101 protein-coding genes, 1 tRNA gene and 1 riboswitch (1 of these 103 cut by a window edge) are annotated in these 114,390 nt (G+C 72.1%); of the genes, 68 read left to right on the top strand and 34 right to left on the bottom strand.

Annotated elements, in window-relative coordinates; all coding sequences use genetic code 11:
- Positions 1-31: 31 nt before the first annotated feature.
- Positions 32-130, top strand: coding sequence for a 30S ribosomal protein bS22 (locus tag BJ979_RS01050; protein WP_003792170.1), 99 nt, complete (start codon positions 32-34; stop codon positions 128-130).
- 109 nt (positions 131-239) lie between these two features.
- Here the strand turns inward: BJ979_RS01050 and BJ979_RS01045 are convergent, their stop codons facing one another.
- Positions 240-1,094: an HAD family hydrolase gene (locus tag BJ979_RS01045; RefSeq protein ID WP_179564358.1), complete on the bottom strand. Its 855-nt coding sequence runs from the start codon at positions 1,092-1,094 to the stop codon at positions 240-242.
- A gap of 20 nt (positions 1,095-1,114) precedes the next feature.
- Here BJ979_RS01045 and BJ979_RS01040 point away from each other — a divergent pair, with 20 nt between their 5' ends.
- Together BJ979_RS01040 and BJ979_RS01035 are read left to right on the top strand one after the other, a co-directional pair.
- On the top strand, positions 1,115-1,363 hold the full coding sequence (locus tag BJ979_RS01040; RefSeq protein ID WP_179564356.1) for a glutaredoxin family protein: 249 nt from the start codon (positions 1,115-1,117) through the stop codon (positions 1,361-1,363).
- A 107-nt stretch (positions 1,364-1,470) separates the two neighbouring features.
- On the top strand, positions 1,471-1,725 hold the full coding sequence (locus tag BJ979_RS01035; protein WP_179564354.1) for a hypothetical protein: 255 nt from the start codon (positions 1,471-1,473) through the stop codon (positions 1,723-1,725).
- Positions 1,726-1,759: 34 nt separating this feature from the next.
- Here the strand turns inward: BJ979_RS01035 and BJ979_RS01030 are convergent, their stop codons facing one another.
- Entirely contained in the window at positions 1,760-2,476 is a 717-nt protein-coding gene (locus tag BJ979_RS01030) for a DUF1345 domain-containing protein (RefSeq protein WP_179564352.1), read from the bottom strand.
- A 112-nt stretch (positions 2,477-2,588) separates the two neighbouring features.
- Between BJ979_RS01030 and BJ979_RS01025 the strand changes: the two genes are divergently transcribed.
- On the top strand, positions 2,589-3,863 hold the full coding sequence (locus tag BJ979_RS01025) for an amidohydrolase (protein WP_179564350.1): 1,275 nt from the start codon (positions 2,589-2,591) through the stop codon (positions 3,861-3,863).
- Between the two features lie 87 nt (positions 3,864-3,950).
- On the opposite strand, the gene aspS is transcribed toward BJ979_RS01025, so the two are convergent.
- The gene (aspS, locus tag BJ979_RS01020) at positions 3,951-5,276 is read right to left on the bottom strand and encodes an aspartate--tRNA(Asn) ligase (RefSeq protein WP_179564348.1); all 1,326 of its coding nucleotides are present in this window, start codon (positions 5,274-5,276) and stop codon (positions 3,951-3,953) included.
- Positions 5,277-5,367: 91 nt separating this feature from the next.
- Positions 5,368-5,829 (bottom strand): MerR family transcriptional regulator, encoded by a 462-nt coding sequence (locus BJ979_RS01015; protein ID WP_179564346.1) that lies wholly within the window; start codon positions 5,827-5,829, stop codon positions 5,368-5,370.
- A 33-nt stretch (positions 5,830-5,862) separates the two neighbouring features.
- Here BJ979_RS01015 and BJ979_RS01010 point away from each other — a divergent pair, with 33 nt between their 5' ends.
- From BJ979_RS01010 to ccsB, 6 genes are all read left to right on the top strand, one after another.
- Entirely contained in the window at positions 5,863-7,455 is a 1,593-nt protein-coding gene (locus BJ979_RS01010; protein ID WP_179564344.1) for a SulP family inorganic anion transporter, read from the top strand.
- Between the two features lie 68 nt (positions 7,456-7,523).
- Positions 7,524-8,153: a histidine phosphatase family protein gene (locus tag BJ979_RS01005; RefSeq protein ID WP_179564342.1), complete on the top strand. Its 630-nt coding sequence runs from the start codon at positions 7,524-7,526 to the stop codon at positions 8,151-8,153.
- Positions 8,150-8,830, top strand: a complete 681-nt coding sequence (locus BJ979_RS01000) for a TlpA family protein disulfide reductase (protein WP_179564339.1) — start codon at positions 8,150-8,152, stop codon at positions 8,828-8,830. The genes BJ979_RS01005 and BJ979_RS01000 overlap by 4 nt, the downstream gene beginning before the upstream one ends.
- On the top strand, positions 8,830-9,567 hold the full coding sequence (locus BJ979_RS00995; protein ID WP_179564337.1) for a cytochrome c biogenesis CcdA family protein: 738 nt from the start codon (positions 8,830-8,832) through the stop codon (positions 9,565-9,567). Before BJ979_RS01000 ends, BJ979_RS00995 begins: the two co-directional genes overlap by 1 nt.
- The gene (resB, locus tag BJ979_RS00990; protein WP_179564335.1) at positions 9,551-11,326 is read left to right on the top strand and encodes a cytochrome c biogenesis protein ResB; all 1,776 of its coding nucleotides are present in this window, start codon (positions 9,551-9,553) and stop codon (positions 11,324-11,326) included. Before BJ979_RS00995 ends, resB begins: the two co-directional genes overlap by 17 nt.
- A 39-nt stretch (positions 11,327-11,365) precedes the next feature.
- Positions 11,366-12,442: a c-type cytochrome biogenesis protein CcsB gene (gene ccsB / locus BJ979_RS00985; protein ID WP_179564333.1), complete on the top strand. Its 1,077-nt coding sequence runs from the start codon at positions 11,366-11,368 to the stop codon at positions 12,440-12,442.
- A gap of 156 nt (positions 12,443-12,598) precedes the next feature.
- On the opposite strand, the gene BJ979_RS00980 is transcribed toward ccsB, so the two are convergent.
- Both BJ979_RS00980 and BJ979_RS00975 read right to left on the bottom strand, forming a co-directional pair.
- A complete protein-coding gene (locus tag BJ979_RS00980; RefSeq protein WP_179564331.1) occupies positions 12,599-12,823 on the bottom strand; it encodes a hypothetical protein in 225 nt (74 codons plus the stop codon).
- Complete coding sequence (locus tag BJ979_RS00975; RefSeq protein ID WP_179564329.1) at positions 12,820-13,998, bottom strand: o-succinylbenzoate synthase; 1,179 nt, start codon at positions 13,996-13,998, stop codon at positions 12,820-12,822. The genes BJ979_RS00980 and BJ979_RS00975 overlap by 4 nt, the downstream gene beginning before the upstream one ends.
- A 301-nt stretch (positions 13,999-14,299) precedes the next feature.
- Between BJ979_RS00975 and BJ979_RS00970 the strand changes: the two genes are divergently transcribed.
- From BJ979_RS00970 to BJ979_RS00955, 4 genes are all read left to right on the top strand, one after another.
- Positions 14,300-15,313, top strand: coding sequence for a DUF308 domain-containing protein (locus BJ979_RS00970; protein ID WP_179564327.1), 1,014 nt, complete (start codon positions 14,300-14,302; stop codon positions 15,311-15,313).
- Complete coding sequence (locus tag BJ979_RS00965) at positions 15,313-16,278, top strand: 1,4-dihydroxy-2-naphthoyl-CoA synthase (RefSeq protein ID WP_179564325.1); 966 nt, start codon at positions 15,313-15,315, stop codon at positions 16,276-16,278. The genes BJ979_RS00970 and BJ979_RS00965 overlap by 1 nt, the downstream gene beginning before the upstream one ends.
- Before the next feature lie 22 nt (positions 16,279-16,300).
- Positions 16,301-17,491: an AMP-binding protein gene (locus tag BJ979_RS00960; RefSeq protein ID WP_179564323.1), complete on the top strand. Its 1,191-nt coding sequence runs from the start codon at positions 16,301-16,303 to the stop codon at positions 17,489-17,491.
- A gap of 203 nt (positions 17,492-17,694) precedes the next feature.
- The gene (locus tag BJ979_RS00955; protein ID WP_343046539.1) at positions 17,695-18,894 is read left to right on the top strand and encodes a 1,4-dihydroxy-2-naphthoate polyprenyltransferase; all 1,200 of its coding nucleotides are present in this window, start codon (positions 17,695-17,697) and stop codon (positions 18,892-18,894) included.
- Here the strand turns inward: BJ979_RS00955 and BJ979_RS00950 are convergent.
- Positions 18,850-19,158, bottom strand: a complete 309-nt coding sequence (locus BJ979_RS00950) for a DUF4229 domain-containing protein (RefSeq protein WP_179564321.1) — start codon at positions 19,156-19,158, stop codon at positions 18,850-18,852. The genes BJ979_RS00955 and BJ979_RS00950 overlap by 45 nt on opposite strands.
- Before the next feature lie 119 nt (positions 19,159-19,277).
- Here BJ979_RS00950 and BJ979_RS00945 point away from each other — a divergent pair, with 119 nt between their 5' ends.
- The 4 genes from BJ979_RS00945 to BJ979_RS00930 all read left to right on the top strand — a co-directional run bounded on the left by BJ979_RS00945 (position 19,278) and on the right by BJ979_RS00930 (position 29,146).
- On the top strand, positions 19,278-19,664 hold the full coding sequence (locus BJ979_RS00945; RefSeq protein ID WP_179564319.1) for a PLD nuclease N-terminal domain-containing protein: 387 nt from the start codon (positions 19,278-19,280) through the stop codon (positions 19,662-19,664).
- A complete protein-coding gene (gene menD / locus BJ979_RS00940; protein ID WP_179564317.1) occupies positions 19,642-21,489 on the top strand; it encodes a 2-succinyl-5-enolpyruvyl-6-hydroxy-3-cyclohexene-1-carboxylic-acid synthase in 1,848 nt (615 codons plus the stop codon). Before BJ979_RS00945 ends, menD begins: the two co-directional genes overlap by 23 nt.
- A 422-nt stretch (positions 21,490-21,911) precedes the next feature.
- Entirely contained in the window at positions 21,912-28,409 is a 6,498-nt protein-coding gene (locus tag BJ979_RS17835; RefSeq protein ID WP_179564315.1) for a tandem-95 repeat protein, read from the top strand.
- A gap of 236 nt (positions 28,410-28,645) precedes the next feature.
- Positions 28,646-29,146 carry a GNAT family N-acetyltransferase gene (locus BJ979_RS00930; RefSeq protein ID WP_179564313.1) on the top strand — a complete coding sequence of 167 codons (501 nt, stop codon included), beginning with the start codon at positions 28,646-28,648 and terminating at the stop codon, positions 29,144-29,146.
- 530 nt (positions 29,147-29,676) lie between these two features.
- On the opposite strand, the gene BJ979_RS00925 is transcribed toward BJ979_RS00930, so the two are convergent.
- Complete coding sequence (locus tag BJ979_RS00925; protein WP_179564311.1) at positions 29,677-29,874, bottom strand: hypothetical protein; 198 nt, start codon at positions 29,872-29,874, stop codon at positions 29,677-29,679.
- 65 nt (positions 29,875-29,939) lie between these two features.
- Here BJ979_RS00925 and BJ979_RS00920 point away from each other — a divergent pair, with 65 nt between their 5' ends.
- Entirely contained in the window at positions 29,940-30,779 is an 840-nt protein-coding gene (locus tag BJ979_RS00920) for a polyphosphate kinase 2 family protein (protein ID WP_179564309.1), read from the top strand.
- A gap of 36 nt (positions 30,780-30,815) precedes the next feature.
- On the opposite strand, the gene BJ979_RS00915 is transcribed toward BJ979_RS00920, so the two are convergent.
- Positions 30,816-32,051, bottom strand: coding sequence for an isochorismate synthase (locus BJ979_RS00915; protein WP_343046538.1), 1,236 nt, complete (start codon positions 32,049-32,051; stop codon positions 30,816-30,818).
- A 138-nt stretch (positions 32,052-32,189) separates the two neighbouring features.
- On the opposite strand from BJ979_RS00915, the gene BJ979_RS00910 reads away from it, so the two are divergent.
- The 3 genes from BJ979_RS00910 to BJ979_RS00900 all read left to right on the top strand — a co-directional run bounded on the left by BJ979_RS00910 (position 32,190) and on the right by BJ979_RS00900 (position 35,491).
- Positions 32,190-32,951 carry a class I SAM-dependent methyltransferase gene (locus BJ979_RS00910; protein ID WP_343046537.1) on the top strand — a complete coding sequence of 254 codons (762 nt, stop codon included), beginning with the start codon at positions 32,190-32,192 and terminating at the stop codon, positions 32,949-32,951.
- A 67-nt stretch (positions 32,952-33,018) separates the two neighbouring features.
- Entirely contained in the window at positions 33,019-34,083 is a 1,065-nt protein-coding gene (locus tag BJ979_RS00905) for a polyprenyl synthetase family protein (RefSeq protein ID WP_179564307.1), read from the top strand.
- Between the two features lie 52 nt (positions 34,084-34,135).
- Complete coding sequence (locus BJ979_RS00900) at positions 34,136-35,491, top strand: FAD-dependent oxidoreductase (RefSeq protein WP_179564305.1); 1,356 nt, start codon at positions 34,136-34,138, stop codon at positions 35,489-35,491.
- Positions 35,492-35,809: 318 nt separating this feature from the next.
- On the opposite strand, the gene BJ979_RS00895 is transcribed toward BJ979_RS00900, so the two are convergent.
- The gene (locus BJ979_RS00895; protein ID WP_179564303.1) at positions 35,810-36,853 is read right to left on the bottom strand and encodes an endonuclease/exonuclease/phosphatase family protein; all 1,044 of its coding nucleotides are present in this window, start codon (positions 36,851-36,853) and stop codon (positions 35,810-35,812) included.
- Positions 36,854-37,215: 362 nt separating this feature from the next.
- Here BJ979_RS00895 and BJ979_RS00890 point away from each other — a divergent pair, with 362 nt between their 5' ends.
- Positions 37,216-37,455 (top strand): hypothetical protein, encoded by a 240-nt coding sequence (locus tag BJ979_RS00890; protein WP_218853404.1) that lies wholly within the window; start codon positions 37,216-37,218, stop codon positions 37,453-37,455.
- A 139-nt stretch (positions 37,456-37,594) separates the two neighbouring features.
- Positions 37,595-38,137, top strand: coding sequence for a hypothetical protein (locus BJ979_RS00885; RefSeq protein WP_179564299.1), 543 nt, complete (start codon positions 37,595-37,597; stop codon positions 38,135-38,137).
- A gap of 83 nt (positions 38,138-38,220) precedes the next feature.
- Here the strand turns inward: BJ979_RS00885 and BJ979_RS17830 are convergent, their stop codons facing one another.
- The 7 genes from BJ979_RS17830 to BJ979_RS00855 form a co-directional block, all read right to left on the bottom strand.
- Positions 38,221-38,346 carry a hypothetical protein gene (locus tag BJ979_RS17830; protein ID WP_281360901.1) on the bottom strand — a complete coding sequence of 42 codons (126 nt, stop codon included), beginning with the start codon at positions 38,344-38,346 and terminating at the stop codon, positions 38,221-38,223.
- 8 nt (positions 38,347-38,354) lie between these two features.
- Complete coding sequence (gene cls, locus BJ979_RS00880; protein WP_179564297.1) at positions 38,355-39,824, bottom strand: cardiolipin synthase; 1,470 nt, start codon at positions 39,822-39,824, stop codon at positions 38,355-38,357.
- Between the two features lie 92 nt (positions 39,825-39,916).
- Positions 39,917-41,473: a bifunctional hydroxymethylpyrimidine kinase/phosphomethylpyrimidine kinase gene (locus BJ979_RS00875; protein ID WP_179564295.1), complete on the bottom strand. Its 1,557-nt coding sequence runs from the start codon at positions 41,471-41,473 to the stop codon at positions 39,917-39,919.
- Positions 41,470-42,120 (bottom strand): thiamine phosphate synthase, encoded by a 651-nt coding sequence (gene thiE, locus BJ979_RS00870; RefSeq protein WP_179564293.1) that lies wholly within the window; start codon positions 42,118-42,120, stop codon positions 41,470-41,472. Before thiE ends, BJ979_RS00875 begins: the two co-directional genes overlap by 4 nt.
- Positions 42,117-42,959 (bottom strand): hydroxyethylthiazole kinase, encoded by an 843-nt coding sequence (thiM, locus tag BJ979_RS00865; RefSeq protein WP_179564291.1) that lies wholly within the window; start codon positions 42,957-42,959, stop codon positions 42,117-42,119. The genes thiE and thiM overlap by 4 nt, the downstream gene beginning before the upstream one ends.
- A riboswitch (TPP riboswitch) is annotated at positions 42,951-43,045 on the bottom strand. It overlaps the preceding gene by 9 nt.
- Before the next feature lie 382 nt (positions 43,046-43,427).
- On the bottom strand, positions 43,428-44,375 hold the full coding sequence (locus BJ979_RS00860) for an N-acetylglucosamine kinase (protein WP_179564289.1): 948 nt from the start codon (positions 44,373-44,375) through the stop codon (positions 43,428-43,430).
- Positions 44,376-44,519: 144 nt separating this feature from the next.
- Positions 44,520-45,011, bottom strand: coding sequence for a YajQ family cyclic di-GMP-binding protein (locus BJ979_RS00855; protein ID WP_179564287.1), 492 nt, complete (start codon positions 45,009-45,011; stop codon positions 44,520-44,522).
- Positions 45,012-45,179: 168 nt separating this feature from the next.
- Between BJ979_RS00855 and BJ979_RS00850 the strand changes: the two genes are divergently transcribed.
- The 3 genes from BJ979_RS00850 (at position 45,180) to BJ979_RS00840 (ending at position 46,778) form a co-directional block, all read left to right on the top strand.
- Positions 45,180-45,264, top strand: a tRNA-Tyr gene (locus BJ979_RS00850).
- An 83-nt stretch (positions 45,265-45,347) separates the two neighbouring features.
- Positions 45,348-45,833 carry a GNAT family N-acetyltransferase gene (locus BJ979_RS00845; RefSeq protein WP_343046536.1) on the top strand — a complete coding sequence of 162 codons (486 nt, stop codon included), beginning with the start codon at positions 45,348-45,350 and terminating at the stop codon, positions 45,831-45,833.
- Between the two features lie 90 nt (positions 45,834-45,923).
- Entirely contained in the window at positions 45,924-46,778 is an 855-nt protein-coding gene (locus tag BJ979_RS00840; protein ID WP_179564283.1) for a hypothetical protein, read from the top strand.
- Between the two features lie 9 nt (positions 46,779-46,787).
- Here BJ979_RS00840 and BJ979_RS00835 read toward each other — a convergent pair whose 3' ends face one another.
- Positions 46,788-47,282, bottom strand: coding sequence for a VOC family protein (locus tag BJ979_RS00835; RefSeq protein WP_179564281.1), 495 nt, complete (start codon positions 47,280-47,282; stop codon positions 46,788-46,790).
- A 224-nt stretch (positions 47,283-47,506) separates the two neighbouring features.
- Here BJ979_RS00835 and BJ979_RS00830 point away from each other — a divergent pair, with 224 nt between their 5' ends.
- Positions 47,507-48,625 carry an NAD(P)/FAD-dependent oxidoreductase gene (locus tag BJ979_RS00830; RefSeq protein WP_343046534.1) on the top strand — a complete coding sequence of 373 codons (1,119 nt, stop codon included), beginning with the start codon at positions 47,507-47,509 and terminating at the stop codon, positions 48,623-48,625.
- Positions 48,626-48,630: 5 nt separating this feature from the next.
- On the opposite strand, the gene BJ979_RS00825 is transcribed toward BJ979_RS00830, so the two are convergent.
- The gene (locus BJ979_RS00825) at positions 48,631-49,296 is read right to left on the bottom strand and encodes an XRE family transcriptional regulator (RefSeq protein ID WP_179564279.1); all 666 of its coding nucleotides are present in this window, start codon (positions 49,294-49,296) and stop codon (positions 48,631-48,633) included.
- 123 nt (positions 49,297-49,419) lie between these two features.
- Between BJ979_RS00825 and BJ979_RS00820 the strand changes: the two genes are divergently transcribed.
- The 4 genes from BJ979_RS00820 (at position 49,420) to BJ979_RS00805 (ending at position 53,485) form a co-directional block, all read left to right on the top strand.
- Positions 49,420-50,130, top strand: a complete 711-nt coding sequence (locus BJ979_RS00820; RefSeq protein ID WP_218853403.1) for a GrpB family protein — start codon at positions 49,420-49,422, stop codon at positions 50,128-50,130.
- Between the two features lie 73 nt (positions 50,131-50,203).
- A complete protein-coding gene (locus tag BJ979_RS00815) occupies positions 50,204-51,091 on the top strand; it encodes an inositol monophosphatase family protein (protein WP_179564277.1) in 888 nt (295 codons plus the stop codon).
- 275 nt (positions 51,092-51,366) lie between these two features.
- Positions 51,367-52,323, top strand: coding sequence for a M23 family metallopeptidase (locus BJ979_RS00810; protein ID WP_179564275.1), 957 nt, complete (start codon positions 51,367-51,369; stop codon positions 52,321-52,323).
- Between the two features lie 85 nt (positions 52,324-52,408).
- Positions 52,409-53,485, top strand: coding sequence for an FUSC family protein (locus tag BJ979_RS00805; RefSeq protein WP_179564273.1), 1,077 nt, complete (start codon positions 52,409-52,411; stop codon positions 53,483-53,485).
- 148 nt (positions 53,486-53,633) lie between these two features.
- Here the strand turns inward: BJ979_RS00805 and BJ979_RS00800 are convergent, their stop codons facing one another.
- Both BJ979_RS00800 and BJ979_RS00795 read right to left on the bottom strand, forming a co-directional pair.
- Positions 53,634-59,639 (bottom strand): GH92 family glycosyl hydrolase, encoded by a 6,006-nt coding sequence (locus BJ979_RS00800; protein ID WP_179564271.1) that lies wholly within the window; start codon positions 59,637-59,639, stop codon positions 53,634-53,636.
- A gap of 161 nt (positions 59,640-59,800) precedes the next feature.
- Positions 59,801-61,393: an L-serine ammonia-lyase gene (locus tag BJ979_RS00795; protein WP_179564269.1), complete on the bottom strand. Its 1,593-nt coding sequence runs from the start codon at positions 61,391-61,393 to the stop codon at positions 59,801-59,803.
- A gap of 356 nt (positions 61,394-61,749) precedes the next feature.
- Here BJ979_RS00795 and BJ979_RS00790 point away from each other — a divergent pair, with 356 nt between their 5' ends.
- Positions 61,750-62,793: a LacI family DNA-binding transcriptional regulator gene (locus BJ979_RS00790; RefSeq protein WP_179564267.1), complete on the top strand. Its 1,044-nt coding sequence runs from the start codon at positions 61,750-61,752 to the stop codon at positions 62,791-62,793.
- Positions 62,794-63,047: 254 nt separating this feature from the next.
- On the opposite strand, the gene BJ979_RS00785 is transcribed toward BJ979_RS00790, so the two are convergent.
- The 3 genes from BJ979_RS00785 to BJ979_RS00775 are packed head-to-tail and all read right to left on the bottom strand — an operon-like array spanning position 63,048 to position 65,888.
- Entirely contained in the window at positions 63,048-63,995 is a 948-nt protein-coding gene (locus BJ979_RS00785) for a MetQ/NlpA family ABC transporter substrate-binding protein (protein ID WP_179564265.1), read from the bottom strand.
- A 58-nt stretch (positions 63,996-64,053) separates the two neighbouring features.
- Entirely contained in the window at positions 64,054-64,830 is a 777-nt protein-coding gene (locus BJ979_RS00780) for a methionine ABC transporter permease (protein WP_179564263.1), read from the bottom strand.
- The gene (locus BJ979_RS00775) at positions 64,827-65,888 is read right to left on the bottom strand and encodes a methionine ABC transporter ATP-binding protein (RefSeq protein WP_179564261.1); all 1,062 of its coding nucleotides are present in this window, start codon (positions 65,886-65,888) and stop codon (positions 64,827-64,829) included. Before BJ979_RS00775 ends, BJ979_RS00780 begins: the two co-directional genes overlap by 4 nt.
- A gap of 169 nt (positions 65,889-66,057) precedes the next feature.
- Between BJ979_RS00775 and BJ979_RS00770 the strand changes: the two genes are divergently transcribed.
- Positions 66,058-66,924, top strand: coding sequence for an NmrA family NAD(P)-binding protein (locus BJ979_RS00770; RefSeq protein WP_179564252.1), 867 nt, complete (start codon positions 66,058-66,060; stop codon positions 66,922-66,924).
- On the opposite strand, the gene BJ979_RS00765 is transcribed toward BJ979_RS00770, so the two are convergent.
- Positions 66,921-67,937, bottom strand: coding sequence for a LacI family DNA-binding transcriptional regulator (locus BJ979_RS00765; RefSeq protein WP_179564250.1), 1,017 nt, complete (start codon positions 67,935-67,937; stop codon positions 66,921-66,923). The genes BJ979_RS00770 and BJ979_RS00765 overlap by 4 nt on opposite strands.
- A 293-nt stretch (positions 67,938-68,230) precedes the next feature.
- On the opposite strand from BJ979_RS00765, the gene BJ979_RS00760 reads away from it, so the two are divergent.
- The 11 genes from BJ979_RS00760 to adhP all read left to right on the top strand — a co-directional run bounded on the left by BJ979_RS00760 (position 68,231) and on the right by adhP (position 81,661).
- Complete coding sequence (locus BJ979_RS00760; protein WP_218853536.1) at positions 68,231-69,706, top strand: sugar ABC transporter ATP-binding protein; 1,476 nt, start codon at positions 68,231-68,233, stop codon at positions 69,704-69,706.
- The gene (locus BJ979_RS00755) at positions 69,703-70,743 is read left to right on the top strand and encodes an ABC transporter permease (RefSeq protein ID WP_179564249.1); all 1,041 of its coding nucleotides are present in this window, start codon (positions 69,703-69,705) and stop codon (positions 70,741-70,743) included. The genes BJ979_RS00760 and BJ979_RS00755 overlap by 4 nt, the downstream gene beginning before the upstream one ends.
- Complete coding sequence (locus BJ979_RS00750) at positions 70,740-71,777, top strand: ABC transporter permease (protein ID WP_179564248.1); 1,038 nt, start codon at positions 70,740-70,742, stop codon at positions 71,775-71,777. Before BJ979_RS00755 ends, BJ979_RS00750 begins: the two co-directional genes overlap by 4 nt.
- Positions 71,778-71,839: 62 nt before the next feature.
- The gene (rhaS, locus tag BJ979_RS00745; protein ID WP_179564247.1) at positions 71,840-72,877 is read left to right on the top strand and encodes a rhamnose ABC transporter substrate-binding protein; all 1,038 of its coding nucleotides are present in this window, start codon (positions 71,840-71,842) and stop codon (positions 72,875-72,877) included.
- A gap of 105 nt (positions 72,878-72,982) precedes the next feature.
- Positions 72,983-73,327, top strand: coding sequence for an L-rhamnose mutarotase (locus BJ979_RS00740; protein WP_179564246.1), 345 nt, complete (start codon positions 72,983-72,985; stop codon positions 73,325-73,327).
- Positions 73,324-74,490 carry an L-rhamnose isomerase gene (gene rhaI, locus BJ979_RS00735; RefSeq protein WP_179564244.1) on the top strand — a complete coding sequence of 389 codons (1,167 nt, stop codon included), beginning with the start codon at positions 73,324-73,326 and terminating at the stop codon, positions 74,488-74,490. Before BJ979_RS00740 ends, rhaI begins: the two co-directional genes overlap by 4 nt.
- Positions 74,478-76,571: a bifunctional aldolase/short-chain dehydrogenase gene (locus BJ979_RS00730; protein WP_179564242.1), complete on the top strand. Its 2,094-nt coding sequence runs from the start codon at positions 74,478-74,480 to the stop codon at positions 76,569-76,571. The genes rhaI and BJ979_RS00730 overlap by 13 nt, the downstream gene beginning before the upstream one ends.
- Complete coding sequence (locus BJ979_RS00725; RefSeq protein WP_179564240.1) at positions 76,568-78,070, top strand: rhamnulokinase; 1,503 nt, start codon at positions 76,568-76,570, stop codon at positions 78,068-78,070. The genes BJ979_RS00730 and BJ979_RS00725 overlap by 4 nt, the downstream gene beginning before the upstream one ends.
- A 13-nt stretch (positions 78,071-78,083) precedes the next feature.
- Positions 78,084-79,322, top strand: coding sequence for an alpha-hydroxy acid oxidase (locus tag BJ979_RS00720; RefSeq protein ID WP_179564238.1), 1,239 nt, complete (start codon positions 78,084-78,086; stop codon positions 79,320-79,322).
- Between the two features lie 55 nt (positions 79,323-79,377).
- Positions 79,378-80,445 carry a carbohydrate-binding family 9-like protein gene (locus BJ979_RS00715; protein WP_179564236.1) on the top strand — a complete coding sequence of 356 codons (1,068 nt, stop codon included), beginning with the start codon at positions 79,378-79,380 and terminating at the stop codon, positions 80,443-80,445.
- Positions 80,446-80,632: 187 nt separating this feature from the next.
- On the top strand, positions 80,633-81,661 hold the full coding sequence (adhP, locus tag BJ979_RS00710; RefSeq protein WP_179569869.1) for an alcohol dehydrogenase AdhP: 1,029 nt from the start codon (positions 80,633-80,635) through the stop codon (positions 81,659-81,661).
- Positions 81,662-81,877: 216 nt separating this feature from the next.
- Here adhP and BJ979_RS00705 read toward each other — a convergent pair whose 3' ends face one another.
- Positions 81,878-82,354, bottom strand: a complete 477-nt coding sequence (locus BJ979_RS00705) for an Lrp/AsnC family transcriptional regulator (RefSeq protein ID WP_179564234.1) — start codon at positions 82,352-82,354, stop codon at positions 81,878-81,880.
- 99 nt (positions 82,355-82,453) lie between these two features.
- Here BJ979_RS00705 and BJ979_RS00700 point away from each other — a divergent pair, with 99 nt between their 5' ends.
- From BJ979_RS00700 to BJ979_RS00680, 5 genes are all read left to right on the top strand, one after another.
- Entirely contained in the window at positions 82,454-83,209 is a 756-nt protein-coding gene (locus BJ979_RS00700; protein ID WP_343046533.1) for a YitT family protein, read from the top strand.
- Between the two features lie 311 nt (positions 83,210-83,520).
- On the top strand, positions 83,521-84,264 hold the full coding sequence (locus BJ979_RS00695) for a GntR family transcriptional regulator (protein ID WP_179564232.1): 744 nt from the start codon (positions 83,521-83,523) through the stop codon (positions 84,262-84,264).
- A complete protein-coding gene (locus BJ979_RS00690; protein WP_179564230.1) occupies positions 84,261-85,817 on the top strand; it encodes an MmgE/PrpD family protein in 1,557 nt (518 codons plus the stop codon). Before BJ979_RS00695 ends, BJ979_RS00690 begins: the two co-directional genes overlap by 4 nt.
- Positions 85,817-86,740: a methylisocitrate lyase gene (gene prpB, locus BJ979_RS00685; RefSeq protein ID WP_179564228.1), complete on the top strand. Its 924-nt coding sequence runs from the start codon at positions 85,817-85,819 to the stop codon at positions 86,738-86,740. Before BJ979_RS00690 ends, prpB begins: the two co-directional genes overlap by 1 nt.
- Before the next feature lie 146 nt (positions 86,741-86,886).
- On the top strand, positions 86,887-88,041 hold the full coding sequence (locus BJ979_RS00680; RefSeq protein ID WP_179564226.1) for a bifunctional 2-methylcitrate synthase/citrate synthase: 1,155 nt from the start codon (positions 86,887-86,889) through the stop codon (positions 88,039-88,041).
- 91 nt (positions 88,042-88,132) lie between these two features.
- Here BJ979_RS00680 and BJ979_RS00675 read toward each other — a convergent pair whose 3' ends face one another.
- Together BJ979_RS00675 and tkt are read right to left on the bottom strand one after the other, a co-directional pair.
- The gene (locus BJ979_RS00675; protein ID WP_179564224.1) at positions 88,133-88,411 is read right to left on the bottom strand and encodes an HPr family phosphocarrier protein; all 279 of its coding nucleotides are present in this window, start codon (positions 88,409-88,411) and stop codon (positions 88,133-88,135) included.
- The gene (gene tkt, locus BJ979_RS00670; RefSeq protein WP_179564222.1) at positions 88,408-90,471 is read right to left on the bottom strand and encodes a transketolase; all 2,064 of its coding nucleotides are present in this window, start codon (positions 90,469-90,471) and stop codon (positions 88,408-88,410) included. Before tkt ends, BJ979_RS00675 begins: the two co-directional genes overlap by 4 nt.
- Before the next feature lie 163 nt (positions 90,472-90,634).
- Here tkt and BJ979_RS00665 point away from each other — a divergent pair, with 163 nt between their 5' ends.
- The 6 genes from BJ979_RS00665 (at position 90,635) to BJ979_RS00640 (ending at position 95,505) form a co-directional block, all read left to right on the top strand.
- Positions 90,635-91,363 carry a GntR family transcriptional regulator gene (locus tag BJ979_RS00665; RefSeq protein WP_179564220.1) on the top strand — a complete coding sequence of 243 codons (729 nt, stop codon included), beginning with the start codon at positions 90,635-90,637 and terminating at the stop codon, positions 91,361-91,363.
- Positions 91,363-91,869, top strand: a complete 507-nt coding sequence (locus tag BJ979_RS00660) for a PTS sugar transporter subunit IIA (protein WP_218853402.1) — start codon at positions 91,363-91,365, stop codon at positions 91,867-91,869. Before BJ979_RS00665 ends, BJ979_RS00660 begins: the two co-directional genes overlap by 1 nt.
- Positions 91,866-92,162, top strand: coding sequence for a PTS sugar transporter subunit IIB (locus BJ979_RS00655; protein WP_179564218.1), 297 nt, complete (start codon positions 91,866-91,868; stop codon positions 92,160-92,162). The genes BJ979_RS00660 and BJ979_RS00655 overlap by 4 nt, the downstream gene beginning before the upstream one ends.
- On the top strand, positions 92,159-93,586 hold the full coding sequence (gene ulaA, locus BJ979_RS00650; protein WP_179564216.1) for a PTS ascorbate transporter subunit IIC: 1,428 nt from the start codon (positions 92,159-92,161) through the stop codon (positions 93,584-93,586). The genes BJ979_RS00655 and ulaA overlap by 4 nt, the downstream gene beginning before the upstream one ends.
- Positions 93,587-93,738: 152 nt before the next feature.
- A complete protein-coding gene (locus BJ979_RS00645; RefSeq protein WP_179564214.1) occupies positions 93,739-94,392 on the top strand; it encodes an HAD-IA family hydrolase in 654 nt (217 codons plus the stop codon).
- A gap of 603 nt (positions 94,393-94,995) precedes the next feature.
- Positions 94,996-95,505 (top strand): FBP domain-containing protein, encoded by a 510-nt coding sequence (locus tag BJ979_RS00640; protein WP_179564212.1) that lies wholly within the window; start codon positions 94,996-94,998, stop codon positions 95,503-95,505.
- Positions 95,506-95,685: 180 nt separating this feature from the next.
- On the opposite strand, the gene BJ979_RS00635 is transcribed toward BJ979_RS00640, so the two are convergent.
- Positions 95,686-96,876 carry an MFS transporter gene (locus BJ979_RS00635; RefSeq protein WP_179564210.1) on the bottom strand — a complete coding sequence of 397 codons (1,191 nt, stop codon included), beginning with the start codon at positions 96,874-96,876 and terminating at the stop codon, positions 95,686-95,688.
- Positions 96,877-97,182: 306 nt separating this feature from the next.
- Here BJ979_RS00635 and BJ979_RS00630 point away from each other — a divergent pair, with 306 nt between their 5' ends.
- Together BJ979_RS00630 and BJ979_RS00625 are read left to right on the top strand one after the other, a co-directional pair.
- Positions 97,183-97,524: an ArsR/SmtB family transcription factor gene (locus BJ979_RS00630; RefSeq protein WP_179564208.1), complete on the top strand. Its 342-nt coding sequence runs from the start codon at positions 97,183-97,185 to the stop codon at positions 97,522-97,524.
- A 1-nt stretch (position 97,525) separates the two neighbouring features.
- Entirely contained in the window at positions 97,526-98,065 is a 540-nt protein-coding gene (locus BJ979_RS00625; protein ID WP_179564206.1) for an SRPBCC family protein, read from the top strand.
- Here the strand turns inward: BJ979_RS00625 and BJ979_RS00620 are convergent.
- The 3 genes from BJ979_RS00620 to BJ979_RS00610 form a co-directional block, all read right to left on the bottom strand.
- Complete coding sequence (locus BJ979_RS00620) at positions 98,062-98,514, bottom strand: DUF3817 domain-containing protein (protein ID WP_343046532.1); 453 nt, start codon at positions 98,512-98,514, stop codon at positions 98,062-98,064. The genes BJ979_RS00625 and BJ979_RS00620 overlap by 4 nt on opposite strands.
- A 314-nt stretch (positions 98,515-98,828) precedes the next feature.
- Positions 98,829-99,911 (bottom strand): trans-sulfuration enzyme family protein, encoded by a 1,083-nt coding sequence (locus BJ979_RS00615; RefSeq protein WP_179564202.1) that lies wholly within the window; start codon positions 99,909-99,911, stop codon positions 98,829-98,831.
- Between the two features lie 126 nt (positions 99,912-100,037).
- Complete coding sequence (locus tag BJ979_RS00610) at positions 100,038-100,673, bottom strand: hypothetical protein (RefSeq protein WP_179564200.1); 636 nt, start codon at positions 100,671-100,673, stop codon at positions 100,038-100,040.
- A 316-nt stretch (positions 100,674-100,989) separates the two neighbouring features.
- Between BJ979_RS00610 and BJ979_RS00605 the strand changes: the two genes are divergently transcribed.
- The 9 genes from BJ979_RS00605 to BJ979_RS00565 all read left to right on the top strand — a co-directional run bounded on the left by BJ979_RS00605 (position 100,990) and on the right by BJ979_RS00565 (position 112,471).
- Positions 100,990-102,297 carry an MFS transporter gene (locus BJ979_RS00605; protein WP_179564198.1) on the top strand — a complete coding sequence of 436 codons (1,308 nt, stop codon included), beginning with the start codon at positions 100,990-100,992 and terminating at the stop codon, positions 102,295-102,297.
- A 254-nt stretch (positions 102,298-102,551) separates the two neighbouring features.
- Complete coding sequence (locus BJ979_RS00600) at positions 102,552-103,613, top strand: sugar ABC transporter substrate-binding protein (protein WP_179564196.1); 1,062 nt, start codon at positions 102,552-102,554, stop codon at positions 103,611-103,613.
- A 29-nt stretch (positions 103,614-103,642) separates the two neighbouring features.
- Positions 103,643-105,151 (top strand): sugar ABC transporter ATP-binding protein, encoded by a 1,509-nt coding sequence (locus BJ979_RS00595; protein WP_179564194.1) that lies wholly within the window; start codon positions 103,643-103,645, stop codon positions 105,149-105,151.
- A gap of 5 nt (positions 105,152-105,156) precedes the next feature.
- A complete protein-coding gene (locus BJ979_RS00590) occupies positions 105,157-106,176 on the top strand; it encodes an ABC transporter permease subunit (protein WP_218853401.1) in 1,020 nt (339 codons plus the stop codon).
- A 118-nt stretch (positions 106,177-106,294) separates the two neighbouring features.
- Entirely contained in the window at positions 106,295-106,861 is a 567-nt protein-coding gene (locus BJ979_RS00585) for an SIS domain-containing protein (RefSeq protein WP_141164758.1), read from the top strand.
- Positions 106,862-107,028: 167 nt separating this feature from the next.
- On the top strand, positions 107,029-107,868 hold the full coding sequence (locus BJ979_RS00580; RefSeq protein ID WP_179564192.1) for a class II fructose-bisphosphate aldolase: 840 nt from the start codon (positions 107,029-107,031) through the stop codon (positions 107,866-107,868).
- Between the two features lie 44 nt (positions 107,869-107,912).
- Complete coding sequence (locus BJ979_RS18015) at positions 107,913-109,358, top strand: FGGY-family carbohydrate kinase (RefSeq protein WP_179564190.1); 1,446 nt, start codon at positions 107,913-107,915, stop codon at positions 109,356-109,358.
- A 103-nt stretch (positions 109,359-109,461) separates the two neighbouring features.
- Positions 109,462-110,958: an FGGY family carbohydrate kinase gene (locus BJ979_RS00570; protein ID WP_179564188.1), complete on the top strand. Its 1,497-nt coding sequence runs from the start codon at positions 109,462-109,464 to the stop codon at positions 110,956-110,958.
- A gap of 163 nt (positions 110,959-111,121) precedes the next feature.
- Positions 111,122-112,471, top strand: a complete 1,350-nt coding sequence (locus BJ979_RS00565) for an FGGY family carbohydrate kinase (RefSeq protein ID WP_179564186.1) — start codon at positions 111,122-111,124, stop codon at positions 112,469-112,471.
- 55 nt (positions 112,472-112,526) lie between these two features.
- Here the strand turns inward: BJ979_RS00565 and BJ979_RS00560 are convergent, their stop codons facing one another.
- A complete protein-coding gene (locus BJ979_RS00560) occupies positions 112,527-113,273 on the bottom strand; it encodes a UTRA domain-containing protein (protein WP_179564184.1) in 747 nt (248 codons plus the stop codon).
- A 94-nt stretch (positions 113,274-113,367) separates the two neighbouring features.
- Between BJ979_RS00560 and BJ979_RS00555 the strand changes: the two genes are divergently transcribed.
- Positions 113,368-113,901, top strand: coding sequence for a DUF6328 family protein (locus BJ979_RS00555; RefSeq protein ID WP_179564182.1), 534 nt, complete (start codon positions 113,368-113,370; stop codon positions 113,899-113,901).
- Here BJ979_RS00555 and BJ979_RS00550 read toward each other — a convergent pair.
- On the bottom strand, positions 113,822-114,390 hold the 3' portion of the coding sequence (locus BJ979_RS00550) for a Pr6Pr family membrane protein (protein ID WP_179564180.1). It continues 199 nt past the right edge of the window; 569 of the gene's 768 nt are visible here — the last part of the coding sequence; its start codon lies beyond the right edge, outside the window — the gene reads right to left on this strand; it ends in the stop codon at positions 113,822-113,824. The genes BJ979_RS00555 and BJ979_RS00550 overlap by 80 nt on opposite strands.

Below are 114,390 nucleotides of genomic sequence, written 5' to 3'. Positions count from 1 at the left end.
ATGTCCGCGACCGAACGATTCGAGGTGAACTATGGGTTCCGTCATCAAGAAGCGCCGCAAGCGCATGGCGAAGAAGAAGCACCGCAAGCTGCTTCGCAAGACGCGTCACCAGCGTCGCAACAAGAAGTGACGACTGACTGAAGTCGTGAGGGCGTCGGACCGCAGGGTCCGGCGCCCTTCTTCGTACCTGGCGGTGTGGGACGGATCGCGCAACGACCGACGAGGTCGAGACGGCCGGGTCAGTCGGCGGGGTCGGGCGCCGGCGCCTCGCCGGTCGAGCGGTTCTGCAGCGGTGCGGTCGCGCTCGCACGACGGGCGCTCTTGCGCACCGCGCGGGCCTCGCGCTTCACCCGCTTCTGCGCCTCGCGCAGGCTCGAGCGCTGGAGCTGCATGACCGGCCACGCGTTCTCGTCGGCGTGACGGTGCAGCGCCGCATCCGGGTTCACGACGATGCGGTTGCCGACGAGCTCGAGCAGCGGCAGATCGTTGCGGCTGTCGGAGTAGGCCCAGCAGTCGGCGAGGTCGGCGCCGATCGCTCCGGCCAGCTCGCGTGCGGCGACGGCCTTGCGCTCGCCGTGCATGACGTGGCCGACGAGGCGGCCCGTGTACTGCCCGTCGACGACCTCGACGCGGGTGCCCAGGGCTCCGGTGAGTCCGAGTCGGCGGGCGATCACGTCGCCCACCTCCCACGGCGTCGCGGAGATGAGCCAGACCTCGTGGCCCTTGGCGATGTGGGCCTGCGCGAGGGCGACGGTCTCCGGCCAGAGGCGGGGATTGATCCGGTCCTCCCAGATCGACTCGGCGAGGTGCGCGATCTCGTCCGGCGTCTTGCCGGCGACGAGCTCGAGCGCCCGCTCGCGGGCCGAGGCGAGGTGCGCGTCGTTCTCGCCGACGCGGGTGAAGCGCACCTGGTGCCAGACGAAGGGGGCGATGTCGCGCCAGGTGATCACCTTGCGGCGGAACGCCTCGACACCCACGTGGAAGAGACTCGTGCCCCGCATCAGCGTGTTGTCGACATCGAAGAAGGCGACGATCGGGCGGTCGCTCGAGGGCTCTGCGCCAGCCGTCGAGGTCGCTCCGGTCTCGTCGCTCATCGTCGGCCTAGTCTAGGCGGGTGACGCGTCTGACCCTCATCCGCAAGCCCGGATGTCACCTCTGCGACGACGCCCGTTCGGTCATCGACCAGGTGCTGCCCGAGTTCCCCGGGGTCGAGATCGGCGAGCTGTCGATCCTCGACGACCCGGAGCTGATGGAGAAGCACGTCGAGGAGATCCCGGTCGTGCTGATCGACGATCGCGTGCACACGATCTGGCGAGTCGACGCCGAGCGTCTGCGCACGGCTCTGGCGGCGGCGACCCGCTGATCCTGTCGGCACGTCTGCTGACCGCAGCACCCGTGAACGGGGGAGTGGACCGGGGTAGACCGATCGGGTGACCATGATGCGGTCATCCGATCGGAGGGGGAATCCGGATGCTTCGCTCACGTCTGCTCGCCGGGGTCGGTCTCGGCCTCGGCATCCTGCTCGCGATCGCCGGGCTCGCCGTCACGCTGTCGCTCGTCGGCATCGGCATCTGGCTCGAGACGCCCGCGGCGCCGAAGCCGGATGTCACGACCGCGACGATCGGCCTCGTGCTCGTCGGCCTGTCGGGCTACGCCGTCTTCCGCGGCGGGTGGCTCATGCTCAAGGCCGCACGCACGGCCCTGCGCACGCCGCTGGCCGACTAGGGTCGCGAGGCCACGCCGCGCGGCGGGGCCGCTCTCAGCCGAGCCCGCTGACCAGCAGGCTCACGCCCAGCGCCACGATCACCGTGTTGAAGGTGAACGACAGGATGCTGTGCAGCGTCACGATCTTGCGCATCGCGGTCGTGCGCACCTGCACGTCGCTGCCGGCGAAGGTCGTCGAGATCTGCGCCGCGAAGTAGATGAAGTCGGCGAAGCGCGGCTCGCGGTCGCCGGGGAAGTGCAGTCCGCCGCCCTCCGCGTAGGCCCGGGCGTAGCGCACCGCGTACGAGACGATATTCACGGCGAAGCTCGTCGCCACCGTGAGCACTCCGCCGATCAGCAGCAGCCCGGGTGAGTCGACGATGCCGCCGAGGAGAGCGATCGTGAGCAGCCCGGCGAGGGTCGTGACCGTGCCTCCGCCGGCCCAGTAGATCGCGCCGCCGCCGTTCACTCCCCACCACAGCCGCCACAGGCGCCCGGGCCGCGGGTTGGTGGAGCGCAGCATCGACACGAGCGAGCCCGACGACGCGCGCGAGAACGCGGTGAACGCGAGCGCGATCATCACGATCGCCATGACGGCCCAGAACGCCAGGATGATCATGAGCGAGAACGCGACAGGGTCGCTGCGGGTGAGGCCTGTCCTGCTGAGCAGCAGGCTGATCGGGATCGAGAGCGCGAACATGGCGCCGAGCGAGATGTAGTGCCGCACGACGTCGGAGGCGAGAACGGGATGGTCGCGCTTCCGTCGGGCCATCCGACGAGTGTAGGGAAGAGGGATGCCGACGTCGGCGGCGCACAGGGCGACGCCAGGTTCGCGTCGGGCGCGGCCGGGCGCGCCGCCGGACGTGCGGCCTAGCGTGGGGGGCATGACCGAATCGCAGACTCCGCTGCCGTACCGTCCCGCATCCACCTCCTCCCGCCCGCCGCTAGCGATCGTCGGCGCGCGCGTCGTGCCGGTCACCGCGGATCCGATCGAGAACGGCACGGTCGTCGTCGAGGGCGGGCGCATCACCGCGATCGGCGCGGCCGCCGAGGTCGTCGTGCCCGAGGGCGCGACGGTGGTGGATGCGGCCGGGCGCTGGCTCGTGCCCGGTTTCATCGAGGCGCACGGCCACGTGGGCATCCACGAGGAGGGCGTCGGCGTCGAGGGCAACGACACCAACGAGATGACCAACCCGAACACGGCCGGCGTGCGGGCGATCGACGCGATCGACATCGACGACGAGGGATTCCGCGACGCGCTGCGCGGCGGCATCACGAGCATCGTCGTGAAGCCCGGCAGCGGCAACGTCATCGGCGGGCGCACGGTCGCGATCAAGAGCTGGGGCGGCCGCACGATCGACGAGCAGCTGCTGCGGCCCGAAGTGAGCGTGAAGTCGGCGCTCGGCGAGAACCCGAAGCGCGTCTACGCCGGCAAGTCGCAGACGCCGTCGACCCGCCTCGGCGTCGCCTACGTGCTGCGTCAGGCCTTCGAGGATGCGCGGCACTACGCCGCGACCCGAGCCGAGGCGGCGACGGAGGGCAAGGCCTTCAAGCGCGACCTCGCCCTCGAGACCCTCGCCGCCGTGCTCGACGGCGAGCTCGTCTGGGATCAGCACGTGCACCGTCACGACGACATCGCCACGGCCATCCGCCTCGCCGAGGAGTTCGGCTACAAGCTCGTCGTCAACCACGGCACCGAGGGCGACAAGGTCGCCGACGTGCTGGCCGAGAAGGGCATCCCGGTCATCTTCGGCCCGATGTTCACCAGCCGCTCGAAGGTCGAGCTGAAGGATCGCGCGATCAAGAACCTCGCCGCGCTCGCCCGCGCCGGCGTGCAGGTCGCGATCACGACCGACCACCCGGTCGTGCCGATCGACTTCCTCGTGCACCAGGCCTCGCTCGCCGTGAAGGAGGGCCTGCCGGCGCAGACCGCGCTCGAGGCGCTCACGATCAACCCGGCGCGCATCCTCGGACTCGACGACCGCGTCGGCGCGCTCTCGGTGGGGCTGGACGGCGATCTCGTGCTCTGGTCGGGCGACCCGCTCGACGTGAACTCGCGCGCCGAGCACGTCTTCGTCGAGGGCGTCGAGGTCTACGCCTGGGATGCCGAGCTCGGCTCCGGGCGCACGGTCGAGCGCGCGGAGCGCTTCGCCGGCTGAGCCTGCTGCCGCATCCGTCGTCGCGGAACGACGAAGCCCCTCGCCGATCAGATCGGCGAGGGGCTTCGTTCGTGCAGGTCGTGTGCCTTACGGCTCCAGGCGGTTCGGACCGCGGAAGAGGTAGATGACCTCGCGGATCGACGGCAGGCCGAGCAGCAGCATGATGACGCGGGCCAGGCCCATGCCGAAGCCGCCGTGCGGGGGCACGCCGTGGCGGAAGAAGTCGAGGTAGAACTCGAGCTCCTCCGGGTCGAGGCCCTTCTCCTTCGCCTGCTCGATCAGCACATCCACGCGGTGCTCGCGCTGCGCGCCCGTCGAGATCTCGGCGCCGTTGTAGATGAGGTCGTAGCTCTTCGTGATCGAGCCGTCGCCCTCGTGACGCTGGTGGTAGAAGGGGCGGATGCTCGAGTCGTAGTCGGTGACGAAGACGAAGTCGGAGCCGTGGTTGGCCTTCACCCACTCGCTGATGCGACGCTCGGCCTCGGGGTCGAGGTCGCCATCGGCGCGCGGGATCTCGTAGCCGCCCTCGGCGACGATGCGGCGCACCTCGGCGAGCGGGATGCGCGGGAACGGCGCCGTCGGCACCTCGAACTCCACGCCGAAGGCCGCCGTGATGGCCTCGCCGTACTTCTCCTTGACCGCGGTCAGGCCGGCGATGAGCAGCTGCTCGTGCACCTGCATGACGTCTTCGTGCGAGTCGATCCAGCTGAACTCGCTGTCGACGCTGATGAACTCGGTCGCGTGGCGGCTCGTGAACGATGGGTCGGCCCGGAACGCCGGCGCGATCTCGAACACCTTGCCGAAGCCGGCCGGCTGCGCCATCTGCTTGAAGAACTGCGGGCTCTGCGCGAGGTAGGCCTTGGTCTCGAAGTAGCCGACCTCGAACAGCTCGGCGCGGCTCTCGGACGCGCTGGCCATGAGCTTCGGGGTGTGGATCTCGATGAAGTCGTTGTCGATCCACCAGGTGCGCAGCGCGTGCTCGAAGGTCGTCTGCACGCGGGCGATCAGGTTCTGCTCGGGGCGGCGCAGGTCGAGGAAGCGCCAGTCGAGGCGCTTGTCGATCGACGAGTCGGCCGTGACGGGCGGCTCGGGGAAGGCGGCGCCGGCGACATCCACCGACCCGATCTTGACCTCGAGCCCGCCGAGCTTGACGCGCTCGTCGGCCTTGAGCTCGCCCTCGACCGACAGGAAGGTGCCGTGGGTGAGGGCGGAGATCTGCGCGGCGATCGGGTCGTCGACGGGGTTCTCGCCCACGTCGGTGCGCGGGTGCACGAGCTGCACGGCGCCGGTCTCATCGCGCAGCACGATGAACTGCACCTTCTTCTGATCGCGCACCGTCTCGACCCATCCGGCCACACGGACCGGTCCGTCGGGGGTGTCGGCGAGCTTCTGGACGAGAGTGCGTTCGGTCACGGGGGCCGAGTCTACTGAGCGCGCGCGCCTCGCGCGTCGGCGGGCGCTGTGCGGCGCGCGTCAGGCGGAGGCGTCGGCGTCAGCGTCCGCGTCAGGCGGAGGCGTCGGCGGCGACGTGCGCGAGACGCTCGACGAACTCGTCGGCCATGCCGGCCTTGCGGCGCAGCTCGGCCTGGCGCTCGCGGGCGTCGTCGAGCCAGGCGGCGAGCGCGGCGGGGCGACCCGGCGCATCCGTCTCGTCGACGACGGCGAGCAGCTCGCCCATCTGCTCGAGGCTGTAGCCGAGCGGCTTCATGCGCCGGATGAGCAGCAGTCGCTCGAGGTCAGCGTCGGTGTACTCGCGGAACCCGCCGACGGTGCGGCCGCTCGGCACGAGCAGCCCGATCTCGTCCCAGTGCCGCAGGGAGCGCAGCGAGAGTCCGTTCGCCTCGGCGACCTCGCCGATGCGGTAGGCGCGCGGGGCGGGGGATGCGGCGGGCGCGGCGGGCGCGGCGGCTGCGCTCGCCGCGCCGGGCACGACGGAGTCCGCATCCGGCTCGGTGTGCTCGCTCATGTTCAAACCTGACGTTACGTGAGGGTAGGGTGGATGCGCGGCGCAACGGAGCGCGGCCCATCCGCCGTCACCGTACCGAACGGAATCCTCGTGCCCGTCGCCCCCGCCGGAGTCCTCGCCGCCCTGCGCTCGCCGCGCCTGCTCACCCGCGAGGCACTCGCCGGCCTCGTGACCGCGTTCGCGCTGATCCCCGAGGCGATCTCCTTCGCGATCGTCGCCGGCGTCGACCCGCGCGTCGGCCTGTTCGCGAGCTTCACCACGGCCGTCGCGATCTCGATCGTCGGCGGGCGCCCCGCGATGATCTCGGCCGCCGCCGGGTCGGTCGCCCTCGTCATGGCGCCGCTCGTCGCCTCGCACGGGCTCGACTACCTGATCGCGGCCGTGCTGCTCGGCGGCGTCATCCAGGTCGCGGTCGGGCTCGCCGGCTTCGCCAAGATCATGCGCTTCGTGCCGCGCAGCGTCATGGTCGGCTTCGTCAACGCGCTCGCGATCCTGATCTTCCTGGCGCAGCTGCGGCACCTCATCGACGTGCCGTGGGCGGTCTATCCGCTCGTCGCGGTCGGCGTCGCGCTCATCGTGCTGCTGCCGAAGCTCACGCGGGCCGTGCCGTCGCCGCTCATCGCGATCGTGGCGATCACCGCGACCGTGATGATCGCGGGCATCCACGTGCCGACCGTCGGCGACGAGGGCGCGCTGCCCGAGGGGCTGCCGCTGCCCGGACTGCCGCAGGTGCCGCTCACCCTCGAGACCCTCGGCGTGATCGCGCCCTACGCGCTCGGCATGGCCGCCGTCGGCCTGCTCGAGTCGCTGCTGACCGCGCGCCTCGTCGACGAGATCACCGAGACGCGCTCGTCGTCGACCCGCGAGGCCTGGGGCCAGGGCGTCGCGAACCTCATCACGGGCGTCTTCGGCGGCATGGGCACCTGCGCGATGATCGGCCAGACGATGATCAACGTGAAGACCGCGGGCGCGCGCACCCGCCTCTCGACCTTCTTCGCCGGCGTCTTCCTGCTCGTGCTGGTCGTCGCGCTCGGCGGCATCGTCGGGCAGATCCCGATGGCGGCGCTCGTCGCCGTCATGATCATGGTCTCGGCGACCACCTTCGACTGGCACAGCATCCGCCCGAAGGTGCTGAAGCGGATGCCGCTCGGCGAGACCCTGGTGATGGTCACGACCGTGGTCGTGGTCGTCGCGACGAACAACCTCGCGATCGGCGTGGGCGTCGGCGTGCTCGCCGCGGCGCTGATCTTCGCCCGCCGGGTGGCGCGCTTCGCGACCGTGCACCGCGACGCCCCGGAGCCCTCGGGCGACGGCGTGCTCGTGCGCTACCGCGTCGAGGGCGAGCTGTTCTTCGCGTCGAGCAGCGACCTCGTCACCCGCTTCGACTACGCCGCCGACCAGGTGGCGGTCGGGGCGAGCGAGCGTGCGGCCGACGGGGCGGTGATCGACGGGGCCGTCGAGATCGACCTCTCCGGCTCGCACATCTGGGATGCCTCGACCGTGGTAGCGCTCGACGCGGTCGCCCAGCGCTACCGCTCGCACGGCATCGAGCCGCGCGTCGTCGGGCTCAACGCCCCGAGCGCCGCGTTGCGCGAGCGCCTCGGCGGCGTGCTCGCGGGGCACTGAGGTCGCGTCGGATGAGCCATAGCGGATGCACGGTCGGGCGTCCAGTGCGGAACGCGTAGGATTCCGGCGTGCCCGCCGACCGCATCCACCTCGTTCGCCATGGTGAGGTGCACAATCCCGAGCGCGTGCTCTACGGCCGGCTGCCCGGCTACCGGCTGAGCGAGCTGGGGGAGCGGATGGCCGATGCCGCCGCCGCGTCACACGCCGACCACCCGCCGGTGAGGCTCTTCGCGAGCCCGCTGCAGCGCACGCAGGAGAGCGCCGCGCCGTGGGCCGAGCGCTACGGCCTCGAGATCGTCGACAACGCCGACCTCATCGAGCCGGCCAACCGCTTCGAGGGCACGAACGTGCGCACCGCGATCCGCGACCCGCGCAGCTGGCCCTGGCTGGTCAACCCCTGGCGTCCGAGCTGGGGCGAGGCCTTCACGTCGATCGCCGCGCGCATGATGCGCGCCGTCGACACCGCCTGGAACTCGGTCGACTCCGGCGAGGTCGTGCTCGTCAGCCACCAGCTGCCGATCTGGATGGTCGCCCGCACCGTCGCCGGCCAGCGCCTCGCCCACGACCCGCGCGCCCGACGCTGCACCCTCTCGAGCATCACCAGCCTCGAGAAGCGCGACGGCCGCTTCGTGGAAGTCGACTATCAGGAACCCGCGCGAGACTTGCTGGCGCAGTCGACCGATCTGGGAGCCGTGTGAACGCCCGAACCAGCCCCGCCGCCGCGACCCGCTCCGCAGCGGATCGCTCCGTTGCGACCGGCCGCCCCGCGACCGGCCGCCGCCGCATCCTCGTCGCCGTTCCGGCGCTCGCCGCGGCCGCTGCGCTCGTGCTCGCCGGCTGCACCGCGCAGGGCGACAGCCTGTCGAAGCAGTACCGCGAGAACGCGGGCAAGAACTACGTCTCCTCCGACGGTTCGACGCAGACCTTCAGCCCCGACAAGCGCAAGGACGCGGTCGTCTACCAGGGCACGACCCCCGACGGCGACACCATCACCTCGAAGAGCCTCGAGGGCAAGGTCGCAGTGCTGAACTTCTGGTACGCCTCCTGCGGACCGTGCCGCATCGAGGCGCCCGACCTGAAGAAGCTGTCGGATGACTACGGCGACACGGTCTCGTTCCTCGGCGTGAACGTGCGCGACGACGGTGCGACCGCCCAGACTTTCGAGAAGAAGTACGAGCTCGCCTACCCGACCCTGCTCGACGCGGGCGACAACGAGGTGCAGCTCGCCTTCGCCGGCTCGGTTTCGGCGAACGCCGTGCCGACGACCCTCGTGATCGACCAGCAGGGGCGCGTGGCCGCCCGCTTCAGCGGACGCATCCAGAGCCCCGACGTGCTCAAGCAGATCATCGACGACACCGTCGCCGAGGCGAAGTAGTGGGCTCTCCCGGCGAGATCGTCTACAGCGGCGGTCTCTGGCTCGCCCTGCCGATCGCACTCGCCGCGGGCCTCATCTCCTTCCTCTCGCCGTGCGTGCTGCCGCTGGTGCCGGGCTACCTCGGCTTCGTCAGCGGCGTGACGAGCGGCAAGCCGCAGACGCGCAAGCGGATGGTGGCGGGCGCCGGGCTGTTCGTGCTCGGCTTCTCGGTCGTCTTCCTGCTCGCGTTCCTCGTGCTCGGCTCCTTCGGCACGTTCCTGCTGCGCTGGCAGGACGTCATCCTGCGCGTCGCCGGCGTCGTGGTGATCCTGCTCGGCATCGTCTTCATCGGGCAGATCAGCTTCCTGCAGCGCTCCATCAAGTCGACCTGGCAGCCGCGCACCGGCCTCATCGGCGCCCCGCTGCTCGGCGTCGTCTTCGCCGTCGGCTGGACCCCGTGCATCGGGCCGACCCTCGTCGCCGCCCAGTCGCTGGCGCTGAACACCGGGGATGTCGGGCGTTCGCTGCTCATCGGCGTCGCCTACTGCATCGGGCTGGGCCTGCCGTTCCTGCTCGTCGCGCTCGGCTTCGGCTGGGTCGGATCGAGCGTGCGCTGGGTGCGCCGCCACATCCGCCTGGTCAACATCATCGGAGGGCTGCTGCTCATCGCGATCGGACTGCTCATGGTGACCGGACTGTGGCTGCAGTTCACGACGAGCCTGGGGGCGGTGATCGACGACTATGTCCCCACGCTCTGAGGATGATCGGCCTGAGGATGACGTCACGCGCGACGCGAAGAAGACGCGCAAGTCCGCCGGCCGGTCGAGCGCCGACCCGCTGCGCCCGTCCGACTACATCGGCAGCGACGACGAGGCGCTCACGCGCCCCGAGCGCACCCCGCGTGCCGGCAAGGGCGGCGCGGATGCGGGCAGCGACGCCCCGACCGCCGCCAAGCTCAACCCGCTCGAGTGGATCCGCTTCTTCTGGCGTCAGCTCACGAGCATGCGCACGGCCCTCGTGCTGCTGCTCCTGCTCGCGCTCGCCGCGGTGCCCGGCTCGCTCGTGCCGCAGAACAGCGCCGACCCGAACGGCGTCATCCAGTACAAGACCCAGAACCCCGAGGCGTTCAAGATCCTCGACGCGCTGCAGGTCTTCGACACCTACACGTCGTTCTGGTTCTCGGCCATCTACCTGCTGCTGTTCGTCTCGCTGATCGGCTGCATCATCCCGCGCACGACGCACCACCTGAAGGCGCTGCGCACCAAGCCCCCGACCACGCCGGCGCGGCTCTCGCGTCTCGCCGCGCATCTGCAGACGACGGCGGATGCGACGCCCGAGACCGCGATCGACGAGGCCGCGAAGCTGCTCAAGCGCCAGGGCTACCGGGTCGAGCGCTACGACCGCCGCGGGCGCGTCAGCGTCTCGGCCGAGCGCGGCTACCTGCGCGAGACCGGCAACCTGATCTTCCACACCGGCCTGCTGCTGATCCTGCTGCTGGTCGCCGTCGGCGGCGGCTTCATCTACACGGGCGAGAAGCTGCTCGTGCAGGGGCAGAGCTTCACCAACACGCTCTCGAGCTACGACACCTGGAGCCCCGGCCGCTTCTTCGACGAGTCGCAGCTGAACCCCTACTCGCTGCGTCTCGACGGCTTCGACGACAAGTACTCGGTCGACAAGCTCACCGGGGTGTCGCATCCCGAGGACTACACGGCGAAGGTCAGCACCCGCTCGCTCGACGGCACCTGGACCAAGCAGGAGATCAAGGTCAACGAGCCGCTCGCGGTCGGCGGCACCCAGGTCTACCTGCTCGGCAACGGCTACGCGCCGGTGCTCAAGGTGACGGATGCCGACGGGAACGTCGTGTTCGACGACGCCGTGCCGTTCCGCAGCCAGGACACGAACCTCACCGGCCTCGGCGTGCTCAAGGTGCCCGACGGGCTGAAGAAGCAGGCCGGCTTCATCGGCTTCTTCTACCCGACGCCGCTCGAGACGAAGACCGGCGGCTTCCAGTCGGTCTACCCCGGCACGAGCTCGGCGAGTCTCGTGAGCCTGCAGATGTACGTCGGCGACCTCGGGCTCGACACCGGCGCCCCCGTGAACGCCTACGACCTCGACCTCGACAAGCTCACCCAGGTGGCCGGCCGCGACTCCGACACCGACACCCTCCAGATGCGCCTGGGCGAGAAGGCGACCCTGCCCGAGGGCCTCGGCACGATCGAGTTCACCGGCATCAAGCGCTACATCGGCGTCTCGATCCACCACGACCCCGTGCAGGGCTTCGTGCTCGCGCTCGCCGTGATCTCGATCCTCGGCCTGCTGATCAGCCTCTTCATCCCGCGCCGCCGGGTGTGGGTGGCGGCGACGGCCGACGAGGGCGGCGGTGCGGTGCTCGAGTACGCGGCGCTCGCCCGCGGCGACGACCCGCGCCTCGACGACGCCGTGCTCGAGATCGAGAAGCAGCTCGCGAAGCGGCTGCGCGCCCGGGCCCGTGAAGCCGCTTCCGAGTCGTCCTCGTGACGGTCGGCGCGCACAGGGCGCGGGCGTAGGATCACGCCCGTGGATTCCGACTCCCTCGCGACGCTCTCGCTCGTCGCCGTGTACTCCGCGATCGCGGTGTACGTGCTCGCGTTCATCGCCTTCGTGCTCGACCTCTCGGCCCGCAGCGCCCAGGCGCAGCGCCTCGAGTCCGAGCGGGCGGTCCGCGCCGCCGACGCGGTCGGAGCGGATGCACGCAGCGGCCAGCTGGCGAAGGCCGGCGCCGCCGTGCGCGGGGCCGCCGCGAGCGCGACCGCCACGACCGCCGCCGTGCTCGACCGGGCATCCGCCGCCGGCCGCGGACGCGTCTCGGACGCCGACGACGACGAGGTCAACATCGGCAGCCGCTGGCAGCGCACCGGCCTCGCCCTGACGGTGATCGCCTGGCTCATCCACATCGCCGCGATCGTGATGCGCGGTCTCGCCGCCGGTCGCGTGCCGTGGGCGAACATGTTCGAATTCGCGATGACCGGCACCGGCGTCGTCGTCACCGTCTTCCTCGCCGTGCAGCTCTGGCGCGACCTGCGCTTCCTCGGCGCCTACGTCACCGGCATCGTCGCCCTGCTGCTCGGCCTCGCGACCGTCAACTTCTACGTCGCCGTCACCCCGCTGCCGCCGCCCCTGCAGTCGGCCTGGCTCGTCATCCACGTCTTCGTCGCCACCCTCGGCACCGGCTTCTTCGCCGTCGGGGCGGGGCTGTCGCTGCTGCAGCTCATGCAGGTGAAGCGCGAGGAGGGAGGCGCGAAGCGCATCGGCTTCCTGCGCACGCTGCCCTCGTCGGAGGCGCTCGAGAGCATGGCCTACCGCGTGATCGTGGTCGGCTTCGCGTTCTGGACCTTCACCCTCATCGCCGGCGCGATCTGGGCCGAGCGCGCCTGGGGCCGCTACTGGGGCTGGGACACGAAGGAGGTCTGGACCTTCGTGATCTGGGTCGTCTTCGCCGGCTACATCCACGCCCGCGCGACGAAGGGATGGCGCGGGTCCCGCGCCGCGTACCTCGCGATCATCGGCTTCGCGGCGGTGCTGTTCAACTTCACGATCGTGAACCTGTTCTTCAAGGGCCTGCACTCGTACTCGGGGCTCGACACCGGCATGTGAGCGTGGTCCGGGCGGTGCGAGCCGCTCGGGGCCGCGGGGTCGTCTTCGGGCTCCTTCGCACGCGACCTCGTGTGCGGTCGCGTGCACGCCACCTCGGGCGCGGGGACGGGACGTCGTCGCGTCAGCTGGCGCGGTGCCGTGCCGTTCGCCGGACTGTCAGTGCGACGGCTTGTCGCTGAGGTCGTCGTGCGGGGCGAGCAGCCGGATCTGGTGCTCGCGCAGGCTGCGCACGAGCGCCCGCACGCACAGCACGAGCGCCGCGATGCCGGCCGCGGCGAGCACGATCCCGTAACCGCCGCCGGTCGCCGTCAGGGCGACGCCGCCGACGACCGCGAGAGCGCTCGCCAGCAGCACCAGCAACGGGAGCAGGTCGCCCCTCACGCGCGGCCTTCGCCCTGACGCGGATACTGCTCAGCCGACGCTGCGCGCTGCGGGTGACCGCGGTGATCCGCCTCGGCAGTATCCGCGGCGATCTCGCCAGTATCCGCGGAGGACGCGGCGACGGCGCGGCGCTCGAGCTCGGCGTGGCAGCGGGCGAGGCGGGCGCGCCACCAGGCGTCGCGCTCGGGGGCGGCGGCGTGCGCATCCACCAGGCCGGCATCGACGTCGACCCGGCGCACCGGGATCGAACCGCCCTCGGCGCGCAGCGGATCGCGCGTCACGTCGGCGGCGAGCAGGGATGCGGTGCCGAGTCCGCAGTCGAAGTCGAGCTCGGGCAGGGCGGCGGCCAGGTGGGCGCCCATCGCGAGCCCGACGCTCGTGTCGAGGGCGCTCGAGACGACGGCCGGAACGCCGGCCTCGGCCACGATCCGCAGCGCCGCCCGCACGCCGCCGAGCGGCTGCGCCTTCACCACGACGAGGTCGGCGGCGCCCTCGCGCACGACCGCGATCGGATCCTCGGCCTTGCGCACGCTCTCGTCGGCGGCGATCGGCAGATCCCAGTCGTGCAGGCGCGAACGCAGCTCGGCCAGCTCGGGCACGGTCGCGCAGGGCTGCTCGAGGTACTCCAGGTCGAAGGGGGCCAGCTCGTGCGCCGCGTGCTCCGCCTCGTCGATGTTCCAGCCGCCGTTGGCATCCAGGCGGATGCGACCCTCCGGCCCGATCGCGGCGCGCACGGCGCGCACTCGGGCGACGTCGTCGGCGAGCGTCTGGCCGCGCTCGGCGACCTTGACCTTGACCGTGCGGCAGCCGTCGTAGCGGGCGAGCACCTCGGCGACGCGGTCGGCGTCGACGGCGGGCATCGTCGCGTTGACGGGGATGCGGTCGCGGCGCAGCACGAGCAGGTCGGGGTCGCCGGCGCCGACGTCGGACCAGCCGAAGTCGAGGGCGGCGGCCAGCCAGGTCGCGGCCTCGGCGTCGTCGTACTCGGCGAAGGGCGAGAACTCGGTCCAGCCGACGGGTCCGCGCAGCAGCAGCGCCTCGCGCACGTCGATGCCACGGAAGCGGGTCGCGAGCGGCAGCGCCACGACCCGCGCCACGCTGAGCAGCTCGTCGAGCGGCGGGAGCGCGGACGGCGCGGGGAGCGCGGCGGGCCCGGACTGCACGGCATCGGACATGCGAGTCAGTGTGCCACGCGCCCCGCTTCGCCGGGCCCGCATCCGCCCTCTCGCGTGAGCGCGCGAGGGTGGCCAGGAAGTGCACGCCTCGGCGGCGTGTCGCGTGCAGTTCGTGGCCACCCTCGGGAAGCGGGTTCGCGGGGTGGCCAGAGAATGCACGCCTGGGCGGCGTGTCGCGTGCACTTCGTGGCCACCCTCGGGAGGGAGTCCGTCGGGCGGCCAGGGGGGGCATGCGGGACGGAGGGGTGAACGGATGTGCGCGCCAGAGAGGGCTCCGGGCGACGGAAGTAGGGTGGATGCGATGAGCGATCAGCAGTCGAACGCGCCGGCGCCGCAGCCCGGCCACGAGCGCTACGCCGCTCCGCAGTTCACCGGGCCGCAGCCGCCGGTGGGCCCCGATGGGACGCCCCTGGTGCCGCCGAGCACCGAGCAGGGCGCCCCGGTTCAGCAGGCCCCGCAGTCAACCTGGGGCCAGCAGCCGGCGCAGGCCCAGCAGGCCGCGTGGGGCCAGCCTGTTCCGCCGTCGGCTCCGCAGCAGCCGACTGTGCAGTCCGCGCCGGCTCCGCAGCCCGGCGCTCAGCCCCCGTTCCCGGCAACGCACGCGCAGTCGATGTCGCCCGTTCAGCCGGGGCAGTCCGCGCCGCCTGCTCAGCCGGGGCAGTCCGCGTCGTCGGTTCAGCCGGCACAGCCGGAGCACCCGGCCTTCCCGCCCGCGCCGCAGTTCGCCGCGTCCCCGGCGGCGAGTCAGTTCCCGCAACAGCCGGCCCCTCAGCATCCCGTCGCGCAGCATCCGTACTCCCCGCAGCCGACCCCGCAGTCGGCGCCGCAGCCGACCGGAGCCCCCGCGACGCCCGCCCGCGGCGTCACCGCGGTCGCGCCGCAGGGATTCGGAGCGCAGTCGACCACCCCGGCGCCGCACGCCGCTCCGGCGGCATCGCCGGCGCCGCTGCTGCAGGCGACGCCGCAGTTCACCGGGCCGCAGCCGTCGGTCGCCGCGGGGTCGGCCGACGCCCCGAGCGCCGCCGACGCCGCGAAGTCCTCCGCTAAGCCGAAGCGCGCGACCGGCGTGATCGCGATCCTGTTCGTCGTCGCGATGGGGATCGCCACGGTGATCGGCATCGGCGTCGCCGCCGAGTCGGCCACGGGAGCGATCATCTGCTCGATCATCGCGATCGGATGCGGCGTCGCCGCCCTCGCGGTCGGACTGACCGCCACGATCCTCGGCCGGGGGCGCGCCCTCGGCGTCCTCGCGATGATCCTCGGCGTGGTGCTGAACCCGCCGATCGTCGCGTTCGTCACGAACCTGGGGAGCTGATGAACGACACCACCGAGCCGGACGCCGGCCGATCGAACGCCGACGCCCGAGCGACGCGCGTCGTCTCCGACCTCTTCGACGCGGAGCTGTGGCGCGAGGTCGACGGCTTCGGCGACCTGACCGACATCACCTACCACCACGACACGACCGGACGCATCGCCCGCGTCGCCTTCGACCGGCCCGAGGTGCGCAACGCCTTCAGGCCGCACACGGTCGACGAACTCGCCGCCGCGCTCGACGACGCGCGCCAGAACCCGCGCATCGGCGTCGTGCTGATCACCGGCAACGGGCCGAGCCCGAAAGACGGCGGCTGGGCGTTCTGCTCCGGGGGCGACCAGCGCATCCGCGGCCGCGACGGCTACAAGTACTCCGATCAAGAGGCCGCCGTCACGCCCGAGGGGCGCGCCCGCGCCGGACGCCTGCACATCCTCGAGGTGCAGCGCCTCATCCGGTTCATGCCGAAGGTCGTCATCGCGGTCGTGCCCGGCTGGGCTGCCGGCGGCGGCCACTCGCTGCACGTGGTCTGCGATCTCACGATCGCGAGCCGGGAACACGGCCTCTTCAAGCAGACGGACGCGGATGTCGGCAGCTTCGACGCGGGCTACGGCAGCGCGTATTTCGCGAAGCAGGTCGGGCAGAAGTTCGCCCGCGAGGTGTTCTTCCTGGCGGAGACCTACGACGCGCAGCGCGCGCTCGAGATGGGCGCTGTGAACAAGGTCGTGCCGCATGCCGAGCTCGAGTCGACCGCCGTCGAGTGGGCGCGCACGATCCTCGGCAAGAGCCCGACCGCGATCCGCATGCTCAAGTTCGCGATGAACGCGACCGACGACGGCATGGTCGGGCAGCAGATCTTCGCCGGCGAGACCACCCGCCTCGCCTACGGCACCGACGAGGCCGTCGAGGGCCGCGACTCCTTCCTCGAGAAGCGGGAGCCCGACTGGGCGCCCTTCCCGTGGCACTACTGAGTTCGCTCCGCGGGGTGCGCCCGTGACCCGCCCGCTGCAGGTTCTCGAACACGGCGCCGACGTCTTCGCGGCGCTGCGGGCGGCGCTCTCGGGCGGCCCCGCGATTCTGCCCCTGGCCGCCGGCGAGCGCGCCGACGGGCCCGCGCTCGCCGACCTGCCGGCCGAGGTCGAGCAGAAGGTCGCACTCGTCGTGCAGACGAGCGGATCGACCGGGCGCCCGAAGCGCGTCGCGCTCTCGGCGGATGCGATCCTCGCGAACGCGGGCGCCAGCCAGGCCGCGCTCGGCGGGCCGGGCCAGTGGATCCTCGCCCTGCCGACGCACTACATCGCCGGGCTCAACGTGCTGAGCCGTTCCCTCGCAGCCGGCACCGAGCCGGTGACCGTGCCGGGTGAGCACTTCACCGCGGCCGGCTTCGTCGCGGCGGCCCGCGAGCTGAGCATCCCCGAGCGCTTCGTCGCGCTCGTGCCCGCGCAGCTGCAGACGCTGCTCGACGACCGGGAGGCGCTCGCCGAGCTGCGCCGCTTCCAGCGCGTGCTCGTCGGCGGCCAGGCGACCCCGCGCGCCCTGCTGGAGCGGGCCGAGGATGCCGGCGTCGCCGTCTCGCGCAGCTACGGCTCGAGCGAGACGAGCGGCGGCTGCGTCTACGACGGCGTGCCGATCGGCACGACGACCGTGCGGATCAGGGACGGCGAGGTGCAGCTCGGCGGGCCGAGTCTGGCCGAGGGCTACCTCGGCGACCCCGAGCTGACGGCCGACCGCTTCGTCACCGACGAGGGGCAGCGCTGGTACCGCACGGACGACGGCGGCCGGTTCGACCCGGACGAGAGCATCGACGCCGGCCCCGACGCGGTCGCGACCCGGCTCGTCGTGATCGGGCGGCTCGACGACGTGTTCATCTCCGGGGGCATCAAGGTGTCGCTGGGCGCGATCGAGCGCGTGCTGCGCGAGCTGCCGGGTCTGACGGATGCGGTGGTCGTCGCCGGCCCCGACGAGCGCTGGGGCGAGGTGCCGGTGGTGTTCACGGCCACGGCATTCGACGGGTCCACCGGCTTCACCGCGGACGACTCGCATCGGGCGATCGCCGAGGTCGGTACGCGTCTCGGCGCGGCGGCGCGACCGCGGGGAATCCTCTCGCTGGATGCCCTGCCGCTGCTCGCGAGCGGCAAGCCCGATCGGGTGGCCCTGCGCCGGAGGCTCGCCCGTCCGAGCTGAACGGTGCCGTCATCGCCCTGGCGGGCGCGGCGCCGCCTACGGAGCGGCTGCCCAGGTCGCGCGCTGCGGGCGGCAGAGCGCCGCACGATCTCGGCAGGGCCGCGGAATATCGTGCGGCGAGTGCAGGATCGCCGCAGGATCCTGCACCGAGCCCGGGCCGGAGCTCGACGGGGCTCATCGACGCACGCCCTAGGATTCCCCTCGTGGCACGACCGAAGCAGCAGCGCATCGACCCCCGCAAGCTCGACGACGCGATGAGCGACTCGTCGTCGGACACGGCGAAGACCGCGAAGACCCCGGTCCCGAAGGGCAGCGCGTCGACCGCGAAGAAGGGCGGCGCGACGCCGAAGGCGAACGGCGGCGTCACGAAGACCCGCCGCACCGCCGCCGGCCCGGCCTCGGCCGCCGCGCGCGCCGGTCGCGCCGAGAACAAGGAGGCGCGCGGCGGCGTCACGGCCGCCGCCCCGCGCCCGGGCCGCAGCGGACGCCCCGGCGGTCCGCTGCCCGGCGCCCCCTCGGCGCGCAAGGCCACGGTCGGCGACTGGATCAGCGGCGCCCGCCCGCAGACCCTCGCCCTCGCGATCGCCCCCGTCGCGCTCGGCACCGCGATCGCCGGGCTCACGGCCGGCGGATGGTCGCAGCACTGGGTGCGCGCCCTCGCCTGCCTCGTCGTCGCGCTCGCGCTGCAGATCGGCGTGAACTACGCCAACGACTACTCCGACGGCGTGCGCGGCACCGACGCGGTGCGCCAGGGCCCCGCCCGCCTGGTCGGCTCGGGCCGGGCGAAGCCGCGCACGGTGCGCAACGTCGCCTTCGTGTTCTTCGGCATCGCGGGTCTCGCGGGGCTGTTCCTGACCTGGCGCAGCGGCCAGTGGTGGCTGCTCGCGGTCGGCGCGGTCTGCATCCTCGCCGCCTGGTTCTACACGGGTGGCAAACGCCCCTACGGCTACAACGCGCTGGGCGAGCTGTTCGTGTTCGTGTTCTTCGGCCTGGTCGCGACGGTCGGCACGATGTTCGTGCAGGTCGGCACGGTCGTGCCCGAGGCCTGGATCGCCGGCGTCGCGGCGGGCCTGTTCGCCTGCGCCGTGCTCATGGTCAACAACCTGCGCGACCGCGAGCAGGATGCGAAGGCCGGCAAGCGCACACTGTCGGTGCTGATCGGCGACCTGCCCTCGCGCATCGCCTTCGCAGTGCTGCTGCTGGCGCCGTTCGGCATCAACGTGTTCTTCCTGCTGCTCTTCGACAACGCGCTCTACGTGTTCTTCGTGCTGATCGCGGCCGTGCCGGCCGTGCTCATCACGCTGACGGCGAAGACGTCGAAGGAGCTGGTGCTGGCGCTGCGGCTCAGCGTGCTGAGCTCACTCGCCTTCGGTCTGGCGCTGGCCGCGGCCATCGCCTTCTGACGCGGGGGCGGACGGCGCCACCGTGTCGCCCGCATCCTCGGCGTCTTCGACCGACTCGTCGGTCGTGCGCCGCGGCTTGCGGTTGGCGAGCTGCGTCGCCACCTCGTCGCGCTGCCCGCGGAAGAAGATGAAGCCGACGCAGAAGCCGACGACGGCGGCGATGAGCCCGGCCCAGACGTAGTGGAAGCCGAGCAGCAGCAGCACGGCGAAGACGAGGGCGAAGACGCCGACGCGGATGAGGGCGTAGCGCAACCAGGCGGGCATCCCCCCAGTGTAGGAACCCGCGGCAGGGAGTCCGCCCGACGCCCACGCGCCGGCCGGCCTGCCTGCACGCCGGGCCTGCCCGGACTCGGCTCCCATGCCCGGCGCGTAGGATGCGCTTCATGGCTAGGTTCGCGGTGATCTACACGGTCGTCACCATCGCCGCGGTGATCGTGTCGATCGTCGACATCGCCCGCATCGAAGATCACCGTGTCAAGCACCTGCCGAAGCTCGGATGGATCATCATCGTGGTCGTGCTGCAGCTGATCGGCGCCGTGCTGTGGTTCGCGCTCGGCCGTGAGCGCTCGTCGGAGAGCGCCGCCCGGCAGGCCCGCGAGGCCGGTCACCCGGTCGGAACCGGGTCGCTGCGTCTCGGCCGCCCGGTCGCCCCCGACGACGATCCCGACTTCCTGCTGCAGCTGCGCAAGGAGCGTGAGCAGGAGGAACGCATCCGCAAGCTCGAGGAGAAGCTCGCCGAGCTCGACGATGACAGCAAGCCCCAGGACTGACGCCCCGGCGAGCGCGTTCGCGGCACGATTCCTGCGGGGCCTGATCGGCCTCGGCGTGCGCGATCTGGTGCTCTGCCCGGGTTCGCGCTCGCAGGCGCTGGCGCTCGCCGCCGCCGAGTTCGAGCGCGCCGGTGCGCTCACCCTGCACGTGCGCATCGACGAGCGCGGCGCCGGCTTCCTCGCGCTGGGGCTCGCCGTCGAGACCGGGCGCCCGGTGCCCGTCGTCATGACGAGCGGCACCGCCGTCGCCGAACTTCATCCCGCCGTGCTCGAGGCCTCGCACTCCGGTGTCGCGCTGCTCGTGCTCAGCGCCGATCGCCCCGCCGAGCTGCGCGGCCGCGGCTCGAACCAGACCACCGTGCAGCCGGGCATGTTCGGCGGCGCCGTGCGCGCCGAGTGGGACGTGCCGGCCCCCGACGCGTCGACCGACATCGCCGGCGAGGTGGATGCGCTGGTCGCCGAGATCGCGGAGGTGCTCGCTGCGCCGCTCGGCGGGGCGACGGTCGAGGGCACGACGTTCGCCGGCGCCGCGGCCGCCGGTCCGGGCCCGCTGCACGTGAACCTGCAGTTCCGCGAGCCGCTCTCCGGCGCGCTGCCGGCCGAGGAGCTGCGGCTGCTGCGTGAACTGGCGGCCGCATCGGATACGGCGGAGTCCGCGGCTCGCGCCGACGCCGCGGCGCCGACCGCATCGACCGACCGGGCGCCCCTCGTACTGCGCCCCGAGCCCGGCACCGTCGTGATCGCCGGAGCGCGCGCGGGGGAGCGGGCCGAGCGCCTCGCCCGCGAGCTCGGCGCCCCGCTGCTGGCCGAGGTGTCGAGCGGCGCCCGCTTCGGCCCCAACGCCGTGCCCGCCTACCGCGCGCTGCTCGACGAGCCGGGCTTCGGCGACGAGATCCGCCGGGCGATCGTGCTCGGCCAGCCGACGCTGAGCCGCCAGGTGCCCGCGTTGCTCGGGCGTGCCGACGTCGAGACGATCGTCGTGCGCGCCGCCGGGCGCGACGCCTACGACCCGCACGGCACCGCCCGCATCCTCGACGGCTCCGCCGACATCGTCGTCGAGGGCGAGCTGCCCGCCGACACCCGCGCCTGGATCGGGCGCTGGGTTTTCGCGTCGCGTGCGCTGCTCGAGCAGCGAGCCGAGGAGGCCGGAGCCGTCGACCCGCCGGCCGCGATCGACAGCACCGACTACCGCGAGCGCGCGGCGTTCGCCCGCTCGCAGCTCGAGCGGATGCGCCGCCCCGTCACCCGCGACGAGCTCGTCGGCGCGGTGTGGGCGGCGACCTGGCCGCACGATCGCCTGGTGCTCGCGGCGTCGCGCCTCATCCGCGTCGCCGACGACACCGTTCCGGGACGCCGCATCCGGGTGCACGCGAACCGCGGACTCGCCGGCATCGACGGCACGATCGCGACCGCGCTCGGCATCGCCACGGCATCGCAGCGCCGACCGCGCGGCGCCGGCGCCGACGATCCGACAGCGCCCGGAGCTCGCGCGGCCGCCGGCACGACCCGGCTGATCATCGGCGACCTCGCTCTGCTGCACGACGCCGGATCGCTGGCGCTGCCGGCGGGCGAGCCGCACCCGCGCATCCAGGTCATCGTCGGCGACGACGGCGGTGGCACGATCTTCGACGGACTCGAGGTCGCGCAGAGCGCCGATGCGCAGCTCTTCGACCGGGTGCAGCTGACCCCGCAGCCGGTCGATCTCGAGGCGCTCGCCCGCGCCTACGGCTGGGAGTTCCGCCGCGTCGCGAATCGGGGCGAGCTGGATGAGGCGTTCACCGCGTCGTCCGGCCCGGCGCTGATCGCGGTCCCGCTGACGCGCTGACGCTGTCGGTCCGGCCGGGCGCTGATACGACATACCGTTCGGTCTACTGCAAGCGCAGAACCCGTACCCCGACGCTCGGCCCTGCACTAGACGTTTCACGCCCCGAATTCGACCCCAACCCGATTCGCCATCGGCTCCGAATGTCCTCGTTCTGCTGATTTCCCAGTGCGGAACGCCTGTTCTCCGACGCCTGACGCGCAACTCCAGGTGCTGTCGGCATTCCGTACCCCATTCGTACCCCGATTGTGTCGAAAGTCCCCCTGCATGGGGACTACGTCGCGTACCCCGGTCGCTCGCACACTGGATAAAACGTTTGCGGAGCGCTACCCGATTCGAGCCGCAAGCGACCGGACGCTCGGGCGGTGACCCGAAACCATCCCCGAGCGTCCGGATCGATCAGGACCCGACACCGAAAGCACGCCATGCACGCCCTCCGCCGCATCCCGCTCTCCCGTCGCGCCCGCACGCTGACCGCCGCGATCGTCGCCGGCGTCGTCGCGCTCGCCGCCGTGATCGTCGCCGTCAGCCCCGCGCACGCCGCCGGCACCCCGCTGCTCACCGACACGTTCACCACGAACACCGTCGCGAACCCCTACTACGTCGAGGGCGGCAGCTACACCCCCTGCCTCACCGTCGCGGGTGCGCCGAGCGCGCAGACCCCGGCCAGCTGCGCCGTCGGCCCCAACGACGCCAGCGGCACCGGCGCGCTGCGTCTGACCACGAACACGGGCAACCTGTCGAGCTACTTCCTCTACAACAGCCCGCTGCCCTCGCGCGCCGGCCTCGACATCCAGTTCACGCAGTACCAGTACGGCGGCAACGGCGCCGACGGCATCTCGTTCTTCCTCACCGACGGCCAGTACCAGCTGACCAGCGTCGGCCCGGTCGGCGGCTCGCTCGGCTACAACACCCGCAGCGGCGTTCCCGGACTCGCGCACGCGCTGCTCGGCATCGGCCTGGATGCGTGGGGCAACTACCCGGTCGAGACGAACGACACCCGCGCCGCCAGCACCTGCAACCAGAGCTACATCCCCGCGAAGAACGCCTCCGGCGGCAATGACGTCGTCAAGAACATCCTCGCCGTGCGCGGACCCGCGGGCGACGTGACCGCGGCCGGCGGCTCGACCACCGGCTACTGCCTGCTCGCCCCGCGCGTGCAGCTCTCGTCGATCGCCGGCGCCCCGCTCGCGACGACCGCCGCGCAGACCCCGAAGCCCACCACCCGCGGCACCGGCGTGCCCGTGCGCATCACGGTCGACCCGCCGAACGTCACCGACCCGAAGGTGCGCGTCTACTGGAACTACAGCGCCGCCTCGACCACCCCGACCATCGAGGTGCCCGAGCCGGCGGAGCTGCTCGCCGCCTCCACCTTCAAGTTCGGCTGGGCCTCGTCGACCGGCGGCTCGAACGACGTGCACGAGGTCAACGCCCTCAGCATCTCGACGATCAACCCGATCCAGCCCGGCGTCACCCCGACGGTGTCGGCGCCGACCACCGCGGTCGCCGCGAACGGCACCACCACGAGCGCGGCGAGCGCGGCCCTGAAGTTCGCCTCGACCGACGGCCCCGCCACGAGCCCCGTCTCGGTGACCGTGTCGCTCGACTCCGGCGCCTTCGCCGGCGCGCCCACCGGAACCCGCTGGAGCTGCCCGACGCCCGCCGCCGGCGCGACCTCGATCGTCTGCAACTTCACGCCCGACACCGCGCTCGACGTGCCCGGCACGACCAGCCCGGCGCTGAGCATCCCCGTCACCTCGACCAAGAGCGGCGCCGTCAAGGTCTCCGCCGTCGTCGCGGCGACGAACAACACGGTGACGGATGCGAACCAGCGCACCGCCAGCGCGAACGTGCCCTTCGCCCCGGTCGCGAAGAACGTCTCGGGCACCGGCGTCGCCGCCGCGACGAACCCCGCCGCCGTGTCGCTGACCGCGTCGACAACGTCGAGCGCGACCACCGGCACCACCTCCTACGCCGTCGCCACCGGCCCGGCCCACGGCACGGTCGTCGTGACCGGCAGCACCCTGAAGTACACGCCCGCCGACGGCTACAGCGGCGCCGACAGCTTCACCTACACGGCCACCGCCGACGGCCAGACCAGCGCGCCGGCGACCGCGAGCGTCACGATCACGCCGACGAACGCCGCGACCAGCGCCAGCACCTCGGCGGGCACGGCCGTCAGCGTCGACCTCGCCGCGCTCAGCGCCGGCTCGTCGCTCAGCTACGCCACGCGCAACCCCTCGGCCGGCGTCGGCCAGCTGCAGGTCACTGCCGGCGGCCTCGCCACCGTCACCCCGGCCGCCGGATTCTCGGGTGACGCGACCTTCCAGTACCAGGTCACCGACGCACCGGCGGGCGGCGTCAGCGGCTGGAAGACCGTCACCGTGCACGTCGCGCCGATCACCGCCGACGTCGCCCAGACCGGCACCCTGAACGCCGCCGGGGATGCGACCCTCGTCACCGCCGCGCCCGTCACCACCGCGGCCGGCACGAAGACCTTCGCCCTCGTCGCGGGCAGTGCCTCCACCGGCGCCCACGGCACGTTCTCGATCGACTCGGCGACCGGCAAGGTCACCTACGTCGCCGCGAACGGCGAGAGCGGCGTCGTCTCGGTGCGCTACACCGTGGCCGCCGACGGCGGCGCGAGCAGCGAGCACACCGCGACCTTCACCGTGCGTCCCTACGCGGCCGGCGTCAGCGCATCCACCCCGGCGGATGCGGCGATCGACCTGCCGAAGCCCGCCCAGAAGGGCAGCGACCTGCACTGGGCCATCACGACCGACCCGACCCACGGCACCGCCACGGTCGACTCGACGACCGGCGTCGTGCACTACGTGCCGGCCGCCGGGTACTCCGGCCCCGACAGCCTCGTGCTCACCCCGACCAGCGGCAGCGGCGCGAGCGCCGTCGCCGGCGACCCGGTCACCGCGAGCATCACGGTCACCCCGATCGCCCGCCCGGTGAGCAGCAGCACCGTCGCCTCGGCCACGCCGAGCGCCGTCGACATCGCGATCGACGCCACCGGCGGCACCTCGGCCTCGCCGCTCACCGTCAGCGCGACCACCTCGGATGCGCGCATCGCCTCGGTCTCGGTCGTGAACGGCGCCGTGCGCATCACCCCGGCCTCCGGCGCGAGCGGCAAGCTCGTCGCGAACTACACGGTCAGCGACGGCACCAGCACCGCCACCTCCACGGCGACGCTGAACGTGACCCCGGTCGCGACCGCCGCCGAGCTCAGCCTCGACAACGGAACCGGCGCGAGCTTCGGCCTGCCCGCCCCGACCGGCACCGGCCCCGTCACCTACACGCTCGTCTCGGGCAGCGTGGGCACGATCAGCGGCTCGAGCCTCGTCGTGCCGACGCAGCCCGCCGGCACCAGCGGAACCCGCACCGCGACCTACACGGTCACGACCGACGGCCTCACCAGCGCCCCGGCCACGATCACCGTGCACGTGCTGCCCACCGCGCAGTCGACCACCGTGTCGACCGACGCCGGCCAGGCCGTCACGACCGACCTGAGCGCGCTCAGCGCCGGCACCGATCTGCACTGGACCGTCACCCAGCCCCCCACCGGCACCGGCTCGGTCACCGTCACCTCGGCCGGCGTCGCCACCTTCACCCCAGCGACCGGCTACACCGGCACGACCAGCTACACCTTCACGCCGGTGGATGCGCAGGGGAATGCCGCCGCGCAGCCCGCGACCGTCACGGTCAAGGTCGTGCCCGTGCTCGCGGACCTCGCCGCGTCGACCACGCTCGATCAGGACGGCACCGCCACGGTCAGCGCGCAGCCGGCGACCCAGCCCGGCTCGCCCGTCTACGAGCTCGTCGGCGGCGCCACCTTCGGCGACGCCTCCATCGACGCGGCCACCGGCAAGATCACGCTGAACGTGACCGACGGCCACTCGGGCGTCTCGACGGTCGACTACCGCGTCACCTCGGGCGGCCAGACCAGCGCCACCCACCACGCCGTCTTCACGGTGCGCCCGAGCGCGCAGAACGTGAGCGGAACGACCACCGCCGGCACCCCGAACGGCGTCGCTGTCGACCTGCCCGCCCCGGCGAAGCAGGGTACAGATGTGCGCTTCGCGATCACCGCGGGCCCCGCCCACGGCACCGCCACGGTGAACGCGACCACCGGCGTCGTGCACTACGTGCCCGCCGACGGCTGGTCGGGCGCCGACAGCGTCACGCTCAGCGTCACCAGCGGCACCGGATCCTCCGCCGTCGCCGGAGCGCCGATCACCGCCGCGGTCACGACGAAGCCCGTCGCCCGCGACGTGCAGCAGGACGCCACGGCCACCGTCGCCGCTCAGACCGTCGCGGTCGCCGCCGACGCGACCGGAACCGGCCTGACCGTCGTGCCCGCCGCATCCACCGACCCCCGCGTCACCGGCGTGACCGTCGCCGACGGCGCCCTGCGGATCGCCCTCGCCCCCGGCGCCGCCGGCACCATCGCGGTCGACTACACCGTCGCCGACGGCACCAGCTCGAGCGCGACGGCCACCGCCACGCTGCACGTCGCCCCGGCCGCCTCTGCCGACGAGCTCGCCGTCGACTCGGGCGCCAGCGCCACGCGTCAGCTGCCCGCCGCCACCGGCACCGCGCCGAGCTACCGCCTCGACGAGGGCTTCGGCGACGGCATCCTCGCCACCGTCAGCGGCGCCGGCGCGCTCACCGTGCACACCACCTCCGGCCAGAGCGGCACCTTCACGGGCTCGTACATCGCGACCAGCGACGGCGTCGACAGCGCCCCGCAGACCATCACGCTGCACGTGCTGCCCACTGGCGCCGACACGACCCAGACCACGGCCGCGGGTCAGGACTCCGCGCCGCTCGACCTCGGCGCGCTCTCGAAGGGCACGAGCCTGCACTGGGAGATCACCCAGCCCGCCGCCGGCGGCACCGTGACGATCGACCAGAGCACCGGCAAGGCCGTCTTCCACCCCGCGAGCGGCTTCGCCGGCACCACGAGCTGGACTTACGTGCCGGTGGATGCGCAGGGCAACCGCGCCGCCGCCCCGCTGACCGTCGACGTGACCGTGGTCCCGACCGCTGGTGACGCCGCCGCGACGACGAGCCTCGACCAGCACGGCGACGCCACGGTCACGGCCACCCCGACCGGACTCGGCACGAACGACGACGGCGCCAAGCACTACGCCCTCGTCGCGGGCAGCGGCCCCGCGAAGGGCACGGCGTCGATCGGCGCGACCACCGGCACGATCAGCTACACCGCGGCGAACGGCGTCTCCGGCGTCTTCACCGTGAAGTACACGGTCACCGAGGGCGGCGTCACCAGCGCCGAGCACACCGCGACCATCACCGTGCGCCCCTACGCCGCCGGCGTCACCGGCAGCACCACGGTGAACCAGTCGGTCGAGCTGGATGCGCCGGTCGCCGTCGGCTCGCAGCCCTTCGTGTGGAGTGTGCAGACCGGTCCGCAGCACGGCGCCGTCACCTCGCTCGACGCCGCCACCGGGCAGGTCGTCTACACGCCCGCCGACGGCTACGCCGGCGACGACGCGATCGTGCTCCAGCTGGCCGACGCCCGCGGTGCGAGCACCACGGTCGCCCTGACGGTGCACGTGCACCCAGTCGCCGCCGCCGTCAGCGCGTCGACCTCCGCCTCCGCCGACCCGCAGCCGATCCGCATCCCGCTGGCCGGCTCCGGCACGATCGACCACTACGAGATCACCACGCCGCTCGCGGCCGACCTCGGCACCGCGGTCATCGACGGAACCGATCTGGTCATCACCCCGGCCACCGGCGTCAGCGGCAAGCTCCCCGTGGGCTACCGCGGCGCGACCGCCGACGGCAACGCCAGCGCTCCCGCCACCGCGACCCTCACTGTCGCGCCGGTCGCGCAGGGCGGTGCGATCACCGTCGCCAGCGGCGGCACCAGCTCGGCCGAGCTCGGCGCGCCCGTCGGCAGCGGACCGCTCACGGTCGCCGTCAGCTCGCCGCTGTCCGCCGGCATCCACTCGGCCAGCGTCGACCCGGCCACCGGCCGCGTCACGGTCACGACGGATGACGACTTCAGCGGCACCGCCTCCTTCACCTACACGGTGACGAGCGGCAGCGGCGCGGGCGCCGTCACGAGCGCCCCGGCGACCGTGACCGTCACGGTCGACCCGACCCTCGTGCCCGTCGCCCCGGCGACGACCACCGCCACGGCCCCCGGCGGCAGCGCGCACCCCGTGCACGCCACGCCGAAGGCCACGGGCAGCGGTCCGCGCACCTGGGCTCTCGGCAGCGACGTGCCCCCGGCGAGCTCCGGCGCGACCGAGATCGACCCGGCCACCGGCGAGATCGTCTTCGCCCCGGCCACCGGCTTCAGCGGACCCGTCGACATCCCCTTCACCGTCACCGACGGCAACGGGGTCGCGAAGAGCGGCGTGTTCCACGTCGACGTCGACCCGCTCGCGGCGCCGACCTCCGACGCCGGCCGCTCCCGCGGCGTCGCGGGCGCCACGCAGACGCTGACGCCCGCCGCCCCGGTCGGCACCGCGCCGTTCACCTACCGCATCAGCACGCCGCCCACCGCCCAGCAGGGCACCGCCACGATCGACCCCGCCACCGGCGTGATCACCTTCGTGCCCGCCGCCGGGTTCGTCGGCGACGCCGCGGTCTTCTACGAGGTCGTGGATGCGAACGGGCTGGTCAGCGACCCCGCGGTCGTGATCTTCACGGTCGACCCGGCGGCTCCGGCCGGCGGCGACACCGGGCTCGGCGGAGGCGCGGGCTCGGGCTCGGCGGTCGGCGGCTCCGGCACGACCCGCGGCTCGGGCGTGGCCTCCCTCGCCCACACCGGTGTCGACGGCATCCTGCCCCTGGCGCTCGGCCTGCTCGGCCTGTTCGCCGGACTCGCGATGGTGCTGCTCGCGGTGCGTCGCCGCAGCCTCTCCGCCGGCGAGGAGGCGTGACGCGCTGACCTCCGGAGCGCCGCCCGTCGGCGCTCCGGACCCAGACCGCGGGCCGGACGGATCGTCCCCAGACCGGCCGCCCGCAACCGGCTCCGCATCTATTCGGTGTGATGCGGAGCCGCAGGAAGCCCCTCCCCGCGTGCGTTTCGGGCCGCGGAGAGGGGCTTCCCCTTGCGCGGGCCGTGAGCCCTCGGCGCCCGCCCGGCCGCATCCGAGGCGCGCGATAGGTTCGGGGCATGGCGCTCGAGATCCGTCCGACCGTGGAGGACGACTGGTCTGAGGTGCGCGATCTGCGACTCGAGATGCTCGCCGACACCCCCATCGCCTTCGAAGAGCACCTCGAGGCGGCCGAGCGTCGCAGCGAGGAGGAGTGGCGGATGCGCGCCGCCCGCGGCTCCAGCGGCCTGAACGCCGTCACCTACGCCGCCATTCTCGACGGCCGCTGGGTCGGCACGATGGGCGTCTACGTGCCCGCCGGCGGCAAGCTGCCCTTCCTCGTCGCCGTCTACGTCACCCCGCGCGAGCGCGGCCGCGGGCGCGGTGTGACGGATGCGCTGCTCGCCGCCTGCGAGGACTGGGCCCGCCAGCGCGCCGACACCCTCGTGCTCGAGGTGCACGACGGCAACCGCCGCGCCCGCCGCTACTACGAGCAGCGCGGATGGGTGCCCACCGGCCGCACCCGCCCCTACCCCTTCGACCCGAGCGCGAAGGAGATCGAGATGGTCAAGCGGATCTGAGCGCGGCTAGCTCGATCGAGCACCTCGTCGTCTTCGAATCTCCAGTTCCAAGCTCGACTGAAAGCCAGACGCGGCGAGTGTCGCGACGTCGTGAGCGTTTCGACGTGGTCATCAGCGGACGGAGGTCCGACGTAAAGGCAAACCACGATTCGGATTCCCCAGGTGGGATCCTCATAGGCAAATCGGGTCCGAGAGCGCGTGAGGCATTGAACGTGAGGGCGACCGGCGCTCCTTCCACGTGGACCGAGTAGGCGTCGATTCGAACCGGCGCACGACCGACATTCGTCACCGATACACCGACGACCTCGCGTCCGTTGAACCCGGGAACTATCGCCCGACTGAGGTCGATCGGCTGACGGTCACGCTTGACTGCCCCGTGCAGTGTCGCCGAATGGTCCCTTGCTCCGTGCAAGAGGCGCAAGCGGACCCGCCTGCCGTCCAGGTGCCAGGTCGCGATCTGCCAACCCAGTGAGATTGCCGCCAGCAGAGCCCCGATCACGGCGAGCGCAAGCGCGAACTTGTCGTTCACTTCACCAGGATCCGGTGACGAAGTACCGAAGCTTTGCCCACCACCACCCGATGAGCAGCCACCAGATTCCGCGCGCAAGTAGTGCAATCAACGTCCAAGCAGCCTCGGCGATCTTGGCGGCAGCCAGGCGGAGGAATGCGATCGCCGATGCTACGAGGAGCGCGGCTATGGCGGCGCCCGCTATTTGATCGAAACTCATTCTCAGATGGTATGAACGACCACTGACATCTAGGCGATGCGGGAGGACGCCGCTACCGTGACGGCATGACGTCTGAGCTCGACACCCAGCTGCTGCGCGCATCCCACCCGCTCGATCTGTCGGCGATCGACACGAGCTCGACGCCCGGCTTCGACGGCGGCAAGAAGAAGGGCCGCGAGGCCCTGGCGGCGGGGGAGACCCGCCTCGCCGAGCTGCAGGAGAAGCTCTTCGCCGAGTCGACGGCCGACGGCACCCGCAGCGTGCTGCTCGTGCTGCAGGCCATGGACACCGCCGGCAAGGGCGGCATCGTCAGTCACGTCGTCGGCGCCGTCGACCCGCAGGGCGTCGCGCTGCACGCCTTCAAGTCGCCCACCGATGAGGAGAAGGCGCACGACTTCCTCTGGCGCATCCGCAAGGTGCTGCCGAAGGCGGGCCGCATCGGCGTCTTCGACCGCTCGCACTACGAGGACGTGCTCATCCACCGGGTGCGCGGATTCTCGACGCCCGAGGTCATCGAAGAGCGCTACGGCATCATCCGCGACTTCGAGCAGGAGCTGGTGGATGCCGGCACCACCGTCATCAAGGTCATGCTGCACATCAGCGCCGACGAGCAGAAGCAGCGCCTGACCGACCGGCTCGCCGACCCGGCGAAGCACTGGAAGTTCAACCCCGGCGACCTCGACGAGCGGGCCTTCTGGCCGCAGTACATGGAGGCGTACCAGATCGCCCTCGACCGCACGGATGCCGACACCGCGCCCTGGTACGTCATCCCCGCCGACCACAAGTGGTTCGCGCGACTGGCCGTGCAGACGCTGCTGATCGAGGCGCTCGAGAAGCTCGACCTCGACTGGCCGACCGCCGACTACGACGTCGAGGCCGAGAAGGCGCGCCTCGCCGCGAGCTGAGACGCACCGAGGGCGCGTCTCGCCCGGAGAGGCTGATCAGCCGAAGGCCTCGACGATCGGACGGAACTTCAGCGTCGTCTCGGCGAGCTCGCGCTCGGGGTCGCTCTCCGCGACGATGCCGGCGCCCGCGTAGGCCGTGATCGTGCGGTCGGCGGCGATCTCGGCCGAGCGCAGCGCGATCGCCCACTTGCCGTCGCCGTCGGCGTTGACCCAGCCGACCGGTCCGCCCCAGCGCTGCCGGTCGAACGGCTCCAGCGAGCCGATCTCGGCCAGCGCGGCCTCGCGCGGGGTTCCCGCGACGGCGGCGGTCGGATGCAGCTCGCACACCAGGTCGAGGGCGGTCGAGCCATCAGCGAGGGTGCCCTCGACGTCGCTCGCGAGGTGCCACAGGTTCGGCAGCTTCAGGGTGAACGGCAGCTCGCTCGCGACGAGCGACGGCGTGTGCGGTCGCAGCGAGTCGAGCACGCTCTGCACGGCGAAGCGGTGCTCGTCGAGGTCTTTCTGCGAGGTCGCGAGGGCGAGGGCCGCGGCGTGGTCGCTCTCGGCGTCCGCCCCGCGTCCGACGCTGCCGGCGAGCACGCGCGCGCTCACGGTGCCGCGCTTGACGCGCACGAGGGTCTCGGGGCTCGAGCCGATCAGCCCGTCGACGGCGAAGGTCCAGGTGTCGGGGTAGCCGAGCGCCAGCTCGGTCAGCACCCGCCGCAGATCGGCGCCCTCGGGCAGGCGGCCCACCTTGTCGCGCGCGATGACGGCCTTGCTGAGCCCCTCATCCGACTGGATGCGCTGCACGGCCGTCGCGACCGCGTCGCGGTAGGCGTCGGGGCCGAGAGCGCCCGGCTTGAACAGCAGCCGGTACTCGGCGCCGAGCGGGGTCGCGCCGACCGTGTCGGCTGCGCCGTCGATGCGGGTCACCCAGCTGACGCCGTCGCGGCGGCCGAGGATGACGCGGGGCACGATCAGCACGCTCGTGCGCGCGCTCTCGTCGGCGAAGCTGAAGGCGCCGAAGGCGATGAGGCCCGAGCCGGAGAGCCGCACGGGGTCGGTGATGGTCGCGGCGGCGACGATGCGCTTCCAGGCCGCGGCGGCGTCGCGGATGCGGTCGGGCCCGCTGAACTCCAGACGCAGCGCTTCGCCCAGCCCGGCGACGCCGTCGCCGCGGCGGATGAACACGAGCGGCTTCACGCCGTCGAGCAGCGGCAGCAGCGAGGGGAACTGGGCGACCGGGGTCGTCTCGACCCGGAGAGCAGGAACAGACACCGCGGGATCGGTCACTCCCCGAGCCTACGCCCGCGCCGCAGCCCGGACCGCTGCCGCCCGCGCCCCCGAGCGAGGGTGCACGTCCGTGCACCCCTGTCCACCCTGGCAACGGGGCCAGATACGGGGTCGCGCGCCCAAGTAGGATGGACGATCGTGAGTCGAGCCGATCTGAGCAAGAACCCCGACGAGGTGTCGGGCATGTTCTCGAAGGTCGCCAAGGGCTACGACCGCACCAACGCGCTCATGTCGTTCGGCAACGACGCCCTGTGGCGCGTCGCCACCCAGAAGGCCGTCGACCCGAAGCCGGGCGAGCGCATCCTCGACATCGCCGCCGGCACCGGCACGTCGTCGGCCAGCTTCGCCCGCACCGGCGCCACCGTCATCGCCGCCGACTTCTCGCCCGGCATGATCGAGGAGGGGCGCCGTCGCCACCCCGAGATCGAGTTCGTCGAGGCCGACGCGACGAAGCTGCCCTTCGGCGACGACGAGTTCGACGCCGTGACGATCAGCTTCGGGCTGCGCAACGTCGAGCACCCCGAGGTCGCGCTCGCCGAGATGTACCGCGTGCTCAAGCCCGGCGGCCGCCTCGTGATCTGCGAGTTCTCGACGCCGCCGCTCGCCATCATGCGACTCGGCTACGACATCTACATGAAGCGGTTCGCGCCGACCATCGCGCGACTCGCGAGCTCCAACCCGGAGGCCTACCTGTACCTCCGCGAGTCGATCGAGGAGTGGCCCGACCAGGGCACGCTCAGCGGGATGATCCGGGGCGTCGGCTTCACCCGCGTCGCCTACCGCAACCTCACGGGCGGCGTCGTCGCGCTGCACCGCGGCCGCAAGCCCGTCGACCCGGCCGTGCGCGCCTCCGCCGCGCGCCGCCGGGCGAGCCGACAGCGCGCCGGCACCGAATCATGATCGTGCGTGACGTGCGCCGCCCCGCCGGGGCGACCGCGTCGCGCCCCGAGTCAACCGAAGGCCTGAAGTGAACCCCACGCCCGTCGCCCGCCGTCGCGGCCTGAGCGCGTCGCTCGGCCTCGGCGAGAAGCTGTTCTCGTCGGCCGAGGAGCGCCGCTTCGCGACCGCGATCGAGAAGGGCCTCGAGCAGGTCGAGCAGGGCCTCGCCGAGCAGTTCGGCTACTCCGACGCGCTCGCCGACACCACCAGCCGCTACCTCTTCGAGGCCGGCGGCAAGCGCATCCGCCCCACCCTGGCTCTGCTCACCGCGCAGCTCGGCGAGGGCACGACGGATGACGTGCTCACCGGAGCGAAGGCCGTCGAGATCACGCACCTCGCCTCGCTGTACCACGACGACGTCATGGACGACGCCGACCTGCGCCGCGGCGTACCCAGCGCGCAGACCGTGTGGGGCAACTCGGTCGCGATCCTCACCGGCGACCTGCTCTTCGCCCGCGCCGCCGCCCTCGTCGCCGAGCTCGGCACCGAGACGGTGAAGCTGCAGGCCCAGACCTTCGAGCGCCTCTGCCTCGGCCAGCTGCACGAGACCGTCGGACCTCAGGGCGACGAGGATGCGGTGGCCCACTACATCCAGGTGCTCGCCGACAAGACGGGCTCGCTCATCGCCGCCGCCGCCGAGATCGGCGTGCTGCACAGCGGAGCGCCTCAGGAGTACCGCCCGGCGGTCACCGAGTTCGGCGAGCGCATCGGCGTCGCGTTCCAGCTGATCGACGACGTCATCGACCTCTCGGCCGAGACGGGCCAGACCGGCAAGAGCGCGGGCACCGACCTGCGCGCCGGCGTGTCCACGCTGCCGCTGCTCTACCTGCGTCGCGAGGCGCAGACGGATGCGGCATCGGCCGAGCTGCTCGCGCGCATCGAGCAGTCCGCCGCCGACGAGAGCGACGCCGCCGGCGCCGCCTTCGCCGCGGCGATCGCGGAGCTGCGCGACCACCGCGTCACCGCCCAGACCCGCGCCGAGGCGCAGCGCTGGGCCGACGACGCCGTGGCCGCGCTCGCTCCCCTGCCCGAGGGGCCCGTCAAGAAGGCCCTGACGAAGTTCGCCGAAGCGGTGGTGACGCGCTCGAACTGAGCTGCGCGCCGCATCCGCTTATCGCCGACCCACCCAGAGAAGAGACACCACCGTGCCCAAGCTCCGCCTCGCCGTCGTCGGCGCCGGCCCTGCCGGGATCTACGCCTCCGACATCCTGCTCAAGCACGAGCGCGCCTTCGACGTGTCGATCGACCTCTTCGATCACCTGCCGGCGCCCTACGGTCTGGTGCGCTATGGCGTCGCCCCCGACCACCCGCGCATCAAGGGCATCATCAACGCGCTGCGCGACGTGCTCGACCGCGGCGACATCCGCATCTTCGGCAACGTGCGCTTCGGCGTCGACATCACCCTCGACGACCTCAAGAAGCACTACAACGCCGTCATCTTCGCGACCGGCGCCGTCAAGGATGCGCCGCTCGACATCCCCGGCATCGACGCCGAGGGCAGCTACGGCGCCGCCGAGTTCGTGAGCTGGTTCGACGGCCACCCGGATGTGCCGCGCGAGTGGCCGCTCGAGGCGCAGTCGCTGGCCGTGATCGGCAACGGCAACGTCGCGCTGGATGTGGCGCGCATGCTCGCGAAGCACCCCGAGGACCTGCTGCCGACCGAGATCCCCGCGAACGTCTACGAGGGTCTGAAGAAGTCGCCGATCACCGACGTGCACGTCTTCGGCCGCCGCGGACCCACGCAGGTGAAGTTCACCCCGCTGGAGCTGCGCGAGCTCGGCGAGCTGCGCGACGTCGACATGATCGTGCACGAGGAGGACTTCGACTACGACGAGGCCTCCGAGGCGGCGCTCAAGACCAACAAGCAGGTCATGGTCATCGACAAGGTGCTGAAGCAGTGGCGTCAGCGCGAGGTCGGGCAGGCATCCCGCCGACTGCACCTGCACTTCTTCGCGAAGCCGCTCGAGGTCGTCGCCGACTCCGACGGCCGCGTCGCGTCGTTCAAGTACGAGCGCACCGAGCCGGACGGCGCGGGCGGCGTGCGCGGAACCGGCGAGATCCGCGAGGTGCCCATCCAGGCGCTCTACCGCGCTGTCGGCTACTTCGGCTCGGAGCTCGACGGCGTGCCCTTCGACGCCGAGCGCGGCGTGATCCCGAACCACGAGGGTCAGGCGCTCGACGAGCACAACGAGATCGTGCCCGGCGTCTACGCCACCGGCTGGATCAAGCGCGGTCCCGTCGGCCTCATCGGTCACACCAAGTCGGATGCGATGGAGACCGTCTCTCACCTGGTCAACGACCAGGCGTCGTGGTGGACCCCCGAGTCGCCGTCGGAGGAGAGCGTCGTCGAGCTGCTCGACGCACGCGGCATCCAGTACACCGACCTCGACGGCTGGCACCGCCTCGACGAGCACGAGATCGCGCTCGGCGCCCCCGAGGAGCGCGCCCGCATCAAGGTCGTGCCGCGCGACGAGATGGTGAAGATCTCGCGCGGGGAGTGACCCCGTTCGTCGACTGACGTGACCTCGGGCCCGGTGCGGCGCTTCGGCGCCGGCCGGGCCTGTTTCCGTCCCCGGTCGTCGGGAATCGGCGTCGAGGCCGTCGCGGATCTGGGTCGGATACTGGCCGACGACGCTGCGGATACTGGCGAGCGGGCGGGGCAGGTGCGCCGGAGGGGTCGCCTGGTGTGTGGGCCAGTATCCGCGGACGGGAGGACGCCCCGTCAAGGCTGCGGATACTGGCGAGCGGGCGGAGCAGGTGCGCCGGAGGGGTCGCCTGGTGTGTGGGCCAGTATCCGCGCCGATGGGAGGCGGACCGGATCAGCGGCGACCGACCGGGAGGGCGACTGCGGCGGTGCACCGGGACCGGATGAGGTCGGCGGCGACGGGGAAATGGTCGCTCGGCCAGATGGTGCCGGCCGCGGGGCCGGAGTCGGCCTCGGCGTGGGCGTCGAGGGTCGCCGTGGCGGTGACGGTGAAGCCGCGCTGCAGGATCCAGTCGATGCGACCCTCGCCGGTCGGCGGCTCGGCGTCGCCGGTGAAGCCGTGGAAGGTGCCGTCAGGGCCGGCGTGCGTCGCCGGGGCGGGCGCGAGGCGCGCATCCTCGAAGCCGATCTCGGACGTCAGCGCGGCGTGCACCGCGCCGTCGGGCTGCACGTTCATGTCGCCGAGCAGCACGATCGGGATGCCCGCGGCGGCCGCGGCGGGCGACGCGGCAATCGCGCTCAGCCGTTCGCCGATGAGCTGCGCCGAGCGGAGGCGCGCGGGCTCGTCCTCGGCACGGTAGGGAAGGTGCGTGACAGCGACGAGGAACTCCGCCGGATCGCGAGTCGCGCCGCCGCGGTTGCCGTCGGCGCTGCGGTCTGCGCCGCTGTCGCCCGCGGCGAGACTGTCGCGGAACCGCGCCCAGGTCACCATGCGCGGGTAGAGGTTGCCCCAGGTGATGCTGCCGGGGGCATCCGGCGTGTCCGACAGCCAGAAGTCGCCGCCGTCGAGAAGCTCGACGCGCTCGGAGCGGTAGAGCAGGCCGACGTGCTCGTCGTCGTGGCCGCCGTGGCGGTCGCGCCCGAACCAGGCCGTGCCGGGCATCCAGCTCAGCAGGTCGAGCGCGGGCCCGCTGCGCAGCTCCTGCACGCCGATCACGTGTGCACCGCTCTCGCGCAGCACCCGGGCGAGCAGCTCGCCGCGGGCTGCCCACGACGCCGTGCCCTCGTCGACCGGGATGCGCACATTCGCGGTCGCGACCCGCAGCGGTGGGGCACTGGTCGGAGCGCCCGAAGCGGCGGCGGCCGGGGCGGCGGCTGCAGCAGGGACGGCGGAGGTCGCGGGCGCGGCTGCGGCGGAGGCCTCGGGCTGAGCGGTCATCGAATCGAGCTTAGGCAGACGGGTTCCGGTGAAGCGAGGAGGCTCGGGCGCTGTGCACGGAAGCGGTTCAGCAGGGTCGCGGACGCACAATGCGGCTCGGGTGCGTTGCTCAGCCGCTTCCGTGCACAGCAGTGTCCGCGGCCGACGGGCGACGGGGCGGACCGCGGGCAGCGGATGGCTGGCGCCATCTCCTGAGGCGGCGCAGGATGGGCGGCATGACCGCCTCGCGACGTCGCTCCGCTCGTCTCGGCCGTGGTGCCCTCGCGTCGGGCCGCCGCGCGCGGAAGCGGATCGGAACGACCGACGACAGGGGATCGATGGGTTCGACGGGGAGCATCGGGTCGATCGGATCGATCGGATCGGTGGGCAGCATCGGATCGATCGGATCGATCGGCAGTCTGGGATCGATCGGCAGCATCGGGTCGGCGGGATCGATCGGCTCCGTCGGCAGCATCGGCTCGCTGTTCAGCGTCGGGTCGATCGGGGCGATCCTCGCCGTCGGGTCGATCGGCGGCATCCTCGTGATCGGGGCGATCGGCGGGCTCGGGCTGCGTGCGATCGCCCGCCGCGGCCGTCGGCTCACGGCGGAGCGCGACGGATGAGTCGTTCCCCGGTGGCGGGCTGAGCTGCCCGCCGCAGCCGCGTCAGCCGCGCCGCTCGCGCTGCAGCGCCGCTCGCGCTGCCGCGCCGTCACCCCTACTGGGGCGCGAGCGCGGAGGATGCGCGGCGTAGCGTCACCGCGTGACCTGGCAGTTCGGAGCGCATCCTGACGACGCCGCGCGCGCCGCCGCTGCGGCACCCGCGGGTCAGGACGACGACCCGCCCGTCGGCATCCCCGGCCGCCCGCCGCTGCGCCGCCCGGCGCTCGTGCTGCGCCCGCGCGCCGACACCCGCGACGCCGTCATCCTCGAGCTGCTGCCGCTGCTCGCCCCCGTGCTCGCGATCGTCGCGACCCAGGCGATGGTGCCGTGGAGCATCCCGCTTCTGCTCGCCTGCATCGCGGTCACCTGCGTCGCCCAGTTCGTGATCGCGAGCCGTGACGCGGCGCTGCTGCGGGTGCGCGGCTTCGTCGGAACGGCTCCCTCGGCGCTCGCCCTCGTGAGCCCGATCCTCTACCTCGCGCTGCGCGGCCGGGTCTGCTCGCAGCACGATCGCACCGCCTACGCCCCGGTGCCGTGGGCGATCGCCTCGACCGTCGTCGCGGTGCTGCTGCTCATCGGAACCGCGTGGTTCGAGTCGAGCGTCGACGCCTCGATCGGCGGGATGCTCACCGGGCTCTTCTGACCCGATCGGCCCGCGCCGACCCGCGTCCCGCCTCGCCCACCCGAGGTCAGCTGGCTGAGGGGTCGCCCGGCCCAGGGAACCTCTCAGCGGATGCCGCGCCGCGCCAGCATCCGCCGCCGCATCCGCACCAGCACCGTCGTGAGCGCGCCGATGCCGACCGACACGAGAGCGCACGCGATGATGGCGGCGATCAGCAGCAGGATCGTCACGCCGAGGCCTACTGCAGCGCCGCGGTGAGGCGGGCGAAGTTGTCGAGCACGCGGTGGCGCAGCGGCCGCGCCATCCACTCGTCGAGGGTGATCTCGCGGCTGTGCGCGCGGTAGTCGTCTTCGACGGCGCGCAGGCGCTGCGTGTAGTCGCGGTCGCGGATCATGACCGAGATCTCGAGGTCGAGGGTGAACGAGCGCATGTCCATGTTGCTCGAGCCGATGACCGACACCTCGTCGTCGATGGTCATGTGCTTGGCGTGCAGGATGGTCGGCGCGGCGTAGAGGAAGATGCGCACGCCCGCGCGCAGCAGCGCCTCGTAGTAGCTGCGCTGCGCGTGGAACACGAAGAACTGATCGCCGATCTCCGACACGAACAGCTGCACCTCGACGCCCGACTGCGCGGCGGTCGTGATGGCGTAGAGCATGGAGTCGTCGGGTACGAAGTAGGGGCTGACGACGATGGCCTTGTGCTTCGCCGCGTAGAGCAGCGAGTTGAACAGGCGCAGGTTGTTCTCGCCGGGGAAGCCGGGTCCGCTCGGCACGACCTGGCAGTCCATTGGGCCGTGCACCGTGTCGCGGGCGTCGGCCGCCTCGCGCTCGAGCAGCACATCCGTCTCGCTGTACCAGTCGGTCACGAAGAGCGCGTCGATTCCGGCGACGATCGGCCCTTCGAAGCGCGACATGAAGTCTTTCCAGTGCAGGCCGCGGCGGTGGTTCTTGCGCACTTGGTAGGGGGTCTCGATCACGTTCTGCGAGCCGGTCCAGCCGATCTCGCCGTCGATCACGAGCAGCTTGCGGTGGTTGCGCAGGTCGGGCCGGCGCCAGTGCCCCTTGAGCGGCTGCACGGGCAGCATGAGGTGCCAGTCGGCGCCCATCGCGGTCAGGCGCCGCTTGGTGCGGCCGAACCCGGGGTACTTGAAGTTGCCCAGGTGGTCGAGCAGCACCCGCACCTTCACGCCGCGTGCCACCGCATCCTCGAGCGCCTGGAAGAAGGGCTCGGTCGTGCTGTCGAGGCTGAGGATGTAGAACTCGCAGTGGATGAGGTGGCGCGCCCGCCCGATGTCCTCCGTCATCGCGGCGAGCGAGCGGGCGTTGTCGTCGAACAGCTCGGCCCGGTTGCCGCCGACCAGCGGCATCGCTCCGAGGGTGCGGTTGAGCTCGACGATCGGCCCGAGCCACGGCGGCCAGGGGTCGCTCTCGGTGACCTTCTCGATGCCCTCGGTCTGCTCGACGATGTACTGGTTGATCTCGCGCTGCTTCTGCCGGCGACGGCGGGGCAGCCGGTGCGAGCCGAACAGCAGGAAGATCAGGATGCCGATGTACGGCAGCAGCGAGATCGCCAGCAGCCAGGCCATCGCCGTCTGGGGTCGGCGGTTGCGCGGGATCACGACGAGCGCCGCGATGCGCGCCCCCAGGTCGATGAGGATGAGCGCGATCAGCACGAGCAGCGTGATCCATCCGACCAGACCCTCGCGCATGACTGAACTCTAGAGGGCGGCTCGGACACGGCCGGTGCGGCACCAGGCCGCGTCCAGCGCGTGGCGGTGCCGGCGCCGGGACCCGCCCGACGTCAGGCGCCGCCGACCGCGGTCGTCGGCACGGCGAAGAAGTCGCGCTCGTGCTGCATCGACCGGGCGAAGGCCGTGCGCATCCGCCCGCGCTCCGCCGCCCCGGTCGCGGCGGCGGCCCGGTCGGCGATCGCGATCGCCTCGGCCGTCGCCGCCGCGAAGGTCGGATCACCGTAGGCGCCGAGCCAGTCGCCGAAGGGATGCCCCTCGCGATTCGCCTCGGCGAGCCGGATGCCGACGTCGCTGTAGAGCCAGAAGCAGGGCAGCAGGGCCGCGACGAGCTCGCCGTAGGAGTCGGCCGAGGCCGCGAGGTGATTCACATAGGCGAGGGTCGTCGCGCTCGGCTCGGGGTGCGCATCCGGGTCGTCGCCGAGGCGGGCGCGGTGCAGCGACGCCTCCTCCTCGAGCGCGGATGCGGCGCTGCGCGCCCAGAACACCTGCTCGTCGGCGGTCGGCGCCAGCGCGCTCGCGCGCGCCAGCACGCGGGCGTACCGCCCCAGGTAGAGCGCGTCCTGCGCCAGGTACCAGCGGAACGCGCGCTCGTCGAGCGTGCCGTCGCGCAGCCCGACGAGGAAGTCGAGCGCGTCGACCTCGGCGCGCAGGGCGGCGGTGGCGGTCCACTGCTGGGCGGCCCAGTCGAGCGGATCGGCGTCGATGTCGGCGTCCGCGTCCGCAACCGCCCGCAGCGCCGCGCGCGTCGCGTGGAAGTGGTCGAGCGGCCCGTTGCCCTCGCCCACCTGCAGCGCCGCTCCGTGTTCGAGCGCGCCGGTCAGCCAGTCCTTCGCCGCACGCAGCGCCGCGACCCAGTCGACCTCCGTGCCGGGCGCGAGCCGCAGCTGCTCGGCCGCCAGCGTCGCCATGGCCGACGAGAGCGAGCATCCGGTTCCGTGCGTGTTCGTCGTCGCGACCCGTCGCCCGGGCACCTCGCCGACGGCGGATGCGGTGACGATCGCATCCGGGCAGTCCTCGCCGTCGAGGTGGCCGCCCTTGAGCAGCACGGTCGTGCCGGTCGTCGTCGCGAGGTGACGCGCCTGCGTGACCGCCTCGGCCCAGGTGCGGGCGCGGGCGACGCGGGCGCTGTCGGTGCTCACGAGCACGGCGAGCTCGGCGAGGTTCGGCGTGATCAGGTCGACCTGTCGGCAGAGCTCGCGCACGGCCCGCTCCGCGGCGGCGTCGAGCAGGCGGTCGCCGCTCGTCGCGACCATGACCGGGTCGAGCACGACGACCGGCGGACGCACCGGGCCCAGCCACTCGCTCACCGCGTCGATCAGCGGGGTCGAGTGCAGCATCCCGAGCTTCACGGCGTCGATCGCGACGTCGTCGCTGACCGCATCCAGCTGCTCGACCAGGAAGCCGACGTCGGGCACGTGAACACCGCGCACTCCGCGCGTGTTCTGCGCGACGAGCGCGGTGACGACGGCCATGCCGTAGCCGCCGAGTGCGCCGATCGTCTTCAGGTCGGCCTGGATGCCGGCGCCGCCGGTCGGGTCGGTTCCGGCGATGCTCAGCACGCGCGGGGCGGACGGGGCAGGGGCAGCGTGGACCGGGGCGGCGGTCATCGTTCGATCCCGACCGCGTCGGCGATCGCCCGCGCCGCGCTCGCCGGATCGTCGGCGGCGCAGATGCGCGACACGACCGCGACCCCGGCCGCGCCCGCCGCGGTGAGCGAGCCCGCATCCACCTCGGTCACACCGCCGATCGCGACGCAGGGTAGCGGTGCGACCGCGGCCAGTGCGCGGAAGCCCTCGACGCCGAGTGCCGGCGGATGCCCCGGCTTCGTCGCGGTCGGGTGGATGACGCCCACGCCCAGGTAGTCGAGCGTGCCGGCGGGCAGGGCGGCCGCGGCGGCAAAGTGATCGGCGGTGTCGGCGGTCCAGCCGACGAGGGCCTCCGTCCCGAGCAGTCGACGCGCGGTGGTCGGCGGCACGTCGCTCTGGCCGAGGTGCACGCCGGCGACGCGGAGCCCCGCATCCCGCCCGGCGAGGGCGACGTCGAGACGGTCGTTCACGATGAGGGCCGCGCGGCCGCCGATCACCGCGTCCAGCTCGCCGAGCAGGCCGAGCTGCTCGCGGGCGCTGGCGCCCTTGGCCCGCAGCTGCACGACGCCGGCGCCCGCGTCGACCGCGGCGCCGACCGCGCGCAGCAGTCGCTGCCGCTCGACGCGCTCGTCGGTCACGAGCTGCAGGCGCAGGTCCCACCCACTCACAGCGTCACCTCCGCCGCGACCTCGGCGGTCACGTCCGCCGCGGTGCGCACGAGCCTCGACTCGGCCAGCTCGAGATCGCGCGGCTCGAGCGCCGCCAGCTCGTCGAGGAACGCCGTCGCGAACGATCCGGGCCCGGTCGCCCGGGCAGCCGCGCGCTCGGCCGCGATCGCGTGCACGAGCGACGCGGCGACCGCAGCAGACAGCGCATCCGTCACGCCCAGGAAGGCCGCCATCGTCGCGCCCAGTGAGCATCCGCCGCCCGTCACCTTCGTCAGCAGCACGTCGCCGCCGGGCACGCGCACGATCTCGCGGCCGTCGGTGACGAGGTCGATCTCGCCCGACACCGCGACGACGCTGCCGGTCGCGAGGGCGAGGTGGATGGCGGCGGCGCGCGCCGCATCCGGACCGTCGACCGAGTCGACCCCGCGCCCGCCCGCGCCGGCTCCGGCGAGCGACAGGACCTCGGACGCGTTGCCGCGGATGATCGCCGGCCGCGACTCGAGCAGCTCGTGCGCGAGCGCCGTGCGCACCGGCAGCGCGCCGACCGCGACCGGGTCGAGCACCCAGCGCCGGGTCGCCGCGACGACCTCGCGGGCGCCGTCGGCCTGCACCGGCGTCGGGGTGCCGAGGTTCACCAGGCTGCCGTCGGCGACTCCCGCGAACACCCCCGCCTCGCCCGGCAGGTCGCTCATCGCGGGCGCGGCGCCGAGCGCGAGCAGCACGTTGGCGGTGAAGTTCGTGACCACGGCGTTCGTGACGCACTGCACCAGCGGCGCGCGCTCACGCAGCGCCAGCAGGGCCGCGTGCGGCGGCAGGGTCGATGACAGAACAGCGTTCATCGCTGACAATCCCTTCGCGAGAATGACCTCGAGCAGGTTCGGCGGGTGTGATCTCAGCCGCGGATGCGGCACCCCGAGTCGAGAGCGACGCTAGCCGCGCGCCAGCGGTGAACACAAGCTGGGACGCGCGCGTCGCGCGGCGCGCGCGTTGACGTCGGTCGGGGCGTCGCGTCGTCGCGCGAGCGGCTGCGGCTGCGGCTGCGGCTGCGGGCGCGAGCGTGAGCGCGGGCGTGAGCGTGGGCGAGCGCGGGTGCGAAGCGCGCGCGGCACGTGCGCGCCGATGTGTCCCGCGATGCGGGACGCGAGATACGGGTGCGGGTGCGAGCGCGGGCGCCCTCACCGGTCAGCGGTTCAGCACAGTGTCGGCCGTGGTGAACGTGCGCCGCAGAATGGTGCACGGCCGCGCTGCTCAGCCGACGCTGTGCGTGGCGTGGCGTGGCGTGGCGCGGCGAGCGCGCCGTGGGCGCGTCAGCCCCGCTGCGCGGCCGCCAGCCCGAGCTTGCGCGCGTAGAGGGCGGCGCCGACCGAGGGGTCGTGCAGCGGGGCTCGCAGGTCGAACGGAACTCCGGTCGCCGCGAGCTGCTGCGCGAAGCCGTCGAGGAATCCCGGAGCCGAGAACACCCCGCCCGAGTACGACACGGCGATCGTCTCGTCGTCGGGCGCCTCCAGCCCGACGCGGGTCGCGGTGACCAGTGCGACCAGTTCGCCCTGCGCGTCGTGCAGGATCCGCAGTGCCGCCGCATCCCCGGCGTCCGCCGCCGCGGTCGCGACCTTCGACAGATCGGCGATGCGCCCGCGCTCAGCCGACCAGTCGTCGACGACGACGCCGATCGCATCCAGGTCGTCGGTCACGCCGAGGCGTTCGCGCATGAGCTCGTGCAACGGACCCCGGGGGAGTCGCCCGTCGGCCATGCGGCTGAAGGCGCCGAGCGCGCGGGTCGCGATCCAGTAGGCCGAGCCCTCGTCGCCGAAGAGCTCGCTCCAGCCGCCGACGCGGTGCCCGCGGCCGGCGCGCTCGCCGTAGGCGATCGACCCGGTGCCGGCGACGACGTTGATGCCGTCGGCGCCGCCGAGTGAGCCGGCCCATCCGCTGATCATGTCGTTGCCCGAGCGCACGCGGTCATGCCCGAGGATGCGGCGGGGGATCGCGTCGAGCACGGGCACGTCGGCGCTCGCCTCGCCGTAGCCGGGGATCGCGTAGAACACGAAGTCGAGGTCGGCCGCCACGATGCCGCTCTGCGCGGTGATGTCGGCGAGCCCCTCGGCGAGAACGTCGCCGACGAGGTCGATGCCGCGCTCCGAGCCGAAGTAGTAGCTGGTGCGCTGGCGTGACTCCGCGAGCGTCGCCCCGTTCTCGTCGATCAGCAGGAACGCGGTCTTCGTGCCGCCGCCGTCGATGCCGAGATAACGCGCCATGGGCTCAGCCTCACGGTCGGGTCGTGTGCTCGGCAATGTTCTGCGCGAAACGCGCACTGTTTTCGGCCGAAACGCGCAGAAGGCGGGTGGATGCGCGGTCGGGCCGCGAACATCCACCCGCCTCCGACGACGGGGTGCGCTGGGTCAGCGCATGTTGACGAACTGCAGGGCGACGTCGAGGTCCTTGCCCTTGAGCAGCGCGATGACCGACTGGAGGTCGTCGCGGCTCTTCGACTGCACGCGCAGTTCGTCGCCCTGGATCTGGCTCTTGACGCTCTTCGGCGCCTCGTCGCGGATGATCTTCGAGATCTTCTTCGCATCCTCGCTCGAGATGCCGTTCTTCAGCCCGACCTCGATGCGGTACTCCTTGCCGCTCGCGTAGGGGTCGCCCTCGTCGAGCGAGCGGATGCCGATGCCGCGCTTGATGAACTTCGCCTCGAGAACCTCGAGCACGGCCTTCACGCGCTCTTCGGCGCTCGCCTTGAGCAGGATCTTCTCCTCGCCCGACCACTCGATCGACGCACCGACGCCCTTGAAGTCGTAGCGCTGCGCGATCTCCTTCTGCGCCTGCCCGACCGCGTTCTGGGCCTCCATGTGGTCGACCTTGCTCACGATGTCGAAAGAGGAATCAGCCATGCGCCCCATGGTAGAGCCGACCGGGGATGTCGTCCTCGCCGCCGCCCCTGCTGCCGCTGCTGCCGCCGCCCTCGAACGGGTGCGCGGCCGTGGTCATCGGCACCCCTCGCGACCTAGTATTCTGTTCGAGCGCGTTCGGTCGGTGACGACACGGGTCGGGAGCGCCTCGGCGGGTTACCCAAGCGGCCAAAGGGATCTGACTGTAAATCAGACTGCACTGCATTCGGGGGTTCGAATCCCTCACCCGCCACCAGCAAGGCCCCGGTTCGCCGGGGCCTTCGTCGTCTCCGGATGCGTGTCACACGCACGAAACGCGCGCGCGGCCAGGATGGGCGGGTGAGCAGCGTGCCCCTCGAGATCCGTGTCGACGACCTCAGCGGCGGCGCGACGCGTGAGCTGATCGAATTCCATCTGGCTGGGATGCATGACGGCTCGCCGACCGAGAGCATCCACGCCCTCGACCTCGACGGGCTGCGTGCTCCCGGCATGACGGTCTGGTCGGCCTGGTCAGGGGAGCGGATCGCGGGGATCGGCGCGCTCAAGCGCTTCGGCGGCGCCGATGGGAGCGAGGATCGTGGCGAGCTCAAGTCGATGCGGGTCGCCGACGACTTCCGCGGAACAGGCGTCGGCCGCGCGATCCTGCGCCACATCGTCGCCGAGGCGCAGGCGTGCGGCACCCGCAGCCTGTGGCTCGAGACCGGCGCCGGCGAGAGCTTCGTGCCCGCGCACCGCCTCTACGCGAGCGAGGGCTTCGTCGACTGCGGGCCCTTCGCCGACTACCGCCCCGACCCGCTGTCGATCTTCATGACCCGCGAACTCTGATCGCGGCAAACCCGACCACGCGCCGTCGCCGCCGACCCGCCGCTTTCGGGGGAGTGGTTGCGGGGAGTGCACGTGCCTCAGAATCAGCGGATGCGCTCCTGGACCGACACCTTCATCCCGCCCCTGCCGGCGCGGGCCTACTGGGTGGTCCGCGCGCTCGGTCCGCTCTGGGCGCTGATGTGGATGGGCGGCGGAGCCGGGGTGCTCATCACCGCGATCCTGCTCGCCGCCGCGCGCGAGAATCCGAAGGATCCGCCGCCCTTCGCGCCCGGCAACGAGATCGTCATCCCTCCAGCCCTCGCCTTGATCGGGCTGGTGATGCAGGTGCTGCTGCTGCGGGAGAACCCCGACGTGCACACCGACACCGGTCTCGGCATCCAGCGCCGGCAGATCGTCTCGCAGCTCGGCGGGAGCATGCGCGCGCAGACCCTGCTCGCGGCACCGCTCATGGGGATTCTCGTCGCGTTCGCGGCGTTCGCCTTCCTCACTCCCTTCGTCGACGAGCTCTCCGGCTCGAAGAACTGGACTTTCGCCCAATGGCTTCTGGGCGTGGCGATGTGCACGGTCATCGGAGCTCCCGGTGCTCTGCTGCTCGTCGTGACGCTGCGCGCGCCATGGTTCGGCGCCGAACTCACCCGTGACACCCTCATCCTCCGCGGGGGACTGCGCACCCGGCGGATCGCGCGCGACGACGTCGAGTCGGTGCAGAGCCACCCCGCGAACGGGCTGCTGCTCATGTTCCTGAAGCTGAGCGACCGCCCGGTTCTCGAGGTGAGAGTGCGTGGTCGCAGGCGGCCGATTCGCCTCTCCGCGACGGCGCAGAGCGGCAACATCGTGCCGCGCTCGGTGCGCACCATCAAGGAATGGCTGACGGGGCAGCCGCGTCTCGTCCCGTCGGAGCTGCCTCGGCATCGCGCCGCGGACGACAAACCGACGTTCCACTGAGCGGGCCGGTCAGCCGCCGCTCGCGCGCAGGTGCTCGTCGAGGGTGCGGAAGACGGTGTCGTCGCCGCCCTCCCAGGCCGGGCGCGGATCCGGCTGGCCGGGCACGGGTTCGTAGAGCCACCACAGGTTGCCCCACGGGTCGAGCAGGCGCGCGAGCGTGAGCGATCCGTAGAACGGAGTCGGCGGCGTCACGACCGTCGCGCCGTGCGGCTCGGCACGCGTGATGACCTCCGAGGCGTCGTCGATCCAGAGCTGCAGCAGCCCCGGGCGTGGCGGCCAGCCGGGTTGTCGGTCGGCGAGCAGCAGCAGTGCGTCGCCGAGTCGCAGCTCGGCGTGGATGAGCAGCCCGCCCGGCGTCGCGGTGCGAGCCTGCTCGACCTCGTGCGCGCCGAAGACGGCGGTGGCGAAGCCGATGAACCCGTGTGCGTCGTCGAGTAGCACGAAGGGGTTGAGGGAGGTGCCTCGTCCGGTGATCCGGTCGCCGGAGAGCGTGATCTCGGCCATGCGCCCAGGCTCGCGCGCACCACCGACACCGCGGGCGGCACCTCGCGATCCGAGGAGATTCGTCGCTCTCGTAGTCCGACGCGGCGACCTCTCGACATGCAGATAGTCGAGCGCTCGGATCTCTCGATGAGGGGGTAGTCCGACCGGTCGATCACTCCGACGCGGATCTTGCTGTAGTGGCAAGAATGCTTGCTGATCGGATGCGGTCGGCGCACGGTGGTCGGGTGAATCCTCCCGAGAGCCCGATCGCCGCCAGCCCTGACCGCATCCCGACCGCCGCCCCGGCGCCGCTCGCGCGCGACGTCGCCCCGCTGGCCGACGCCGACGCCGCCGAGCGCTGGGATGCCGTCGTGATCGGCGGCGGGGCCGCCGGACTCAACGCGGCGCTCATGCTCGTGCGCTCGCGCCGACGGGTGCTCGTCGTCGACGCCGGAGCCCCGCGCAACCGCTTCGCCGACGGCGTGCACGGGCTGATCGGACGCGAGGGCGTGAACCCGCTCGACCTCGTCGCCCAGGGTCGAACCGAGATCGAGAGCTACGGCGGGGTCGTTCGCGCGGGAGGGGTGACGGCGGTCAGCGGCAGTGACGGCGACTTCGTGGTCGAGGCTCACGCCGTCGACGACGCGGGTTCCGCCGACGCGGGCGCGGCGTCATCCACCGCTCCGATCCGTCTCGCGGCCCGGCAGATCGTCGTCGCGACCGGTGTGAGCGACGCGCTGCCCGACATCCCCGGCATCGCCGAGCAGTGGGGCCGCGGCGTCGTGCACTGCCCGTACTGCCACGGCTGGGAGGTGCGCGACCAGCGCATCGCCGTGCTCGCCGAGGTGCCCGCGGCGGCCGTGCACCAGGCGCAGCTGTTCCGGCAGCTGAGCGCCGACGTGGTGGTACTGCAGCACAGCTCGGCGCCCTTCGACGAGGTGGATGCGCGGGGTCTCGCCGCGCGCGGCATCCGCGTCGTGCCGGGCGAGGTCGTCGAGCTCGTGAGCGATGGCGGTGCGGATGCGGCGAGCCCGGATGCCCGAGTCATCGGAGCGCGTCTCGCCGACGGGGCGCTCGTGTCGTTCGACGCACTCGTGGTGGCGTCGGTGCCGGTCGCGCACCTCGACTTCCTCGCGCCGCTCGGTCTGCGCGCCGAGACGCACCCGATGGGCCGCGGCGAGCAGCTGCCGGCGACGCCCTTCGGCGTGACGGCGGTTCCGGGTGTCTGGGTCGCCGGCAACGCGACCGACATCATGGCGCAGGTCGGCGCGGCTGCCTCCGCCGGCGCGATGGTCGGGGCGCAGGTCAACGCGGCGCTCGTGGCGACCGAGGTGCGCGAGGCGGTCGAGCGGGCGGAGGTCTGACGCGCTCAGGCCTCGGGCGTCGCCGCCTCGGCGTCGTCCGGCCCGCCGGAGCCGTCCGCGTCGCTCGACGGAGCCGGCACCGGCACCGCGGCCGCGACCGGAGGCACCCCGTGCACGCGGCGGCCCTCCGCGTCGAACAGCCCCAGGAACTCGACCGTCTCGCCGTCGGCGCTGCCCAGCCAGTGGGGGGTGCGGCAGTCGAACTCGGCCGCCTCGCCCGAGCCGAGCACGAACTCCTCGTCGTCGAGCACGAGCCGCAGGTGACCCTGCAGCACGTAGAGCCACTCCCATCCGTGATGCTCGCGGTGCTTCTCGACCTCGCGGGCGGTGGCACCGGGCAGCACGAACTTGACCGCCTGCACGCCGTTCGCGCCGCGGCCGAGCGGCAGGATCGTGCGGCCGCCGTGTCGCACGGGGCGGATGTGGATGCGCGGATCGCCGGTCGGCGGCGCCCCCACCAGATCGTCGAGCGGCACCCCGTACTCCCGCGCGAGCGGCAGCAGCAGCTCGAGCGCGGGGCGTCGCGATCCGGATTCCAGCCGCGAGAGCGTGCTGGTCGAGATGGAGGTCGCCGCGGAGACGTCGGCGAGCGTGAGGTTGCGGTTGACGCGGAGTCGGCGCAGGCGCTCGCCCACTCCCGCGAGGGTGCGTTCGATGGGCTCGTCCGCCATAGCCCCACCCTGCCACCGTGCACCGCATCCCGTCACGGTTCCCGGCGAGCCGTGACCTGGCGTGACTCGCTCGTGGACGACAGCGCCGGGCCCGAGCCCCCGCCCGACGCGTAGCGTGGAGGGATGGTCGACGAAGCCCAGCCCCGTGACCCGACTCCCGCCGATCTCACGAACATGACCGACCGGCAGACCCTGCCGGATCGCGAGTACATCGCCGAGCAGACGGCCGCGGTGAGCGAGCCCGCGCCGCCCGCGATCGTCGCCCACAGCGACTTCGATCCCGACGACGTCGACTGGCTCGTGCCGGCGCAGCCCGAGCACGTGATCATCGCCGAGCCCGATCCGGCGTGGCCGGAGCGGTTCCGCGGACTGGAGGCGCGCATCCGCGACGCCCTCGGCGAGGCCGCGCTCGCGATCGAGCACGTCGGCTCGACCTCGGTGCCGGGGATGCCGGCGAAGCCGATCATCGACATCGATCTGACGGTCGCCGACAGCCGCGACGAGGGCGCCTACGCCGCCGCGCTGGAGGATGCCGGGTTCGTGTTCGTGCTGCGCGAGCGCAACTGGCACGAGCACCGGCTGTTCACTAACGCGGAGCCACGGGCGAACATCCACGTCTGGGGATCCGATCAGGCCGAGGCGGTGCGGCATCGGATGCTGCGCGACTGGCTCACCGAGCACGCCGACGACCGCGAGCTGTACGCGACGGCGAAGCGCGCGGCCGCCGCGCCGACGGCGGACGATCCCGAACTCGTGCAGGCGTACAACCAGCGCAAGGAGCCGGTGATCCGCGAGATCCTCGACCGGATGTTCCGGGCGCACGGGCTGCTCTGAGCCGAGCCGGGGCCGTCAACCACGCGCGTCGGCTCGCCGCGCACGGAACCGGCGCCCGTGGTTGGCTGAGTGCATGACCGATCCCGCCGCATCCGCAGATCCCGCCGAGCTGCTCGCCCTGGCGCGCGACATCGCGCTCGAGGCCGGCGCGCTCGCCGCACTCCGCCGGGCCGAGGGCGTCGAGGTCGCCGCCGCGAAGTCGAGCCCGGTCGACATCGTCACGGCCGCCGACCGCGAGGTCGAGCAGCTCATCCGCACCCGCATCGGAGCGGCGCGACCCGACGATGCGATCCTCGGCGAAGAAGGCGGCACCGCCGCCGGGCGCTCGGGACTCACCTGGGTCGTCGACCCGATCGACGGCACCGTCAACTTCCTCTACGGCATCCCGCACTACGCCGTCAGCATCGCCGTCGTCAGCTCGCCCGACGGCGGTCCGGCCGACGCGCAGACCTGGACGGCCCTCGCCGGCGTCGTCTACTCGCCGGGCGAGGGCGAGCTGTTCACGGCGCAGCGCGGCGGGGGAGCGCACCTCGAGGTGCGCCCGCGCGAGGGGGTGGATGCGCCGCTCGCGCCGGGGGCATCCGGTCTGATGCGCGAGCTGGCGGTGCGGCCGGCGGCGCCGCTCGGGCAGGTGCTGCTCGCGACGGGCTTCAGCTACGACGCCGAGCTGCGGGCGCACCAGGCGTCGGCGCTCACGGCGCTCATGCCGCACCTGCGCGACCTGCGCCGCATGGGGGCGGCCGCGCTCGATCTCGTGGCGCTCGCCGCGGGGCGTGTGGATGCGTATGTCGAGCGGCAGACGAACGCCTGGGACTTCGCGGCCGGCGTGCTCATCGCCCGCGAGGCGGGGGCCGCCGTCGTCGGGCATGACGGCGCCGAGCCGGACACCCGGCTGGTGCTCGGCGGGCATCCCGACCTGGTCGCGCAGCTCGCGCCGCTGGTCGCCGACGTCGGGTACTGAGCCGCCGGCCGATCCGCCTCGGCCCGGCGAGCGCTCGCGGGAGCGCGGTGCGGATGCGCGTGGAACCCGAGCGAGGGGTGGCGGCATCCGCCTCGCGCTTCTACACTTTCGGGGTACATCGCGCATCCGAACCCGAGTCCGGGCGCGCGTCATCGGCTCGGCTGAGCCGCTCATGACCTGGAGTTCCACGATGACCGCTGACCCCGTGGTCATCCTGTCGAGCCCGGGCATCACGCTCGCCACAGCCGCGTCGACCCTCAGCGAGGGCGTCTGATATGCGCCCCGCCGCCTCCGACAGCTCTGCTCCGACCCGCCGTGATCTGCGGGCCCGTCAGCAGACCGCCGAGGCGGCCCGCCGCGCCGAGCGCAGCCGCGCCGAGCGCACCCGCCCTGCCCGTCCGGGTGCGACGCGCGGCACCGCCGTCGCGGCGCGCGTCCCCCTGACCCAGCGCCCCCGTCAGCGCGGCGGACTCGGCGTCGTGCATCGCGGTCTCGGCCGCCAGGTGCTGTCGGTCGCCGTGCTCGTCGCCGTCTTCGCCCTCGTCGTCTCGGTCTCGGTTCCGGCATCCGTGTTCGGCACCCCCAGCGCGAACGCCGCCACGACCGGCGCGCCCCTCGTCGGCAGCGCCGCCGACACCCAGAGCTTCCAGGTCTCGGCCGCGGCCGCCGCCGATGACACCAGCCGCGACGCCTACGGCGCCACCAGCCAGGCCGAGTTCGCCGCCGCGGCCGCCGCCATCCAGCGCGCCGCCGCCGCGAAGGCCGCGAAGGCGACCACCGCGCAGTACGCGAACACCTGGAACCCCGGCATCGGTCCGGTGCGCTGGCCCTACGAGGTCATGCCCAAACTCGGCCCCGGCTTCGGCGCCCCCGCGACCTGCTCGACCTGCATGTCGGTGCACCAGGGCCAGGACTACCTCGCCCACGAGGGCACGCCGATGTACAGCATCGCCACCGGCGTCGTCACGAAGAAGCAGCAGGACAGCTACGGCTGGGGCAACCACCTCGTCATCACGTCGACCGTGAACGGGCAGACGGTGTCGTTCCTCTACGCGCACACGCAGACCGGCTCGATCGCCGTCAACGTCGGCGACACCGTGCAGGTGGGCCAGTTCATCGCGCTCACCGGCTCGACCGGGTCGGTCACTGCCCCGCACCTGCACCTCGAGCTGCAGCTCAACGGCACCAAGGTCAACCCGCACACCTGGCTGCAGGCGAACGTCACGGGCTGACGCCCGCATCCCTTGAGTTGGATGCGGCTGCCCCTCCACCGGCCCTGCGCGCGGGCGCTGAACTCGCGGTGGGATACTTGTCGAGATGAAGTTCTCCGACCTTGCTCGGAGCCTCGTCGCCGTCAACCCATCGCCGCGTCGCTGGCCAGTCGCCATCCAGGCGGGGTTGTCGATGCTCATCCCGGTCACCGTGTTCGCGCTCGCCGGGCAGCTGTCGCTGGGTGCGGCCGCGAGTCTCGGGGCGTTCACCGCGATCTACGCCGGCTCGCTGCCCCGACGCCACCGGATGCGCACGATCGCGTTCGTGGCGCTGGGTCTGGTCGCGTCGGCGACGCTGGGTGTGCTGCTGTCGTTCGACGACGTGCTGTCGGTGATCGGCGTGGTCGTGGTGACGATCGCGGCGGCGTACCTGTGCTCGGCGACGCGGCTGGGCCCGCCCGGTCCGCTGTTCTTCACCCTGGTCTACGGGGTGGCCGCGCAGTCGGCGCGTCCGGTGGCCCTGGGCGGCGGCGGTCGCGACGGCCTGCTGGTGATCGGGCTGGTGGCGCTGGGATGCGCGATCTCGTGGGTCATCGCGGCGATCGTCATGCGGGTGCCGCGGGTGAAGTGGCAGACGGGTCCGATCCCGGTGGTGCGGCTGCCGCGGCTGCGGGCTCGGGCGGATCGCGTGGAGGTGCTGCGTCAGGTGCTGGCGGGCACGATCGCGACGCTCGTGACGATCCCCTTCGACCTGTCGCACGCCTACTGGTCGGCGGGGTCGGCGCTCGCGGTGCTGGCGATCGCCCGGGGCAGCAGTGTGACCCTGTCGCGGGCTGTGCACCGCGTGCTGGGCACCCTCGTGGGTGGCGCGCTGTTCGTCGGCATTGCAGCGCTGCACCTCGACACGATCGGGGTGCCGCCGGGCCTGCTCCTGGCGCTGCTGCTGGGCGTGCTGCAGGGCTGCGTCGAACTCGTCGTGGTGCGCCACTACGCGCTCGCGCTCGTGATGATCACGCCGCTGGTGCTGCTGATCGCGCACGCGGCGCATCCCTCCGACCCGGTGCCGATCGCGCTGCAGCGTCTCGCCGAGACGGTCGTGGGCGCGGCGGTGGCGGTGCTCGTCGGACTCGCGACGCGGCCGCTCGCGAACCGCGCCGCCGCCGCGGACGCATCCCCTCGCTGACCCACCTCCCGCCGTATCGAGCGCGCATCGCGGGGAGCGCTGACACAGAAAGGGACGGCGCCCGCACACGTGGTGCGGACGCCGTCCGGGGCCCTCAGCTCAGCTCACCCGAAGAAACCGGTTGAGGGCGGGAGGAGTGCTGGTGGTGTCAGCCCTCCTCGGTCATGCCGGCGACGTCGTCACCGCGACGGCGGCGGCGCAGCAGCCATCCGCCGGCGACGATGGCCAGCACGCCCGCGCCGATCGCGCCGAGCGCGAGCGCTCCGACCGGCTGGGCTCCGTCGACACCGGTCGCTGCGAGGCCGCGGTATGCGCCCGGCAGGATCGGGGCCTGGCCGTCGGCCTGCGGCACCGTGGCGGCCACAGTCAGCGGCGTCGTGGCGCTGAGCCCCGACTCGAGACCGAGCACCTCGATGGTGTGCTGTCCGACCGGCGTGTCAGCGGGGATGCTGACCGTCGCGCCATCGAGCACGCCATCGGCGTTGGCCTGGAACTCGCCCAGCACGACCGGGTCGGAGTGCAGGATGACCCGCACCCGCTCGCTCTTGCCGAAGCCGCTGATCGAGATCTGGAACGAGCCACCCGCGCGGATGATCTGCACCGAGATGCTGACCGAGCACGTTCCGCCCTCGGGCGGGGTCGTGGTCTTCGCGGTGACCTTCAAGCTGCCGCTCACGGCGACCTTCGACACCGAGCCGAGAGCAGACACCGGGTAGGTGGTGCCCACGGCGGCGTCAGCCGGAATCGTGAGGGTCGCGGTGATCTCGCCCTTGTCGTTCGCCTTCACCGTGACGCCGGCGTCGGAGCTCGAGAGCGTGACCTTCACATCCTCGCCGGCGGCGAAGCCGCTGCCGGTGACGGTGACCGTGTCGCCCGCGTGTGCTTCGGAGGGCACCTGGATGCTCGGCGTGTAGTGCACCGGGTCGGTGACCTCGACCGTGGTGGTCGTGGTCGCGCTGCGGATGCCGTCATCCACCGTGACCGTGACCGTGTACTTCCCGGCCGCGGCGTAGGTGTGGGTTCCGGCGATCGACGCTCCGCCCTCCGCGGCGGTGACGGCGCCGGCGGTGACGCCGGTTCCGTCGCCCCAGTTCACGGTGGCGGTGCTCGACGCACCGGCGTGGCCGCCGGTCGCCGTGGCGAGAGTCGCCGTGAACTCGGTGCCGCTCGTCTGGCCCGCGACGGTCGACCCGATCGCCGCGAGCGGCGCCGTCTCAGCCGTGCGCGTGCCGTTCGAGGCGATCGCGAAGATGTGCAGGCGTCCGTCGGGCTTCGCCGAGCCGGGCTCCTTGGGCAGGGTCACCGAGGCGACCGTCTTGCCGACGGGGATGGTGAACGGCGCCGTCGCGTAGATCGCCGCCACAGCCGTGTCGGTGTTGGAGGCGCCCTGAGTGCGGCCCTCCGACTTCGCCACGATCGTGTTGCCGAACTGCGGGGTCGCCGCGGCCGCGGTCCAGTCGCCCAGGGCGATGGTCAGCGGGTCGGACGATCCGTCGGTGTAGTTCACCTTGCCGTCGGTGCGCGACAGGTTCTTCTCCGTCGCGGTGCCGATGAACGACAGGCTCGTCGCTCCGGTGCCCGCGTCGAACGCGATCGTCTGACCGCGGCCGGTGGCGTTGTCGGGCTGACCGGCCGGGATCGCCGGCAGGTCGAAGGTGAGGTCGCTGTTGGGGACCTTCACCGTGGTGCCCTGCACGAAGCCGTTCGCGGCGAGCTTCGAGCGGACGAAGCCCGCACCGAGCGTGTCGCAGTTCGCGGCCGTTCCCGCCTTGCCGTCCACGGGCGTGTCGCCGATGCAGACGCTGTCGAGCGCTCCCGTGAAGGAGGCGTCGCGCGTGATGGTGATCGTGGCCGTCGTGGTGGCCTGGTTCATCTCCTCACCGACGGTGACCTGCGCCGTGTAGACGCCGGCCTTGTCGAAGGTGTGGGGCGAGGTGATCTGCCATCCGCCGAGCGGCGCCTTGGTGAGCGTCGCCTTCTGCGCTGCCTTGCCGTCCTTGAAGTCGACGGTCGCGGTGTACGCCGCGGCGTCGGCCGACTTGCCACCCGAGAGGGTCGCGAGCGGGGCGGTGATGGTGGCGCCGACGGTGCCGGTGATGCCGGGTGCGGCGTCGAGGCGGAACTCGCCCGAGGCGGCGGCCGGGTCGGCGAGCAGCTCGATCTCGGCGAGAGTGGCGGGCTTGCCGTCGCTCGTGGCCGTGATGTGCAGGCGGTAGTGGTCGTAGGCGGCCGGGGCCGACTTCGATCCGGGATCTCCGGCCGAGGGGATCACGAAGGGACGCGTCTGCGTCGCCCAGGCGAACTTCTCGTTCGAGCGCTCATCCAGCTTCAGCCAGGTCTGTCCGTCGCTGGAGCCCTCGAGGGTCCAGGCGGTCGGGGTCGACCCGGTGGCGCCGTTCGTCAGCGTGTACGAGGTCAGCTGCACGGGGCCGCTGGCCGAGGTCCACTCGATCGACGGCGTGGCGGAGTTGAAGGTCGCCGACGAACGGGAGTTGTCGTCGGTGAGGTTCTTCGCATCCGTCTCGTCGGAGACCTTGGTGGTGCCGAAGCCGGTCTTCGTGGCGTCGACGTGCGGAACGCGCGCGCTCTGGTCGGAGGTGCGCTTGCCCCAGTCGCTGGGCGAGGCGCCCATGTCGAAGTTCAGCGTGCCGCCCTGGTTGAGCGTGGTCGTCGGGATGACGGCCGAGTTCAGCGCGCTGCCGTTGAAGGTCGCCGACTGGATGTAGAGGTTCTTCTCGCTGTTCTTCGGGGCGTTGATCACCAGGCTCTTGTTGTTCGCCAGGTGCACCGTCGCCTTGGTGAAGATCGGCGATCCGATCACGTACTCGCCCGAGCCGACGGCCTCCGGATAGAAGCCGAGCGCCGAGAAGATGTACCAGGCGCTGGTCTCGCCGTTGTCCTCATCGCCCGGGTAGCCCTGGCCGATGTCGCTGCCGACGAAGAGACGCTGGGTGATCTCGCGCACGACCTTCTGCGACTTGGCCGGGTCGCCGGCCGCGGCGTAGAGGTACGGGATGTGGTGCGAGACCTGGTTGCTCATGCCCAGCTGGCCCATGCGCACGTCGCGCGCCTCGAGCATCTCGTGGATGACCCCGCCGTAGCCGCCGGGGGTGTCCGCCTTCTCCGGGGTGGAGAAGAACTGGTCGAGCTTCGCGTCGAGGCCGGCGGTGCCGCCGTAGAGCGCGGCGAGGCCGTCGATGTCGAACGGGGCGTGGAACGCGAAGTTCCAGCCGTCGCTCTCGGTGAACGCGTCACCCCACGACTTCGGGTCGAACTTGTCGCTCGGGATGTGCCAGCTTCCGTCGGCGTTCTTGGCCTGGAAGAAGTCGGCGTCCTTGTCGAACAGGTTGACGTAGCTCCACGAGCGGGCGAGGAAGTACTCCGACTCCTCCTTCAGCGTCTGACGACGCGACTCCGGCGTGGCCGGGTCGTCGGCGAGCTTCGCCGCCATCCGCCCGATGCCGTAGTCGTTCGTACCGCCCTCGAGACCCCACGAGACGCTCTCGCCGGTGGATGCCGAGGTGTAGCCGAGGAAGGTGGAGGTGTCGAGACCCTTGCGCCCGACGGCGCTCGAGGTCGGCAGCACGGTCGCGTTCTTCAGCGCGGCGTCGTAGGCCTCGAGCGCGGTCTTCGTGTCGAGCGCGCCGTTGAGGTACGCGTCGGCGAAGGCCACATCCGAGCTGGTGCCGGTCATGAGGTCGGCGTAGCCGGGCGACGACCAGCGCGCGACCCAGCCGGAGTCGCGGTACTGCTGCACGAATCCGTCGACGAGCTCCTGCTCCATCTGCGGGTAGAGCAGCGAGTAGGCGGGCCACACGGTGCGGTAGGTGTCCCAGAAGCCGTTGTTGACGTAGACCTTGCCGTCCTTGATCTGGGCGTTGGTCGTCGTCGCCGTGGCCTCGCCCTGCTTGGGTGCGACCGGGCTGGCGTACTGGTACTTCGGCGCCGCGGCCGTTCCCGTGTTCTCGAACTGCGAGTTCGGGTACAGGTTCAGGCGGTAGAGGTTCGAGTACAGGTTCTGGTTCTGCACGTCGGTGGCGCCCTCGACGGTGATGACACCGAGACGGGCGTTCCACTGGGCCTCAGCGGCCTTCTGCACCTGGTCGAAGCTCTTGCCGGTCACCTCGAGGTCGAGGTTCTTCTGGGCCTGGGCCTGCGAGATGAACGACGTCGCGATGCGCAGCGTCACGACCTTGGTGCTGGTCGTGTCGAACGCGGCGTAGCGGGCGGAGGTGCTGCGGTCGCCGCTCGCGGTGCCGACGCCCGTGGGCGCGGCGTCGAACTGGCCGGAGATGAACATCCGGCTGCGTCCGGCGCTGAGGCCGCTGCCGCCGTCGACCCATCCGGTGACCTTGCCGGCGGCATCCACGTTCAGACCCGAGAGCGAGTTCGACGCGACCTTGTCGAGCAGCACGCTGCCCGTGTTGCCGGTGAACGAGAAGCGGTAGACGCCACCGTGGTCGGTCGGGGTGACCTCGGCGATCATGCCGTTCGTGAACTTCACGCTGTAGAGGTCGGGGCGGGCGATCTCGGTGCCGTGGCTGAACTCGAGCTGACGCGCGGTCAGGGTCGAGCTCGGCGTGGCCGAGGTGCCGGGCATGACGGCGAGCTGGTTGCGGTCGCCCATCCAGGGGCTCGGCTCGTGCGAGATGCCGATGCCCTGCAGACGCGGCAGGTTGTTCGCGGTGTTGTCGCTCGCGTAGTTGTAGAGCCACGAGTCGGTGTTCGCGTTCGTCATCGGCGTGAAGAAGTTGAAGCCGTTCGGAACCGCGGTGGCGGGGATGTTGTTGCCGCGCGAGAAGCCGCCGCTCGAGAGCGTGCCGCGGCGGGTGTCGACCCAGTTCACGAGGCTCGAGCCGTCGACGGCGACCTTCGGGGCGAGGGTGATGTCGTCGACCCAGCCCGAGAAGCCGTGGCCGCTCTGGCCGTTCGGGTCGTCGTAGGCGAAGAGGATCTTGTCGATCACCTTGCCCTGCAGGCCCTTCAGGTCGATCTTGACCGAGTTCCACTGGCTGGCGTAGAGCGCCTTGCTGGTGCCCTGCTCGCGCGCGGAGGCGCCGAAGCCGTTGCCGTCGAGCAGGCCCTTCTTCGACAGGCGCGAGCCGTCGGAGAAGACCAGGTCGATCGCGGCGTAGGTGGCCGAGTAGGTGAGCGCGTCGTCCAGCACGGGCAGGATCTTGTAGCTCAGCTGCGTGTCGGATCCGACCGTGAGGTTCAGCTTGTCGAACAGCACGTTCTGCGCCGTCGTCTCGCCGTTCGCGACCGGGCTGCCGCCGTAGCGCAGCGCCTTGAGTCCGCTGAAGCCGGCGTTGGGCTTGATGTTGTAGGCCGAGACCGGGCCGTTGCCGACGGTGGTGACCATCGGCGTAGGCGGCGGGGTCTGCTGGGTCGAGTCGAGGATGTCCCAGTCGGAGAGCTGGATCAGCCCGCCGCTGCCGTTGGCCGTGATGTTGAGGCGGTACCAGCTGTAGCTGACCGGGGTGCTGAGCTTGTAGCTGTTCTTCACCAGGCGGCCCGACCAGGTCTGGTTCGCGCGGGTGTCGACGTCGGTCCAGGTGCTGCCGTCGTTCGATCCCTGAACGGTGAAGTTCTTGGGGTCGCGCTCGGGGGCGTCGCCGCCGCTGGTGATCGTGTACGAGTCGATCTGCTGCGCGCTCGAGAGCTGGTAGCGCAGCCAGCCGGTGCTCTGGAACGCGAGCCACTTGGTGCTGCTCGAGCCGTCAGCGGCGTTCGCGGCGACCTCGCCAGGGGGGTTCTCGGCCGAGGCGTCGGCCTTGGTGACCGTGGCGAGCTTGCTGCCCTTGCCGAAGGTCGATCCCGAGATGTTCGTCTGGTCGCCCCACGGGGTGCTGGCCTGCGGCTGCGGGTCGGCCTGCTCGAACGAGGAGAGGAACAGCGGCGTTCCGGCGGCGGCGACGGCCGGGGTCGGGGCGACGAGCGCGAGACCGGATGCGGCGGTCGCGACGGCGGCGACGAGCGCGATCGCGGCGACCGGGCTGAGGCGCGGGGTCAGGGTGACGGCGTCGGCGTGGCCGGCGGTGTCGGCGACGCTCGCCGCGGCGGAGGCGCCGAGGCCTCCGGGCGGTGTGGCGCCGCGTGAGCGGTGGACGGTGCGGGCACGCCGTGGCGTGAGCGCAGAGAAGATCGACGGCATTGTCTGGCTCCGGGTGTTTCGGGGGGTGGAGTGCGCCGTCTGGTGATGACAGCGCTGTCACAGGTGAGTCTGTGGGGAACCTGACAACGCTGTCAAGCCGTTGCCGCGTGTTCTGCCGTTAACGCATCCGTCGCCGGTGGTTCAGGGGTCGGCGTGGCGGCTCAGCACTCCACGACGTTGACGGCGAGACCGCCTTCGCTCGTCTCCTTGTACTTCGTCGACATGTCGGCGCCCGTCTGCCGCATCGTCTCGACCACCGTGTCGAGCGAGACGTGGTGCGTGCCGTCGCCGCGCAGCGCCAGTCGCGCCGCCGTCACTGCGGTGGATGCGGCGATCGCGTTGCGCTCGATGCAGGGGATCTGCACGAGGCCGCCGACCGGGTCGCAGGTGAGGCCCAGGTGGTGCTCCATCGCGATCTCGGCCGCGTTCTCGACCTGCGCGGGCGTGCCGCCGAGCACGGCCGTGAGCCCGCCGGCCGCCATGGCGCTCGCCGACCCGACCTCCGCCTGGCATCCGCCCTCGGCTCCCGAGATCGAGGCGTTCGCGCGGAACAGCGAGCCGAGCGCCGTCGCCGTCAGCAGGAACTCGCGCAGGCCCGCCCGCGCCTCCTCGTCGGTGTCGCGCGTGCAGAGGAAGTCGAGCCAGTAGCGGGCGACCGCGGGCAGGATGCCGGCCGCGCCGTTCGTCGGCGCCGTCACGACGCGACCGCCCGCGGCGTTCTGCTCGTTGACCGCGAGGGCGTAGATGCCGAGCCAGTCGCCGGGCAGCGCCGTCGTCGGCTCGGCCTCGAGCTGGCCGCGGATCGCGGCCGCGCGTCGGCGCACCTTCAGCTCGCCGGGCAGCAGGCCGTCGTGGTGCAAGCCCGCGTCGATGCACTCGGTCATGGCCGTCCAGATGGCGTCGAGCCCCGCATCCAGCTCGGCCTCGCTGCGGCCGGGATGCGTCTCGAGCTCGGAGCGGCGTGCCAGCTCGGCGATCGTGGCGCCCTCGGCGGCGCACAGGGCGAGCAGCTGATCGGCGGTGCGGAAGGCGGTGGGAGCGGATGCGGCCGCGGCGGCGGTGCTCGCCTCGCTGCCGCCGTCCGCTCCGTCCTCTTCGCCATCGCGGCGGATGAACCCGCCGCCCACCGAGAAGTAGGTCTCGCGCGCGAGCTCCCCGCCGTCGGCATCGAGGGCGACGAAGGTCAGCGCGTTGGGGTGCCCGGGCAGCCGGGTGAACGGCGAGAAGGTCACGTCGGCGCGGGCGAAGGCGATCGGCCGGCTGCCGCCGAGCAGCAGCTCGTCGCCGTCGTGCCATCCGCTCCAGGCGGCGCGCACGGCATCCGGGTCGACGGTCTCGGGCTCGGCCCCGGTGAGTCCGGCGACGATCGCGTCGGGCGTGCCGTGGCCGATGCCGGTCGCGCCGAGCGAGCCGAACAGCTCGACCGTGACGCGGGCGGCGCCGTCGAGCGTGCCGGCGGTGCGCATCCGCTCGATGAGGTCGCGGGCGGCGCGCATCGGGCCGACCGTGTGCGAGCTCGACGGGCCGATGCCGATCGAGAACAGCTCGAGGGCCGAGACGTAGGCGCTCGCGTGCGTGCCAGCCGAGCCGGACGAGCCGGACGAGCCCGACGAGCCGGACGCGCCCGACGCGCGGGCCGTGCCGCTGTCCGTCGCTGCCGAGAACGGAGCCGGGATCCGGCGCAGGCTCGGCGTCGGCAGGGGAGTGCTGGTCGCGGGAGCAGATGCGGGAGCGGATGCGCTGCTGCGGTGCATGACGGTGCCTCGTCGCCGGACGCCGCAGGGTTGCGCGACACTGTGACGCGGCGACCACTCCGGCGGGGCGGCCGCGACGGCGGCGGCGCTGGTGGCGTCGTCGCACGGGCAGATTACCCGCCCGGGCGGTGCGCGGATCGTGTCAGCGGGTCGATCCGGATGCGCGGATCGGCCCGCCGCGCACGATCGGAGCGCCGGTCGACGCGCCGGGCACTCAGCGAGTCCGGTGACAGCGTTGTCACCGCGGTGGCAGACTTGGCGCCGCCCGGTGTCGAGAGTGACTCATCCTCGGATGCGTCGACGCGGCCCGGTGGCGGCGCGAGCATCGCGTCGAATGGATCGAGAGAAGGACCACCGTGGGTATTCCCGCCTCGGGCGCGACGACGCTCGCCGACGTGGCCGCACGGGCGGGCGTGAGCCTGAAGACGGCGTCGCGCGCCGTCAACGGCGAGCAGCATGTGCGCGAGGAGACCCGCGCGAAGGTGCTCGCCGCGGCGAGCGATCTCGGCTTCCAGCTCAACTCCTCGGCCAGCCTGCTGGCGCGCGGAATCGCCTCCAGCTTCGTCGGCGTCGTCACCGGCGACCTCGCCAACCCCTTCTACGCCGTGCTCGCGCAGGGCGCGGCGAGCGAGCTGCGCGCGCACCAGCTCAGCGTCACCCTCGGCAGCTCCGACGAGTCGGCCGCGCAGGAGGAGGTGCTCGTCGACGAGCTCGCCCGCCGCTCGGTGCGCGCCGTCATCGCGGCCTCGGCGATGACCTCGCATGCGCCCTACGCGGCACTGCAGCGGCGCGGGGTGCCGGTCGTCTTCGTCGACCGTGCGCCGACCGACCTCGACGCCGACTCGATCGTGCTCGACAACGTCGGCGGCGCCCGCGCGGCCGCCGAGCACCTGCTCGCCGGCGGTCACCGCCGCATCGCCTTTCTCGGCGACTTCGAGCGCCTGCCCACCTACCGCGAGCGTCTCGACGGCTTCACGGCGACGATGGATGCGGCGACCGGGTCCGCGGCGACGGCCCCCTCGGTCGCGTCCGACTGGCGCGAGCTCGTGCGCGAGGGCGCCCACGACCCGGAGGTCGCCGCGCGTGTGACCGGCGAGCTGCTCGACGCCGCGCATCCGCCGACCGCGATCTTCGCCAGCAACAACCGCGCGACGCTCGGCGTGCTGCGCGAGCTGGCCCGCCGCGGCGACACGACGACGGCGCTCGTCGGCTTCGATGACTTCGACCTGGCCGAGGTGCTCGGCGTGACGGTCGTCGCGCACGACGCCCGCGCGATGGGCGCCCAGGCGGCGCGGCTCGTGGTCGAGCGGCTCGCCGATCCGCGCCGCGACACCGAGCTGGTGCGCCTGCCGACCCGGCTCGTGACGCGCGGCTCGGGCGAGCGCCCGCCGCGCGCCTGATCGCGCCGTCCCGCGCACCGCATCCCACGTCCTGCGTTCAGCGCACCTGGCGCCCCGCATCTCGCGCCCCCGCGTCAGCGACGGTGCTCGCTGCCCCGGATACGCGAGTTGCCCGCTTCCGCGGTGTCGTGGGGGACATCCCGCGGAAGCGGGCAACTCGGGAGACCTTCCCGCGGCGGAGGTGCCGCGAGGAGGTGGACCGGCGGAGGGCGGCCGCGGCGAAGCGCAGCCGGCCGCCCGAGCCGGCCGGGGGACTACTTCGCGTCGAGCGGCAGCAGGATGTTCTTCACGTCCTCGTTCGTGGCCAGGAACTCCTGCACGGCCGGGTCCTTGAACGCCTTGATCAGTTGCTGGATGTTCTTGCTCTTGAGGTACTTCGTGCCGACCGTCAGCTGTCCGGCGAACTCGTCCGGCGCCGCGGGGGCGAAGATCTGCTTCTCGATCGGGATGCCGGCGGCGAGGTAGTACTCGGTGTAGCCGACGGCCGCGTCGAGGTCGGGCAGCGACCGCGACTGGGCGGCGAAGTCGAGCAGCGTGAACTTCAGGTGCTTCGGGTTCGTCGCGATGTCGTTCTGCGTGGCCTTCGCCTTGTCGACGCCGTCCTTGAGCGTGATGAGCCCGGCGCGCTCGAGGATCCACAGCCCCTGGGCCTCGTTGGCCGGGTCGGAGTAGAGCGAGATGTTCGCGCCGTCGGGGATCTCGTCGACCGAGCCGTACTTGTCGCTCCAGAGTCCGAAGCCCCAGCGGAACACGGGCGTCGCCGCCGTCTCCTCGAAGTCGGGGTTCGCCTCGAGCACCTGGCTGAGCCAGAGCTTGTGCTGGTAGACGGTCGCGGCGACCTCGCCCTCGCTGACGGCGCGGTTGAGGGTGGTGCTGTCGCTGAGCCCCTTGAACTCGACCTTGATGCCGTACTTCGGGGCGACCTTCTCGCCGACGAACTTCACCAGCGCCTCCTCGGTCGCGTTGCCCTCGGCTGTCACGACGGTGAGGGTGGCGCCGTCGGTGTCGTTGGCGGAGGCCGGGGCGGCGAAGCGGGGCACGACGATCGCGGCGGCGACGCCGAGCACGACGACGGCGGCGCCGGTGATCCACGGCCAGCGGCGGCGCTTCTTCACGGTGAAGCCGTGGTCGGCGGGGGCGGTCGTGGCGGACGGAGCGGCTGCGGAGTCGGCCGCCGGGGCGGTGTTCTCTGAGTCGGACATGGGTGATCTCTCCTGGGTGCTGTGCAGGGGTGCGGGTGGGATGCGGGATCGAGGCGCGCTAGGCCGCGACGGCGACGCGCTCGGCGCGCGCGCTGCGGCGACGATCGCGCGAGGCGGGGGTCAGCGCGCGGGTGACGCGGTCGCCGAGCAGCTGGGTGGCGGCGACGGTGGCGACGAGGATCACGATGGTCGCGATCATCACGGCGTGGTCGAAGCGCTGGTAGCCGTAGGTGACGGCGACGTGGCCGATGCCGCCGGCGCCGATCGTGCCGGCGATCGCCGAGTACTCGATCATCGCGATCGTGTTGATCGTGAGCCCGCCGATGATCGACGGCACGGCCTCGGCGAGCTGGGCGGTGACGATGGCCTGCCCGGTGGAGGCGCCCGACGCGATCGCGACCTTGGCGTAGTCGCGGGGCACACCGCGCAGCGAGTTCTCGACGATGCGCGTGAAGAAGGCGATGCCGGCGATCGACATCGGCACGACGGCGGCGGGGATGCCGATGTTGGTGCCGGTCAGCAGCCGGGTGAACGGGATGATCGACGCCATCAGAACGAGGAACGGCAGCGAGCGCCCGACGCTGATGACCCAGCTGAGCACCTGGTGTCCGACGCGGTGCGGGAAGAGCCCGTCGGGCCCGAGGTTGTGCACGACCGCGCCGAGCGGCACCCCGACGACCACGACGATCGCCATGGTGACGCCGACCATGATGAGCGTGTCGCCGAGGGCGGGCAGCACGAGGGCGGGGATGTCGGGCAGCGGCACGAGGTTGCTGCCGCGGACGGGGCCCTGCAGCCCGGCGAGGGCGGCGAGCACGGGGGATGCGGCGCTCATGCGCGGGCTCCGATCAGCTCGGGGAGGTCGTCGGGGGAGGCGGGTCGCGCGGCGCCGTCGCGGTCGTCGAGCGGCGGGATCGCCGCCCCGCGCACCGCGAGGCCGAGCTCGCGCAGCGCGCTGTCGACGCCCGCCGCATCCACGGTCTGGGGGATGCCGAGGGTCGCCCGCCCGATGGCGGCGCCGTCGATCTGCTCCACGCTCGCGCCGAGCAGCGCGACGGGTGCATCGAGGCGGGCGGCCAGCCGCAGGATCCAGTCGCCGGGCACGTCGCCGGTGTAGGCGACCGACCACACGCGGTCGCCGGCGGCGGCGGGGAGCGCGAGCGGCTCGGGGCGCAGCTGGGCGCCGAGGGCGGAGTCGGGGTCGCGCAGCAGCGCGGTCAGCTCGCCCTGCTCGACGATGCGGCCGTGGTCGAGGCGCGCGACCGAGTCGGCGACCTGCAGCACGGTGTCCATCTCGTGGGTGATGAACAGGATCGACAGGCCGAGGTCGTCGCGCAGCTCGCGCAGCAGGCGCACGATCGACGCGGTCGAGTCGGGGTCGAGGCCGGAGGTGGCCTCGTCGCTCAGCAGCACGCTGGGGCGCAAGGCGAGCGCGCGGGCGATCCCGACGCGCTGCCGCTGGCCGCCGGAGAGCTGGTGCGGGTAGTGCTGGGCCTTGTCGGCGAGGCCGACGCGGTCGAGCAGCTCGGCGACGCGGGCTCGGGTCTCGGCCTTCGTCACGCCGAGGTACTGCAGCGGCAGGGCGACGTTGTCGGCGGCGGTTCGGCGCGAGAACAGTCCGTCCTGCTGGAAGATCGTGCCGATGCGCCGGCGGGCGACCCGCAGGTCTTGAGCGCCAAGGGCGGTGAGGTCGTCGCCGTTGACGACGACGCGGCCCGAGGTCGGCTTCTCGAGCAGGGTCACGCACTGGGCGAGCGTCGACTTGCCGGCGCCGGAGGGGCCGACGACGGCGAAGACGCGGCCGGTGTCGACGGCGAGGTCGAGCCGGTCGAGCACGGTGACGGCATCGGGTGCGGTGCCGTACACCTTGCTGAGCTGGTCGAGGCGGATCATGCGGCGACGATAGGCGGATGCGGGGCTGCCGCCGGTGACACGTGTCGGCATGCGACGACACGTGACGTCGGGTGTCGTCACGTGACGATCTGCGCGACAGCTGTCGGCGATCGGATCAGGGATCCGGTGCCGAACCCGGCCGTTCACCCGGGCGCGAGAGGATGGGCGGATGACTGAGACGCTGCTCGTCGCCGGCGCCACCGGCGGCACCGGAGGGGCCCTCCTGGCGTCGATCGCCGCGGGCGCGGGTGGCGCGGTTCCCGCCGGGATCCGCGCGATGACGCGCTCGACCCGCACCGCGCTGCCGGCCGGCGCCGAGCGGGTGATCGCCGACCTCGACGACGCGGAGTCGCTGCGTCGCGCCCTCGACGGCGTGCAGGGCGTCTACCTGGCGTCGCCCTCGACCGAGCGCGCGCAGGAGCAGCAGCTGCGGTTCACCGAGCTCGCCGCGGCCGCCGGGGTGAAGCACCTGGTGCTGCTCTCGCAGCTGGGCGCCGACGCCGATTCCCCCGCCCGCTGCCTCCGCTTCCACGCTGCGGTCGAGCGCGGCCTCGCCGAATCGGGCATCGCCGCGACGGTGCTGAGGTCGAACTTCTTCATGCAGAGCCTGCTCGCCGTCGCCTCGCTCGTGCGTGATCGGGGTCTGCTCGCGGCGCCGCTCGGCGCGGCCCGCGTCAGCGCGATCGACGTGCGCGACATCGGAGCTGTCGCCGCGACGGCGCTGCTGAGCGGGCGCCCGCTCGGCACCCTGACGCTGACCGGCCCCGAGGCGCTCGGCTTCGGGCAGGTGGCGGCGCAGCTGGGGGCGGCGATAGGACGGAGCGACGTGCGCTTCCTCGATGCGCCACCGGCCGTCTTCGCCGCCGCGCTGCGCTCCTTCATGCCGGCGTGGCAGGTCGACGCGACCCTCGAGGACTTCCGGTTCTACGCCACCGGCGCCGCGGCCGGGGTGAGCGACGGGGTGCAGCGCGTGCTCGGGCACGGGCCGCTGCCGTTCACGGCGTTCGCCCGCGACTACGCGCCGCTGTTCCGCTAGTCGTCAGCGGCCGCGCCGGTCGACGCGCGCGCCACGAGCTCGGGCGTGAACTCGATGCGCTGGCGGTCGACGGCGGGATCCTCGCCCTCGGCCAGCAGCAGCTTGACGGCGGTCTCGCCGATGAGCCGGCTCGGCTGCCGCACCGAGGAGATCGGCACGACCGCGGCGGTCGTGAAGTCGATGTCGTCGAAGCCGATGAGCGCCACGTCGTCGGGCACGCGCACGCGGCCCTGCATGACGAGGGCCTGGAGCAGACCCATCGCGAGCAGGTCGTTCGCCGCGAAGACGGCGTCGGGTCGGCGGCCGGCGGGGCGGGCGGCGAGCTGCTCGCCGATGCGGCGGCCCTCGAGCACCGTGAGCCCGTGGGTGGTGAGCACCTCGAGCGCGGCGTCGGGGCTGGCGTCGATCGCGCGCTGGGCGCCCTCGAGGCGGTCGGTGACCTGGCGGATTGCGAAGGGCCCGCCGACGTAGGCGATGCGGCGGCGCCCCTGCGCGATGAGGTGCTCGACGGCGACGCGCCCGCCCTCGACGTCGTCGACCGAGACGGAGCTCGTGGTCTCGTCGGCGCTGACGCGGTCGACGAGAACGGCGGGCGTACCGCGTTCGCGCAGGCGCTGCAGTCGCGGGCCCACATCGCCGACGGGCGAGATCAGCACGCCGAAGACGCGCTGCTCTTCGAAGAGGTCGAGGTAGGTCGATTCGCGCTCGGGGTTCTCGTCGCTGTTGCCGAGCAGCACGCTGAGCCCGGCGGCCGCGGCGGCGTCCTCGGCGCCGAGGGCGACGTCGGTGAAGAAGGGGTTGCGCACGTCGAGCACGACGAGGCCGAGCGTGGTACTGCGGCCGGCACGCAGCTGGCGGGCGGCGTCGTTGCGCACGAAGCCGAGGTCGCGGATGGCGTCGGTCACCTTGCGTCGCGCCGCCTCGCTGACGCGCTCGGGGTGATTGAGCACGTTCGAGACCGTGCCCACCGAGACGCCCGCGTGCTGGGCTACCTCTTTCACGCTCACGGTCATGCGCTCAGACTAGAGCCCATCCGCCCGGAATGAATCGTGCGAATCACAGATCGGCATCGGCGGGTTGCGCTCGATGGCGAGCTCGCTCTACAGTGGCACGACACCGCATCTGAATCGTTTCAAAACTACGAAGCGAGACGACGAGACCCTCGACGAGGAGGCCGGTCGTGCCCGACGACATCCCACCCGCCGCGCCCGCGACCGGCAGCACGCCGTCAGCCGGCGGCCCGAGCGGATCCGCCGCGAGCGCCGCCGACGGCACCGTCGCCACCGGCCGCCCCGCCGCGCTCGAGCTGCGCGACATCTCCAAGGCCTTCGGCCAGGTGATCGCCCTGCGCTCGGGAACGCTGCGACTCGAGTCGGGCAGCATCCACGCGCTCATCGGCGAGAACGGCGCCGGCAAATCGACGCTCGTCAAGATCATCGCCGGTCTCTACCAGCGCGACGCCGGCGAGTTCCTGCTCGGCGGCGAGACCGTCGACTTCCGCACGACGGCCGAGTCGAAGGCCGCCGGCATCGCCGTGATCTACCAGGAGCCCACGCTCTTCCCCGACCTCAGCGTCACCGAGAACATCTTCATGGGGCGTCAGCCGCTCAAGGGCCTGCGCCGCATCGACCGCGCGGCCATGCGCGAGCAGGCGCTCGGTCTGTTCCAGCGGCTCGGCGTGCGCATCCACCCCGACCGTCCGGCTCGCGGCCTCTCGATCGCCGACCAGCAGATCATCGAGATCGCCAAGGCCATCTCGCTCGACGCCCGCGTGCTCGTCATGGACGAGCCGACCGCCGCGCTCAGCGGCGTCGAGGTCGACCGGCTCTTCGCCGTCGCCCGCGCGCTGCGCGACGAGGGCCGGGCGCTGCTGTTCATCTCGCACCGCTTCGACGAGGTGTTCGCGCTCTGCGACACCGTCACCGTCATGCGCGACGGCGCCTACATCGCCACCCAGCCGATCGCCGAGACCGACACCGCGACCCTCGTGCGGCAGATGGTCGGCCGGGATGTCGCCGAGCTGTTCCCGAAGCAGGAGGCCGTGATCGGCGACGAGCTGCTGCGGGTCGAGGGCCTCACCTCGCCGCTGTTCGCCGACGTCGACCTCAGTGTGCGCTCGGGCGAGATCGTCGGGCTCGCCGGCCTCGTCGGAGCCGGACGCAGCGAGGTCGTGCGCGCCGTCTTCGGCGTCGACCGCTACGACTCGGGCACCGTCACCGTCGAGGGCAGGCCGCTCGCGCCGCACGACCCGACCGCCGCCATGCGCGCCGGGCTCGCGCTCGTGCCCGAGGACCGCCGGGCCCAGGGGCTCGTGCTCGGCACGACCGTGGCCCGCAACCTGACCATGGCGATCCGCTCGAAGCTCACGAAGGCCGGCATCCTCACCCGGGCCGCCGAGAACCAGGCCGCCCGCGTCTGGGCCAGCCGGCTCGAGGTGAAGTCGAGCGCGCTCGACGCCGAAGTCGGCACCTTCAGCGGCGGCAACCAGCAGAAGGTGGTGCTGGCCAAGTGGCTGGCCACGAACCCCAAGGTGCTCATCGTCGACGAGCCCACCCGCGGCATCGACGTCGGCACCAAGAGCGAGGTGCACCGCCTGCTCAGCGAGCTCGCCGGGCAGGGGCTCGGCATCCTCATGATCTCGTCCGAGCTGCCGGAGGTGCTCGGCATGGCCGACCGCGTGATCGTCATGCGCGAGGGCCGCGTCACGGCCGAGCTGAGTCGAGCGGATGCGAACCCCGAGACGGTCATGAGCGCCGCGACCGGAGCGGAGGCCGCCGCGTGAGCGCCGCACCCACCGTCACCGCCTCCTTCGCCCGCCGCGGCGTGCTGGGCCGCCTCAGCGCGCTCGCCGCCGCCCGCGAGACCGGCATCTTCCTCGCACTGGTGCTCGTGCTCGTCGTCACGACGGCGAAGAGCCCGAGCTTCCTGTTCAGCGCCGACGGCTTCCGCGACCTGCTGCTGACCCCGTCGACCCTCGTGCTCATCGCCGTCGGCCAGGCGATCGTCATCATCACCCGCAACGTCGACCTCTCGGTCGGCTCGATCATCGGCTTGACCGCCTACCTGACCGGCGTGCTGTTCAAGTACAACCCCGGGCTGCCCATCCCCGTCGTCATGCTGCTGGCCGTGCTGTTCGGCGCGGGCCTCGGTCTCGTCAACGGCCTGCTCGTCTCGGTCGCCAAGGTGCCGTCGCTCGTCATCACCCTCGGAACGCTGTATGCCTATCGCGGCATCAACGTCGTCTGGACCGGCAGCAACCGCATCAACGCCTCCGACATGCCCCGCGACTTCCTCGCGATCGGCACCGCGAAGCTGTGGGTGCTGCCCGTCATCACCCTCGTCGCGGTCGTCGTGCTCGTGATCGCCGCCCTGGTGCTGCGCAGCTCGCGCAGCGGTCGCGAGCTCTACGCGATCGGCTCCGACCCCGACGCCGCGCACCTCTACGGCCTCAAGGTCGGGCGCCGCGTGCTGTGGGCCTTCGTCGCCAGCGGCACCCTCGCCGGGCTCGCCGGTGTGCTCTACACGGCCCGCTACGGCACGGTCGACTCGCAGGCCGGCTACGGCCTCGAGCTGCAGGCCGTCGGCGCGGCCGTCATCGGCGGCGTCGCGATCTTCGGCGGCAGCGGCTCGGTCGGCGGCGCCGCCCTCGGCGCGGTGCTGCTGCTCACGATCAACCGGGCGCTGCCGGTGCTCGGCATCCCTGACTTCTGGCAGGGCGCCGTCGTCGGCGTGCTGATCATCGCGGCGATCATCCTCGACCGCCTGCTCGCCCTGCGACAAGCCAGAAAGCTCACGGTCATGGAGGACTCGGCAGCATGAGCACCACCGCATCCGCCGCCGGCTCGACCGGCGAGACCCGGGCCTACCGCGACTACGGCCGCCCGCTGTGGCGCCGCGTGCTGCTCTCGCGCGAGGCCGCCGTGATCGCGCTGCTGATCCTCGTCTGGATCGTCGGCTACACGCAGGTGCCGCACTTCGCCGCGCCGATCACACTGACCTTCCTGCTGCAGGACATGGCGCCCGTGCTGCTCATCGCCCTGCCGATGACGCTCATCATCATCACCGGCGAGATCGACCTCTCGGTCGCGAGCGTGATGGGGCTCTCGAGCGCGCTGATCGGCATCCTCACCCAGCAAGGATGGGCCTTCGGCGCCGCGTTCCTGGTCGCCCTGGTCGTCGGCCTCGTCGCCGGACTCGTCAACGGAGTGCTCGTCACGGTCGTCGGCCTGCCCTCGCTCGCCGTCACGATCGGCACGCTCGCGCTCTACCGCGGCATCGCGCAGGGGATGCTCGGCTCGAAGGCGATCACCGACTTCCCGTCGGAGTGGACCGCGCTCGCGACCGGCAACATCCCCGGCACCCCGCTGCCGATCGTCACCGTGCTGATCGTCGTGCTCGCCCTCGTCTTCGGGCTGCTGCTGCACTTCACCCCCTTCGGCCGCGGCGTCTACGCGATCGGGCTCAGCGCGGATGCGGCCGCCTTCTCGGGCGTGCGCATCACCCGCACCAAGATCATCGTCTTCGCCCTCGCCGGACTCGTCTCGGCCGTCGCCGGGGCGTACTACACGCTGCGCTTCGGCAGCGCCCGCGGCGACAACGCCACGGGCCTCGAGCTCTCGGTCATCGCGGCCGTGCTGCTCGGCGGCGTCTCGATCTTCGGCGGCAAGGGCGCCCTGCCCGGCGTGCTCGCCGGAGCCCTCCTCATCGGAGCGATCGCCAGCGCGCTGCGCCTCGCCGGCATCACCTCCGACGTCATCAACGTGGTCACCGGAGTGCTGCTCGTGCTCTCCGTCGTGATCGCCGGTCTGCTCGGCAAGCTGCGCTTCCGCCGGCTTCGCGTCGTGAAGAGCTGACCGACAGCGGTACCCAGCACCACCCACCACCTGCACCACACATCCACTCGAGAGGACCACTGATGCTCCCCACCAGCACCCGCAGCCTGCGCATCGCCGGCGTCGCCGTGCTCGCCTCGGCCGCCCTGCTGCTCACCGGCTGCGCCGCCTCCACCGGCGGCTCCGGCGGATCGGGCGACGGCTCGAAGAACTACCAGATCACCTTCCTGCCCAAGAACCTCGGCAACGCCTACTTCGACACCTCCGACGCCGGCGGCGAGAAGGCGATCAAGGAGTTCAAGGGCACCTACGCCGAGGTCGGCCCCGCGAAGGCCTCGCCCGACGCGCAGGTGAGCTACATCAACACGCTCACCCAGAAGCAGGTCGGCGCGATCGTCATGTCGGCGAACGACCAGAAGGCGCCGTGCGACGCGATCAAGCAGGCCCGCGACGCCGGCGTCAAGGTCGTCACCTTCGACTCCGACACCAGCGCCGACTGCCGCGACCTGTTCATCAACCAGGCCACCGCCGAGGGCATCGCGAAGGTGCAGGTCGACCTGATCACCAAGCAGATCGGCGACAGCGGCGAGATCGCCGTGCTGTCGGCCGCGGCCAACGCCACGAACCAGAACGAGTGGATCGACCTCATGAAGAAGGACCTCGAGGCGAACCACCCGAACGTCAAGCTCGTGGATGTCGTCTACGGCGACGACGACGACCAGACCTCGTTCGACAAGACGGCGGGTCTGCTGCAGTCGCACCCGAACCTCAAGGGCATCGTCTCGCCGACCACCGTCGGCATCGCCGCCGCCGCGCGTTACCTCTCGACCTCGTCGTTCAAGGGCACCGTCAAGCTGACCGGTCTCGGCACGCCGAACCAGATGCGCGAGTACGTGACCGACGGCACCGTCGAGGAGTTCGCCCTGTGGAACCCGGGTGACCTCGGCTACCTCGCGGCCTACGCGGCGAAGGCGCTCATCGACGGCGACATCACCGGCAAGGAGGGCGACAGCTTCAAGGCCGGCGACCTCGGCGAGTACAAGGTCGGCAAGGACGGCACCGTGCTGCTCGGCGACCCCTTCGTCTTCACGAAGGACAACATCGGCGAGTTCAAGTTCTGAGCCGCTGACCGACCCGGTGGCCCGGGCCTCTCGCGCCCGGGCCGCCCATCCACCCGACTGTCCTTCCACCCGACCGCATCCCCGCACCGACCGGAGGAGAGCACCATGACCCGCGTCTGCTTCCGCCTGCGCGTGCGACCCGAGCTCGTCGACGAGTACCGCGAGCGCCACCGCGCCGTGCCCGACGAGATGCTGCGCGAGATCGCCGCCTCGGGCCGCCGCGACTACACGATCTTCCTCGCCGACGACGGCGAGCTGGTGGGCGTCTTCACGGTCGACGACCTCGCCGCCTCCACCGCCTACCTCGCCGCCTCGCCCATCGCCACCGCGTGGGAGGCCGAGTCGGCCCGCTTCTTCCTCGACCTCGACGGCCGCCCCGACCAGGGGATGCGCGTGCTCGACGAGGTCTTCTCCCTCGACGACCAGCTGACCAGGAGCACCGCCTCATGACCGACTTCTCTGACATCGCCCCGCGGCTCGCGGAGCAGGCGATCGAGCTGCCCTCGTGGGCGTTCGGCAACTCGGGCACGCGGTTCAAGGTCTTCGCGCAGCCGGGCGTTCCGCGTGATCCCTTCGAGAAGATCAGCGACGCCGCCCAGGTGCACAAGCTCACCGGGCTCGCGCCGAAGGTCGCGCTGCACATCCCGTGGGACAAGGTCGACGACTTCGGCGCCCTCGCCCGTCACGCCGCCGACGAGGGCGTCGCCCTCGGCACGGTGAACTCGAACACCTTCCAAGACGACGACTACAAGCTCGGCAGCGTCACCCACCGTGACGACCGCATCCGCCAGAAGGCGATCGACCACCACTTCGAGTGCATCGACGTGATGAACGAGACCGGCTCGCGCGACCTGAAGATCTGGCTCGCCGACGGCACGAACTACCCGGGTCAGGATGACGTGCGCGGCCGCCAGGACCGCCTCGCCGACTCGCTGCGGCAGATCTACGACCGTCTCGGCGACGACCAGCGCCTCGTGCTGGAGTACAAGTTCTTCGAGCCGGCGTTCTATCACACCGATGTTCCCGACTGGGGGACCAGCTATGCGCAGGTGAGCGCGCTCGGGCCGAAGGCGATGGTCTGCCTCGACACGGGTCACCACGCGCCCGGCACCAACATCGAGTTCATCGTCATGCAGCTGCTGCGGCTCGGCAAGCTCGGCTCTTTCGACTTCAACTCGCGCTTCTACGCCGACGACGACCTCATCGTCGGGGCGGCGGACCCGTTCCAGCTGTTCCGCATCCTCGTCGAGGTCATCCGCGGCGGCGGCTACGGCGCCGACTCGGATGTCGCGTTCATGCTCGACCAGTGCCACAACGTCGAGGACAAGATCCCCGGCCAGATCCGCAGCGTGCTCAACGTGCAGGAGATGACGGCGCGCGCGCTGCTCGTCGACCGTGCCGCGCTCGACACCGCGCAGGCGGCGGGCGACGTGCTGGGCGCCCACGGCATCCTCATGGACGCCTTCTACACGGATGTGCGCCCGGCACTCGCCGAGTGGCGTGAGTCGCGCGGCCTGCCGGCCGACCCGATGCGCGCCTACGCCGAGTCGGGCTACGGTGCGGGCATCGCGGCGTCGCGCGTCGGCGGCGAGCAGGCGGGATGGGGCGCGTGAGCGGCGGCGTCATCGGCGCAGACGCCGGCGCGGCGAGCGGCGCGACGGGCGGCTCGGTGAAAAGCGAGCTCGTCGCGCGCTCGAACCGTCTCGGCTCCGACCCGCGCATCACGAACTACGCCGGCGGCAACACCTCGGCGAAGGGCGTCGAGACCGACCCCGTCACGGGTGAGCCGGTCGAGCTGCTCTGGGTGAAGGGATCCGGGGGAGACCTGGGCACCCTCACCGAGTCGGGCCTGGCGGTGCTGCGCCTCGACCGGCTGCGCGCGCTGACCGGCGTCTACCCGGGCGTCGATCGCGAAGACGAGATGGTCGCCGCCTTCGACTACTGCCTGCACGGCAAGGGCGGCGCGGCGCCGTCGATCGACACGGCCATGCACGGTCTGGTGGATGCGGCGCATGTCGACCACCTGCACCCCGACGCCGGCATCGCCTTCGCGACCGCGACCGACGGCCCGGCGCTCACGGCGGCGGCCTTCGGCGGCCGCGTGGCCTGGGTGCCGTGGCGTCGTCCCGGATTCCAGCTCGGGCTCGACATCGCCGCGATCAAGGCCGCGAACCCGGATGCGGTGGGCTGCATCCTCGGCGGCCACGGCATCACCGCCTGGGGCGACACGAGCGACGAGGCGGAGGAGCGCTCGCGCTGGATCATCGACACGGCCGAGGCGTACCTCGCCGAGCACGGCTCGGCCGAGCCCTTCGGCCCGGCGCGCGACGGTTTCGGGGCTCTTCCCGAGGCGGAGCGCCACGCGAAGGCGGCGGCGCTCGCCGCGACCATCCGCGGTCTCGCCTCACACGACAAGCCGATGGTCGGCCACTTCGCCGACGCGGACGTCGTGCTCGACTTCCTCGCCGGTGCGAAGGCGCCCGCGCTCGCGGCGCTCGGCACCAGCTGCCCCGACCACTTCCTGCGCACCAAGGTGAAGCCGCTCCTCCTCGACCTGCCGGCGGACGCGTCCATCGAGGACTCCATCGCGCGCCTGAAGGAGCTGCACGAGGCCTACCGGGCCGACTACAGCGCCTACTACGACGCCCATGCGACGCCCGAGAGCCCCGCGATGCGCGGCGCCGACCCGGCGATCGTGCTCGTGCCCGGCGTCGGCATGTTCAGCTACGGCGCGAACAAGCAGACCGCCCGCGTCGCGGGCGAGTTCTACGTCAACGCGATCAACGTCATGCGCGGCGCCGAGTCGGTGTCGACCTACACGCCGATCGACGACGGCGAGAAGTTCCGCATCGAGTACTGGGCGCTCGAGGAGGCGAAGCTGCAGCGCATGCCGAAGCCGAAGACCCACCAGGGCCGGGTGGCCTTCGTGACCGGCGCGGCATCCGGCATCGGCAAGGCCATCGCGACCCGGCTCGCCGCCGAGGGCGCCTGCGTCGTCGTCGCCGACCTCGATCTCGAGAAGGCCCGGGCGGCCGCGGCTGAGCTGGGCGGCACGGATGTCGCGATCGGCGTCGCTGCGAACGTCGCCGACGCCGCCGGCGTGCAGGCCGCGATCGATCAGACCCTGCTCGCCTTCGGCGGCATCGACCTCGTCGTGAACAACGCCGGGCTCTCGCTGTCGAAGCCGCTGCTCGAGACCACCGAGAAGGACTGGGATCTGCAGCACGACGTCATGGCGAAGGGCTCGTTCCTGGTCTCGAAGGCGGCCGCGAAGGCGCTCATCGAGCAGGGGATGGGCGGCGACGTGATCTACATCTCGTCGAAGAACTCCGTCTTCGCCGGCCCGAACAACATCGCCTACTCGGCGACGAAGGCCGACCAGGCGCACCAGGTGCGGCTGCTCGCGGTCGAGCTCGGCGAGCACGGCATCCGCGTCAACGGCATCAACCCCGACGGGGTCGTGCGCGGCTCGGGCATCTTCGCCTCGGGCTGGGGCGCCAACCGCGCCGCGACGTACGGCGTCGCGGAGGAGGACCTCGGCCAGTTCTACGCGAACCGCACGATCCTCAAGCGCGAGGTCGTTCCCGAGAACGTCGCCGACGCGGTGTTCGTGCTGACCGGGCCCGAGCTCTCGCGCACGACCGGACTGCACATCCCCGTCGACTCGGGCGTCGCCGCGGCGTTCCTGCGATGAGCGGTCGATCCGGCGCCGTCGCCGCCGTCGACCTCGGGGCGACCTCGGGTCGCGTCGTCGTCGGCCGCGTCGACGGCGCCGGATCGTCGGCGCGCGTGCACCTCGACGAGGTCGCGCGCTTCGAGAACCGCCCGGTGCGCACCCTCGACGGGCTGCACTGGTCGGTGCTCGAGCTGTACCGGGATGCGGTCGAGGGCCTCGCCGCGGCCGCCCGCGTCGCGCCCGACCTGGCCGGGATCGGCATCGACTCGTGGGCGGTCGATTACGCGTTGCTGCGCGGCGGCCGGATGCTGTCGACGCCCTACGCCTACCGCGACGAGCGCACGGCCGCCGCGGTTCCTCGCGTGCACGCCCGTGTCGCCGCCGACGAGCTCTACGCCCGCAACGGCCTGCAGCATCTCGACTTCACGACCCTGTTCCAACTCGACGCCGACCGCGAGGCCGGCGTGCTCGACCTCGCCGACCGGCTGCTGCTGCTGCCGGATCTGCTCGCCCACTGGCTGACCGGGGCGGAGGTCGCCGAGCGCACGAACGCGTCGACGACGGGGCTGCTCGGGGTCGGGCGAGGCGGTGCCGACGGCGCCGGCGGAGTCGGTGAGGTCGCGGGCAGCACCGCCGCCGACTGGGATCGCGACCTGGCCGTGCGCCTCGGCATCCCGCCGCGCATCCTGCCGCCCCTGGTGGATGCCGGCACCGAGCTCGGCGCGCTCACCGCGACGGCCGCGCGCGGGGTGGGCGACACGCGCGCCCGCGTGATCGCGGTCGGCTCGCACGACACCGCCTCGGCGATCGTGTCCGTGCCCGCGACCGAGCCCGGCTTCGCCTACATCTCGAGCGGCACCTGGTCGCTCGTCGGCGTCGAGACCGAGCGCCCGGTCGTGACCGAGGAGGCCCGCCGGGCCGGGTTCACGAACGAGGGCGGCGTGGATGGGCGCACCCGGTTCCTGCACAACGTCATGGGGCTCTGGCTGCTGACCGAGAGCCTCCGCGAGTGGGAGCGGGAGGACGGCGGCGCGCGCCCCGACCTCGGCGCGCTCCTGGCGGCCGCGGCCGAGGTGCCCGCCGGCGCCGTCGCCGAGTTCGACGCCGACGACCCCGCGTTCACGGCACCCGGCGACATGCCGGTCCGCATCGCCGCCTGGCTCACCGCCCACGACCGTCCCGTGCCGGCCACCCGGCCCGAGCTCGTGCGCTCGATCCTCGCCTCGCTCGCCACCGCATCCGCCCGCGCCGTGCACGAGGCCGCGCGCCTCAGCGGCCAGCCGGTGCGGGTCGTGCACATCGTCGGCGGCGGCAGCCGCAACGCGCTGCTCTGCCAGCTCACGGCCGACGCGACCGGCCTGCCGGTCGTCGCCGGTCCGGCCGAGGCGACCGCCCTCGGCAACGTGCTCGTGCAGGCCCGCGCCCTCGGGCTCGTGCACGGCGACCTCGAGGCGCTGCGCGCGCTCGTGATCGCGTCGAGCGAGCTCACGACCTATCGTCCTCGTACCACCCACTGAAGGATCCGCATCCATGGTCTCCCGCCAGTTCCCGCGCCCCGCCGAGCTGTTCGAGCTGATGAAGTTCAAGAAGCCCGAGCTGGATGGACGCAAGCGCCGCCTCGATTCGGCGCTGACGATCGAGGACCTGCGGCGCATCGCGAAGCGCCGCACGCCCACGGCGGCGTTCGACTACACCGATGGCGCGGCCGAGGGCGAGCTGTCGCTGCGGCGGGCACGCCAGGCGTTCCGGGATGTGGAGTTCCACCCGAGCGTGCTGCGCGACGTCTCGCAGGTCGACACGAGCTGCGAGATCTGGGGCGGGCCGTCGGCGCTGCCCTTCGGCATCGCGCCGACCGGCTTCACGCGCCTGATGCAGACCGAGGGCGAGATCGCCGGGGCCGGCGCGGCGGAGGCGGCCGGCATCCCCTTCACCCTGTCCACGCTCGGCACGACCTCGATCGAGGGCGTGAAGGCGGCGAACCCGACGGGCCGCAACTGGTTCCAGCTCTACGTCATGCGCGAGCGCGAGATCAGCTACGAGCTCGTGCGGCGCGCGGATGCGGCGGGTTTCGACACCCTGTTCTTCACCGTCGACACCCCGGTCGCCGGCGCGCGCCTGCGCGACAAGCGCAACGGCTTCTCGATCCCGCCGCAGCTGACGCCGGGCACGATCATCGACGCGCTGCCGCGACCGTGGTGGTGGATCGACTTCCTCACCACCCCGAAGCTCGAGTTCGCCTCGCTCACCTCGACCGGCGGCACGGTCGGCGAGCTGCTCGACTCGGCCATGGATCCGACGATCTCCTTCGAGGACCTCGACGTGATCCGCTCGCTGTGGAGCGGCAACATCGTCGTCAAGGGCGTGCAGAGCGTCGCGGATGCGCGGGCTCTCGCCGACCGCGGCGTCGACGGCGTCGTGCTCTCGAACCACGGCGGGCGTCAGCTCGACCGGGCGCCGATCCCGTTCCACCTGCTGCCCGATGTGGTCCGCGAGGTCGGCGCCGACACCACGGTCGCCCTCGACACCGGCATCATGAACGGCGCCGACATCGTCTCGGCGGTCGCGCTGGGGGCTCGCTTCACGCTCATCGGACGCGCTTATCTCTACGGCCTCATGGCCGGCGGACGCCAGGGCGTCGATCGCACGGTCGAGATCCTGCGCAGCGAGATCGAGCGCACCATGAAGCTGCTCGGCGTCGCCTCACTCGCCGAGCTCGAGCCCCGCCACGTCACCCAGCTCGAGCGTCTCGTGCCGCGGCCCCGCGCCTGACGGCGTCGACGGCGCGGCTGGTGACCTCGACGGGGCGGCTGGGTAGCCTCCCGGCATGAGCGACGAGAGCGTGCCGGCGGACCGGGCGGACGGGCCGGATCGGGCGGAGGGGACGCCGGCGACCGGCGAGGTCTTCGCCGTCGAGGGCGTCGAGAAGACGCGAGAGCGGCGGCCGGTCGCCGCGCCGCCCGAATACACGGCGCTGCGGGTCGCCGAGCCGCCCGCCCTCGACGGGCGCCTCGCCGCGCCGTGCTGGCAGCGTGCCCCGCGCTCGCCGCGGTTCGTCGACCTCGTGAGCGGCGCATCCACTGCTCTCGCGACCGAGGCGGCGATCCTCTGGGACGACGGGAACCTCTACGTCGGCTGCTGGGTCGAGCAGCCGGAGGTCACGGCGACGCTGACCGAGCGCGACAGCGAGATCTGGCGCGACGACGACGTCGAGCTGTTCATCGCGGGGCCGGACGCGGCGGGTGACGGCGCCGACGTCGATGTCGCCGTCGGTCGCGGCGCCTACTACGAGCTCGAGGTCAACGCGTTCAACACGATCTACGAGGTGCTGTTCGCCTGGGGACGTTCGCGCACGCCGTTCGGCGCCGACGCGCCGCCCGAGCTGCACGCTGATCACCCGCAGGCGGTCGCCTTCGACGGCGTCGGCTACGCGCATCCCGGCGGGCTGCGCACCGGATTCTGGGGCTGGGACCTGCCCGGGCTGCGCACCGCCGTGCACGTCGACGGCACGCTCAACGATCCGAGCACGGTCGATCGCGGCTGGACGGTCGAGATCGCGGTGCCGTGGTCGTCACTCGAGGTGCTGGCGCGGGCGGATGCTGTTGCCGGCGCGTCCTCATCCGCTGCGTCCGCGTCCGCTGCGTCCGCGTCCGCTGCGTCCGCGTCCGCTGCGTCCGCGTCCGCTGCGTCCGCGTCTGGTGCCGCCGCATCCGACCCGCGCTTCGCCGTGCCGCCGAACCCGGGTGACACCTGGCGCATCGAGGTGTCGCGGTTCAATGTCGCGAAGCACGGCGCCGACGACTCCGGCGGGTGGTCGTGGAGCCCGCACGGCGTCTGGGACTCGCATCTGCCCGAGCTCTTCCCCCGCGTGCGCTTCAGCGCCGACGAGGTCTGATCCGCTCCTGTCCGCCGGCGGGCGTTGCATCCGGGCCGCAACCGCCGTGCAACCCCGGCCTGCCTAGCGTCGGCGGTGCCGCATCCCCCTTCGACGCGGCGCCACCACGACAAGGAAGTCTGGAGAGTCGATGTCGACCACCATCCCTGCCCCCGCCGCCCAGCGCGGAGTCGTTCCCACCGGCACGATGCGCGCCGCCGTCGTCACCGCGCCCGGTGCGCCGCTGACGATCGCCGACGTGCCGATCCCGACCCCCGGGCCGCACCAGGCGCTCGTCAAGGTGCACACGACCGGCGTCTGCCACACCGACCTGCACGCCGCCAAGGGCGACTGGCCGGTCGCGCCGAAGGGCGACCTCATCCCCGGCCACGAGGGCTACGGCGAGGTGGTCGCACTCGGCGACGACGTGACCCTGCTCGAGGTCGGGCAGATCGTCGGCAACGCCTGGCTCTGGTCGGCGTGCGGCAACTGCCAGTACTGCCGCACCGGCTGGGAGACCCTCTGCGAAGAGCAGCAGAACGGCGGCTACAGCGTCGACGGCAGCTTCGGTGAGTACATGCTGGTGGATGAGAAGTTCGCCGCGCGCATCCCCGCCGGAGCCGACCCGGTCGAGGTCGCCCCGGTGCTCTGCGCGGGCGTCACCGTCTACAAGGGCCTCAAGATGACCGGAGCCCGCCCGGGCGAGTGGGTGGTCATCTCGGGCATCGGCGGGCTCGGCCACATCGCCGTGCAGTACGCCGTCGCGATGGGCCTGCGCGTCGCCGCGGTCGACATCGACGACGCCAAGCTGGCCCTCGCGAAGAAGCACGGCGCCGAGCTGGTCGTCAACGCGGCCGAGCACGACCCGGCCGAGTACATCCAGGCGCACACCGGCGGCGCCCACGGCGTGCTCGTCACGGCCGTGCACCCCAAGGCCTTCGGCCAGGCTCTCGGTGTCGCGCGCCGCGGCGCGACCATCGTCTTCAACGGACTGCCCCCGGGCGACTTCCCGGCGAACATCTTCGACATCGTGCTGCGCGCCATCACGATCCGCGGCTCCATCGTCGGCACCCGTCAGGATCTCGCCGAGGCGCTCGAGTTCTACGCCCAGGGCAAGATCCACCCGACCGTCGCCGTCGAGTCGATCGACGACATCAACGACATCTTCGAGCGGATGGAGCGCGGGCAGATCGACGGCCGCATCGTGATGCGCTTTGACGGGCCGTCGGCCGCCTGAGCCGCGGCATCGGGTGGTCGCGTCGGGTCCGCAGGCTGACGCGACCACCGGTGGCGAGAGGATGCGCATCCTCTCGCCACCCCACGACCGGGCCGGGCGGCTCATCACGCCCGGCCCGTACCCGAGCCCGCGCCGCGCGCCATCGAGATGTCGCGAGCATTCGCCGCCACTCGTGGCGTCGCGCGGCGAGCGGGATGCGAGTCGGGATGCGGCGGCTCAGCCCTCGCCCGACGCCCGCCGGTCGAGCAGCGGCGCGACGCGCAGCGGCAGCGCCTCGGTCAACACGATCGCCGTGCTCGAGCGCAGCACTCCGGGGGTCTCGAGCATCGCGTTCGTGACACGGTAGAGGTCGGCGGTGTCGCGCGCGACCACCCGCACCAGCGCATCCGCCCGCCCGGAGGTCGCGTTGATCTCGATGACCTCAGGGATGCTCGCCAGCTCGGTCAGCGCCGGCTGCGCGTTGCCCTGGCTCACCACGACCTCGACGAAGGCGACCAGGTCGTAGCCGAGGGCGCGCGGATCGACGCGCGAGCCGGGGGAGGTGAGCACCCCGTCGCGCTGCAGCCGGGCGAGCCGCGCGGCGACCGTGTTGCGGGCGACGCCGAGCGTCGCGGAGAGCGCGACCGTCGTCGCCGCGGGGTCGTCGTCGAGGGCGCGCAGGATGCGGGCGTCGAGCTGATCGATGCGGTCCATGTGCGCATTCTGCTTAGTCAGCGAAGGCAGATCAAGCAGATCGATGTATCGAGGTCGGATCGGTAGAGCTCCACGCGCATCTGCGCCGATGATCGTGACGTGACCCTCCGCATCCCGTTCCCGCGCCGGGCCACCCCCGCGATCCCTGCCGCTGCTGCGTCGGCTCTCGATCCTGCCCGCCCGCACCTCTCGGGACCGGGCCATCCCGACCCGGCACCGCATCCCGAACCGGCCCTGCATCCCGAACCGGCCCCGGCCATCCCGATCCCGCACGGCCGCGTCGAAGACGTCGCGGGGCTCCTCGTCGGCGTCGTGCTCGTCTCTCTCGGACTCTTCGTGCTCAAGGCCGGCGGCGTCGTCACCGGCGGCACCGCGGGCATCGCCCTGACGATCAGCTACGCGACGGGATGGTCGTTCCCGCTGCTGTTCGCACTGGTCAACCTCCCGTTCCTGGCGTTGGCGATCGGCCGCCGCGGCTGGAGCTTCACCCTCCGCTCGTTGCTCTGCATCGTCGGAGTCTCGCTCGGAGCCGCCGGTCACGCGCTGCTCTGGCCGCCGGTCGAGCTGCCGCCGATCTACGCCGCGATCGCGGGCAACGTGCTGTGCGGCATGGGAGTGCTGGCGCTGTTCCGGCACCGGTCGAGCGTGGGCGGCTTCGGCATCCTGGCGCTGATCCTGCAAGACCGCTTCGGCTGGCGCGCCGGCTGGCTCATGCTGGCGATGGATGCGGTCGTCCTCGTCGTCGCCCTCACCGTGCTGCCGCCGCTCGTCTTCGCGGTCTCGGTCGCCGGAGCCATCGTGCTCAACGGCATCGTCGCCCTCAACCACCGGCCGGGCCGCTACACCGGAGCCTGAGAGCCCGCGCGTCGTCGCGCTTCGCGGCGCCCGAGGTCCGAGGGATCAGCGCGCGAGCGTCGGGTGGCCAAAGATTGCACGCTTCTGCGGCGTGTCGCGTGTGATTTGTGGCCACCCTCGAGGTGCGGCGTCGGGATGGGCTCGCGGGGTGGCCAGAGAGTGCACGCTTCTGCGGCGTGTCGCGTGTGATTTGTGGCCACCCTCGATCTCCGGCGCTCGACGATCGGCGCCCGGTATACAGAGAGTGTCGGGACCGCGACGAAGAGTCGACAAGATGCGCGCTCGGGATACACGGGCGTAGGGTGGCCCCGATGCGTGCGAGCGAGGCGGCCTACGAGCGACTGCGGGATGACATCGTCACCTGGCGCCGTCGGCCCGGCTCCGTGCTGAGCGAGATCGACCTCGCCGCCGAGCTCGGCGTCTCCCGCACGCCGTTGCGTTCCGCCCTCGCCCGCCTCGCGATGGAGGGACTCGTCGACACCTCCCGCCGCACCGCCGTCGTCTCCGCGGTCTCGGCCGACGGCGTGCGCGAGCAGTTCGAGGTGCGCGAGCCGCTCGAGGTGCAGGCCGGCCGCCTCGCTGCCCGCCGCGGCGATCCGGCCGTCTTCGCGGCGCTCGCCGCGCGCTTCGCCGCCGCCGCATCCACGCTCGACGAGGGCGGCATCGACGCGTACTACGCCGTCGTCGCCGACTTCGACGAGGCTGTGGCGGATGCGGTGGGCAACTCGGCCCTGCGCGCCGCGCTCGCCGGCATCCGCACGCACCTCCAGCGCGCCCGCCGCAACGCGGCCGACGACGCCGACCGGCTGCTACGCGCGGCCGACGAGCACCGACTGATCTGCGCGGCGATCCGCGACCGCGACGAGGTGCTCGCCGCCTCCGCGACGACCGTGCACCTGCGGGCTTCGCTCGCCCACCTTCTCGACACGCTCGACCGCGCAGAGTCGGCTGCCGCCGCGTCCGCGGCTGCCGCCGCTGCCGCCGCCAGCACGCCCGGCCACGCGTCCGCCGCCGTCGCATCCCTCTCACCCAGCCCCGAGAAAGGCCGCCCATGAACCTGCACCCCCTGCGCGTCTACCGCAGCGAGGAGCCGCTGCCCCGCGAAGAGCAGCTGGCGTGGAAGGTCGCCGAGGTCGCCGCCGACCCGGTCGCCGTCGAGCCGGAGGTGGTCGACATGATCATCAACCGCGTGATCGACAACGCGGCCGTCGCGACCGCGAGCCTGGGCCGCGCGCCCGTCGTCGCCGCACGCGGGCAGGCCGAGGCCAACCCGAAGACCCCCGGCGCGACGGTGTTCGGCATCGACCCGACCGGCGCCGGAACCGGCATCGGCAGCAGCAACAGCGGAGCCCGCTTCAGCCCCGAGTGGGCCGCCTTCGCGAACGGCGTGGCCGTGCGCGAGCTCGACTTCCACGACACCTTCCTCGCCGCCGACTACTCGCACCCGGGCGACAACATCCCGCCGATCCTCGCCGTCGCGCAGCACACCGGTCAGGATGGCGCGGCCTTCGTGCGCGGCGCCGCGACCGGATACGAGATCCAGGTCGACCTGGTGAAGGCGATCAGCCTGCACAAGCACAAGATCGACCACGTCGCGCACCTCGGCCCGAGCGCCGCGGCCGGCATCGGAACCCTGCTCGGCCTCGACCCGGCCGTGATCTACCAGGCGATCGGCCAGGCCCTGCACACGACCACGGCGACCCGACAGTCGCGCAAGGGCGAGATCTCCACCTGGAAGGCCTACGCGCCCGCCTTCGCCGGCAAGATGGCGATCGAGGCCGTCGATCGGGCGCTGCGCGGCCAGACCAGTCCGAGCCCGATCTGGGAGGGCGAAGACGGCGTCATCGCCTGGCTGCTCGACGGGCCGGATGCGCGCTACGAGGTTCCGCTTCCGGCCGCTGGCGAGGCGAAGCGCGGCATCCTCGACACGTACACGAAGGAGCACTCGGCCGAGTACCAGGCGCAGGCCTGGATCGACCTGGCGCGCAAGCTCGGCGCCGAGCATCCCGAGCTGCGCGACCCGGCGAACGTGGCGAGCATCCTCATCGCCACCAGCCACCACACGCACTACGTGATCGGCTCGGGCGCGAACGACCCGCAGAAGTACGACCCGACCGCGAGCCGCGAGACGCTCGACCACTCGGTGCCGTACATCTTCGCCGTCGCCCTGCAGGACGGCACGTGGCACCACGCCGACTCCTACGCCCCCGAGCGGGCCGCCCGCCCCGACACGGTCGCGCTGTGGCACAAGATCACGACGGCCGAGGATGCGGAGTGGACGCGCCGGTACCACTCGATCGACCCGGCCGAGAAGGCCTTCGGCGGTCGCGTCGAGATCGAGCTCGCGGATGGACGCCGCATCGTCGACGAGATCGCGGTGGCGGATGCGCATCCGCTCGGCGCCCGGCCCTTCGCCCGCGCCGATTACGTGCGCAAGTTCCGCGAGCTGGCCGAGCCGGTGCTCGCGGGCGCCGAGATCGAGCGCTTCCTGGCGCTGGCCGAGCGCCTGCCCGAACTGACCGCCGCCGAGCTCGGCGGGCTCACCGTCAGTGTCACCGAGGGCGCCCCGATCGGCGCTCTGCCCGCCTCCCCGAAGGGACTGTTCTGATGCTGCAGTCGACCCTGCCGCCGCACGAGAAGCGCGCCGCCTTCCGCGAGGCGCTCGCGAGCGGCAAGCTGCTGCGCCTGCCCGGCGCCTTCAACCCGCTGAGCGCGCAGCTGATCCAGGAGAAGGGTTTCGAGGGCGTCTACGTCTCGGGCGCCGTGCTCAGCGCCGACCTCGGCCTGCCCGACATCGGGCTGACCACGCTCACCGAGGTGTCGCAGCGCGCCGGCCAGATCGCCCGCGTGACCGACCTGCCGACGCTGGTGGATGCCGACACCGGCTTCGGCGAGCCGATGAACGTCGCGCGAACGGTGCAGCTGATGGAGGATGCGGGCGTCGCCGGCATCCACATCGAAGACCAGGTCAACCCGAAGCGCTGCGGGCACCTCGACGGCAAGGAGGTCGTGGACGAGTCGACCGCGCTGAAGCGCATCGCCGCCGCGGCCGCCGGGCGGCGTGACGCGAACTTCCTGATCATGGCGCGCACCGACATCCGCGGCGTCGCCGGCGGAGAGCAGGGCCTGCGCGACGCCGTCGACCGGGCAAAGGCGCTGGTGGATGCGGGCGCCGACGCGATCTTCCCCGAGGCGATGGCGACCCTCGAGGAGTTCGCCGCGATCCGCGCCGCCGTCGACGTGCCCGTGCTGGCGAACATGACCGAGTTCGGCAAGAGCGAGCTCTTCACCGTGTCGCAGCTCGAGAGTGTCGGCGTGAACCTCGTGATCTTCCCGGTGTCGCTCCTGCGTCTCGCGATGGGCGCCGCCGAGCGCGGCCTCGACGCGCTCGGCACCGAGGGGTCGCTGCAGAGCCAGGTGCCGAGCATGCAGACCCGCGCGCGGCTCTACGAGCTCGTCGACTACTCCGGCTACTCGGAGTTCGACGCGGGCATCTTCACCTTCGACCTCGGCAACAACCGACAGAGCTGAGGATGCGCAGTGCCGGGCTGAGCGCCGGGCGAGAGCCGCGCATCCATCCTGTGAACCGGGCGCCCGCGGGCGCACACTGACCTCACCCCCTCAACCGCCGCCCGCACCGGGCGCATCCGCCTCTCGAGGCGCCGCGAAGGAGCGACATGACCGACACCGACATCAAGAAGGGCCTCGCGGGCGTCGTGGTCGACACGACCTCGATCTCGAAGGTCAACCCGGAGACGAACTCGCTGCTGTACCGCGGCTATCCGGTGCAGGAGCTCGCCGCATCCCTGTCGTACGAGCAGGTGGCCTGGCTGATCTGGCACGGCGAGCTGCCGACCGAGGCCGAGCTGGCGGAGTTCACGGCGCGCGAGCGGGCCGGCCGCGCCCTGGCCGACAACGTGAAGGCGGCGATCGACCTGACGCCGACGAGCTCGCACCCGATGGATGTCGTGCGCACCGCCGTCAGCGTGCTCGGCGCGAACGACCCGCAGACCGACGACTCGAGTCGCGAGGCGAACCTGGCGAAGTCGGAGCGGCTGTTCGCGGCGATCCCCGCGATCGTCGCCTACGACCAGCGCCGCCGCCACGGGCTCGACGTGGTCGCCCCGCGCGACGACCTCGACTACTCGCGCAACTTCCTCTGGATGACCTTCGGCGATGAGCCGAGCGACGCGGCCGCCGAGGTGTTCCGGGTCTCGATGGTGCTCTACGCCGAGCACTCCTTCAACGCCTCGACTTTCACCGCGCGGGTGGTCACGTCGACGCTCGCCGACCTGCACTCGGCCGTCGTCGCGGCGATCGGCGCGCTCAAGGGTCCGCTGCACGGCGGTGCGAACGAGGCCGTCATGGACGTCTTCGACGAGATCGGCTCGGCCGACGGCGCCGAGGCGTGGCTGGATGCGGCGCTCGCCGAGAAGCGCAAGATCATGGGCTTCGGCCACCGCGTCTACAAGAACGGCGACTCGCGCGTGCCGACGATGCAGGCCGCGTTCGAGAAGCTCGTCGAGTCGGGCGAGTTCCGGGGTGTCGGCGGCGCCGAGGTCTCCGCCGGTCGCGGACCCGATCTCGTCGCGCTCTACCACCGCCTCGCCGACGCGATGGAGGCGAAGAAGAGCATCAAGCCGAACCTCGACTACCCGAGCGGCCCGGCCTACCACCTGCTCGGCTTCGACACGAAGACGTTCACGCCGCTGTTCGTCGCCTCGCGCGTCGTCGGCTGGACCGCCCACGTCATGGAGCAGCTCGAGGCGAACGCACTCATCCGCCCGCTCTCCGAGTACGTCGGCCCCGACGAGCGGCACCTCCAGAACTGAGTTCTCGGGAACCGACGAAGGGCCGCCGATCGCGATGATCGGCGGCCCTTGTCGTGTCAGGCGGACGCGGGATGCGGAACGCGGATGCGGCTCAGGCCGCGTCGAGGTCGGTCGCGAGCAGATCGCGCAGCTCGGCGAGCACCTCGTCTTCGCGCTCGCCGGTGACGTCGAGCTCGACCTCGGCGCCGTGTCCGGCTCCCAGGGTGAGCAGCGCGATCAGGCTCGCGGCGTTCACCGCGGGCTTGTCGCCGGCGGTCAGCCGGATCGTGACGGCGTGGCCGGTCCTGGCGACGGTCTGGGCGAACAGCGAGGCGGGGCGGGCGTGCAGTCCGGACGCGGAGGCGACGACGACGGTCGCAGTGGCGGTCATGCGCGGGCCTCGATCGCCTCGCGCACGGTCGCGACGACGTTCTCGACCGTCATGCCGCGCGCGGCGAGGGCGTCGGCGGCGGGTGCCGAGAGGCCGAAGCCGTCGATGCTCAGGATGCGACCGTGCGGGCCGGCGACGTCGTGCCAGCCGAAGGAGGTCGCGGCCTCGACCACGACGCGCACGTCGAGCTCGGCCGGCAGCACGGCGGCGCGATAGTCCGCATCCTGCTCGGCGAACCACTCGCGCGAGGGCATCGAGACGACGCGCACCTGCACGCCGTCGGCGGCGAGCTGCTCGGCGGCGCCGAGCGCGAGGCTGACCTCCGAGCCGGTGGCGACGATCAGCGCGGCCGGCGCGGCGGCATCCCGCACGACGTAGGCGCCGCGGCGCACGCCCTCGGCGACGACATCGGCGGGCGTCGCGGCGACCTCGATCGGCTGGCGGGCGAGCACGAGTCCGGCCGGGCCGCGGCGCTGCAGGATGGCGAGCCAGGCGGCGGCGGTCTCGGCGGCGTCGGCAGGGCGCACGACGCTGAAGCCGGGCATGGCGCGCAGCGCGGCGAGGTGCTCGATCGGCTGGTGGGTGGGCCCGTCGGAGCCGAGGGCGACCGAGTCGTGGCTCCACAGGTAGGTGACCGGCAGGCCCATGAGGCTGGCGAGCCGGATCGCGGGGCGCTGGTAGTCGCTGAACACCAGGAAGGTGCCCGCGAAGTGGCGCTGCCCCGAGACGAGCGTGATGCCGTTCATCGCGGCGGCCATGGCGTGCTCGCGCACACCCCAGTGCACGTTGCGGCCGGCCGGGCTGGCCGGCAGGAAGGAGCCGCCGCCGTGGATCGCGGTGCGGTTGGGCTCGGCGAGGTCGGCCGATCCGCCCCACAGCTCGGGCATGACCTCGGCGAGCGCCTGGATGATCTTGCCGGAGGCGTCGCGGGTGGCGAGCGCCTCACCGGGCTGCCAGGTCGGGAGCGCGGCCTCGAGCCCCTCGGGCAGCAGGCCCGACTGGGCGCGGGCGAGCTGCGCGGCGGCCTCGGGGTGGGCGGCGCTCCAGGCGTCGAAGCGCTGCTGCCACTCGGCGTGCTGCGCGGCGCCGCGGGTCAGCGCGGTGCGGGTCGCGGCGAGTACCTCGTCGGCGACCTCGAACGGCCCGGTCGTGACGCCGAGAACCTCGCGCATCGCGGCCGCCTCGGCCTGGCCGAGCGGGGCGCCGTGGGATGCGGCGGTGCCGACGGCGTTCGGGGCGGGCCAGGCGATCTGCGATTTCAGCACCACCAGGCGCGGCCGCCCGGTGCGCGGGGCGGCGAGCGCCGCATCCAGCGCGGGCACATCGACGTCGCCGTCGGCGGCGAGCTCGACGCGGTCGACCTCCCAGCCGTGGGCGCGGAAGCGCGCGGCGACGTCCTCCGAGCTCGACAGGGTGGTCGAGCCCTCGATCTGGATGTCGTTGTCGTCGTAGATCACGACGAGGTTGTCGAGGCGGTGGTGCCCGGCGAGCGCGGCGGCCTCGGCCGAGATGCCCTCCTGGATGTCGCCGTCGGAGGCGAGCACCCACACGGTGCGGTCGAACGGCGAGGTGCCGAGTGCGGCGTCGGCGTCGTAGCTCGCGCGCTCGTGCTTCATCGCCATGGCCATGCCGACGGCCGTGGCCAGTCCCTGGCCGAGCGGACCCGTCGTGGTCTCGACACCGGGCGTGTGGCCGTACTCGGGGTGCCCGGGAGTGAGCGAGTCGAGCGCGCGGAAGGAGCGCAGGTCGTCGAGCTCGAGGCCGTAACCGGTGAGGAAGAGCTGCGTGTACAGCAGGATGCTGGCGTGCCCGCACGAGAGCACGAAGCGGTCGCGGCCCGCCCAGTCGGGGTTCGCCGGGTCGTGGCGCAGGTGCTTCTGGAACAGCAGCTCGGCGACGGGCGCGAGGGCGATCGCGGTGCCGGGGTGTCCGGATCCGGCGGCCTCGACGGCGTCGAGCGCGAGCAGGCGGGCGGTGGTCACGGTGTCGACGTCGCGGGCGACGACGGCATCCGTGCCGGCGGCGTCGGTGGTCGGGGCGGCGGGGACGGCGGTGCTCATGCGTTCTCTCCTCGGCATCGTCGACCTCGGTGTTGTCGACAGCGGCGACGATAGTGTAATAATCATGTCGTCATAACGAATCAGGACGAAACTGATCCAATGTGACGGCACCCGACACCCGCGGCACGGCCGCAGGGCACCCGAACTCGACGAGGAGGCGCCGATGCCCATCGCCAACGGCACGAGCAAGTACGTGGCCGTGCGCGAGCACCTGCTCACGCGCATCCGCGACCTCGAGGTCGGCACGCGCCTGCCCGCCGAGCCGGTGCTCTGCGACGAGTACGGCGTCAGCCGCATCACCCTCCGCCACGCAGTCGACGGCCTCATCGCCGACGGCTTCCTCGTGCGCGAGCAGGGCCGCGGCACCTTCGTCTCCGCACCGCGCTACGCCTCCCGCTACCCCGAGCGCTTCGCCGACCAGGTCAGCGGGTTCCACACACAGCAGAGCCGCGAGGGGCACGCCGTGCACACCCGCGTGATCGGCTTCGAGGATGCGGCGGCCGGCGCCTTCAGCTCCGACAAGCTCGCCGTCAACAGCGCCGACCGCGTCGCCCGCCTCACCCGCCTGCGCTACGTCAACGACGCCCTGCACCACCTCGCCGTGACCGACCTGCCGCTCGAACGCTTCCCCGGCATCCTCGACGCCGACTTCACCGACGGCTCGCTCTTCGACTACCTGCGCGGCGCCGGCGTGACCCTCGCCCGCAACGAGGTCGTCGTCTCGCTCGACACCGCCGACACCGCCCTCGCCCAGCACCTCGGCGTCGAGGTCGGCGAGAAGGTGCTGCGCGTCGACTCCACCGTCTACGACTCCGATGACGTCGCCGTCTCGTACGGCACCTCGCACTTCACCCCCCAGAACAGCGAGATCGCCTTCGGCCTGCACGGCTGATGGCGACCACGACGACCCGCCTCACGAACATCCACCGTCAAGAAGGCCCCATGCTGAGCGACCACCTCACCCCCGAGCGCATCCTCTTCGCCGACGACGTCGACGGCTGGCGCGACGCCGTCCAGCGCGTCGCCGCGCCGCTGCTCGCCGACGGCTCGATCGAGCCCGGCTACGTGCAGGCCATGCTCGACTCGATCGCCGCCGGCGGCACCTACATCGACCTCGGCTTCGGCATCGCTCTCGCGCACGCCCGCCCCGAAGCGGGCGTCAACCGCACCGGACTCAGCTCCCTGCGCGTGCGGCCCGCCGTGCTGCTCAACGACGAGGCCGCGCATCCCATCGACCTCTTCCTGTGCCTGGCGGCCTCCGACCCGACCGGACACCTGGAGACCATGCAGGAGCTCGCCGGCCTGCTCACCGACGCCGAGCAGCGCGACGCGCTGCTCGCGGCCACCACCCCCGCCGAGGTCTCGGCGGTCATCGATCAGAACGGAAACGAAGGATGAAGTTCCTCGCGGTCTGCAGCACAGGGCTGGGCTCCAGCTTCATGGTGCACATGAACATCGAGAAGGCGCTCAAGCAGCTCGGAGTCACCGGGGTCGACGTCGACCACGCCGACCTCGGCTCGGTCGCGAAGGGCGACGCGGATGCCGTCTTCGTCGGCGCCGACCTCGCCGAAGCCGCGGCCGGTCTGGGCGACGTGGTGGTGCTGAACAGCATCATCGACCAGAACGAGCTCACCGAGAAGGTGCGTGCCGCGGCCGAGCGTCACGGAATCGCCGTCGGGGGTGCCGAGTGAACCCCGTCGTCGACGGCATCCTCTCCGTCTTCCTCGATCTGTTCCGTCAGCCGGCGATCATCGTCGCGCTGATCTCGCTCGTCGGCCTCGCCGTGCAGCGCAAGTCGTTCAGCGACGTGCTCAAGGGCACCGTGCGAACCCTCGTCGGATTCCTCGTGCTCGCCGCGGGCGCCGGGGTCGTCGTCGGCTCGCTCGGCTTCTTCGGCGAGATGTTCCAGCACGCCTTCAACGTGCAGGGCGTCGTGCCGAACAACGAGGCCATCGTCGGCCAGGTGCTGCTGAAGTACGGCTCGGCAGCCGCGCTGATCTTCTTCTTCGGCATGATCGTGAACATCGCCCTCGCGGCGCTGACTCGCTTCAAGTTCATCTACCTCTCGGGTCACGTCGCCTTCTACATCGCGGCGATGATCGCCGTCATCCTCGGCGTCGCCGGCTTCGACACCTGGGCCGTGGTGCTCTGGGGCTCGCTCGCGCAGGGCGTCTACATGACCCTCTCTCCGGCGCTCATCCAGCCGTTCATGCGCAAGGTCACCGGCAACGACGACGTCGCGCTCGGCCACACCGGCGGCGTCGGCATCGCGCTCAGCGGCCTCGTCGCGACGGTCACCCGCGGCAAGGGGAACTCGAAGTCGACCGAGGACATCAAGTTCCCGAACGGCCTCGGCTTCCTGCGCGACACCACCGTGATCGTGGCCCTCTCGATGGCCGTCATCTACGTGATCGTCGGGCTCTTCGCCGGCGCTCCGTACATCGAGGACAAGCTCAGCGACGGCCAGAACTTCCTCGTCTTCCTGCTCATGCAGGCGGCGACGTTCTCGGCGGGCGTGTTCATCATCCTCGCCGGCGTGCGCGTGGTGCTCGCCGAGATCATCCCCGCGTTCAAGGGCATCTCCGACCGACTGGTCAAGAACGCGAAGCCGGCCCTGGATGTGCCGATCGTCTTCCCGTTCGCGCCGAACGCGGTGCTCATCGGCTTTCTCTCGAGCTTCGTCGGCGGCATCGTCGGCCTGGTCGCGATGGTCTTCATGGGCGGCGCGATCATCGTGCCCGGCGTCGTGGCGCACTTCATGACCGGCGCCGCCTCGGGCGTCATCGGCAACGCCGCGGGCGGTCGTCGCGGGGCGATGCTCGGCGCCTTCGCCAACGGCCTCGCGATCACCTTCCTGCCGCTGCTGCTGCTGCCGGTGCTCGGTGAGATCGGCTTCGCGAACTCCACGTTCTCCGACGCCGACTACGGCATCGTCGGCCTGTTCCTCGGCTGGCTCTCGGTCGGCGGCGGGCAGATCGCCGTCATCGCCGGCATCCTGGTGTCGATCGTGGCGATGTTCGTCGCGACCTTCGCGCTGCGCGGACGCGACCGTCGTCGCGCCGCCGTCGCGGCGACGGACGACGCGGCCGAGTCGGAGTCGATCTCGGCGAAGTGATCTGAGAAGCGGACGGCGGCGCTGCGCGACCTCGGTCGCCCGGTGCCGCCGTTCCGCGTGGAAGCCCGAGCCGAGTCGCGTCGCGCCACGTGGTGACGCGAGCTGAGCGGCACGAAACGGATGCCGGCCCCGGCCGGCCAGAAGGAGGAACCATGGTGCGCATCCCGGTCGAGGGCGTGCTGTTCGACTGCGACGGCGTGCTCGTCGACTCGCTCGAGTCGGCTGCGCGCGCCTGGGGAATCTGGGCGGCCCGCTGGGCGCCCGCCTTCGACTTCCGCCGCGACATCGTGCACGGCGTCCGCGCCGTCGACACGGTGCGCAGCCTCGTGGCCGCCGACGACGTCGAGCGTGCCAACGCCGAGCTCGAGCGCCTCGAGGTCGAGCACGTCGACGGAACCCGGGCGATCCCGGGCGCCGTCGAGCTCACGGACGCGCTGCCGCAGGGCCTCTGGACCGTCGTCACCTCGGGTGCCCGCGAGCTCGCCGCCCGCCGCCTGGCCTCCGCCGGCGTCGCCCGGCCCGACGGGATCGTCGCTGCTGAGGACGTCGCCCGGGGCAAGCCCGATCCGGAGCCGTACCGCCGCGGTGCCGAGCTGATCGAGCGCGATCCGGCCCGCTGTGTCGTGTTCGAGGATGCGCCGGCCGGCATCGCCGCCGCCCGCGCGGCCGGCGTCGGCACCGTCATCGGCGTCGGCCTCCCGGCCGGCGCGGGGTCGCCCGACCTGCTCGTCGCCGACCTGCGCGCCGTGAGCTGGGTCGACGGCGCCCTCGTGGTCGCCCCGCTCGAGCCGGCGCCCGCCGCCTGAGCCGACCGGCGCCGCACCTGCGTGCGCGGTTTCGGACGAGGATGGTCGCCGATCCCCACCGCGGCTCCGTGGATGCGCGCATCCGAAACCGCGCACGCGGCCCGCACCGGCCGCGGCGTGCGGTGCGGTGCGGTGCGGTGCCGCGATCCCGCGCTGCGCAACGTCGACGTGTGCAGTTTCGCACGGAGCCGGCCGCTGAGCCCGGCCGCGGCTTGACGGTCCTCTGCATCCGCAACCGCGTACCCGGCCCGGCCGCACCTCGCATCGCCGAGCGTGCGATTCTCGCCGAACGGGCGTACCGTGACCTCTCGTGAAGAACGGGAACACGACGCCCCGCGGGCGTGAGGAGGTCGCTGGCGCGCTCTGCGCCGGCACCAGGTAGACGCGGTCGCTCGACCCCGCGCATCCACCTCATCTCCTCGTCCGGCTCCGCTTCACGACGGCTCGCATCCTCATCTCTCCCGCGCGACCACCTCGCGTCGCGCCGCAGCTCGCGGATGCCCGCTGCTCTCGTGCGCGCACAGCGTCGCCCGCGTGTCGTCGCCGGACTCCGTTCACGCCCGCGCGCCCCGGCGCGCGGCGGATCCGAAAGGCTTCACGCCCATGCTCCCCATCGATGAGAAGGCCCTCCGCGCCTCCTTCGTCAACGCCTCCCGCAAGGAGGTCAGCTCACTGACCCTGCCCGAGCTCGACGAGATCGACTTCGGTCAGCTCGACTACCTCGGCTGGCGCGATCGCAAGCTCGCCCGCCGTGCCTACCTGGTGCTGTCGGTGCCGGATGACACGGCCCCCGACGGGCAGGGACTGGTCGGCGTGCTGCTACGCCAGGCCGACGCCGCACCGCGCTCGCGCGCGCAGTGCTCGTGGTGCCAGGACGTGCGCCTGCCGAACGACGTCGTCTTCTTCAGCGCCAAGCGCGCCGGCGCCGCCGGCCGCAAGGGCGACACCCTCGGCACCCTGCTCTGCTCGGAGTTCGAGTGCTCGGCGAACGTGCGCACCCCGCCGCCGCCGGCCTACATCGGCTACGACATCGAGGCCGCCAGGCAGGAGCGGATGCTGCGCCTGGCCGAGCACGCGGCGAACTTCGCCCGGGCGGTCACCGCCGAGGCCTGATGCGCGCTGCGCGGCGGCCTCGGTATGGCGGCGCGTCGCGCTGAGGTGCGCCGAGCGGGTCGCGTTCCGCTGAACGCAGGTCGTGGGGGGTCGACGGCACAGCGTCGGCTCTGCACGATCACCACGTCGCAGTGTGACGCCGGGCTCCCGCTGGGCCGACGCTGAGCGCGCGGGCGCGGGCTACGCGCTCGCGCCCCGGCGCAGGCCGCGCACGACGAGCGCCGCGCATCCCAGCACCACGACGGCCGTGCCGATGAGCGCGGCCGGGAACGAGACGAGCGGCGCGAGCACCGCCAGGATCGCCGGCAGGAAGAAGCCGGCGTAGGTGAGGGAGTAGTAGACGGCGGTGAGCCCGGCGAGGTCGTGGGGCGTCGCCATGTTCTGCACGGCGGCGAGACCGAAGACCATGCAGAGCCCATAGCCGGCGCCGAAGAGCGGCGCCGCGACGAGTACCGCGGGGATCGAACCGGTGACGGCCGCGCGGATCACCAGCACCGCGCCGATCGCGATGAGCGCCATGCCGATCACGCCGTGGCGCTCGCGGGTGAGGCGGGCGATCGGCGCCGAGAGCAGCTGCACGACCGTGCCCGCGCTGAGGGTGACGACGGTGGCGAGGGTCGCGAAGCCGACGCGCAGCTCGCCGGTCTGATCCGCGACGAGGTTCGGTCCGACCGCGAAGGCGAGCGCCGGTGCCGCGAACACCCACGGCGCGAGCGGCAGCACGGTGCGCACGAAGCGACGGCGAGCATGACGGGGGATGCGCAGATCGCCGAGCAGCGAGCGCACGGCCGGGTCGGGCATCCGCGTCTCCGGAGCCCGCAGCAGCACGACGCCGGCGAGGATCGTCGCCGCGATCTGCACGACGTAGGGCAGCACGGTCGGCAGCGGAGCCCACTGCGCCAGCACCCCGCCGATCCCGGCGCCGCCGCCGAATCCGGCCGTCAGCGACAGCGCCGCACGGCGGGCGCCCGACGACGAGCGGCCGGAGGCGACCGACAGCTCTTTGATCCAGCTGCTGCCGACGACCATGCCGACCGCGACGCTGACGCCGCAGACGAGGCGGCCGACGCTCATTCCGACCACGCTCGAGCTGGCGGTGGCGAGGATGACGCTGCCGATCACGCCGATCACCAGCCCGCCGAGCATGACCGGCTTGCGGCCCCAGCGGTCGCTCCACGCACCCGACAGGGCGAAGCCGGGCACCAGGCCGATCACGTAGAACGCGAGGAAGAGGTCGACCTCGACGGTCGAGTAGCCGTAGACGCGCTCGTAGAGTTGCATGAGCGGCACGAAGTGGTTGCCGCCCCAGGCGAGAGCGATGACGATGGGCGCGACTCGGAGCCAGCCGCCGGGGTGCCGCGCGTCGATCACAGCGCCAGCCCGATGACGATGGGCGCGACGCGGAGCCAGCCGCCGGGGTGCCGCGCGTCGATCACAGCGCCAGCCCGACGACGATGGGCGCGACGCGGAGCCAGCTGTTCGGCATCGATGCCCCGCCGGTTGCGACGGGTCCGTCGCCGGAACCTGTCGCTGCGCTCACCGTCCGAGCCTAGGGCGGCATCGGTTGCGCTCGCGTTGCGCGCGGCGGGCCGATCGCGGGGGAGTGGACCGGTCCGCGCGCCCTTGACACGGTCCACATCGCGAGCATACTTAACACATTCGTTAAATGAGGACGCGATGACCGACGATGCACTCAGCGGCACCTTCGCCGCTCTCGCCGATCCGACCCGGCGCGCGATGCTCGCGCGCCTCGTCGAGGGCGAGGCGACCGTGACCGAGCTCGCCGCCCCGCACGACATCAGCCTGCCCGCGATCTCGCGGCACCTGAAGGTGCTCGAGCGCGCCGGCCTCATCAGCCGCGGACGCGACGCCCGCTGGCGCCCCTGCCGCCTCGAGCCGGCCGCGCTCGCCGACGCCGACGCGTGGATGGAGCCGTACCGGCGCTTCTTCGGGTCCCGCCTCGCGCGACTCGACGCTCAGCTGCGGGCATCCACCTCAACCACCGCGAAGGAGCAGTGACATGTCCGACCAGACCCCCGCATCCACCGCCGAGCGCCGTGGCTTCACGCTCACCTGGCGCTTCCCGGTGCCGCGCGAGCGCGTCTTCCGCGCCTGGACCGACCCGGCCCACCTCGACTGGTTCTTCAATGATCAGCAACCGCGGCCGTCTGAGCCGATCGAGGTCGACCTGCGGGTCGGCGGCGCCTGGCGGCAGCTGATGATCATCGACGCCGACACGCGCTACGTGACCGGCGGCGTCTACCGCGAGATCGTGCCCGACGAGCGGCTCGTGTTCGTCTTCGGCGCGGTCGGCGGATGGCCCGAGCTCGCCGGCCCCGCGATCGACGACGCCCCGGTCACGACGCTGACCTTCGCCGACGCGGAGGTCGAGGGGGTGACGGGCACCCTGCTCACGCTCGACGTCGACTTCCCCGTGCATATGGACGAGCACGTGGCGCGCGACCTGCTGAGTGCGATGCGACCCGGATGGCAGCAGACCGTCGCCCGGCTGGTCGCCGAGGTCGGCGGTGCCGAGGTCGGTGCCGCGGAGTCGAGCTAGGCGGGCGACCCGAGCGAGGTGGATGCTCCCGCCGGCTCCCGGTGCAGCAGCCGGCGGCGTCGCATCCACAGCTCCAGCGGCACGGTCACGAGCGGCGGAACCGCCGCGGCCAGCGCGAGCAGCGTGACCCACCAGCGCCAGCGGAACGCGATCGCGCACACGATCGAGAGTGCCCCGTAGACGAGGAACGCCCCGCCGTGCGCCGTGCCGAAGACGGTCACGACGTGGTCGGTCGTCTCGGTCACGTACTTGAGGAACATGCCGACGAGCAGGCCCGCCCAGGTCACGGCCTCGAGCGTCGCGATCGCGATGAAGACGCGGCCGAGGCGGCTGACCCGCGCGGGCGAATTGCCCGGGGCGACGAGCCGGCTCAGCGCACCGCGGGGCGTGCCGTCGGGCGGCGGCGCGGTCGAGGTGGATGTCGTGTCGGGAGCTGCGGGTGAGGTCACCGGCGCGGTCCTTTCCGGGAGGGCGTCAGGCGGCGCATCCACGCTACCGACGCCCCCTGGGAGCTCCCGCCGCGTCGACCTGCATCGCGTGCACCCCGCACTCATCGCACTCCCGAGTTGCCCAGTTCCGCGGGATCCCGAGGCCGGCACGCCGCGGAAGTGGGCAACTCAGGATCACCCGGGTCATGGATGCCGTCGAGTTGCCCAGTTCGCCCGGGTTACGACAGCCCGACCCGACCGAAGTGGGCAACTCGGGGAGCATGCGGGGCGGAGTCGCGTCGCGGGGAGCGCCGCGCAGGGTGCAGCGCAGGGGGTCAGGCCCCGGCGGCCGCCGCGTCGAGCGCCCGCGTCAGGTCGGCCGCGAGGTCGTCGATGTGCTCGATGCCGACCGAGATGCGCACGAGCCCCTCGGGGATCGTCGCGACCTCGCCCGACCAGCGGCGGCGGCGCTCGAGGGTGGTCTCGACTCCGCCGAGGCTGGTCGCGAAGCGGGCCAGGCGTGCGGCGGCGACGAAGCGCTCGGCGGTCGCGGAATCCGCGAAGACCGGGGCGATGATCGCGCCGAAGCCCGGGTAGCGCAGCTCGGTCAGCGCAGGGTGGCTCGCGAGTCGCGAGACGAGGGCGGCCGCGTTCTCCGACGCGCGCTCGACGCGCAGCGCCAGCGTGCGCAGGCCGCGCAGCACGAGGTAGACCTCCATCGGGCCGGCCGTCGCACCGAGGATGGTGCGGCGGCTCACGAGCTTCGCCTTCAGCTCGGCGTCGCGCACGACAAGCGCGCCGAGCACGGCGTCGCTGTGGCCGGAGAGGAACTTGGTGGCCGAGTGCAGCACCACGTCGGCGCCGAGCTCGAGCGGACGCTGCAGGATCGGCGTCGCGAAGGTGTTGTCGACGACGGTCAGCACGCCCTTCGCGTGGGCGGCGGCGAGCAGCGTCGCCAGGTCGGCGACCTCGAGGGCGGGGTTGGTGGGCGACTCGATCCAGAGCACGGAGGCGTCGTCGAGCTCGGCGATCACCGCATCCGTGTCGGAGATGTCGACGTAGACCCGGGTCAGCGCGCCGCGCTCCTGACCCTCGTCGAGCTGCGTGAGCGAGCCGAGGTAGGCGTGCGTCGGGGCGACGACCTTGGTGCCGACCGGCAGGGTCGCGAGCACCGCGTTGGTGGCGGCCATGCCCGAGGCGAAGACGAGCGCGTCGCCGCCCTCGAGAGCGCCGATGGCGTCTTCGAGCGCCGTCCAGGTCGGGTTGCCGAAGCGGCCGTACTCGAGGTCGCCGCCCCCGACGAAGGTCGAGGCGAAGACGACGGGGGTGTTGAGCGGCGCGTCGGCGACCGGCTCGGGGCGCCCGGCCACGACGGCGGCGGTGGCGGGGTGCAGGGGTTCGGCGGCTGAGGTGCTCATCGGGTCAACTCTGGCACCTCGCGGGCGTCGCGCCGTACACGGGGAGCGGTCCGCTTCGGCGGTCGTGGCTCGCCGACGCCTGCGGCCGCCGCGCGGGGTATCGCGGCTCGACGGGTCGAGACGGGCTCAGTAGGCCGGGCGCACCCAGCTGAGCGAGGTGAGGTCGAGGCGACGACGCACGGCCTCGAGCAGCGACTGCACGGGCACGAGGTCGAGGTCGGGCATCCACGAGCGGTCGGCGGTGGATGCGGCGGTGCCGCTCACGACCGGGACCGCGGCGGTGCCGGCACCGCCGACTGAACCGGGGGTTGCGTCCGCCGAAGCGGTGTCGCTCGCGATGGTCGCGCCGAGGCGCTGCAGCGCCTCCATGATCGGCGCGATCACGTCGCGACCGTCGTCGTCGGGCTGCCAGCGGTGACGCTCGATGAGGCCGCGCACGCGGGCGCCGGCGGTGCTGAGCGCCGACGACAGCTCCACCATGCCGATCGCGAGGAAGCGGGCGCGGTCGCCGCTCGCGTCGATCTCGAAGCGGTGGGCGCCGGTGGCGGGGGAGGTGCTCGCCGGGGTGACGTGATCGACCGAGGCGGTCGCCGCATCCGCCGGCACTCCGGCCTCGGCTCGGGCGACCGTGTCGAAGCGGGCGCCGAGCGCGACCATGTAGTCGACCACGTCGCGCACGATGCGCTGGGCGGTGGTCAGGTCGTCGGCGTCGGCGCGGTCGGCGTCGAGGCGCGCGACGATCGCGAAGGTCGAAGAGCTCACGTCACCTGCTTCTGCGTTCGGGCGAGGAAATATCGGGTCGCGCACGCGAGAGGGCGCACCGGTCGCACGATACTCCTTCGAGACCCGGTGCCGCATCGACGGCTGTCGCGGTCGTCCGTCGAGCCCGCCCCTCGAAGCGCCGACGCGCCGGTACCAGACCGCGCTGTCGTGCCCCGATCGCGGGCTTGGTGGCGAGGTGCCGGTCGGGGGATGATCCTCCGTCGGCCGCGTGCGCATCCGCTTTGACCGGCATGTGTAGTCTGTACGTACAAGCCGTACAAGGATGCGGTTTCCTCGCAATCAAGGGAGATGCTTCATGACCGAGCGCTCGGGCAACGCTGCCGCGCGACTCCTCGACCGGGTGGGGATCCCGGCGCCGCTGTTCCTCGGCTTCGTCGGCGTGCTGCTGTTCATGATCGGCGACGGCGTCGAGTCGAACTACCTCTCGACGTTCCTGGCCGAGCAGCCGGGGCTCTCCGAGAACGCGGCCGCCATCACGATCAGCCTCTACGGCATCTTCGTCGCGATCGGGTCGTGGTTCGCCGGAACCCTGTCGAGCATCCTCGGCCCGCGCCGCGTCATGCTGATCGGCGGCATCGCCTGGGTCGTGCTCGAGATCGTGTTCCTCGCGGTCGGCATCGGCGCGCACGTGACCTGGCTCGCGATCGTCGCCTACGCCCTGCGCGGCATCGGGTACCCCTTCTTCGCCTACGCCTTCCTGGTGTGGCTGAACACGGCGACGCCGGCGCACCAGCGCGGTTCGAGCGTCGGATGGTTCTGGTTCGTCTTCGGCGCCGGCCTGCCCACGATCGGCTCGCTCGTCGCCAGCTGGACGATCCCGCACATCGGCGAGACGGGCACCTTCTGGCTCGCGACGGTCATCGTCGCCGCCGGTCTGCTGATCGCCTTCTTCGGCGTGCGCGACCTGCGTCACGCCGGCCCGACCCAGCCGGATTCGGCCGGGGCGATGTCGGAGCTCGCGAAGGGCCTCACGATCCTCTGGCGCGACAAGCGCGTCGCGGCCGGCGCCTTCGTGCGCCTCGTGAACACGACGCCGAACTTCGCGCTCTTCGTGGTCGCGCCGTTCTTCTTCGTCAAGCAGGTCGGCTTCACGCAGGAGAACTACCTGCTGATCGTGACGATCGTCTACACCGCGAACATCTTCGCGAACCTGTTCTTCGGCATCATCGGCGACCGCTTCGGCTGGAAGCGCACGGTCACCTGGTTCGGCTGCGTCATGTGCGCCGTCGGCGTGCTGGCGCTCTACTACGTGCCGCTCGCGATCGGACCGAACTTCTGGGTCACCGTGATCTGCTGGGCCGTCTTCGGCATCGGCCTGGCCGGCTTCGTGCCGCTGACCGCCCTCGTGCCCTCGATGGTCAAGGTCGAGGACCGGGGCAGCGCCCTCGCCGTCTACACCCTCGCCGCTGGCCTCTCGGCCTTCGTCGGCCCGGCGCTCGTCGCCCTGCTCGGCGGCGTGGCGAACATCACGGCGCTCATCTGGGTGTTCGCGGGCCTCTACGTGGTCGGCGCGATCGTCACCCTGGTACTGCGCACCGACCAGGACCCGGGCCAGGCCAAGCGCCTCGGCGCGCCGGTCGTGAAGGACCTCACCTCGGCGTGAGAACCCGGGCGTCCGACGCCCTGAAGCAAGGCCGGAACGTCCGGCGGTCGTGTGGCGCGACCGCCGGACGTTCTGCATTTCCGGCGGCTGCTCGGCCACGGTTCGGTCACGAACTGGGGTAGACCGCACTGCCTGTCTTGCACGGATGTGCAGATGCTGTACTTTCTGTACGGACAAGACGTACAGACCGCGCGGTGTTGCCGGCTCAACGGAGATCGCGTACGTGTCTTGCTACTTCAGAGAGGAAGTCTGCAATGCGAATCACGGCAATCACGGGGGCGGCAGTCCTGGGCGTCGGCGCTCTCCTGCTGGCCGGCTGCTCGACGGGAGCCGCCGCCGGCGGCGACGCCAAGCCGGCCGACACCCAGCTGAGCTACTCCCAGCCGCACACCGACCCGTTCCAGAACGCCGAGAACGTCGGCTCGATGGAGCGCTTCAAGAAGCTCGGCTACGCGACGATCCCGGCGACCAACGCCGACCGCGACCCCGCGCAGCAGATCACCGACATCCAGACGCTCATCAACAAGGGCGCCAAGGGCCTCGTGATCTCCGTCGGCGACGCCGACGCGATCGTTCCCGCGATCGAGTACGCGAACGACCAGAACGTGCCGATCGTCGCGATCGACGAGGCGCCCGCCTCGGGCAACATCGCGATGATCGTGCGCGCCGACAACGTGCACATGGGCGAGCTCGCCTGCGAGGAGATGGGCAAGCGCGTCAAGGCCGGATCGGCCGTGATCACCCTCGACGGCGACCCCGTCACCTCCAACGGCCGTGACCGCACCAACGGCTTCAACGATTGCATGAAGAAGAAGTACCCCGACGTGAAGCTCGTCAACGTCGCCACCGAGTGGGACCCGGCCAAGGCCGCGACCGGCATCGAGACGGCGCTCAACCAGTACGACAACATCGCGGGCATCTACAACCAGAGCGACGCGACCTTCTTCCCGACGATCCTCGACACGCTCAAGTCGCTCGGCAAGCTCGTGCCGGTCGGCGAGGAGGGCCACATCGTGCAGGTCTCCGTCGATGCGAGCCCGATGGCGATGACGGCCATCCGCGACGGCTACCTCGACGCCGCCGTCGCGCAGCCGATGACCGACTACATCGACTACGGCGCCGACTACCTCGTTCGCGCGATCAAGGGCGAGAAGTTCAAGGAAGGCAAGACCGACCACGGCAGCGTCATCGAGAAGCGCAAGGGCAACCTCGTCGACCTGCTCCCGACGCCCGTCGTGACTAAGGACAACGTCGAGGACCCGGAGCTCTGGGGCAACAAGAAGTTCGCCCTCGAGGCCTTCGGCGCCTCGAAGTAACCTCCGACCGGAAGCGAGACGGAGACGTCATGACGACCCCATCCACCACCGTGCCCGCGATCCAGATCGATCGCGTCAGCAAGACCTACGGTGCGACGAAGGCGCTGCAGGACGTCTCCGTCTCGATCCTCCCGGGCCAGGTGCACGGGCTGATCGGGCGCAACGGCGCCGGAAAGTCCACGCTGCTGCGCATGATCACCGGGCTCGAGACGCCCGACACGGGAGCCGTGCGCTTCTTCGGCGAGGATGCGCCGCCCGCCGCCGACGCCAAGGCCTGGCAGCAGCGCGTCGCCTGCGTCTACCAGCGCCCCTCGGTGTTCACGAACCTCACGATCGCCGAGAACCTGTTCGCCGGGCGCCTGCCCGGCAACGGGCCGTCGGTGTCGTGGCGCACGATGCAGAACGAGGCGGAGCGCATCCTCGCCGAGTGGCGCATCGACCTCGACCCGCGCTCGCTGCTGTCGGATGCCCCGATCGAGGAACGCCAGATGCTCACGATCGCGAAGGCGCTCGACGCCGGCACCCGCATCGTGCTGCTCGACGAGCCCACGGTGCAGCTCGAGGGCTCGGCAATCCGCCGGCTCTTCGACAAGGTGCAGGAGCTGCAGCAGGACGGCGTCACTTTCGTCTTCGTCTCGCACTTCCTGCGCGAGGTCACGGCGATCTGCGACTCCGCCAGCGTGCTGCGCGACGGCAAGCTGCTCTGGTCGCGCACCGGCGACGACGTGAAGTCCGACGACCTGGTGGAGGCCCTGCTCGCGGGCCAGGAGCAGCGACGCCACCGGGTCGAGAGCGCTGCCGCGACGGCGACCGACACGGCGCCGGCGCTCGAGCTGCGCTCGGCCACCGAGAAGGGCGGCGCGTTCACGGACGTGTCGTTCCGCGTCGCGCCGGGCGAGCTCGTCGCCATCGGCGGCGTCGGCGGATCGGGCAAGTACTCGGTCGGCGAGGCCATCGCCGGTCTGCGCCGACTCGGCTCGGGATCGGTGCTCGCCGACGGCGAGGTCATCCCCACCGGCAAGGTCAAGGCCAGTCAGAAGGCGGGCGTCGGCTTCGTGCCCGCCGACCGTCATAAGGACGGCTACGTGCCCCAGCTCAGCGTCGCCGAGAACATGACCATGGGCGTCATGGACCGGCTCGCGCCGGCGGGCTTCTTCTCGCCGCGCAAGCAGAACGAGATGTCGCGCACCCTCATCCAGGACGTCGCGCTCGTTCCGCCGAACCCCGCCCTCGCGGTCTCCGGTCTCAGCGGCGGCAACCAGCAGAAGGTCGTGCTCGCCCGCGCGCTCGCCCGCGATCCGCGCGTGCTCGTGCTGATCTCACCGACCGCCGGCGTCGACATCGCCGCGAAGGACGCGATCTACGCGCTCATCCTGCGCGCCCTCGCCGACGGTGTCGCCGTCGTGCTCATCTCCGACGACGTCGAGGAGCTGCTCGTCAGCTCGCGCGTCCTCATCATGCGCGAGGGCCGCATCGCGGCCGAGCTCGCCGAACCCACCGAAGAAGACATCGTTCGAGCCATCGAAGGCCTGGAGTGAACCCCGTGAACAGCGCACGCACCACCGTCATCACCGTCCCGTCAGGGCGCAGTCCGTTCCTCGGATCCGTCGTGCGCAACGTGCGCGAGCTCAGCGTCCTGCCCGGCCTGATCATCGTCGCCGTCATCGGCGCGATCGTGAGCCCGGCGTTCCTCACGGCGCCGAACCTCACGCTGATCCTGCGTCAGTCGGCCGAGCTCGGCATCGTCGTGATCGGCCTGACCTTCATCCTGCTGACCGGCAAGCTCGACATCTCGCTCGAGTCGACCGTCGGCCTGGCGCCGATGGTCGCCGCCTGGCTGCTGATCCCGGCCGCGATGGGCGGACTCGGCACGATGATCAACCCTTTCGTGGCGATCCTGCTCACGCTCGTGATCGGCGCGCTCATCGGCCTCTTCAACGGCCTGCTCGTGGTGAAGGTGAAACTCGATCCCTTCATCGTCAGTCTCGCGATGCTGATCCTGCTGCGCGGCATCACGCTCGGCGTCAGCCAGGGCAAGACACTCGCAGGGCTGCCCGACGCCTTCCGCTACATCGGCTCGGCCCGCTGGTTCGGCGTCCCGGCCGCGATCTGGGTCACCGGAATCCTGTTCGTGATCGCCGCGCTCGTGCTGCGCTACACCGCCTGGGGTCGCGCGCTGTACGCCATCGGCGGCAACGCCGACGCTGCCCGTGCCGCGGGCATCCGGGTGGATGCGGTGCTCATCACCACCTTCATCGTCGCCAGCACCTTGGCTTCCTTCGCCGGCCTGATGCTCGCCGGGCGCCTCGCCTCGGTCACGAGCGGAATGGGTCAGAACCTGATCTTCAGCGCGCTCGCCGCTGCCGTGATCGGCGGAGTGCAGCTGACCGGTGGTCAGGGCCGCATCGTCGGCGCGCTGCTGGGTGTGCTGCTGCTCGGGACCCTGACGAACGTGCTCACCCTCGCGGGCGTGCCGACCTTCTGGATCAACGCGGTCTACGGCGGAGTCATCCTGCTCGCGCTCTTCGTCGGCCGTTTCGGCGCCCGCCCGAGCCGAACCTGACCCGGTGGGTCGGCGCTGCCGCGCGCCGCCGGCCCACCGTGCCCACGCCGAGCTCAGGCCGTGGGCGCTCCTCAAGACCAGAACGAACTGAACCGCCAGAACTGAAAGGGAGGACAGCATGTCCGACTTCCGTGAGACCAGCGCCGCCGTCGTCGCCGAGCTCGGCGAGGTGTTCCGCCGCGTGCCGCTCGACCAGATCGAGGCCGCGCTCGACGCGCTCGAGAAGCACCAGCGCATCTTCGTGCTCGGCATCGGCCGCGAGGGCCTCGGCTCGAAGGCCTTCGCGATGCGCCTGACCCACTTCGGCAAGACCGTGCACTGGGGCTGGGATGACACGACGCCGGCAGTGACGGCCGACGACCTGTTCATCATGCCGACGGGCCCGTCGAACATCCCGCACCTGCACTACATCGCCGAGCAGGTGAAGAAGACGGGCGCGACGCTGCTGGTCGCGACCGCGGTGCCCGACGGCCCGACCGCGAAGCTCGCCGACATCGTGCTCACGATCCCCGCGCACACCTACGGCGCCGACGACCCGAGCGGTCTCGTGCCGACGATCCAGCCCATGGGCAGCCTGTTCGAGCAGTCGCTCTGGATCTTCTGGGACGTGCTCTACTTCCAGCTCGTTCAGCGCACCGGCGCGAAGTTCGAGGATCTGGTCGCCCGCCACCGCAACTTCGAGTAAGCGGCGCACCCTCTCGCCCGTCGGCGGCGGCGCGCGGCTCATCACGCGCGCTCACCACCCGTCGCCGGCGGGCGATCCCCAGATCTCTTGTCGTACGTCTTGTACGTACAGACGGTACAGTTAGCCCGAAGCGCCGCGAGCGGCGATCCCACAGCGAAAGGACCCCCATGCCTCTGGTCAGCGGAATCGAGGTCGTGAACGAGTGCGTCTCGCGCGGTCTCGTCGCGGGAGCGTTCAACACCACCAACATCGAGACGACCATGGGCATCGTCGACGCCATCGAGAAGGTCGGCGTGCCGACCTTCATCCAGGTCGCCCCCACCAACGTCGCGCTCTCGGGCTACGAGTACATCTACGACATGGTCGCCCGCCGCCTGAAGGACACGAAGGTGCCCGTCGCGCTGCACCTCGACCACGGCAAGTCGATCGACGCCGTCGAGAAGGCGCTCGCCGCCGACTTCACGTCGATCATGATCGACGACTCCGAGGCCTCCTTCGACGACAACGTCGCCACCTCGAAGATCGCCCGCTCGCTCTGCGGCCCCGGCATCGCGCTCGAGGCCGAGCTCGGCAGCATCGGCGGCAAGGAGGACGACGTCGCCCCCGAGCGCGCCAGTATGACCCAGCCGGGCGAGGCGAAGGCCTTCGTGGATGCCGTGGGCAACGACATCCTCGCCGTCTCCGTCGGCAACGTGCACGGCTACGCCCCCAACGCGCACATCGACTTCGACCTGCTCGACGAGGTGCGCCACGCGAGCCCCGTGCCGCTGTGCATCCACGGCGGATCGGGCCTGCCGGCGGAGGAGTTCGGCCGCCTGCACGAGTTCGGCGTCGTCAAGGTCAACATCGCCAGCGACCTGCGCAACGCGATGATCCGCAGCTTCGGCGAGGCCTACAACGCCAACAACAACGAGAACTCGCTGATCCGGGTCTCGAAGGGCGCGGTCGTCGCGATCTCGGAGGTCGTCGAGCGCCGCATCCGCCAGTTCAACCCCTCCGTGGCGTAAGCCGCAGAACCCACCAGCCGCAGAACCAGAAGGACAGGATCGCCGTGCTCACCACGATCGCGGTCGACGTCGGCACCACCAGTGTGAAGCTCGGGCTCTTCGATCCCGAGGGGGTGGCGACGGTCTCGACCTCGCAGCCCACCCCGACCGTGCGCGACGCCGACGGCGAGGTCTACGACCTCGACGCGATGGCGACGATGATCGGCGACTTCATCCACGGTCTCGACGCCGACCAGCGTGCCGCGGTCGAGCGCGTGGCGATCACCGGCGTGGGGGAGTCGGGCGGACTCGTTCTGCCCGACATCTCCCTCGCCTCGCCGATGATCCTCTGGCACGACCAGCGCGGCCTGCCGCTGCTGGCGGGGCTGGATGCGATGGACCGCACCCGCGCCTACCGCACGACCGGCCTGCCGGTGAGCGGCAACTACGGGCTGTCGAAGATCGCCTGGGCGCTGCGCGCCGCCGGCCCCGCCGCGCGCGGAGCCCAGTGGCTCAACATCGCCGAGTACATCGCCGCCCGGCTCACGGGCGTGCGCTGGTCGGAGTACTCGCTCGCCAGCCGCACCCTCGCGCTCGACCTGGCGACCGCCTCCTGGTCGCAGGATGTCGCGGGATTGCTCGGCGTGCACGTCGAGGTGCTGCCGGAGCTGCGGCGCGCGGGCGACGGCGTGCCGATGCGCCCCGCGTGCGCCCGCGGCTTCGGCCTCGGACCGGGCGTCATGGTGCACGTCGCCGGGCACGACCACATGGTCGGCGCGGTCGGCGCCGAGCTCGCGCACGGCGAGCTGCTCAACTCGACCGGCACGACCGAGGGGCTGCTGTTCCTGCGCGACGAGCCGACCGTCGACGAGCACGCCGAGCGCTCGAAGCTCGCGAACGGCATCGGCGTGACGGGCGACGACTTCACGCTCTTCGCCTCGATCCCGACCGGCGGCTCGGCCTTCGCGACGCTGCAGTCGATGCTCGGAATGGATGCGACATCCCTCGCCGCGCTCTGCGACGAGCTGCACGCCGAGTGGGTCGCCGGCCGCATCGACCTCGACCGCGTACCGCTCGTGCTGCCGCAGTTCCGCGGCAGCCCCAGCCCCGCGAAGAACCCGCGGGCCCGTGGCGCGATCGCCGGGCTCTCCACCGACACCACCCGCGCCGAGCTCGTCTTCGGCGCCTTCCTCGGCATGGCGTGGCAGTTCGCCGACGTGCTCGAGCTGTTCCGCATCCAGCCCGACCGGGTGAAGGTGATCGGCCCCGCCAGCCGCAACCCGCTCTGGCTGCAGCTCAAGGCCGATCTGCTCGGCGTTCCGCTCAGCGTCTCGAGCCACCACGAGGTCGTCTCGCGCGGCGCGCAGCTGCTCGCCTCGGGCGAGACCGGCGCGTGGGACGACTGCGACCCCGTCGACGTGCCGGCGGATGCCGCGCGTCACGCCGCGCTCACCGCCTGGGCCGACGCCGCGCGGCCCGTCTGGGAGCACCTGAAGGCGCTGCCCGCATGAGCGCGCATCCGACCGACGCTGCGCCTCGGAGCGCTCTGCCCCATGGTGCTCTGCCCCACTGCGCTCTGACCCACCACTGCACGACACGAACGGAGACCGAGCGATGAAGCTCGTCGCGGGGATCGACTCCTCCACCCAGAACTGCAAGGTCACCGTGCGCGACCTCGACACCGGCGCCGCCGTGCGCGAGGGCAAGGCCTCGCACCCCTCCGGCACGATCATCGACCCGAACCGCTGGTGGGATGCGCTGCTCACGGCCGTGCGCCGCGCCGGCGGGCTGGATGACGTGATCGCCGTCTCGGTGAGCGGCCAGCAGCACACGCCGATCTTCCTCGACGAGACGGGCGAGGTCGTCGCCGATTCGCCTCAGTGGAACGACACCGGCTCGCACCCGCACATGATGGCGCTCAACGCCGAGCTGGGGCGCGACGAGTGGATCCGCCGCACCGGACTGCCGCTCACGCTCTCCGACACGGCGCCGAAGCTGCGCTACATGCGCGACCTGCACCCCGAGGCCGTCGCGCGCACCGCCGCGGTCGCGATCGTGCACGACTGGCTGACCTGGCGGCTGCGCGGCTTCGGCCCCGGATCGGGGCGCGCCGGCCTCGACGAGCTCGTCACCGACCGCTCGGAGGCGAGCGGCACCGGCTACTGGTCGCCCGAGACCGACGAGTACACGATGGATCTCTTCGAGCACGCCCTCGGCCGCACGGCGATCCTGCCGCGCGTGCTCGGCCCGCTCGACCGCGCCGGCGTGACCGGTGCGGGCATCCCCGGCATCCCGGCGGGCATCCCCGTCGGCATCGGCAGCGGCGACAACGCCGCCGCGTCGCTCGCGCTCGGCCTGCAGCCCGGCGAGGCCGTGCTCTCGCTCGGCACCTCGGGCGTCGTCTACGCCCGCGCCGCCCGCCCGGTGCACGACTACGCCGGCTACGTCTGCAGCTACGCGGATGCGACCGGCGACCACCTGCCGCTCGTCGCCACCCTCAACGCGGCACGCAACTTCGAGCTCGCGACGAGCCTGCTCGGCTGCACCTTCGACGAGCTCAGCGACCTCGCACTCGCCGCCGCGCCCGGCGCCGGCGGGCTGACCCTGCTGCCGTACTTCGAGGGCGAGCGCACCCCCGACCTGCCGCACGCGCGTGGCTCGCTGCACGGCGCATCCCTCGCCAACTTCACCCGCGAGAACTTCGCCCGCTCGGTCATCGAGGGTACGCTCGCGAGCCAGGTCGCGATGCTGGATGCCCTGCACGCCTGCGACGTGCCGACGAACCGTCTGCTGCTCATCGGCGGGGCGGCGCAGAGCCCGGCGGTGCAGGCGATCCTCGGCGAGCTGGTCGACATCCCCGTCGCCGTGCCCGCACCCGATGAGTACGTGACGATGGGCGCCGCGATGCAGGCCGCCGCCGCGGCCGAAGGCGCCTTCCCCGCCTGGCGGGTCGCCGTCGACGAGCTCGCGGCCGTGCCGTTCGAGCCGCAGGTCGGCGCGCAATACGAGGCGGCGAAGACCGCGCTCGGCTACGTGGATGTGCTGGCAGCCCCCGCCGACGGGCCCGCCACGGGCGCCGCGAGCGTGACGGCGGGATCGCCGGCCGCCTGACCTCCGCCGGGCCGCTCCTTCGGGGGAGCGCGCCCGGGGGATCCCCGCGCCGTCGGGCCCGCTCTTCGGGGAGCGCGGCCCGGCGGCGCACCTCCGCCGAGCGGCCGCCCGATCCGACCCCGCGCATCCGCCCCGCGCCTCCGCTCGGCGGTATCGTCGCCTCGTGGGGAATGCGACGCGCACGGCGGTCGCCTGCGGCGTCGACATCGGCTCGACGAACGCGAAGGTCGTGCTGATCGACGCCGAGGGCGCGGTCGTCGCCCGTGTCATCCGCCCCACGCCGCGCGACGCCGACGGGCCGCTCATCGACGCCCGTGCCCTGCTCGCCGCGATCGAGCAGATGATCCTCAGCGCCTGCGGCGACCTCTACGAGGTGCACGCGGTCAGCACCGCGGGCATCGGCGAAGACGGCCTGTTGGTGGATGCGACGCTCACCCCGCTCACCCGGGCGCTCTCGTGGTTCGATCCGCGTCGGCAGACGGTGTTCCGCGACCTGCAGCCGCGCCTGCGCGGAACCGAGCCCTTCGACGCGGACAGCGACCCGGTGCGCACCTTCGTCGGCTGGGTGTGGGCGCGAGAGCAGCTCGGCGCGACGAGCGCGCACCGCTGGATCTCGCTCACCGACCTGCCGGCCGCGCACTGGTCGGGCCGTGCGTTCCTCAGCGACACGCTCGCCTCCCGCACGGGCGCCTGGCACGCGAGCGACCGCCGCTGGGATGCCGACCGCGTCACCTCCACGCTCGGCGACGTCGAGCTGCTGCCGCCCGTCGCCGCGACCGGCGAGATCGTCGGCCCGCTCGTCTCCGCACGTCTGCTCGAGGCCGGCGCGGTCTCCGCGGAGGCGATCACGGTCGTCGGCGGCCACGACCATCCCATCGCCGGCTGGGGTGTCGACCGCATGGTGCCGGGCGCCCTGCTCGACTCGATGGGCACGGCCGAGGTCGTTGTCGCCCAGACCGCCGCGCCGCCCGCCGACTACACGCGGCAGCCGGCGATCGAGATCGCCCCGGGCATCCGCAGCTCGGGCACGACCGTGCTGCGCGTCGAGGAGCTCGCACGCAACGTGCAGTGGGCTTCGCAGAACCCCGAGGTCGCGGGGCACATCCGCGGCCTGCTCGACGGCAGCGCGCAGCCGCTGCCGGTGCTCGACTCCGGATGGTTCGTACCGGGTGCGCACGGCGGCGGCCAGCCCGCCTACGCGCTCGACGCCCCGGCCGATCCGCGTGCCCGCGCCTCGGCCGTGCTGGGCGCGCTCGCGATCGCCGGACGCGAGGCCGTCGAGGCGGTGCGCCGCGGCGGCGCCGGCGACGGCGAGGTGCGGCTGGCGGGCGGATGGGCGCGCTCACCCGGCTGGATCGACATCAAGAACGCGGTCAACGGCTACCGCGCGGCGCCCGTGCTCGAGCCGCAGGTGACCGCCGTCGGCGCGGCGCTGCTCGCTGCGGAGGCCCTGGGCTGGACGCCCGACCCGGCGCGCGCGCTCGGCGGCTTCGCGGCCGACCTGCTCGGCTGAGCGACCCCGCGACGCGCGTGCTCGGGCACCGGCGTCGCGGTGATCGCGACCGCCCTCAGCTCGCGCTGACGCTGACCTCGAGCGGGATGATGTCGGTCAGCACCCAGGTCTCGTAGTAGTCGAAGCGGGTGCCCCGCGCATCCCACGACAGCGAGCGCACGCGCAGCACCGGCTGGTCGGCGTCGATCTGCAGGTGCGCGGCGACGGCTTCGGTGGGGCGCATGGCGCGGATGACGCGCTTGGCTCCGTTCGAGACGAAGCCGGCACGGCGCAGGGTCTCGTTGAGCGATCCGGTGCCGTCCATCACGCCGGTGTCGGCCGAGACCGTCTCGCCCACGCTCTTCGGGAACCAGTTCGTGCTGAACATCGCGACCTTGCCGTCGAGTGAGCGCACACGCTGCAGCGCGAAGACCTGCGCGTCGTCAGCCAGCTCGAGAGCCTCGGCGACGTGCTGGGCCGGGGCGGCGAGCCGCGCATCCACCACCTGGGTCGTCACGCCGGTCTGGCCCTGGCGCACCTGCGATTCGAGGAATCCCTCTTCGACGGTCCAGCCGGTCGACTGCTCGGGGGATGACGCGAAGACGCCGCGGCGGGCGACGCGGCGCGCGAAGCCCTCGCTCTCGAGCTTCGACATGGTCTGGCGCACGGTCGCGCGCGAGAGGCCGTACTCGCGGCACAGCTCCATCTCGCTGGGCAGCCGCTCGTCGGCGGGGATGTCGCCGGAGAGGATCTGGTCGCGCAGGATCACGAACAGCTGCTCGTAGTACGCGACAGGAGAGTCGCGTTCGATCGTCTGCGCCACTGCATCCCCCGTCCGTTTCGGGAAGCGTACAGGCTGGCCGTCTGGTTTTGTCGGTACGTCGTGTACGGACACGCGGGCGGGTTAGCGTGCCGACATGGATGCGCACGAGCGGCCGGTCGACGGTCACCCCGAGGACGCCGTCGCCGACGGCCGCCCCGAGACCGAGAACCAGCGCTTCGACCGCAACTGGGGCGAGCTGCTGCAGGAGCTGCGGGTCACCCAGACGGGCACGCAGATCCTCACCGGCTTCCTGCTGACGCTGGCCTTCCAGCCCCGCTTTGCCGAGCTCGACGACTACCAGCGCACGCTCTACCTGGTTCTCGTCGCGGTCGCCGTGCTGGCGACGATCCTCGCGCTCGCGCCGGTCGGCCTGCACCGAGCGCTGTTCCGGCACCAGGTGAAGGGGCGCATCGTGCGCGTCACCGATCAGCTGCTGCGAGTGACCCTGGTCGCCGTCGCGCTCGTGCTGACCGGCACGGCGTCGCTGATGGCGGATGTCGTGCTCGGTCGCGCGGCGGGACTCGTCGCCGGAGCGGTCGCGCTGGTGATCATCGCCCTGCTGTGGCTCGCCCTGCCGCTGTCGGCGCGTCGGGCCGCCCGTCGGCTGCCGGAGTCGCCGACCCGCTGAGCGACGGCGCGAAGCGGTCGATCACGAGGATGACGGCCGTCAGCACCACGGCGAAGGCGACGACCGCGAGCGCGCCGAGCGCGGCGGTGCCCGCACCGACCTGGTTCACGTCGAGGAAGGGGTACGGGTACCAGTCCGTGATCGCGCCGCGGGTGAACGTGAAGGCGAGCCACACGGCCGGCCAGATGAAGGCGAGGGCGGCGATCCGGATGCTCCACCAGCGGCGCGGCCCGAACACCAGCCAGGCGAGCGCGAACAGCACCGGCGACACGTTGTGGAACAGCGCCGTCGCGACGACGGCCTCATCGCGCAGCTGCAGTCCCGGCGCGAGGACGAACCCGAACACCGAGCCGGTGACGACGATGCTGAGCAGCGCATCCAGGTGCAGCAGCCGCCACCCGCGGCCGGCGCCAGGGCGGGTGTCGCGGCCGAGCGCGGCGCCGATCGCCGCCACGAGCACGAGCACGTTGCTGAGGATCGTGAAGAAGC

The sequence above is a fragment of the Schumannella luteola genome, from assembly GCF_013408685.1.
GTDB classification, from domain to species: Bacteria; Actinomycetota; Actinomycetes; order Actinomycetales; family Microbacteriaceae; genus Schumannella; species Schumannella luteola.
The sequence above is the reverse complement of the archived record's forward strand: the minus strand, read 5'-3'. Positions and strand labels throughout refer to the sequence as shown.

Coding starts and splice junctions, on each gene's coding strand:
- BJ979_RS00825 (WP_179564279.1), bottom strand. CDS start 49,296: ATGGCGGACGAGCCCATCGAACGCACCCTCGCGGGAGTGGGCGAGCGC.
- BJ979_RS00835 (WP_179564281.1), bottom strand. CDS start 47,282: ATGGCCGAGATCACGCTCTCCGGCGACCGGATCACCGGACGAGGCACC.
- BJ979_RS00640 (WP_179564212.1), top strand. CDS start 94,996: ATGCTCCCCATCGATGAGAAGGCCCTCCGCGCCTCCTTCGTCAACGCC.
- BJ979_RS00570 (WP_179564188.1), top strand. CDS start 109,462: ATGAAGCTCGTCGCGGGGATCGACTCCTCCACCCAGAACTGCAAGGTC.
- rhaS (WP_179564247.1), top strand. CDS start 71,840: ATGCTCCCCACCAGCACCCGCAGCCTGCGCATCGCCGGCGTCGCCGTG.
- BJ979_RS00920 (WP_179564309.1), top strand. CDS start 29,940: ATGACGTCTGAGCTCGACACCCAGCTGCTGCGCGCATCCCACCCGCTC.
- BJ979_RS00930 (WP_179564313.1), top strand. CDS start 28,646: ATGGCGCTCGAGATCCGTCCGACCGTGGAGGACGACTGGTCTGAGGTG.
- BJ979_RS00965 (WP_179564325.1), top strand. CDS start 15,313: ATGAACGACACCACCGAGCCGGACGCCGGCCGATCGAACGCCGACGCC.
- BJ979_RS00680 (WP_179564226.1), top strand. CDS start 86,887: ATGACCGACACCGACATCAAGAAGGGCCTCGCGGGCGTCGTGGTCGAC.
- BJ979_RS00895 (WP_179564303.1), bottom strand. CDS start 36,853: ATGACCGCTCAGCCCGAGGCCTCCGCCGCAGCCGCGCCCGCGACCTCC.
- BJ979_RS00675 (WP_179564224.1), bottom strand. CDS start 88,411: ATGACCGCCACTGCGACCGTCGTCGTCGCCTCCGCGTCCGGACTGCAC.
- BJ979_RS00555 (WP_179564182.1), top strand. CDS start 113,368: ATGGATGCGCACGAGCGGCCGGTCGACGGTCACCCCGAGGACGCCGTC.
- BJ979_RS00875 (WP_179564295.1), bottom strand. CDS start 41,473: ATGACCGCCGCCCCGGTCCACGCTGCCCCTGCCCCGTCCGCCCCGCGC.
- BJ979_RS17835 (WP_179564315.1), top strand. CDS start 21,912: ATGCACGCCCTCCGCCGCATCCCGCTCTCCCGTCGCGCCCGCACGCTG.
- BJ979_RS00855 (WP_179564287.1), bottom strand. CDS start 45,011: ATGGCTGATTCCTCTTTCGACATCGTGAGCAAGGTCGACCACATGGAG.
- BJ979_RS00725 (WP_179564240.1), top strand. CDS start 76,568: ATGAGCGGTCGATCCGGCGCCGTCGCCGCCGTCGACCTCGGGGCGACC.
- BJ979_RS00660 (WP_218853402.1), top strand. CDS start 91,363: ATGGCGACCACGACGACCCGCCTCACGAACATCCACCGTCAAGAAGGC.
- BJ979_RS00655 (WP_179564218.1), top strand. CDS start 91,866: ATGAAGTTCCTCGCGGTCTGCAGCACAGGGCTGGGCTCCAGCTTCATG.
- BJ979_RS00645 (WP_179564214.1), top strand. CDS start 93,739: ATGGTGCGCATCCCGGTCGAGGGCGTGCTGTTCGACTGCGACGGCGTG.
- adhP (WP_179569869.1), top strand. CDS start 80,633: ATGCGCGCCGCCGTCGTCACCGCGCCCGGTGCGCCGCTGACGATCGCC.
- menD (WP_179564317.1), top strand. CDS start 19,642: ATGACAGCAAGCCCCAGGACTGACGCCCCGGCGAGCGCGTTCGCGGCA.
- BJ979_RS00705 (WP_179564234.1), bottom strand. CDS start 82,354: ATGGACCGCATCGATCAGCTCGACGCCCGCATCCTGCGCGCCCTCGAC.
- BJ979_RS00770 (WP_179564252.1), top strand. CDS start 66,058: ATGACTGAGACGCTGCTCGTCGCCGGCGCCACCGGCGGCACCGGAGGG.
- BJ979_RS00740 (WP_179564246.1), top strand. CDS start 72,983: ATGACCCGCGTCTGCTTCCGCCTGCGCGTGCGACCCGAGCTCGTCGAC.
- BJ979_RS00820 (WP_218853403.1), top strand. CDS start 49,420: ATGGTCGACGAAGCCCAGCCCCGTGACCCGACTCCCGCCGATCTCACG.
- BJ979_RS00690 (WP_179564230.1), top strand. CDS start 84,261: ATGAACCTGCACCCCCTGCGCGTCTACCGCAGCGAGGAGCCGCTGCCC.
- BJ979_RS00810 (WP_179564275.1), top strand. CDS start 51,367: ATGCGCCCCGCCGCCTCCGACAGCTCTGCTCCGACCCGCCGTGATCTG.
- BJ979_RS00580 (WP_179564192.1), top strand. CDS start 107,029: ATGCCTCTGGTCAGCGGAATCGAGGTCGTGAACGAGTGCGTCTCGCGC.
- BJ979_RS01045 (WP_179564358.1), bottom strand. CDS start 1,094: ATGAGCGACGAGACCGGAGCGACCTCGACGGCTGGCGCAGAGCCCTCG.
- BJ979_RS00625 (WP_179564206.1), top strand. CDS start 97,526: ATGTCCGACCAGACCCCCGCATCCACCGCCGAGCGCCGTGGCTTCACG.
- BJ979_RS00860 (WP_179564289.1), bottom strand. CDS start 44,375: ATGGCGCGTTATCTCGGCATCGACGGCGGCGGCACGAAGACCGCGTTC.
- BJ979_RS00795 (WP_179564269.1), bottom strand. CDS start 61,393: ATGCACCGCAGCAGCGCATCCGCTCCCGCATCTGCTCCCGCGACCAGC.
- BJ979_RS00840 (WP_179564283.1), top strand. CDS start 45,924: ATGCGCTCCTGGACCGACACCTTCATCCCGCCCCTGCCGGCGCGGGCC.
- BJ979_RS00695 (WP_179564232.1), top strand. CDS start 83,521: ATGCGTGCGAGCGAGGCGGCCTACGAGCGACTGCGGGATGACATCGTC.
- BJ979_RS00715 (WP_179564236.1), top strand. CDS start 79,378: ATGAGCGACGAGAGCGTGCCGGCGGACCGGGCGGACGGGCCGGATCGG.
- BJ979_RS00615 (WP_179564202.1), bottom strand. CDS start 99,911: ATGAGCACCTCAGCCGCCGAACCCCTGCACCCCGCCACCGCCGCCGTC.
- BJ979_RS00945 (WP_179564319.1), top strand. CDS start 19,278: ATGGCTAGGTTCGCGGTGATCTACACGGTCGTCACCATCGCCGCGGTG.
- rhaI (WP_179564244.1), top strand. CDS start 73,324: ATGACCGACTTCTCTGACATCGCCCCGCGGCTCGCGGAGCAGGCGATC.
- BJ979_RS01015 (WP_179564346.1), bottom strand. CDS start 5,829: ATGAGCGAGCACACCGAGCCGGATGCGGACTCCGTCGTGCCCGGCGCG.
- BJ979_RS01050 (WP_003792170.1), top strand. CDS start 32: ATGGGTTCCGTCATCAAGAAGCGCCGCAAGCGCATGGCGAAGAAGAAG.
- BJ979_RS00950 (WP_179564321.1), bottom strand. CDS start 19,158: ATGCCCGCCTGGTTGCGCTACGCCCTCATCCGCGTCGGCGTCTTCGCC.
- BJ979_RS01025 (WP_179564350.1), top strand. CDS start 2,589: ATGACCGAATCGCAGACTCCGCTGCCGTACCGTCCCGCATCCACCTCC.
- BJ979_RS00605 (WP_179564198.1), top strand. CDS start 100,990: ATGACCGAGCGCTCGGGCAACGCTGCCGCGCGACTCCTCGACCGGGTG.
- BJ979_RS00815 (WP_179564277.1), top strand. CDS start 50,204: ATGACCGATCCCGCCGCATCCGCAGATCCCGCCGAGCTGCTCGCCCTG.
- BJ979_RS00595 (WP_179564194.1), top strand. CDS start 103,643: ATGACGACCCCATCCACCACCGTGCCCGCGATCCAGATCGATCGCGTC.
- resB (WP_179564335.1), top strand. CDS start 9,551: ATGTCCCCACGCTCTGAGGATGATCGGCCTGAGGATGACGTCACGCGC.
- BJ979_RS00600 (WP_179564196.1), top strand. CDS start 102,552: ATGCGAATCACGGCAATCACGGGGGCGGCAGTCCTGGGCGTCGGCGCT.
- BJ979_RS00970 (WP_179564327.1), top strand. CDS start 14,300: ATGAGCGATCAGCAGTCGAACGCGCCGGCGCCGCAGCCCGGCCACGAG.
- BJ979_RS01035 (WP_179564354.1), top strand. CDS start 1,471: ATGCTTCGCTCACGTCTGCTCGCCGGGGTCGGTCTCGGCCTCGGCATC.
- BJ979_RS00750 (WP_179564248.1), top strand. CDS start 70,740: ATGAGCACCACCGCATCCGCCGCCGGCTCGACCGGCGAGACCCGGGCC.
- BJ979_RS00630 (WP_179564208.1), top strand. CDS start 97,183: ATGACCGACGATGCACTCAGCGGCACCTTCGCCGCTCTCGCCGATCCG.
- BJ979_RS00800 (WP_179564271.1), bottom strand. CDS start 59,639: ATGCCGTCGATCTTCTCTGCGCTCACGCCACGGCGTGCCCGCACCGTC.
- BJ979_RS00785 (WP_179564265.1), bottom strand. CDS start 63,995: ATGTCCGACTCAGAGAACACCGCCCCGGCGGCCGACTCCGCAGCCGCT.
- BJ979_RS00925 (WP_179564311.1), bottom strand. CDS start 29,874: ATGAGTTTCGATCAAATAGCGGGCGCCGCCATAGCCGCGCTCCTCGTA.
- BJ979_RS00665 (WP_179564220.1), top strand. CDS start 90,635: ATGCCCATCGCCAACGGCACGAGCAAGTACGTGGCCGTGCGCGAGCAC.
- BJ979_RS01010 (WP_179564344.1), top strand. CDS start 5,863: ATGCGCGGCGCAACGGAGCGCGGCCCATCCGCCGTCACCGTACCGAAC.
- BJ979_RS00780 (WP_179564263.1), bottom strand. CDS start 64,830: ATGAGCGCCGCATCCCCCGTGCTCGCCGCCCTCGCCGGGCTGCAGGGC.
- thiM (WP_179564291.1), bottom strand. CDS start 42,959: ATGAACGCTGTTCTGTCATCGACCCTGCCGCCGCACGCGGCCCTGCTG.
- tkt (WP_179564222.1), bottom strand. CDS start 90,471: ATGAGCACCGCCGTCCCCGCCGCCCCGACCACCGACGCCGCCGGCACG.
- BJ979_RS00975 (WP_179564329.1), bottom strand. CDS start 13,998: ATGTCCGATGCCGTGCAGTCCGGGCCCGCCGCGCTCCCCGCGCCGTCC.
- prpB (WP_179564228.1), top strand. CDS start 85,817: ATGCTGCAGTCGACCCTGCCGCCGCACGAGAAGCGCGCCGCCTTCCGC.
- BJ979_RS00730 (WP_179564242.1), top strand. CDS start 74,478: ATGGGGCGCGTGAGCGGCGGCGTCATCGGCGCAGACGCCGGCGCGGCG.
- BJ979_RS00775 (WP_179564261.1), bottom strand. CDS start 65,888: ATGATCCGCCTCGACCAGCTCAGCAAGGTGTACGGCACCGCACCCGAT.
- BJ979_RS00585 (WP_141164758.1), top strand. CDS start 106,295: ATGTCCGACTTCCGTGAGACCAGCGCCGCCGTCGTCGCCGAGCTCGGC.
- BJ979_RS00765 (WP_179564250.1), bottom strand. CDS start 67,937: ATGACCGTGAGCGTGAAAGAGGTAGCCCAGCACGCGGGCGTCTCGGTG.
- cls (WP_179564297.1), bottom strand. CDS start 39,824: ATGCGCGAGGGTCTGGTCGGATGGATCACGCTGCTCGTGCTGATCGCG.
- BJ979_RS00720 (WP_179564238.1), top strand. CDS start 78,084: ATGGTCTCCCGCCAGTTCCCGCGCCCCGCCGAGCTGTTCGAGCTGATG.
- BJ979_RS01030 (WP_179564352.1), bottom strand. CDS start 2,476: ATGGCCCGACGGAAGCGCGACCATCCCGTTCTCGCCTCCGACGTCGTG.
- BJ979_RS00805 (WP_179564273.1), top strand. CDS start 52,409: ATGAAGTTCTCCGACCTTGCTCGGAGCCTCGTCGCCGTCAACCCATCG.